This window comes from Streptomyces sp. NPDC002958 (genome assembly GCF_055563255.1).
In genome coordinates, this window is sequence record NZ_JBVHDS010000009.1 from 1 (window position 1) to 115,343 (window position 115,343).

Consider the following 115,343-nt stretch of genomic DNA (forward strand, 5'->3'; position numbering starts at 1 on the left):
CAGGGGGGACCCTGTGGGAGAGTAGGACGCCGCCGAACTCCTTTTACGGGAAAGCCCCGTGCCCTTGTGGCACGGGGCTTTTCTGCGTTCTGAGCTCATCGAGAGGGCCGCCCTTCTCCCAATGAGCTAATTTTTTGACGTGTGAGTGGGTTAGAGACGACCCGCTCCCTTGAGAGCGAGGTAGGCGTCGGCGAGAGCCGGGGCGAGGTTGTCCGGGGTGGCATCGACAACCACCGCGCCGTGGCGCTGGAGCTGCTCTGCCGTGCGGAGTCGCCTTGCCTGGGCCTGCGCGCCGGCTGCGGCCTCGTAGATCGCGTCCACGGTGCCCCTGGCTCCCGCCATCTGCTCGATGTGCGGGTCGGCCACCGAGCCCACCAGCACCGTGTGGCGCTGGGTCAGCTGTCGGAGGACAGGGAGCAGGCCTTCTTCTACGGGGGCCGCGTCCAGGCCGGTGAGAAGCACAATCAGGGAGCGACGAGGAGTACCGGCAAGCACGGCAGCGCCAAGACCTCGGGCGTCCGTTTCCACGAGTGCTGGTTCGATCGGCGCCAGTGCATTGACCATGGCCGACAGGACGTCTCCCGCGGACCTGCCCTGAACCTGGGCACGGATGCGGCGGTCGTAGGCGAGTAGATCCACACGGTCGCCCGCACGCGTGGCAAGCGCGGTGAGGAGCAGGGCCGCGTCCAGGGCAGCATCGAGTCGGGGTACGTCACCGACGCGACCCGCTGATGTACGGCCGGTGTCCAGGACGACGAGGATGTGACGGTCCCGCTCGGGGCGCCACGTCCGCACCGCGACGGCGGACTGGCGCGCTGTCGCCCGCCAGTCGATGGAACGCGTGTCGTCACCGGGTACATAGGCACGCAGACTGTCGAACTCTGTGCCTTCCCCACGGGTGAGGACGCTGGTGCGGCCGTCGAGCTCGCGGAGTCCGGCGAGGCGGGACGGTAGATGCTTGCGGCTGGTGAAGGGCGGAAGGACACGTACCGTCCACGGGACTTGGTGATTCCCTTGGCGGGCCGCAAGCCCCAGAGGTCCGAACGAACGGACGGTGACGCGTTCGGCTCGGCGGTCACCGCGCCGTGTCGGTCGCAGGATGGTGGTCAGCCGGCGACGTTCCCCCGCCGGGATCGTCAGTGTGTGACGGGATGAGGCCTGCTCCATGCCGGTGTGCCAGCTGCTGGGCGGCCAGGCGTCGCGCAGGTGTGCCCGCAGGCGTCGACGGGAAGGATTCGTTACGGTGAGTTGCACTTCAGCGGCTTCGCCGAGTCGAACGGTTGTGTCACCGGATCGGGTGAAACGAAGTGTTCGCACTGGTGCAGCCAGGGCGTAGTCGCACAGAATTGCTAGAGAGAGCGGTGCGTTGACCGCGAGCAGGCCAGTCCAGCTCGGGGCCAGGATGCCTACAGGGAGTGACCCCAGGGCGGCCAGCAGGGCGGTACGTCCGGTGAGGGCCACGGTCACCGCCTCATCGGGGTACGGGGACGTGAGCGAGGACTGCGGTGATGACGGAGTCGGGGGTGACTCCCTCCATCTCCGCTTCGGGCCGCAGTTGGATGCGATGGCGAAGTGTGGGGAGAGCCAGGGCCTTCACGTCATCGGGAATGACGTAGTCACGGCCAGTGAGCCAGGCCCAGGCACGGGCGGTCGACAGCAGAGCGGTAGCGCCTCGGGGAGAGACACCGAGGGAGAGCGAGGGGGATTCACGCGTGGCACGACAAATATCGACGACATAGCCGGTGATCTCGGGGGAGACCTTGGTCCGGGCGACTGAGTCGCGGGCGGCTTCCAGATCGGCTGGGCCGGCGACGGGGCGTATGCCTGCTGACTTGAGGTCGCGCGGATTGAAGCCGTCGGAGTGACGGGTGAGGACATTGATCTCCTCTTCGCGGGACGGCAAGGGCACCGTCAGTTTGAGGAGAAACCGGTCCAGTTGGGCCTCGGGCAGCGGGTAGGTGCCCTCGTATTCGACGGGATTCTGCGTGGCGGCCACGAGGAAGGGGTCGGGCAGCAGCCGAGGGGTTCCGTCGACCGTGACCTGGCGCTCTTCCATTGCCTCCAGGAGGGAGGACTGCGTCTTAGGAGGCGTGCGGTTGATCTCGTCGGCGAGAAGCAGGTTGGTGAAGACCGGGCCGGGCTGGAAGGAGAACTCTGCTGTGCGGGCGTCATAGACCAGTGAGCCGGTGACGTCGCTCGGCATCAGGTCGGGGGTGAACTGGACGCGCTTGGTGTCGAGTGCGAGTGAGGCCGCGAGAGCCCGGACCAGAAGGGTCTTGGCCACGCCGGGGACGCCTTCGAGAAGGACGTGGCCTCGGCAGAGCAGCGCGACGACGAGTCCGGTGACTGCCGGGTCCTGGCCGACCACAGCCTTGGCGATCTCGGAGCGCAGCGCTTCCAGGGACGCGCGGGCTGTGTCACCGTTCCCGGCGGTCTCGGTAGTCCCGGCGGGCACTGGGGGCGGGACGCTCATGACGTGCGTACCTCTCTTTCGAGGGTGTCGAGTTGGTCTGCCAGATGTACAAGAGCGGCATCGTCGGACGGGGCGGGTCCGAAGAACAGGGTTTGGAGGTCGCTGCCGGTGGTGCTGAGACGGGCGGAAACGGCAGGGATGAGTATTGCGGGGGAGTGGGCATCGCGTGGGGAGACGCCGATGAGAGAGGCGATACGGGTGCGGGTGGCGGAACGCAGTGAGTCGGCGGCCCGGTCGCGGGCGTTCGCCCTGCGGTAGAGACGGGCCCGGCCCTCGGTGGCCTCGGAGGCGCGGATGGCCACGGGCAGCCGTTCGGTCACCAGTGGGCCCAGACGACGGGCGCGCCAGATGGCGGCGAGCACAGCGGCGAGTGCGAGTTGCAGGGTGCCCCACAGCCAGCCTTGGGGGATCAGGTCGGCGAAGCTGCGGTCGTCGTGGGCGCTGTCGTCACCACTCCCGCCGTTCTCAGCGGCAGCAGAAGGATCAGTGAGCGAAGGGAGGTACCAGACCAGATGCGGGCGGGAACCGAGAAGTTGCAGGGCCAGGGAAGCATTGCCCTGGTTGCCGAGCCGGTCGTTGTAGAGAAGGTCGGGGAAACCGAGGAGAACGGTGTCGCCCGCGCCCTGTTCGACCAGGAGCAGGGTGGGGAGGCCGTCGCTCGGGAAGCAGGCGATGGTATCGAGGCCGTCCGAGGCGTAGCGGAAGCCTCCCGTTTCGACGGCGCCGGCGTTGCGGGCGGTGGGCAGGGAGCACTGAGGGGCGCGGGTGGCCACCGGTCCGGCGGACTCCGCGCGGACGCCGGGGGCCAGCGTGCCCACGGATGGAGGGCCCGCCGCGAGAAGGACGGTGCGACCGGCCGAGGAGGCGGTCGTGGCACGAAGTTCGCTCTGCTGGTGCGGTGTCAGCAGATTGGGGGAGGCGACGAGCAACGTGGATTCGGGGCCGACCTGGGCCGTGGCCTCATCGAGCGTGGTGACCACATGAATGGAGACGCCATGTTCCTTGAGGAGTGCGGCGACGGCCCGGCTGCCGTAGCGGTCGGCGGAACGGGGATCGAGGCGGCCGTGCTGGTCACCGGAGCGCACGGTTGCCAGAGCGATACCGGCAGCGACGAGTACGAGGAGGGCGAGCAGCAGACCGCGGGCGCGGATCCAGATCTGGTGCGGGGGGAGGGATGCGGAGGTGGTGGGGGCGGCGGTGACCTCGGTCATTCGGGTGCTCCCTGGGCCGGGGCCGTCAGGAGAGGCTTGGCGGATTCGAGATCGAGGTCCAGCGCTTGTAGGCCCAGATACGCCTGCTGGTCCGCGGTGCGGCCGCCGTATGTGACATCGTCGAATTCCCTGGCGGCGGCGTGGAGCCGCGTGGCGTGGGCGGGAAGTGGGCGGCCCGCTTCGGCGGCCGCTTCGTCGGCGGTGCGCCCAGGGCGGGGGGCGAGCAGGGCGCGCTCTTCCATGGATCGGACGATGGCACGCATGCGCTCTTGGACCGCCTCGTTCCAGCGGTGGGCGGCGGCGTGGGTCTCAGCGGCCGTCCGGTGTTCGGCCGCGCTGCGGGGGCTGTCGTCGAAGAGGGCTTCCGCGGAACGCACGGTGCGGTGCGGGGTGCCCAGCCGCCACCAGAGTGCGGCGACCAGGCCGATGACGACCAGCACGAGCACGACAAGACCGAGTGGGCCGCCCGGCGCGGCGCCGGAGGCCGTGTTCAGGAGATCGCCGATCCAGCCCCAGAGCCGGTCGAGACCGCGCTGGAGGAGGTTGGGATCGTTCTCGTGGTACATCGGTTTCGACAGCTCGCGCTTCGCGGCCTCGCGGGCGGGGACACGTGGAGTGTCCACAGGTGTGTCGCCGCTCGCGTGGATCAGTAGCCGTGCTGCTGTTGTGCCCCCCGCCCCCGACACGGCATCAGCTCCTGGTGTCGTATCCGGGCAGGCCCGCTGCCCGGGCGAGATCGAGGTCGAGTGCCTCGCGGCGGATGCGCTGATCGATGTAGAGCAGGGCCATCACACCGGCGGAGAGCGGGTAGGTGATCGTCGCGGTGATCACCTGGCCGATGCCGGAGACGATCAGGAACGGCCAGCCGAAGTCCGTGGCGCCGTCCGTGAGGAAGGAGCCGATACCGCCGCCGTCCACGGCCATCGCGATGACGCTGAACGGGATGGCGATGATCATGCTCACCATGAGGGTCAGCAGCCAGGTGAGCGCCAGGATGCCGAAAGTCCGCCACCATGCGCCCCTGACCAGCTTTGCGGAGCGGCGCATGGAGGTTGTGATCGATTGCCGCTCGAGCATCAGTGCCGGCGAGGCGAGACAGAAGCGGACCATCAGCCAGATGACGACGACGAACGCGGCCAGGAATCCGATGACGGCGAGTCCGGCGCCTGCGGTGGAGCCGATGAGCATGCCCGGCAGCAGGCCCACCGTCACGATGGCGGCGCTGATCAGGGCCAGCAGCAGTGTCAGACCCAGCAGCTGGGCAAGCCGGGGCCGGGCCTCGGCCCATGCGTCGGAGAGCGTCACCGGACGGCCCAGCACAGAGCGGCTGATCACCACGGTCAGTACGGATGTCGTGATCAGCGTAGCGATCATGGTGATGAGGAAGGACGGCACACTGCTGACCAGTGCCGACTGAGCAGAGTCGGCGCTTTGCCGGAGTGCCTCCGATCCGGTGGCGTTCGGGTCGATCGCTGCGGGTTCCGGAAGCACATAGCGTTGCACGAGGATGATCGCGATCTGGGCGACCACGGACACGGTCAACGTGATACCGAGGACCGTGCGCCAGTGGGCGCGCATCGTGGAGACCGCGCCGTCGAGGATTTCACCGACGCCGAGCGGCCGGAGAGGGATGACACCGGGCTTGGCCGCAACGGGCGGCTGCTCCCAGCCGGAGCCCTGAGGTCCGCCGCCCCAGCTGGGGGGTGGCGCGCCGGGACCTGTGCCGGGAGTGCCCGGTGGGGACCACTGCCCTGCGGGCGGCTGCGTGGGAGACCAGTTCCCTGCCGGGCCGCTGCCGTCGACGGGCTCGGAGGGCCGGGGGACGCCCACCCCCTGTCCCTCGGAGGGGGCGGATCCGGGCGAGGCCCAGCCCGGAGTGTCGTTCATTCTCGCTCCTTCACGGTCCTGTCCGCTCATCGGGGCGGCAGGTTGGCAGCCATCGTGCCACGCGTTGCTCCGGTACGGGCCTGGCGCTCTATCTCCTTCGTACCTTCATTTGTGGGCGGCTCACCGGGCAGACTGGGCGGATGGTTGATCAGGACGCGCAATTGCCGGTGGGCATCGAGCCTCCCACGCTTCCCGTGCTTCGCTGGGACGAGCCTCCGGAAGGTCCCGTGCTGGTGCTCCTCGACCAGACGCGGCTGCCTGCAGAGGAGGTCGAGCAGGTGTGTGCCGACGTGCCCGCGCTCGTGCAGGCGATCCGGACTCTGGCGGTGCGCGGGGCGCCGTTGCTGGGCATCGCAGGGGCCTATGGGGTGGCTCTCGCAGCGGTGCGGGGAGATGACGTGGCGGCGGCCGCGGAGGTGCTGGAGCGGGCGCGGCCCACCGCGGTGAATCTCGGGTACGGGGTCCGGCGGGCTGCCGGGGCGTACCGGGCGGCCGTCGGGAAGGGAGCGGATCCGGAGCGAGCTGCGGCGGTGGCGCTGGCCGAGGCCAGGGCGCTGCACCGGGAGGACGCCGAGGCCAGCGGGCGTATGGCGCGGTACGGGCTTGCTTTTCTGGACGAACTGTTGTCCGGTGGCGCGTATCAACTGCTGACCCACTGCAATACGGGGGCGCTCGTCTCGGGTGGTGAGGGCACTGCCTTCGCGGTGGCGCTCGGGGCGCACCGGGAGGGGCGGCTGCGCCGGCTGTGGGTGGACGAGACGCGCCCGCTGCTGCAGGGCGCCCGGCTGACCGGGTATGAGGCGGCACGCAATGGCATGCCGTACAGCTTGCTCACGGACAATGCCGCAGGTTCGCTGTTCGCCGCGGGGGAGGTGGACGCCGTGCTCATCGGGGCGGACCGCATCGCCGCAGACGGTTCGGTGGCGAACAAGGTGGGGAGCTATCCGCTGGCGGTACTCGCGAAGTACCACCACGTACCGTTCATCGTGGTGGCGCCGACCACGACCGTGGATCTGGACACCGCGGACGGGGCATCGATCACCGTGGAGCAGCGGCCGGGGAGTGAAGTGACGGAGCTCACATCCCAGCAGGCCGGGGAGGCAGGCGGGGGTGCCGGCGGATTGCTCGTGGCACCGGTAGGAACCCTGGTGTACAACCCCGCGTTCGACATCACGCCGCCGGAGCTGGTCACGGCGATCGTCACGGAGGAGGGCGCAGTTTCCCCGGTCACGGGGGTCGGACTGGCAGAGCTGTGTGCCAGATCATCGCAGGTAACGATTAGCTAATGGGATGATGTCGATTATGAAGGGACGCGTCCTTGTCGTCGACGACGACACCGCACTGGCCGAGATGCTCGGGATTGTGCTGCGTGGTGAAGGTTTCGAGCCGTCGTTCGTAGCGGACGGCGACAAGGCACTTGCCGCATTTCGTGAGGCCAAGCCGGACCTGGTCCTGCTGGATCTGATGCTGCCCGGAAGGGACGGCATCGAGGTCTGCAGGTTGATCAGGGCCGAGTCGGGTGTGCCGATCGTCATGCTCACTGCCAAGAGCGACACGGTTGACGTAGTGGTGGGCCTGGAGTCCGGGGCTGACGACTACATCGTCAAGCCGTTCAAACCTAAGGAGTTGGTTGCCCGGATCAGGGCGCGTCTGCGGAGGTCCGAGGAGCCGACGCCCGAGCAGTTGGCCATCGGGGATCTGGTCATCGATGTGGCCGGTCACTCGGTGAAGCGGGAGGGACAGTCGATCGCCCTCACCCCGCTGGAGTTCGACCTGCTGGTCGCGCTCGCCCGTAAGCCGTGGCAGGTCTTCACCCGTGAGGTACTTCTGGAGCAGGTGTGGGGGTACCGCCACGCCGCTGACACCCGGCTGGTGAATGTTCATGTCCAGCGACTGCGCTCCAAGGTCGAGAAGGACCCGGAGCGACCGGAGATCGTGGTGACCGTCCGAGGGGTCGGTTACAAGGCCGGACCGAGCTGACATGCCCCTGAGTAGCGCTGCTCCGCAGGCCGGGGGGCCGGGAGTCCGTGCGGAGCGGGCTGCTTCTCCGGGACACAAGGCGTCCCAGGTAGGGCGTCTTCTGCAGGGTGGCCGGTTGTTCCACGACCGGGCGGCCGGCGGCCCTGTGCTGCGACTGCTGATGCGTTGGGTGCGGCGTCCGCTGCTGCCCGCCGTGCGGCTGTGGCGACGCAACCTCCAGCTGAGGGTTGTCGCGGGCACGCTGCTCATGTCGCTCGGAGTGGTGCTGCTCCTCGGGCTGGTAGTGATCGGGCAGGTGCGCAATGGACTGCTCGACGCGAAGGGCAAGGCTGCTCAGACTCAGGCCGCAGGCGGTTTCGCGGCGGCCCAGGAGAAGGCGAACGCCCCGCTCATTCCCGGTGGGCAGGGCAGCGACACGACGGATGGCAGCACGGCCAACAACTCCTGGCGGACCGAGCTCGTCGACCAGCTCGCCAGTGGTGGCAAGAACGCCTTCCACGTGGTGGCGCTCAGCGCCGACGAGGGCACCCGTGCGCCGCGTGGCTCGGGCAGTGTGGAGGCGGCGAGCATTCCGCAGAGCCTGCGTGACTCCGTGAACAAGGGGCCGGGGGCGTTCCAGACGTACTCCCTGATCCAGTACGCGAACGGGCAGGAGCCGCAGCCCGGACTCGTCGTGGGCAAGCGGCTCTACGACATCGACCACAATCCGTACCAGCTCTACTACCTCTTCCCGCTGACGCAGGAGGAGAAGTCATTGACGCTGGTCAAGGGCACGCTGGCGACTGCGGGACTGTTCGTGGTCGTGCTGCTCGGGGCCATTGCCTGGTTCGTGGTGCGGCAGGTGGTCACGCCTGTACGGATGGCGGCCGGCATCGTCGAGCGGCTCTCCGTCGGCAGGCTCCAGGAACGGATGAAGGTCACCGGCGAGGACGACATCGCCCGGCTCGGTGAGGCCTTCAACAAGATGGCGCAGAACCTCCAGCTGAAGATCCAGCAGCTGGAGGAGCTGTCCCGGATGCAGCGGCGCTTCGTCTCCGACGTCTCCCATGAGCTGCGGACACCGCTGACGACCGTACGGATGGCCGCCGATGTCATCCATGAGGCCCGCAGCGACTTCGATCCTGTGACGGCGCGCTCTGCGGAGCTGCTCGGCGACCAGCTCGACCGGTTCGAATCGCTGCTCTCCGATCTGCTGGAGATCAGCCGGTTCGACGCGGGCGCCGCGGCGCTGGAGGCCGAGCCGATAGATCTTCGGCAGGTCGTACGACGGGTGATCGGCGGGGCCGAGCCGCTGGCCGAGCGCAAGGGCACCCGGATCCGGGTGGTCGGCGACGAGCAGCCGGTGATCGCGGAGGTCGACGCGCGGCGGGTCGAGCGCGTCCTGCGCAACCTTGTGGTCAATGCCGTCGAGCACGGCGAGGGCCGGGACGTCGTGGTACGGATGGGGGTGGCCGGAGGTGCGGTCGCCGTGGCCGTACGGGACTACGGCGTGGGGCTCAAGCCCGGCGAGGCGACGCGGGTGTTCAACCGTTTCTGGCGGGCCGACCCGGCCCGCGCGCGGACGACCGGCGGCACCGGACTCGGACTGTCCATTGCCGTGGAGGACGCCAGGCTGCACGGCGGCTGGCTACAGGCATGGGGCGAGCCGGGCGGCGGTTCGCAGTTCCGGCTGACTCTGCCGCGCACGGCGGACGAACCGCTGCGCGGATCGCCGATACCACTGGAACCCGAGGACTCCCGGCGCAACCGGGAGAGCCGGGAGCGAGCCGCGGCCGCTCCCGCGACCGGGAGCGAGCACCGGCTGACGACGGTGCCGACCCAGCCCAGCGGCAGCGACCGGTCCACACTGTCCGTACCCTCGCGTGCCCCTGTGGCTCCCCGGACGGCGCCGGCCTCGGTGCATCCGGCGGCCCTGCCGGGGAGCGGCGCACGGGTGGTCGCGCGCCCCGCCGAGGGCCGACCGGGCGGCGATTTCGACTCTGCAGTGCAGGACCCGGAGCGGGGGGAAGCGAATCGTGGGCACTGACCGTCGCAGGGGCGGCCATGGGCGCGTGCTCGCGCTGCTCGGATGCGGTGTTGTGCTGCTCTCCGCGTGCGGCTCGATGCCTGTCACAGGGGATGTCAAAGCGGTCGATGCCTCGCAGCCAGGTGACTCCCAGGTGCAGGTGTACGCCGTGGCGCCGCGTGACAACGCCACCCCCAACGAGATCGTCGACGGCTTCCTGGAGTCCATGACCAGTGATGACTCGGACTTCAGGACGACCCGTAAGTACCTGACGAGAGAGGCCGCGAGCACCTGGAAGCCGAGCGCGTTCACGACGGTGCTCACCAAGGCGCCGAACCGGAGCGACCGCCCGATGCACGACAGCGACGCCGGCATCACGGAGGTCACCTACACCCTGACCGGTGAGAAGGTGGCTACGGTCGACGCCCAGAGCGCCTATCAGCCGCTCGCGCCCACGGACTACAACCAGACCCTGCGTTTGGTGAAGGAGAACGGTCCGGAGGGCAAGGAGTGGCGCATCGACCTCGTGCCGGATGGCCTTCTGCTCGGGGAGTCGGACTTCAAGCGCCTCTATCGCTCCGTCGACAAGTACTACTACGCCGCGGGGCGGACGTCGGTGCCGTCGACCCTGGTCGCCGACCCTGTCTATCTCCGCAGCCGGACGGACCCCGTCACCGGGATGGACACCGTGACGCAGGCAGTCCGCAGCCTTTTGGCAGGGCCGACCAGTTGGCTGCGGCCGGCGGTCGAATCCAGCTTCCCCCCGGGTACGGCGCTGGCGAAGGGCGTCACCTCGCTCACCCCCGACGACCGCAACGTACTGAAGGTCCCGCTCAACAAGAAGGCGGACGGCGTCGGACAGCACTCCTGTCGCATGATGGCCTCACAGGTCCTCTACACCCTGCGGGATCTGACGTCCGCACGGGTCGAACAGGTCGAACTGCAGCGCTCCGACGGTTCCCCACTGTGTGTCCTCGGGACGGACCAGGCGGAGCAGTTCGCCCTTGACGGTTCGTCGAGCGGGCCGGACAGCCAGTACTTCATCGATGCCAAGGGGCATGTGGAGCGAATTCCCGGCAGCACCAAGGGCAGTGGCACCCCGGAGGCGGTGGCCGGCCCGCTCGGCAACGGCCCGGTGCGGATGGGTGCGGTCGGTGTGGCCAGGGACGAGCAGTCGGCGGCAGCGGTCTCGCGCGACAGGGCGGCCCTCTATGTGTCGTCCATCGTCTCGGACGGAGAGTTTCCCGCGGCCGCGGTGACCAGCAAGGCGCAGAACCCGAACAACCGTCTGTCGGCACCGAGCTGGGACGGCCGGGGCGACCTCTGGGTGGCCGACCGGGATCCGGACAACCCCAGACTGCTGAGGCTGGCCGGTGGTGTCGGCGAGCCGCATGAGGTCACTGTGCCGAGCCTGGACGGCGGGCGCATCGAGGCGCTGCGGATGTCCGCGGACGGAGTGCGGATCGCACTCCTGGTGACCCAGGACGGCCGCAACACGCTGAAGATCGGCCGGATCGAGCGCCGCGGGCCGGAGACGGAGCAGCAGGTCTCGGTGGTGGATCTGCGGCAGGCCGCTCCGCAGCTGACGGACGTGACCGCGATGTCGTGGTCGGGCCGGAGCCGTCTCGTGGTGGTCGGCAAGGAGCAAGGCGGCGTGCAGCAAATGCGCTATGTGCAGGCGGACGGTTCGACGCCCGCATCGGGTGTTCTGCCCGGCGTGAACCAGGTGTCGTCGGTCGCGGCGGCGGACGACGAGCGGTTGCCGCTGATGGCGGCCACGTCGAGCGACGGGATAGTGAAGCTGTCGCCGGGCGACAACTGGCAGACGGTGGTCAAGGAGGGCTCGTCGTTGGTCTTCCCGGGCTGAGACCCCGCAAGACCGCTTCCGCGTTATCCACAGGGGTGGCCCGGTCCCTTCGGGGAGGGCACAGTGGAGTCATGCGGGGGTGGTGGCGGGAGATCTCGGGCCTGGTCCTGCCGGTGTCCTGCGGTGGCTGCGGCAGGCCGCGTATCGAGCTGTGCGAGGAATGCCGGGCGGAGCTGTACGGCGGGGTGCCGCGCAGGGTGAGACCTGTGCCCGAGCCTGCGGGCCTACCGGTGGTGCATGCGGCCGCTGCGTACGAGAACGCCGTACGTGCGGTGCTCCTGGCCCATAAGGAGCGGGGTGCACTGGGGCTGGCCGGGGCACTTGGCAAGGCGCTGGCGGGGGCCGTGCGGGCCGGGGCGGGGCAGGTGGGCGTCGTCGGGCCGCTGCTGCTCGTCCCCGTACCGTCGACGCGGCGGGCCGTGGCGGCGCGGGGGCATGATCCGACGCGCCGGATCGCGCTGGCCGCCGCGGGTGAGCTGCGGCGCGGCGGCAGCCGGGCCGGGGTGGCCGCGGTGCTTCGGCAGCGGCGTCGGGTCGCCGATCAAGCGGGGCTCGGAGCCCGGCAGCGGCAGGCGAATCTCGCGGGGGCACTGGAGGTCGTGGCCGGGGGCGAACGGCTGCTTGCGGCCGGACGGGTGGTGCTGGTGGACGACCTTCTGACGACCGGTGCCTCGTTGGCCGAGGCGGCTCGAGCGATCGGGACGGCGAGCGGGCGCGGAGGCGTCGCCCACGGTAGTGCGCAGGCGGCCGTTGTCGCAGCATCTCCGGCGGCCTTCGAAATGACCCGGAACTGCCAATGAACTTGCATCGTTGCAGGTAGTGAGTGAGTAAAAAGACCTGAACGGAGGTACGTGCGAGTAGCGGGTGCCGACATCCCGCCGGGCAGGCTATGTTCGGTTGTGAGGAATGGTGAATGCCAGACCTCGATGCATGCACCACCAGGTTTCGGGCAGGTAACTCACCAGTAGTCCAGAAGCTGAAAATTCGGCGGGGTGGAGACCTTGCCGATGGGGGAGGAGGAGGTGGACACCGAGTCCGCGGCTCCGGCTACCACCGGAGCCTGGTGCAAAAGGGAGATACTCCGCCGCTGAGCGGAGTGATCCGGGAACGGAGTTCTGCGTGGACATCGTCGTCAAGGGCCGCAAGACCGAGGTGCCCGAGCGGTTCCGCAAGCACGTGGCCGAGAAGCTGAAGCTGGACAAGATCCAGAAGTTCGACGGCAAGGTGATCAGCCTTGACGTCGAGGTGTCCAAGGAGCCGAACCCCCGTCAGGCCGACCGTTCCGACCGGGTGGAGATCACGCTCCGCTCGCGTGGGCCGGTCATCAGGGCGGAAGCGGCCGCAGGCGACCCGTACGCAGCGCTGGACCTGGCCACCGGCAAGCTGGAGGCACGGCTGCGCAAGCAGCACGACAAGCGCTACAGCCGCCGTGGCAACGGCCGGATTCCCGCTGCCGAAGTCGCTGAGACCGTGCCGGGCGCGGCGTCGTTCAACGGTGAGGGCGATCTGGTTGGCAATGAGGCGGCTCAGTCCGTACCCACCACCAGGTTCGGCTCGCTGGAGGTACAGGGCGAGGGCCCGCTGGTGATGCGCGAGAAGACGCACGTCGCCGCACCGATGTCGCTCGATCAGGCGCTCTACGAGATGGAGCTGGTCGGGCACGACTTCTATCTGTTCGTCGACTCCGAGACGAAGGAACCCAGTGTCGTCTACCGACGGCATGCCTATGACTACGGTGTCATCCACCTGAGGACCGACCCGCTGGCCGGCGACGAGGCGGGCGGCGCGGGCGGTGCACTCGGCGGCTGACGCCACCCCTCTGTGGTGCCCCTGGAGCGCCTGTGCGCCCCCAGGGGCACCCGTGTGCGGCCACAGGTTCACCGCTCTGACGTCCAGGCATGAAATCATGTCGTCCCAAGCCAACCGGTGCTCTGTGAACTGCCGTTGGTGGACAGTTTGCGAACTTCAGGCCATGGCCTTCAGGGGGAGGAACGATGGCGGACACCTTCGGGCCCGTGCGTGATGCGAATGATGCCGACCATGCTGCCGACGTCGGCGCGGAGGCGGACAGTGGTTCCCGCAAGGAGCCGATCCGGGTCCTCGTGGTGGACGACCACGCGCTTTTCCGCAGAGGTCTGGAGATCGTCCTCGCCCAGGAGGAGGACATCCAGGTCGTCGGCGAGGCGGGTGACGGGGCGGAGGCGGTCGACAAGGCCGCCGATCTGCTGCCCGACATCGTGCTGATGGATGTACGGATGCCGAAGCGCGGCGGCATCGAGGCCTGCACGTCGATCAAGGAGGTGGCCCCCAGCGCGAAGATCATCATGCTGACGATCAGCGACGAGGAGGCCGACCTCTACGACGCGATCAAGGCGGGCGCCACCGGCTATCTCCTCAAGGAGATCTCCACGGACGAGGTGGCCACGGCGATTCGCGCGGTCGCCGACGGGCAGTCCCAGATCAGCCCCTCCATGGCGTCCAAACTGCTCACCGAGTTCAAATCGATGATCCAGCGGACCGACGAGCGCAGGCTGGTGCCGGCGCCGCGGCTCACCGACCGGGAACTCGAAGTCCTGAAACTCGTTGCAACGGGCATGAACAATCGCGATATCGCGAAGGAGCTGTTCATTTCCGAGAACACCGTGAAGAACCACGTCCGCAACATTCTGGAGAAGTTGCAGCTGCACTCCAGGATGGAAGCTGTGGTCTATGCCATGCGGGAGAAGATCCTGGAGATCAGGTGACCGGTCCGGCGACGGGGCCGAACAGGGCGACGCCGGGTAAAGAGACGGAAAAGCGCACTCACGCCAGAGCGAGGGCGATTTCCTGAGCGAGCGGCCCGCGCAGTTCCGGTGCGTCGACCCGCTCCAGCCGGACATCCGTACAGCCGACCCAGGACGCGGCCTCCGCCAGTGCCTCGGCCATCGGCGCCACGGCCTTCTTGCCCGCCAAGGACACCTGGCGGGCGACCAGCGTGCTGCCCTCGCGCGCCGGGTCGACGCGGCCCTGCAGCTTTCCGCCCGCCAGCAGCGGCATCGCGAAATAGCCGTGTATCCGCTTGGGTTTGGGGACGTAGGCCTCCAGACGGTGGGTGAAACCGAAGATCCGCTCGGTGCGCGCCCGCTCCCAGACCAGCGAGTCGAACGGCGACAACAGCGTCGTACGGTGCCGTCCGCGCGGTTCCGAGGCCAGCGCCGCCGGGTCCGCCCAGGCCGGCTTCGCCCAGCCCTGCACCGTCACCGGCACCAGACCGGAGTCCGCCACCACTGCGTCGAACTGCTCACCCTTGAGCCGGTGGTAGTCCGCGATGTCCGCGCGGGTGCCGACGCCCAGGGACTGCCCGGCGAGCGCGACCAGTCGGCGCAGGCACTCCGCGTCGTCCAGATCGTCGTGCAGCATGGCATCGGGCACGGCCCGCTCAGCGAGGTCGTACACCCGCTTCCAGCTGCGCCGCTCGGTGCACACCACCTCGCCGTACATCAGGGCGCGCTCGACGGCGACCTTCGACCCCGACCAGTCCCACCACTCCCCGCCGTTCTTCGCGCCGCCCAGCTCCGTCGCCGTCAGCGGGCCCTCGGCGCGCAGCCGCTTGATCACCGTCTCGTAGGCGCCGTCCGGCAGGTCGTGGTGCCAGTGGGGACGCGAGCGGTAGGCGCGGCGACGGAACGCGAAGTGCGGCCACTCCTCGACCGGCAGGATGCAGGCCGCGTGCGACCAGTACTCGAAGGTGCGGCCACCCGACCAGTACGCCTCCTCGACCGTGCGCCTACCGACCGCGCCGAGGCGCGCGTACGGAATCAGCTCGTGTGAACGCGCGAGCACCGAGATCGTGTCGAGCTGTACAGCACCGAGATGCCGCAGCACACCCGGAACCCCGGCCCGGCGGTCCGGGGAGCCCAGGAAGCCTTGGGCGCGCAGGGCGATCCTGCGCGCCTGGTCGGCGGAGAGTTCGGCGGCGGGAGGCGGCACAGACGTCATGCCGCGCACCCTAGAGGGAGGCACTGACATCCGGTCGTGGAGTTCACCGGCAGTTGTACATGGAGTCGTCGTGCCGGCCGGCGGGGGACAGCTTCCCCGCGAAGAGCTCCGCGTCGGCGCGGCTGTACGGGGAGGGCACGACCGTCCAGCGCTGGGATGTCCGGGTCCTGACAGGTGGCGTGGATCTCACCCGCGTCGCCGCTCGCGAAAGGGCGCAGCAGCAGAGCGCTGGGTGGTGAGGGTGATCGGCTTCATGTACGGATTCTGGTGAGGCGCCGACTGCGAAGCGAACACTTTACGGACTTCCCGGCACCTTCGGCGCCTCCTGGCCGTTGATTTGGCGGGGATGGCAGGGCCAACGCGGCGGCAGCCCTCCCGGCGCGGCGGGGTCCTCGCTTACGATGGCCGTTGCGGTGGGGCCCACCTGCCGTGCCCGCGCCAGAGTCCATAACACGACCCAGTGCCAGGCCCGACCGGCAAGGAGACCAGCCTCAGTGTCCGTCTTCAACAAGCTCATGCGTGCAGGCGAAGGCAAGATCCTGCGCAAACTGCACCGCATCGCGGACCAGGTCAGCTCCATCGAAGAGGACTTTGTCAACCTCTCCGACGCCGAGCTGCGGGCGCTCACCGACGAGTACAAGGAACGGTACGCGGACGGCGAGAGCCTGGACGACCTGCTCCCCGAGGCATTCGCGACCGTCCGTGAGGCCGCCAAGCGGGTCCTCGGACAGCGCCACTACGACGTCCAGATGATGGGCGGCGCAGCCCTGCACCTCGGCTATGTGGCCGAGATGAAGACCGGCGAGGGCAAGACCCTGGTCGGTACCCTGCCGGCGTATCTCAACGCGCTCTCCGGCAAGGGCGTGCACCTGATCACGGTCAATGACTATCTGGCCGAGCGCGACTCCGAGATGATGGGCCGGGTCCACAAGTTCCTCGGCCTGACCGTCGGCTGCATCATCGCCAACATGACGCCTGCCCAGCGCCGTGAGCAGTACGCCTGCGACATCACGTACGGCACGAACAACGAGTTCGGCTTCGACTACCTCCGCGACAACATGGCGTGGTCCGCGGACGAGCTCGTCCAGCGCGGCCACAACTTCGCCGTGGTCGACGAGGTCGACTCGATCCTCGTCGACGAGGCCCGTACGCCGCTGATCATCTCCGGCCCGGCCGACCAGGCCACCAAGTGGTACGGCGACTTCGCCAAGCTGGTCACACGCCTGTCCAAGGGCGAGGCGGGCAACCCGCTCAAGGGCATCGAGGAGACCGGCGACTACGAGGTCGACGAGAAGAAGCGGACCGTCGCCATCCATGAGGCCGGTGTCTCGAAGGTCGAGGACTGGCTCGGCATCGAGAACCTCTACGAGTCGGTGAACACTCCCCTCGTCGGGTACCTCAACAACGCCATCAAGGCCAAGGAACTCTTCAAGAAGGACAAGGACTACGTCGTCATCGACGGCGAAGTCATGATCGTCGACGAGCACACCGGCCGTATCCTCGCCGGGCGCCGCTACAACGAGGGCATGCACCAGGCGATCGAGGCGAAGGAAGGGGTGGACATCAAGGACGAGAACCAGACGCTCGCCACGATCACCCTGCAGAACTTCTTCCGTCTCTACAGCAAGCTCTCCGGCATGACCGGTACGGCGATGACCGAGGCCGCCGAGTTCCACCAGATCTACAAACTCGGTGTCGTACCGATCCCGACCAACCGGCCCATGGTCCGTGCCGACCAGTCGGACCTGATCTACCGCACCGAGGTCGCGAAGTTCGCCGCAGTCGTCGACGACATCGCCGAGAAGCACGAGAAGGGCCAGCCGATCCTGGTCGGCACCACCTCGGTCGAGAAGTCCGAGTACCTCTCGCAGCAGCTTTCCAAGCGCGGTGTCCACCACGAGGTCCTCAACGCCAAGCAGCACGACCGTGAGGCGACGATCGTCGCCCAGGCCGGCCGCAAGGGCGCGGTCACGGTCGCGACGAACATGGCCGGACGAGGCACCGACATCAAGCTCGGCGGCAACCCCGACGACCTTGCCGAGGCGGAGCTGCGCCAGCGGGGCCTCGACCCCGTCGAGCACGTCGAGGAGTGGGCGGCCGCGTTGCCTGCCGCGCTGGAAAAGGCCGAACTGTCCGTGAAGGCGGAGTTCGAAGAGGTCAAGGAGCTCGGCGGGCTGTACGTCCTGGGCACCGAGCGGCATGAGTCGCGGCGTATCGACAACCAGCTGCGCGGTCGTTCCGGCCGGCAGGGCGACCCGGGTGAGTCCCGCTTCTATCTGTCGCTCGGCGACGACCTGATGCGGCTGTTCAAGGCGCAGATGGTCGAGCGCGTCATGTCGATGGCCAATGTGCCGGACGATGTGCCGATCGAGAACAAGATGGTGACGCGGGCGATCGCGTCGGCCCAGTCGCAGGTCGAGCAGCAGAACTTCGAGACGCGTAAGAACGTCCTGAAGTACGACGAGGTGCTCAACCGGCAGCGCGAGGTCATCTACGGTGAGCGTCGCCGGGTCCTGGAAGGCGAGGATCTGCAGGACCAGATCCGCCACTTCATGGACGACACGATCGACGACTACATCCGCCAGGAGACTGCCGAGGGCTTCGCCGAGGAGTGGGACCTGGACCGGCTGTGGGGTGCGTTCAAGCAGCTCTACCCGGTGAAGGTCACCATTGAGGAGCTGGAGGAGGCGGCCGGCGACCTGGCCGGGATCACTGCCGAGTTCATCGGTGAGTCCATCAAGGACGACATCCACGAGCAGTACGAGGCGCGCGAGAAGCAGCTCGGCTCGGACATCATGCGCGAGCTGGAGCGGCGTGTGGTGCTGTCCGTTCTGGACCGCAAGTGGCGTGAGCACCTCTACGAGATGGACTACCTCCAGGAGGGCATCGGCCTCCGTGCCATGGCGCAGAAGGACCCGCTGGTCGAGTACCAGCGCGAGGGCTTCGACATGTTCAACGCCATGATGGAGGGCATCAAGGAGGAGTCCGTCGGCTACCTGTTCAACCTGGAGGTCCAGGTCGAGCAGAAGGTCGAGGAGGTTCCGGTGCAGGACGAGGCCGAGCGGACCTCGCTCGACAAGGAGGACCTCGTACCGGCGGCGCGTCCGGAGATCCGGGCCAAGGGGCTCGACGCTCCGCAGCGTCCGGACCGGCTGCACTTCTCTGCGCCCACGGTGGACGGGGAGGGCGGGATCGTCGAGGGCGACTTCGCCAACGGAGACGGTGGAGCCGTGTCCGAGTCGGACGGGCTGACTCGGGCGGAGCGGCGCAAGGCGCAGAAGAATGGTGGGGGTGGGCGCCGCCGTAAGAAGTAGCGGGTGGCGCTGACGCTGTTGGTGTTGGTTGGGCTTTAGCCGGGGTCGGGCATCTTTGCGGGTGCTCGGCCCCGGCTTGTTTTGGGCCCGGGTCCGGGCCCAAACCCGGGTCGTGGCGTGTGTGCGGGCTTGAGCGGGTGGGTGGCCTTGGTGTCGGTGGGGTGTGACCGCTGTGCGGGGCCTGTCCCCTCCCCGTCCCTCCCGTCCCTTCCCGGAACCGGGGCTCCGCCCCGGACCCCGCTCCTCAAACGTCCCAGGGGCTGGAAAGGCGGGCCGTGGGTGGGACGGGGCGGGGGGAGGAGGAGCGGAGAGGGGGAGGAGGCGGGTGGGTGGTGTCGTTCCGCCCGGGGGCGCTCCTTGAGCGCCTCAGGGGCTGGAAATGCGGCGTGTGGGTGGGGCAGGGACGGAGCTGAGGTGGGAGGGGGGGGCGGGTGGTTGCCGGGGCTCCGTCCTGGGGTGCGTTTCTTGAGCGTCGGAGGGGTGGAGATTGTGGGTGGGACGGTGGAGGGGGATTCCGGTGGTGGTCGGGGCCCCTCCCGGGGGTGCTCCTCAAGTTTCGGAAGGGCTGGGACTGCGGGGCGAGGGCCCTGGAGGTGCCTGGCGTGGGTCTCTATCGGGCGGGCGTTGACTGCAGGCGTTCGTCGCCCAGTTCCACTGCTGCGCAGCGCCAGCGGAGGTCGGTGCCCTGTTCCAGGCGGAAGGCCATGGCCCTCACCTGTTCGCCCGCTGCGATGCTTGCGCAGGCTTCCACGACACCCGGAGCCGGCTGGGCTCCGTGGCACATGCGGATGACGGGGCGGACGCCGCAGGCCCTGAGAGGGGTGCGGGGGGCCAGTTCGGCCAGCTGGTCGTAGGCCTCGCCAATGGTGTGGCCGAGCATCCAGTGCACCGGGCGCTGGCCGCTGAGGACCGCCAGGAGGCGCTCGGCGAACCAATGGTGGGGGCGGACTCGCCTGGGAGTCCTCGTGCGCTGCGGTGGTACGGCTTCGGGCCTGCGTTGGTCGTGCCGTCCGGTGGGCCGGGTCCTGTTCGTGCTCATCGCTGATCGCCCCCGTGCTTCAGAGGCCCGGTCGAATACCGGGCGGTAACTTCTGCTGTGGATCTTCTACGGCGAGGGCGCAGGCGGTCGCAAGTGACGGTGAGGTGCCGGACCCGATCGGGAGGAATCACCTATCCGGGTGATGCGCCCGGTGTCGCGAGGGGGGCGAGGAAGGCTTGGGGAGGGTGAGAGGCGGTTGCCGGGTGGACGGAGCGGCCGTGGTGCACGTAACCCCAAAGGGGGACGTCGCACGTATCCTGAGGGCGTTTCCGACTACGAAAGCGGCCAGCCATGCGCGTGTACGTCCCCCTGACGCTCCCCGGTCTCGCAGCGGCGCACAAGGCGGGCGAGATCGGTCCCGGTCCGCTGATCGCCTACGCGGTGACCCCCGGACTGCGCGAGTGGTATGTCTCCGACGACATCGAGGAGCTGGAGTACGCGGCGCTCAACCGGGCCGCTTCCGCCTCGCTGCGTCTTATCGCCGGCAACCCCGACGCGGCCCGGCGGCGGGTCGTCGTCGCCGTCGACGTACCGGACGGCGCGGCCGTGGCCGACCCGGACCGCAGCCTCGACTCGTCGTCGCTCGGCGAGGTGCGGATCGCGTCCTCCGTGGCGCTGACCGAGGCCGCCGCCGTGCATGTCGACGCGGACGACGCGGAGAAGGACGTCACGGCCGCCGCAGCCGCGCTGGGCGCGGCGGACCTCGGTGACGACGACGCGCAGTTCACCGTGGACGGCGCCGAGGACCACGAGCTGCTGTGGTTCGGCATTCAGGAGATTCCAAATCTGATCGGATGAGAGGGGTCGGGCGAGCGGGAAGGGGCCGCCCCCCGCTGCCGGAACGGGTGTCGGACCTGGCGGGTACTTTCTTACGCATGGGGACGCACGGGAAGCACCGCACGCATGTGGTCTGGGACTGGAACGGCACACTGCTCGACGACAACGCCGCGGTCGTCGGCGCGACGAACGCGGCGTTCGGCGAGGTCGGCCTGGAGCCGATCACGCTGGAGCAGTACCGCGAGATGTATTGCATCCCGATCCCCCGCTTCTACGAACGGCTGATGGGCCGGTTGCCCACGGAGGCCGAGTGGGAGCGGATGGACGTGATATTTCACCGGCACTACACCGAGCAGCGGGCCGCCTGCGGGCTCACCGAAGGTGCCGAGGAGCTTCTCGTGCAGTGGCGGCTGGCCGGGCGCAGCCAGTCCCTCCTGAGCATGTACGGACACGACCAGCTGGTCCCCGTGGTCCGGGGGTACGGCATCGAGCGGCACTTCGTACGGGTCGACGGGCGCACCGGACCGTCCGGCGGCAGCAAGGCACGGCACATGGAGCGGCACATTGCCGCGCTGGACGGGGTATCCCCGGAGCACACGGTGGTCATCGGCGACGCGGTGGACGACGCCGTGGCCGCCGCCCATGTCGGGGCGAAGGCCGTGCTCTACACCGGCGGATCGCACAGCAGAGTGAGCCTGGAGGCGGCCGGGGTGCCGGTGGTGGACAGCCTGGCCGAGGCCGCGGACCTTGCCGTGCGGATGACTGGATAAGGGCGCTGGGGCGGGCCCTGGAAGCGCCGTCAGGTGGTGACCGGGGCCTTCGTGCGGAGCACCTTCAGGAATTCGCGCATCCATGCCGAGTGGTCCGGCCATGCGCGGGACGAGATCAGTGTGCCGTCGAGCACCACCTCGTGGTCCTCGAAGGTGGCGCCCGCCGCCTGCATGTCGAGCTCCAGCGCGGGGTACGCGGTGACATGTCGGCCGGCCAGTGCGCCGACCGCCGCCGTCATCAGCGGACCGTGGCAGATCTGGGCCACCGGCCGGTCCGAGTCGAAGAACGCCTTGAGGATCTTGCGGAGCTCGGGGTCGTTGCGCAGATACTCGGGTGCCCGGCCGCCCGGGACGACCAGGGCCACGTAATCTCCGGGGGCCACCTCGGAGAAGGCCAGGTCGGCGGGCCAGGTGTAGCCGGGCTTCTCGGTGTACGTGTCGAAGCCGGGCTCGAAGTCGTGGACCACGAAACGGAGCGTCTTGCGGGCGGGGGCCGCGATGTGGACGTCGTACCCCTCCTCGCGCAGCCGCTGATAGGGATAGAGGACTTCCAGGGACTCGGCGGCGTCGCCGGTGACGATCAGAATCTTCGGTGCCATGGCGGGGCTCCCACGGTTCGTCGGCCTGTTCCGTCTACCAGAGTGCGGCAATACGGGCCGGCGCGCTGTCCAGAGTGTCAAACTTCCGGGCCATCTTTTGTACACATACGGCTCGTGACGGTGACGGGGGCGGGCGAGATAGCCTGGACCCCGTGATCAGCGCGATACGCCTCGGGGGCAGCGAAGCCCCCGGCCTGCGCCCGGAGTGCTACAGCACCCGGGCCATCACTGATCCTCACAGCTCGGACCGACTGCCAAAAATGGCCAATACGGTCCCGGGCATCTCTCATAGCGGCATAGCGTCGAGTCAGACCGGAAACCCCGTGTCGTGGCGATACGTCGTCTTTTTCACCTACGTCACGCAACGGCGCGCGACAGGAGCCAGAGGACATGCAGACCAAGCTGGACGAAGCCAAGGCCGAGCTGCTCGCACGGGCCGCCAAGGTAGCTGACAACAGCCCGGGCGGTGGTGTCGGTGGCCCGGGCGGTACCCCCCGGGTACGTGTCGCGGCCACCGGGGCCGGCGCCACCGGGGCCGAGCAGGAGCGTCCCGGGCATGACGTGCTCCTCGCCTACCTCCAGCGCTACTACCTGCACACCGCTCCGGAGGACGTCGCGGGCCGTGACCCCGTCGACGTCTTCGGCGCCGCCTCCTCCCACTACCGGCTCGCGGAGATGCGCCCGCAGGGCACGGCGAACGTCCGGGTGCACACCCCGACGGTCGAGGAGAACGGCTGGACGTGCAGCCACTCCGTCGTCGAGGTCGTCACCGACGACATGCCGTTCCTGGTCGACTCCGTCACCAACGAGCTGTCCCGGCAGGGGCGCGGCATCCATGTCGTGATCCACCCGCAGGTCGTCGTACGCCGAGACGTCACCGGCAAGCTCATCGAGGTCCTCGCCGAGGGCAACGGCATCTCGACGAGCCCCCAGGGCCGAATGGACGCCAAGGACGCCAAGGGCGCCGCGATCGAGCTGCCGCACGATGCGCTCGTCGAGTCCTGGATCCATGTCGAGATCGACCGCGAGACCGACCGCTCCGACCTCCAGCAGATCGCCGTAGATCTGCTGCGGGTGCTGTCCGACGTACGCGAGACCGTCGAGGACTGGGAGAAGATGCGCGACGCCGCGCTGCGCATCGCCGACGACCTGCCCGGCGAGCCGCTCGACGACCTCGCCGACGAAGAGGTGAACGAGGCCAGGGAGCTGCTGCGCTGGCTCGCCGCCGACCACTTCACCTTCCTCGGCTACCGCGAGTACGAGCTGAAGGAGACCGACGCGCTGGCCGCCGTACCCGGCACCGGCCTCGGCATCCTGCGCTCCGACCCGCACCACAGCGTCGACGAGGCGCACCCCGTCAGCCCGTCCTTCGACCGGCTGCCCGCCGATGTCCGGGCCAAGGCCCGCGAACGCAAGCTCCTCATCCTCACCAAGGCCAACAGCCGGTCGACCGTCCACCGCCCCAGCTACCTCGACTACGTCGGAGTGAAGAAGTTCGACGCCGACGGCAATGTCATCGGTGAGCGCCGCTTCCTCGGACTGTTCTCCTCCGCCGCCTACACGGAGTCAGTGCGCCGGGTGCCCGTCATCCGCCGCAAGGTCGCCGAGGTGCTGGAGGGCGCGGGCTTCTCGCCCAACAGCCATGACGGCCGTGACCTGCTGCAGATCCTGGAGACCTACCCGCGCGACGAGCTGTTCCAGACGCCCGTCGACCAGCTGCGCTCCGTCGTCACCTCCGTGCTGTACCTCCAGGAGCGCCGTCGGCTGCGGCTCTACCTGCGCCAGGACGAGTACGGGCGCTACTACTCCGCGATCGTCTACCTGCCGCGCGACCGCTACACCACCGGTGTACGGCTCCGTCTGATCGACATCCTCAAGGAGGAACTGGGCGGCACCAGCGTCGACTTCACCGCCTGGAACACCGAGTCGATCCTCTCCCGGCTGCACTTCGTCGTCCGGGTCGCACCCGGCACCGAGCTGCCCGACCTCACCGACGCCGAGACCGACCGCATCGAGGCCCGGCTCGTCGAGGCCGCCCGGTCCTGGGCCGACGGCTTCCAGGAAGCGCTCAACGCCGAGTGCGGCGAGGAGCGCGCCGCCGAGCTGCTGCGCAACTACGGCCACTCGTTCCCCGAGGGCTACAAGGCCGACCACTCGCCGCGCTCCGCCGTGGCCGACATGGTCCACCTCGAAGCGCTCAAGAAGGACGAGAAGGACTTCGCTCTCAGCCTGTACGAGCCGGTCGGCGCGGGCCTCGGAGAGCGCCGCTTCAAGATCTACCGGACCGGCGAGCAGGTCTCTCTCTCCGCCGTGCTCCCGGCGCTCCAGCGGCTCGGCGTCGAGGTGGTCGACGAGCGTCCGTACGAGCTGCGCTGCGCGGACCGTACACACGCCTGGATCTACGACTTCGGCCTGCGGATGCCGCAGACCGACGGCAACTACCTCGCCGACGACGCCCGCGACCGGTTCCAGGACGCCTTCGCCGCCGTGTGGACCGGTGAGGCCGAGAACGACGGCTTCAACTCGCTCGTGCTGGGCGCCGGACTGAACTGGCGGCAGGCGATGGTGCTGCGCGCCTACGCGAAGTACCTGCGTCAGGCCGGATCGACCTTCAGCCAGGACTACATGGAGAGCACTCTCCGTAACAATGTCCACACCACCCGGCTGCTGGTCTCGCTCTTCGAGGCGCGGATGTCGCCCGAGCGCCAGCGGGCCGGTACGGAACTGACCGACGGGCTCCTCGAGGAGCTGGACGGGGCCCTCGACCAGGTCGCCTCGCTCGACGAGGACCGGATCCTGCGGTCCTTCCTCACCGTCATCAAGGCCACCCTGCGCACCAACTTCTTCCAGATGGAGGACGGCGGCAGGCCGCACGGTTACGTCTCGATGAAGTTCGACCCGCAGTCCATCCCGGATCTGCCGGCTCCCCGTCCCGCGTTCGAGATCTGGGTCTACTCGCCGCGCGTCGAGGGCGTGCACCTGCGCTTCGGCAAGGTTGCCCGAGGCGGTCTGCGCTGGTCGGACCGGCGCGAGGACTTCCGTACGGAGATCCTCGGCCTGGTCAAGGCACAGATGGTGAAGAACACCGTCATCGTCCCGGTCGGCGCCAAGGGCGGCTTCGTCGCCAAGCAGCTCCCGGACCCGGCCGTCGACCGTGACGCCTGGATGGCCGAGGGCATCGCCTCCTACCGCACGTTCATCTCGGCGCTGCTCGACATCACCGACAACATGGTGGCCGGCGAGGTCGTGCCGCCCAGGGACGTCGTCCGTCACGACGAGGACGACACGTACCTGGTCGTCGCCGCCGACAAGGGCACCGCGAAGTTCTCCGACATCGCCAACGAGGTCGCCGTCTCGTACGGCTTCTGGCTCGGCGACGCGTTCGCCTCCGGCGGTTCCGCCGGTTACGACCACAAGGGCATGGGCATCACCGCCCGCGGCGCCTGGGAATCCGTCAAGCGGCACTTCCGCGAGCTCGGCCACGACACCCAGACCGAGGACTTCACCGTCGTCGGCGTCGGCGACATGTCGGGCGACGTGTTCGGCAACGGCATGCTGCTCTCCGAGCACATCCGGCTTGTCGCCGCCTTCGACCACCGGCACATCTTCATCGACCCGAACCCGGACGCCGCCACCTCGTACGCCGAGCGGCGCCGCCTCTTCGACCTGCCGCGCAGCTCCTGGGCCGACTACAACAAGGACCTGATCTCCGCGGGCGGTGGCATCCACCCGCGCAGCGCCAAGTCCATCCCGGTCAACGCGCACATCCGCGAGGCGCTCGGCATCGAGTCGGGTGTCACGAAGATGACGCCCGCCGAGCTGATGCAGACCATCCTCAAGGCCCGTGTCGACCTGCTGTGGAACGGCGGCATCGGTACGTACATCAAGTCGTCCGCCGAGTCGAACGCGGACGTCGGCGACAAGGCCAACGACGCGATCCGCGTCAACGGCCAGGACCTGCGGGCCAAGGTCGTCGGCGAGGGCGGCAACCTCGGTGCCACCCAGCTCGGCCGGATCGAGTTCGCCCGCAACAGCGGCCGGATCAACACCGACGCGATCGACAACAGCGCCGGTGTGGACACCTCCGACCACGAGGTGAACATCAAGATCCTGCTCAACGGTCTGGTCCGGGACGGCGACATGACCGTCAAGCAGCGCAACAAGCTGCTCGCCGAGATGACCGACGAGATCGGCCGTCTGGTGCTGCGCAACAACTACGCGCAGAACGTGGCGCTCGCCAACGCCACGGCCCAGTCGTCCTCCTTGCTCCACGCCCACCAGCGCTTCATGCGCCGGCTGGTCCGTGACGGAGACCTCGACCGCGGGCTGGAGTTCCTGCCCACCGACCGGCAGATCCGCGAACTGCTGAATGCCGGCAAGGGTCTCAGCCAGCCCGAGCTGGCCGTGCTGCTCGCGTACACGAAGATCACGGCGGCCCGGGAGCTGATCAGGACCAGCCTGCCGGACGACCCGCACCTGCAGAAGCTGCTGCACGCCTACTTCCCGGAGCAACTGCGCGAGCAGTTCCCCGAGGCGGTCGACGGGCACGCGCTGCGTCGCGAGATCATCACCACGGTTTTGGTCAACGACACCGTGAACAGCGGTGGTTCGACCTTCCTGCACCGGCTGCGGGAAGAGACCGGCGCCTCGATCGAGGAGATCGTGCGGGCGCAGTTCGCGGCCCGCGAGATCTTCGGCCTCGGCGAGGTGTGGGACGCCGTCGAGGCGCTCGACAACAAGGTCGCCGCCGATGTGCAGACCCGGATCCGGCTGCACTCGCGTCGGCTCGTCGAGCGCGGCTCGCGCTGGCTGCTCGGCAACCGGCCGCAGCCGCTGGAGATCACCGGCACGATCGACTTCTTCAAGGCGGGTGTCGAGCAGGTCTGGGCCGAGCTGCCCAAGATGCTGATGGGTGCCGACCTGGAGTGGTACCAGTCGATCCTGGACGAACTCACCGAGGCGGGCGTCCCGGGCGAGCTGGCCCAGCGGGTCGCCGGGTTCTCCTCCGCCTTCCCGGCGCTGGACATCGTGGCGATCGCGGAGCGCACCGGCAAGGACCCGCTCTCCGTCGCCGAGGTGTACTACGACCTCGCGGACCGGCTGGGCATCACCCAGCTGATGGACCGGATCATCGAGCTGCCGCGGGCCGACCGCTGGCAGTCCATGGCCCGCGCCTCCATCCGCGAGGACCTGTACGCCGCGCACGCCGCGCTCACCGCGGATGTGCTGTCGGTGGGCAATGGGACCTCCACGCCGGAGGAGCGGTTCAAGGCGTGGGAGGAGAAGAACGCGGCGATCCTGACGCGGTCGCGCTCCACGCTTGAGGAGATTCAGGGGTCGGACGCGTTCGATCTGGCGAACCTGTCGGTGGCCATGCGGACGATGCGGACGTTGCTGCGTACGCACGCGTAGGGGTTGGTGGGGTGGGGCGGCTGCCGGGGGTGCCCGGCAGCCGCCCGGTCCTCGCCGGGCGGCCTTGGCCTGGTCGCCGCCTTGGCCGCGGGGCTCGGGGTTCAGTTCCCGATCGCCGGACAGGCTTGATTGTGGGCTCGGGCGTTGGTGTCGGGTGGCGGACGGGCTTGATCGTGGGCTCGGGCACTCGTCAGTACATCCGGGTCTCCACCGCTGCCGTCGGAGGGGGTGGTTGGCGGTGTTGCCATTACGGGGCGCTCTCCCCGGCCGCTCGCCCGCCGCCCGCGCCGCTACTTCTTGCCGGTGAACTTCTCGTACGCGGCCACGACCTCGGCCGCCGGGCCGTCCATTCGCAGCGTCCCCGCCTCCAGCCAGATCGCCCGGTCACAGGTTTCGGTGATCGACTTGTTGCTGTGGCTGACCAGGAAGACCGTGCCGGCCTCCTTGCGCAGCTCCTTGATCCGTTCCTTGCTGCGCCGCTGGAACCTGGCGTCGCCGGTGGACAGCGCCTCGTCGATCAGGAGGACGTCATGGCTCTTGGCGGCTGCGATCGAGAAGCGTAGCCGGGCGCCCATGCCGGAGGAGTACGTCCGCATCGGCAGGGTGATGAAGTCGCCCTTCTCGTTGATGCCGGAGAAATCGACGATCCCCTGGTAGCGCTCGCGGATCTGGGCCCGCGTCATGCCCATCGCGAGGCCGCCGAGTACGACGTTGCGCTCGCCGGTCAGATCGCTCATCAGTGCCGCGTTCACCCCGAGCAGCGAGGGCTGGCCCTGGGTGTGCACCCGGCCCTTCGTCGCGGGCAGCAGACCGGCGATGGCCTTGAGCAGCGTCGACTTCCCCGAGCCGTTGGATCCGATCAGGCCGATCGCCTCGCCCTTGTACGCGGCGAAGCTCACCCCCTTCACGGCGTGCACCTCGCGCATTCCGGGGGTCCGCCGGCGCGAGACGATCCGGCTGAGCGCCGAGGTGGCGCTGCCCTTTCCGGTCCGGGCGCCGTTGACCTTGTACGTGATGTGGACGTCGTCCACGACGACGGTCGGCACTCGCTCGTTGTAGTCAGTCACGTTGTCAGCCACGTCCGTACCGCTCCTCCGCCTGCCAGAAGTACACGAATCCGCCCACGCCGCACACGAGCGCCCAGCCCGCGGCGATCGCCCACACATGCGGCGGCAGATGGGACGCGCCGAAGCTGTCGATGAGCGCGAACCGCATCAGGTTGATGAAGACGGCCGCCGGATTGCACTCCAGCATCACCATCACGAAGTGCGGAACCCGGTCCCCCTTGAGCATCGTGTCCACGCTCCACATGACGCCCGAGGCGTACATCCAGGTGCGCAGGACGAACGGCATCAGCTGGGCGATGTCCGGCGTCCGGGCGGCCAGCCGTGCCACCACCATGGAGACACCGGTGTTGAACACGGCCTGCAGGATCAGCGCCGGAATCGCCAGCAGCCAGGACGGCTGAGGGAACTGCCCGAACCCCACCAGGATCAGCACCAGCGCGCCCAGCGAGAACATCAGCTGCTGGAGCTGCTGCAGGGCCAGCGCGATCGGCAGCGAGGCGCGCGGGAAGTGCAGGGCACGGACGAGGCCGAGGTTGCCGCTGATCGCGCGGGTGCCCGCAGTGATCGAGCTGCTGGTGAAGGTCCATATGAACACGCCGGTGACGAGGAACGGAACGAAGTCCTCGACGTTGTGCTTGGTGTTCAGCAGGACACCGAAGATGAAGTAGTAGACCGTCGCGTTCAGCAGCGGGGTCATGATCTGCCAGATCTGGCCGAGTTTCGCCTGACTGTACTGGGCGGTCAGCTTGGCGGTGGCGAACGCCGTGATGAAGTGCCGCCGCCCCCACAGCTGCCGAATGTACGCGCCCAGCGAGGGCCGGGCCCCGCTCATGGTCAGTCCGTGCCGGGCGGCGAGCGCGGCGAGCTCACCCGGTGCGTACACCGGGAAGGGCGCACCGGCAGGGGTGTCGGCCGGGGCCGGTGGGGTTGTTGTCTGGCTCACCACGATCGCTTTCGACGGGAGGGCAGGAACACGACGGCCGACGGGACGGAACCGTATCGTCGCAACGCTGAGAGTAGGACGCGTAAGCGTCGCAACGCAACCGTTTCGTCGTTACGGACTATGATTCGGCCATGACCACCGACCCGGGAACCCGCCGCCGTGTCCCCGCCGGAGCCGCTGTGCTGCGCGAGGACGTCACCGATGCGATTCGCAGCGCCGTCTTCGAGGAGCTGGCCGCAGTGGGCTTCGCCCGGATGTCGATCGAGGGGATCGCCCGGCGTGCGGGCGTCGGCAAGACCGCCGTGTACCGCCGCTGGAAGTCCAAGCTGGCCCTGGTCCTCGACCTGGTCTCCGCCGTCGCCGTCCAGGGCATGCCGGCTCCGGCCACCGGTTCGCTGGACGGCGACGTCCGCGCCGTACTGGAGCTCGCCGCCTACGCCCTGCGCCACCCCGTCGCCTCGCAGGTCATCCCGGACCTGCTGGTCGAGGCGGCCCGCAGCCCGGAGATCTCCGACACGATCAAGGCCGCCCTGCTCGATCCCCAGCAGGGCATCGCCGCCGTCGTCGTACGGGACGCCGTGGCGCGCGGCGAGCTGCCCGCGGACAGCGACCCGGACCGTGCGCTGGACCTGATCGTCGGCCCGCTCTACTGGAGGCTCGCCGTCGTCCGGACCCCGCTGCCCAAGGGCTACCTCGACGACCTGGCGACATCCGCGGTCGCCGCGCTCAAGGCCTGAGGAATCAAGAGCTGAGGAATCAAGGGCTGACCCTCAGGTCCCGAGCCCTCAGGGCTTGAGGGCCCTCAAGCCCCGGGCCGTCAAGAGCTGACCCGCGCCCTACCTCTCGGCGAGCAGTCGGTCTGCGACCCGCGCCGCCGCCCCGCCGTCATCCAGGTCGCAGAAGTCACGGCGGAATCTCTCGTACGCCTCCGCGTGCCGGGCCGCCGACGCTGTCAGGGCGCCGGAGTCGCGCAGGATCACGGCGATCTCGTCCGTGCCGACGAGCAGCGGCCCCGGCGCCCGGGTTTCGAAGTCGAGACAGAAACCGCGCACCGTGTCGCGGTAGTGCTCCAGGTCGTAGGTGTGGAAGAGCATCGGGCGGCCCGTGTGCGCGTAGTCGAACATCAGCCCCGCGTAGTCCGTGACCAGCACATCGGCGATCAGCAGCAGCTCCGCGGTGTTCGGGTGCGCCGACACATCACGTACGCCGGGACCCTCGGGCACGCTCCCGGTCACCCGTGGATGACGCCGCACCAGCACGGTGTGGCCGTCGCCCAGGGACCGCGCCAGCGCTGCCAGGTCGAGCGCCGGATCCCAGCGGTAGCGGGGCCGTTCGTCCCCGGTGCCGGACGGGTGGGCCAACTGGTCACGGTAGGTCGGCGCGTACAGCACGACCCGGCGGCCGTCCGGGATGCCGAGCCTGTGCCGTACCCGCTGGGCGGTCTTGGCCCGGTCGGCCGAGAAGAGCAGATCGTTGGCCGGGGAACCCGCTTCCAAAACCTCGCCCCCGTAGCCGAGTGCGCGGCGCAGCAGTGGGGTGGAGTGACGGCTGGGGGAAACCAGGACGGACCACTGGGCCGCCCGGCGCGGCAGCGAGGCGAGGTGGTGGTGGTCGGTGTACAGGGTGCCGTCCAGGTCCGTGCCGAAACGGCCGAGCGGGGTGCCGTGCCAGGTCTGCACGACGATCTGGCCGGGACGCCGCTCGAACCACTCGGGCAGCTGGTCGGCGGTGACGATCCGGCGGGACCGCGCCAGCGCCTCGTACCAGGCGACGCTGTGCTCGATGACCGGGACGGCGGCGGACGGGGCGTGCCCGTGCAGCCCGTCGGTGACCCAGAGATGCTCCGACTCCACGCCCCGGCGCAGGAGTTCGGCGTGGACGGCGCGCGGTGAGTCGCCGCCGGTGTAGAGGACGGCGTCCCGCAGCGGCAGCGCGCGCCGGGTCGGGTAGTGCGTGGTGCGCAGCTCGGCCCGGCGGTACGCGCCCCGCTCGGTGGCCGCGAGTACGGGTCCGGCCTGCACGGTCAGCCGGTCGCCGAACCGGCGGTCCAGGGCGAACTCCCGGCCGGGCGCGGGCGCGGGCGCGGGGGCTTTGGTGTCCGCCCCCGTGCGGCGGAGCGGAAGACGGGCGGTGAGCGCGGTCAGCACACGGACCGGCCGGCCGCCCAGATACGCGTCCCAGCGGCCCTCGTGCAGCCCCGCGGCCACCGAGGGCGCGAGGAACGCGGTGAAGCGGCGCCCCTCGTAAGTCCCCTCGTAAGCCCCCTCGTAGGTCCCTTCGGACGCCCTTGCGCGCGCTTCTTCGGACGCCCTTGCGTGCGCCTCCTTGTACGCCCCTGCGCGCGGCTCCTCGTGCGTGACGGGGACGCTCACCGTCTCGCGCAGCGCCTCGTGCCGCAGTACGAGGTGGGCCGGTCCTTCGTCCTGCCGTACGGCCGCCCCGGCGCCGGTCACCCCCTCCATCCGCAGTGCCCCGTCCGACGTCCACGCCGCCCCGTCCACGAACGGTTGCCCGCTCAGGTCCAGCACCAGCTCGCCCGCCGCATCGGCCACGACCGGCGGCGCCGCCTCCGGGGCCGCGGCGAGCGGCACCCGCGACCCGTCCGCCAGCACCAGCCGCGCCCGCCACCGCCCGCCGGGCTCCGGTTCGACCTCGCGCGGCGCCCGGTGGCGTGCCGCTGGTGCGGCAGCCATCCCGGCGAGGTCGGCGAGCGGAATCCGTACAGTGAAACGGTCGCCGGCCCGGCACTCGACCGGGTGGCCGAACTCCTGGTCCGCCACCCCTTCGCAGGTCAGCACCAGGGCCTTCGGCCGGGAGCCCCCGTACAGCCGTCCGGTCAACTCCAGTTCCGCACCGACGCGATGGGCCTCGCACCGGGCAGGCAGCTGGGCCAGGGTCAGCCGGAGCCGCCCGCCCAGATAGTCGAGCACCGCCCGTCGCCCGTCGCCCAGGTCATGGACGAGCGGCTGGACTGCCCCCGACTCCACGGCACGCACGGCCACCCGGCGGACCGTGCCATGCGTGGCCACCATCATGCCCACCAGCCAGCCACCGGGCCGCAGCCGACGCGTGTCGAGGGTCAGTTCGAAGCCGGAGTGATCGTAACTGTGCAACTGCTGACCCGAGTTGATCGTCGCCTCGGGTGCGGGAACGTTTCGTACCGGCACCGTCCGCAGATGCTGGCCGCGGGTCGCGCGCACCATGCCCACCTTCAGCGAGTGGTGCGGCGCCGTGGCCGGCAGATTGCGGATGTACGCGTAACCGCGCAGCCGCAGTTTTCCGTCGTCGCCCCACTGCGCCTCCAACAGCCGTGCCACGGCCGGGAGATCGGTACGGGCGAGTCGGGTGGTGTCCGGAATGCCGGGGAAACCGGCCTGCCGCCGCCCCGGCACACCGCCGACCGTGAACGTTCCGGCGCCGTTGACCCGTTCGAAGGCGAGCACCGTCAGCAGCTCCGGGAGCCTTCGCTCCTTCACCAGCTGCCATTTGATCCGCAGCTCCACCGGCAGCTCGTGGGCCACGGCCCGGCCCGACCTGGCCGCCCCGTCCATCCGCTCCATCCGGTCCAGGAACGCCCCCGCGTCCGTCATGAACGCGTCCCGGTACTCGGGCCCGCCCATCGCGAGCCCCTCCAGGAAGTACACGAAGTCGTCGCGCAGGCACGAGAGGTCGTAGCGGCGCCGCGCACCACCGTTCGCCACCCCGCCCCGGCCCGCCAGGAACGCGCTGACCTGCTCGCATGCCGAGATCCGGTCCCGTACGCCCTGCACATCCGTACGGCGCCGGGTGATCGACCCCTCCCGCACCCGCCAGTAGTAGACGTGCTCATGCAGCACGTCGACCGAGCCCGCGAGGAAGTGCGCCGGGATCATCACCGGGGTGTCCTCGTAGAGCTTCCCTTCCGGGAAGGCGAAGGCGTGCCGGTCCCAGAAGGAGCGCCGGAACACCTTGTTCCAGGCGACCCGGTCGGCGAGCAGCCGAGGATCGCGGCTGATGTGGGTGCGTGCCCGGGTGCCGGTCAGCCAGCGGTACTGCCAGGCCTGCTGCCGCCCCAGCTCGTTCAGCCGCCACACATTGCCGGTCGCGAGGTCGGAGCCGGTCGACTCCAGCGAGGCCAGCATCCGTTCGTAGGCGTTGTGGACGACGATGTCGTCGCTGTCGACGAACGCCAGATACGGCACGTCCGCCGTGGTGTGCCGCACGCCGGTGTTGCGGGCCGCGCTCAGCCCCGCGTTGGGCTGGCGGACGTAGCGGAAGCGGCGGTCGCGGGCGGCGAACGCCTCGGCGACGGCCGTGCTGCCGTCCGTCGAACCGTCGTCGACGAGGACCACCTCGATGTCGGTGACCGACTGTTCGGCCACCGAGCGCAGGCAGTCCTCCAGATAGTCCTCGACGTTGTGGACCGGGACGACGACACTGAGGCGCGGCTTCATGACCGGTCAACCGGGGCGGACGTCCCGGGTCACCGGCACTGCCCCGAACGGGTGAACACGCGATTCGGTGCGCGGTGAGTGCGCGATTACGCTCGGCTGCCATGCTCCTCAGTGTCGTCGTGCCCGTCCACCGCGCTCAGGGATATCTCAGGGCGACCCTGGAGTCCGTGCTCGGCCAGGTCCCCGGTGAACCGGAACTGCTCGTCGTCGACGACGGATCCCGGGACGGCAGCGCCCACATCGCCGCCGAGTTCGCGGCGCGCGACCTGAAAGTCGGAGTGATCACCTTCCCCGAGCACCGCGGCGCGGGTCCGGCCCGCAACGCAGGGGCGGCCGAGGCGCGCGGCCGGTATCTGCTCTTCCTCGACGGCGACGACCTGCTGCGGCCGGGCGCCCTGGAAGCGATCAGCGGCCGGCCGGCCGCGAGCGAACCGGACGTACTCCTCCTCGGACACGACCGCATCGACTGGTGGGGCGACGTCTCGGCCCCGGGGTCCGTGGCTTCGGCTGCGGGGCGCCCCGGCGACACCCCGGGCGCGGTCGCCACCACCGAGGACGAGCTGCTGGAACTGTTCAGGACGGGCGAGTGGCGCTCGGCGCGGACAGCGGAGCTGCGGGCCGCGTTCCGGGAGCGCTTCTGCCCCTACGACGACGGGCACGCGGCCGAGCGCGTGGTAAGGAGGCTGTTCCTGAGCGACGCGGAGTAGCGAAGTAAGCCCGGCGCAGCCGATGTCACCCGTTCGGGAGCGACCGCAACCGGTGACCACCGGCCCTTCACGGGGTTGAGCCATACGGACAGTCAGGCCCCCGATGAACGGACGTGCTCAACATGTCGCCACGGCTCAGTGTCGTCGTCCCCGTCCACAACGTCGAGCTCTATCTGACGGACTGCCTGAAGTCCCTCGCGGAGCAGACCATGACCGACCTGGAGGTGGTCATGGTCGACGACGGGTCGACCGACAACAGTGCGGCGCTGGCTGCCGAATTCGCCGCACAGGACAGCCGGTTCCGGCTGGTGAGCCAGGCGAACGGCGGACTCGGGCACGCCCGCAACACCGGAGTCCGCAACTGCGCCCCGGGCGCCCGCCATCTCGCCTTCGTGGACAGCGACGACGTGCTCCCGCCCCGCGCGTACGAACTCCTCGTCGGCGCCCTGGACGAGACGGGCTCGGACATCGCGTCCGGCAATGTGCTGCGGCTGCGGACCTCCGGCAAGCTCCAGCAGTCGCCCAACTTCCGCAAGCCCATGGCGACGACCCGGCTGCGCACCCACATCTCCCGCGACTGGGACCTCGCCGCCGACCGGATCGCCTGCAACAAGGTCTTCCGCCGGTCGTTCTGGGACGAGCACGCCTTCGCCTTCCCGGTCGGCGCGCTCTACGAGGACATCCCGGTCGTCCTGCCCGCCCATTTTCTGGCCCGCTCCGTCGATGTGCTGAAGGACGTCGTCTACCACTGGCGCGACCGGGCGGGCTCGATCACCACCCGTCGCGCCGTCGTCCGCGGCGTCCAGGACCGGGCCTCGCACGTGCTGGGTGTCTCCACCTTCCTCGACGAGCACCGCGGTTCCGCCGACAAACGGCAGTACGACGCGCACGTCCTCGCCCACGACCTCTGGTATTTCATGGAGGCGCTGCCCGACGGCGACGAGGAGTACCGGCGGGCCTTCCTCACGTACGCCAACGAGTTCACCGACCAGGTCGACCCGGCCGTCCTCGACGCGCTCCCGCTGCGGCTGCGCCTGATGTGGCACCTCGTGCGCGAACGGCGGACCGACGAACTGCTGGCGCTGCTCGCCTTCGACAAGGCCGAACCGGGAGCGTTCGCGGTACGGGGCGTGCGCCGCCGCAGTGCCTCCTTCCCGGCCCTCACCCGGCCTGTGCCGCGCTCGGTGCTGCGGGTCACCGACCGGGACCTGCCGCTCACCGCCCGGCTGCGGGACGCCCACTGGCAGGGCGGCAAGCTGCACCTCAAGGGGTACGCGTACCTCCGGAACCTGCCCGCCATCTCACGCGGCAGCGAGTTCCGGGCCGGCTGGCTGCGGGCGGGGCGCCGGCACGTGGTGCCGCTCCGGCTGCGTACGGTCGTCGAACCGGAGGCCACCGCCCGGTCCCGGCAGAGCCTGCACGACTACGACCGGTCCGGCTTCGAGACCGTCATCGACCCGGCCAGACTTCGCATCGACGCGGGCGGCAGCGTCGAGCGGCTCACCTGGCGCCTGGAGATCGGCATCGCCGGGCACGGCATGCTGCGCCGCTCCGACGTCTCGACGAACGAGGCGGCCGCACCGCCGCCCGTGCACCGGCCCGACGGCGATCACCGGATCGTGCCCGCCTTCGAAAGCGGCAGGCTCGTGCTGCACGCCGAGCGGATCGACGCCCGCTTCGAGACGCACCGCGCGGGCGACACGGGCGACGGTGCCGCCACTGTGGTGATCGACGGCATGATCCGCGACCGCCTCGGCAAGGGCCCGCTGCGCCTCGCGCTCACCCACCGGGCCTCCGGCACCTCCTTCGACTGTCCGGTGAGCGTGCACGAGGGAGCCGTGCCTTCGGCCGCGGGATGGCGGCGCTTCACCGCCGATGTCCCGCTCGGCGCCTTCCTCGACGCCCGGCAGCGTACGGGGGAGGGGGCGGCGCCCGCGCAGGTGTCGTACAGCCTGCATCTCGTCGGTCCGGACGGGCGCAGGACACCGGTCGATGTGCCGGGTCCCGTACTGCCGGGCCGCTACCCGCTGGGCGGAGACGGCGACGAGCGGCGCGAACTCGGTCTCACCGCCAGTTCCCGAGGCAATCTGCTGATCAGCGACCGCACCGTACAGCCCGCCGTCGACCTGGCGACCTGGACGGAGGACGGACAACTCCTCCTGGAGGGCACCTTCCCCGACGACCCGGAACGGCCCGTCGAACTGGTGGCCCGGCACAGTGGACACGGCGAGGAGGCGGTCTTCCCCCTCACCTGCTCCGGGTCCGCCGGGACGCGGCGGTTCAGGGCCGTGCTCCAGCCGGACGCCGTCGAGGGACCCGGCGGGAAACTGCCGCTGGGCGAGGGCCACTGGTATCTCTTCCTCCGCGAGAAGGGCGCGAGCAACGACCCGTACGACGCCCCGCTGCGCATCCCGGCCGCAGCCCACCGCACCCTGCCCGCCGCCCGCACCCTCACGGGCCGGAAGTACCTCATCGAACGGCGCCACCACGACCAGTTGCTGATCAACTGTGCCTCCGTGCTCACCGCCGGGGAACGCGGGGCGCGCGGCCGGCGCCTGCTGCGCGAGGTGTACCGGAGCCGGCGCTCCGTACCCCTGCGCGACACCGTGCTGTACAGCAGCTTCGACGGCCGCCAGTACTCCGACTCGCCGCGCGCGATCCATGAGGAAGTGGCCCGTCGGGAAGCCGAGTTGGAGCATCTGTGGGTGGTGTGCGACCAGCAGGCCCGTATTCCGGCGGGCGCCACATCCGTCGAGCACGGCTCCGCCGCCTGGTACGAGGCGCTGGCCCGCAGCCGTCACATCGTCACCAACACCCAGCTGCCGGAGTGGTTCGAGCGGCGCGAGGGCCAGTGCGTCGTCCAGACCTGGCACGGCACTCCTCTCAAGCGCATCGGCCTCGACCTTGCGGGCACCGACCGGGCCAATGCCGCCTATATCGCCACCATCGAGCGGCGCGCCCGTCAGTGGAGCGTCCTGGTCTCCCCGAACCGCTTCTCCACGCCCGTCCTGCGGCGCTCGTTCGGCTACCGGGGCGAGGTCCTGGAGTGCGGCTATCCCCGCAGCGACCTGTTCCACGCCTTGGACCGGACCAAGGTTGCCGCGGCGGTACGGGAGCGGCTCGCCATCCCCGACGGCAAGCGGGTCGTGCTGTACGCCCCGACCTGGCGCGAGGACCGGCCGCAGGGCGGCGGCCGCTACGCCCTCGACCTCCAGCTCGACCTGGCCGCCGCCGAACGCGAACTCGGCGCGGAAACCGTCCTGTTGGTGCGCCGCCACTATCTGGTTACCGACCGGCTCCCGGACAGCGGCAGCGGCTTCGTCCGTGACGTCTCGCGCTACGGGGACGTCGGCGAGCTGATGCTGATCAGTGACGCGCTGGTCACCGACTACTCCTCGCTGATGTTCGACTTCGCCCAGACCGGCCGCCCGATGCTCTTCCACACCTACGACCTGGCGCACTACCGCGACACTCTGCGCGGCTTCTGCTTCGACTTCGAGGCCCGCGCCCCCGGCCCCCTGATCCCCGGCTCCGCCGGACTCGTCGAGGCGCTGCGCGACCCGGAGCGGGCCACCCGAGGACACGCGCAGGCGTACGAGGCATTTCGGCGGGACTTCTGCGACTTGGACGACGGACACGCGGCGGCGAGGGTGGTCGACCGGATGTTCCAGGACCACCACGCCCCGTCTGAACCATTCGAGTGATTCAGTAATTCGGACGTTTGCGCAGACAAGCAGGGCTTTGAAGTCGCGATCCAGATAAGTATGGTTATCAGTGCGTTGCTCGGAGTCCTCGGGTTGCTACGTTCTGCTTTCATGGGGATCCGAATGCGGTGCGAAACCTGGGACGTACGACGGGCGAGGGCGGTGGTGCTCATTGCTGCAGCCGCCGGTCTCCTGACCCGAATGCTGATCGCGGCAAATATGCCGGGCCCGGCCGACGTGCGAATCTTTCAAGGTTTCGCACAGGCCATCGTGCGTTACGGCCCCATTCGGATTTACGAACAGCCTTTGCCGGGACTTCCCGTCTACAACCACCCGCCACTGGCCGGCTGGATGCTCCTCGGCCTGAACGAACTCTCCGAACTCGGCATTCCGTTCGGGGTGCTGATCAGATCGCCTGCCTCGATCGCCGACTTCTTCTGCGCACTCGTCGTGTTCGAGATCGTTCGCCGACGCAGCTCCGTCGCCATGGCGGTCGCCTGCGGGGTGGGCGTGGCCGTCAGCCCCGTGCTGATCGCCACTTCCGGCTATCACGGAAACACGGACGCGGTCGCCATCACCTTCGCCCTGGCCGCCGCCCATCTGCTCGTGGACCGGAAGTCCCCCCTGGCCGCCGGGGTGAGTGCCGCGCTGTCGATCAGCGTCAAGTTCATCCCGGTGGTGGTGATCCCGGCGCTGTTCCTCGTCGCGCTGCGGGCGGGCCGGCCGGCCCTCATCCGGTTCACCGCCGGGTTCACCGCCCTGGTCGCCCTCGTCTGGGGACCGGTCCTGGTGACCGTGCCGCAGAACCTCAAGGAGAACGTCCTGGAGTACGCGGGCGGCAGCTACCGCCTCTGGGGCCTCGTCCGGTTCGCCGAGGTGCTCGGCCTGCCGGAGTCGTTCATCACCTTCATCCAGGGCGAGGGCCACTTCCTTTTCGTACTGGCCTGTGTGGTGGCCGGGGTCTGGCTCGCCCGGCTGCGGCCCGCGCAACTGCCCGCGGTCGTCGCCGTCACGATGGGCCTCCTGCTGCTGCTCTCCACGGCGTCCGCCCTGCAGTACCTGACCTGGGCGGCTGCCGGCCTGTTCGTCATCGGGTTCTGGGAAGGCGCCGCGTACAACTGTCTGCTCGGCCTGACGGCGGTCCTGGGCTACCAGGGGCGCTCCGCCGTGCGCTGGAGCGAAACGGTGCTGCACTTCGGCGAGGCCGGCTGGTTCGTCCTCGCCGCCGGCCTCGTCAGCGGCATCCGCAAGATCCTCGCCGCGCGGCCGGCCGCACTCCCGCAACCCCCCGATGGGCGGACCTCGGTCACGGCACCTTGCACCTCGCGGCCCACCGGTTCCGCCGTCAACTGACCGCCCCTCCCGAGCACCGAGCACCGAGCACAACTGGAGAACGCCCCGTGAAGGTAAGCCCGAGCCCCAGGATCGGCATCCTGGTGGTCGCGTACAACGCCGAGACGACGCTGGAGAGGACCCTCGACCGCATTCCGGAAGACTTCCGGTCCAAGGTCGCCGAGGTCCTGATTCTCGACGACGCGAGCCATGACGCGACCTTCACCGCGGGCTGCCGCTGGTCGCAGACGGAGGGAATGCCGCGGACCGTGGTGATGCGGCACACCAAGAACCTCGGATACGGCGGAAACCAGAAGGCCGGATACGCGCTGGCCGCCGAACACGGACTCGACATCATCGTGCTGCTGCACGGCGACGGGCAGTACGCCCCCGAATTCCTGCCCGACATGGTCGCACCGATCGAGCGCGGCGAATGCGAGGCCGTGTTCGGGTCACGGATGATGAAATCCGGGTCGGCCCTCAAGGGTGGCATGCCTATGTACAAATGGCTCGGCAACCGTATTCTCACCCGCCTGGAGAACGCCCTCCTCGGCTCGCATCTCACCGAATTCCACTCCGGATACCGGGCCTACAGCGTCGCCGCACTCAAGAAGCTGCCGATCCACCGGAACACCGACGCGTTCGACTTCGACACCCAGATCATCGTCCAGCTGCTCAACGAAGGAATGCGGATCAAGGAGATCCCCGTCCCCACCTACTACGGCGACGAGATCTGCTACGTCAACGGCATGAAATATGCGAAGGACGTCGTCAAGGACGTCCTCGAATACCGGCTCGCCGTCAAGGGATTCGGCACCTGCGCCTGGATCCCCAAGCCGGTCGAGTACGCGTTCAAGGAGGGCGACGGTTCCTCGCACGCCGTCATCCTGGAGAAGATGCGCAGCCTCCCGCCCGGCAAGGTCCTCGACCTCGGCTGCTCCGGCGGCCTGTTCGCACAGCGCCTCGAAGCCCTCGGCCACGAAGTGACGGGCGTGGACTACGTCGAGGTCCCCGGCGTACGCGAGAAATGCACCCGTTTCCACCTCGCCGACCTGGAGGAGGGACTGCCCGAAGAGATCGGCGCCGACTACGACTACGTCGTCGCCGGCGATGTCATCGAGCATCTCTCCCGCCCGGAGCGCGTGCTCGCCGAGGTCGCCACCGTGCTGCGGCCCGGCGGTCATGTGCTGCTCTCCGTACCGAACTTCAGCCACTGGTACTCGCGGCTTCGGGTCGCGCTCGGCGTCTTCGACTACGACCGGCGCGGCATCCTCGACGAAACACATCTGCGCTTCTTCACCCGGGCCAGCCTGCGCCGCACGGTCAGGAACGCGGGCTACGACGTCCTCCACATCACCTCCACCGGGGCCCCGTTCTGGGCGCTGCTCGGTGGCGGACCGCTCCCCGCGGTGCTCGGCGGAGTGTCGAAGCTGCTCACCCGGATCCGGCCGACGCTGTTCGGCTATCAGCACGTCGCACTGCTCACCCCGCATGCGGCCGAGACGATCATCGCTGGAGAGCACGTCGATGTACAGGACATCCTCAACCGACAGTACGCCTCCGCCGACCGGGTCGGCGTCTGAGGCCGCCCTCCCCCGTCCCACCCCCGCCCTGGCGTCCGAAACCCCGTCCGCCGCAGTCAGGAGCAAGGCCTTGACCCTCCCCAGTCTGATGCTGCTGCTGTTCGCCGTGTTCTCGTCGGCGGGCGGCCAGATCATGCTCAAACACGGGATGAAGGGCGCCGCGGCCGCCGCCGCCCAGGGCGGCGGCTCCGTCGCCGTGCGTGCCGCGACCAGCCCCTGGGTCGTCCTCGGCCTGGTGGTCTTCGCGGTGTCCGCCCTCGCCTGGATGACCACCCTGGCCAAGGTGCCGCTGTCCATCGCCTACCCGTTCAACGCCCTCGGCTATCTGCTGATCGTGCTGGCCGGGGCGACCGTGCTGCACGAGCGGACCTCGATGTGGACCTGGGGCGGCTCGCTGCTCGTGATCGTCGGCCTCGCCACGGTGATGGCGGGCCAGCAACGCTGAGGGCGCGTGGTCGGACGGGCCACGTCCTCAGGCCTGTCCGCCGACCGGCGCCGCCTCGCCCAGCAACACCTGCCGCACCACCCGCTCCGCCGCGCGCCCGTCGCCGTACGGGCAGAACCGGGCCCGGAACGCGGCCCGCAGCGCCTCGTTCGCCGGGCTCTTCCAGCGGCCGTCGAGGAAGATCCGGGCCAGCTCGTCCGTATCGGTGGTACGCCAAAGCGGGGCAAACTCGCGAAAAGGCAGGTGGGGCAGTCCTGTTGTGGTGAACAGGACTGCCCCGTATGGACGTGCAACCGTGCGTACTACTTCACCGCGCCCGCCATCACGCCGGAGACGAACTGACGCTGGAAGGCGAAGAAGACCGCCAGCGGAATCACCATCGACACGAAGGCGCCGGGCGCCAGCACATCGATGTTGTTGCCGAACTGCCGTACCTGCTGCTGCAGGGCCACCGTGATCGGCGGGGAGCCGGAGTCCGCGAAGATCAGCGCGACCAGCATGTCGTTCCACACCCAGAGGAACTGGAAGATACCGAGCGAGGCGATCGCCGGACCGCCCAGCGGCATCACGACCCGGGTGAAGAGCCGGATCTCGCCCGCCCCGTCGAGCCGGGCCGCCTCCAGCAGCTCCCTCGGGATCTCCGCGAAGAAGTTCCGCAGCAGGAAGATGGCGAAGGGCAGGCCGAAGGCCGTGTGGAAGATGATCACGCCGAAGGTCGTCTCGAAGATCCCGACCGTGCCGAAGAGCTTGGAGACCGGGACCAGGGCGACCTGCACCGGCACCACCAACAGCCCCACGACCACGAGGAACCACCAGTCGCGGCCGGGGAATTCCATCCACGCGAAGGCGTATCCGGCCAGTGAGCCGATCACGACGACCAGGACGGTCGCCGGGACAGTGATCAGGACCGTGCTGAGGAGGGAGTGGGTGATGGTCGAATTGTCCAGCAGCCGGGAGTAGTTGTCGAAGGTGAGCTGGGACGGGACCGTGAAGACCTTCCACCAGCCGGTCGACGCGATGTCGTCCGCGCCGCGCAGCGAGGACAGCAGCAGCCCGATGGTCGGCATCAGCCAGAACAGGCCCACCAGGATGAGGAAGACCCGCATCGCACCGCCGCCGGTGCGGGCGGCGATGCGTGCGCCGAGGGACTGCTCGGCCTTCACCGGTCCGGTCACGGCCGTCGTGTTCGCGGCCGTGTTCGATGCTGTCGTCATCGGCGCCCCTCCTTCCGGATCCGGCGGATGTTGCTGTGCCGTCCCGGGGGACAACCCCCGGACCCCCGGCAGGGGGTGGCGGTCGTGTTCGACGCTCTCCTCATCGGCGCCCCTCCTTCCGGATCCGGCGGATGTTGAAGAACATCACCGGGAGTACCAGCAGCAGCAGGAGTACGGCGATGGCGCTGCCGATCCCGAGGTCCGCGTCCGTGCCGAACGAGGACCGGTAGAGCTGGAGCGCCAGCACATTCGCGTCGTCCTGCGAGGAGCCCGGCGCGATGATGAAGACCAGGTCGAAAATCTTCAGGACGTTGATCATCAACGTGACCAGCACCACCGCGAGAACGGGCGCGAGCATCGGCACCGTGATCCGGCGGAACACCTGCCACTCGTTCGCGCCGTCCACCCGGGCCGCTTCGAGGAGCTCACGCGGCAGGCCCGCCAGGCCCGCTGCGATCAGCACCATCGCGAACCCGGCCCACATCCAGACGTAGGAGCCGATGATCCCCGGTGTGACGAGGGTCGGGCCGAGCCACTCGACTCCGTTGTACGGCTCCTTGAAGTTGGAGGCGGGAAGCCGGAGTTCGGCGCCGTCGGCCGAAGCAGGCAGGGTGAACGTACCGTCCGCGCCCGCCGTCGCCGAGGCGACCACCTTGCCGTCCCTGACCGCCTCGACCTTGATGCCCTTGAGCCCCAGCTCCTTGGCGTCGATGACGTTGGGCCGGCCGCCGCCGCCCCTGGTGAAGTCCAGCCACGCGGTACCGGTGATCTTCCCGGCCCCCGCCGCGACGGCCTTCGCGGGCTTCGCGTCCGTCGGCATCTTCGCCGGTGCCACACCGACCAGCGGCAGCTGCACCGGCTGTCCGGCCCGCACCGGCGCCTTGGTGACGAACGCGCCGCCGCCGACTGCCTTGAGCGGGTGGACGGGCAGCGGATGCGCCTTCGGGTAGCCGGCCGACTCGGAGAACGTGTCGTGCACACCCACCCATACGGCGTTGGCGACCCCGCGCTCCGGGGCGGCGTCGTACACCAGCCGGAAGATGATGCCGGCGGCGAGCATGGAGATCGCCATCGGCATGAAGACGATCAGCTTGAACGCCGTACCCCAGCTGATCCGCTCGGTCAGCACCGCGAAGATCAGCCCGAGGGCCGTGGAGATCGTCGGCGCGAGCACCACCCAGATCGCGTTGTTCTTCACCGCCGTACGGATGGTGTCGTCCGTGAACAGTGCCTTGTAGTTGTCGAGTCCGGCGAAGCCCGTACCCGACTGGTCGAAGAACGACCGGTAGACGGAGTACACGATCGGATAGACCACGAGCGCACCCAGCAGCACCAGCGCGGGCGCCAGGAAGAGCGCCGCGATGGCCCGGCGGGTGCCGGTCACACTTCTGCGGCTGCGTCCCGGACCACCGGCCGAGACGTCGGACGGCTTCCTGGGCGCGGGCAGCGACGGCGGTCCGGACGGATGATTGTCGGCGGGGGGCACCGCGTCGGCGCCCCCCGCTGCGGCTGTCGTCATCCCGTCAGCTCTTGTACGCCTTGGCCGCGTCGGACTCCAGCTTCGCTTGAGTCCCCGCGATGTCCTTCGGGTTCTTCAGGAAGTCCTGGAGGGTCTTCCACTCGCCCTTCCCGGGTGTCCCGCCGAACGACTGCGGGGCCTGGTCGGACATGTCGAACCGGACGGCGTCCCCCGCCGCGATCAGTGCCTTCGCCATGGTGCGCTGCACCTCGTTCGGGTACGCGGCGGCGTCCAGGGCCTTGTTCGGCGAGATGAACCCGCCCTGCTCGGCCATGATCTTTGCCGCGTCGGTCGAGCCCAGCCAGGTCAGCAGGGCCTGGGCGCCCTTGCCGTCCTTCAGCGCCACCGCGGCGTCGCCGCCTGTCACCACGGGCGACTCGGCGCCGACCGCGGGGAACGGGAACACCTTGGCGTCGGTCCCGATCTTCGCTTTCGTCTGCGCGATGTTGACGCCCACGAAGTCACCCTCGAAGACCATCGCAGCCTTGGGCTGGTCACCACCGGTGAACGTCTGGGTGACCGAGGCCGGGAACTCCGTCTGCAGTGCACCGTCGGCGCCGCCCGCGATCAGTGACGGCTTGCCGAAGAGCTGCGCGAGCGTGGTCAGCGCGTCCTTGACGGACGGGTCCGTCCACTTGATCTCGTGCTGGGCCAACTGGTCGTACTTCTCCGGGCCCGCCTGGGAGAGATAGATGTTCTCGAACCAGTCGGTGAGGGTCCAGCCGTCCGCGCCGCCGACCGAGACCGGGGTGACGCCCGAGGCGGAGACCGTCTCGGCCGTCGCCAGGAAGTCCTTCCAGGTCTTCGGCTCGGCTGCGCCCGCGTTTTCGAACGCCTTGGCGTTGTACCAGATCAGGGACTTGTTGGCGGCTTTGAAGTAGACGCCGTACTGCGTGCCGTCCACCGCACCGAGGTCCTGCCAGACCTTCGAGTAGTTCTTGGCCAGCTGGGCCTTGGCCTCGGCTCCGACCGGCTTGGCCCACTTCTTCGCAGCGGCCTGCTGGATCGCGCCGACCTGCGGGATCATCGCGACGTCCGGCGGCTGGCCGCCCGCGATCTTCGTACCGAGGAAGTTGACGATCGGATCCTGCGCCGGGACGAAGGTGACCGTCGCCCCCGTGCGGTTCTCGAACTCCTTGAGGACCTTGACGAAGTTGGCCTGCTCGACTCCGGTCCAGACCGCCGCGACCGAGAGTTTCTCGCCGTCCAGTTTCGGTAATGCGACGCTCGACGAGCTCTCCTTGCCGCCCCCGGAGCCCTTGTCGGACTTGTCTTTTCCGCCGCCGTCATCTCCGCAACCGGTGAGGGCCAGTGCGCCGATGGCGGTGAACGTCATGGCGGCCCTGCTGATCCGAAGGGTTGTGCGCATCGCTGCCCCGTCTCCTACATCGTTGTGTGCGCACAGTCCTATGCCCGGTGTGGGGCGCCGCAATACCGCTTCTTGTGTCAACTCGGTGATCGTGATGGGCTCGTGACGTGAAGTCAGCTGATGTTCGAGTCCGGCGCCCCTCAGGAGCGGACTGGCCCGAACGGGGGTATCGGCTCGGCGTTCACCGACCGGGCCGCCCGTTCAAGCGCACTGGCCAGCAGCGCCAGGTCCGTCGGGCCGTTGCCCAGCTCGCGGACCGGGCGCCGGGTCGGGGGATCGCCCATCCGCTCCCACTCCAGCGGGACGACAGTGGGGCGCAGAGTCGACGTACGCGGAATGCGCCCCGTCACCCTGCCGCCCTGGAACGGTGTCACCCGCCCGTCCGGGTGCCCCAGCCGGCCCCGTCCGGGCGCCGGCTCCTCAGGCGAAGGCGGGACGGCCGGTGCATCGAGCACGATGCGCAGTCGGGCCCCATGAGCCAGGTCCGTGTCCTCCGTACGGTCCGGGCGGGCGGACGTCGCGACCAGGTGGACGCCGAGCCGGCCGCCCTCCCTGGCCACGGCCTCCAGGGCCCGTACGACCGAACCGGCGGCGGGGCGGCCGGGGCTGCCCAGCGCCGGGGCGACCAGCGCGTCGAAGTCGTCGACCAGGACGACCAGCCGGGGCAGCGGGGAGGGACCGGGGTCCGTCGACCGCGCGGCGGCGGGGCGCAGCCGGAGCGTCCCGCTCATCGGGGATTCCACGTCGCCGCGCTGCTCCGCGGCGGTCGGCGGGCGCTGGCCGACCATCCGCTGGGCCACCTCGTGGCGGTGGTGCCACTCGGTGAAGTCGTACGGGCCGAGCAGCTCGGCGCGCCGCTTCAGTTCGCCGCCCAGCGCCTGCGCGAACTCCCGCATCCGCACCGGATCGGAGGCCACCAGGTGGGTGAACGCGTGCGGGAGTTCGGTACACGGGCTCAGGCTCTCGCCGCGCTCGCCACCGGCGCCGTCGACCAGCAGTATGCCCAGCCGGTCGGGCCGGGCAGCCGCGGCCAGCGAGGCGGCGACGGCCCGCAGCAACTCCGTACGACCGCTGCCGGCCGGCCCCTCGATCAGGAGATGGGGGCCCTCCTCCGTCAGATCCACACTGACCGGGCCCCGGGGACCGGCCCCGAGCACCACGACGGGCCGTCCGGCCACCGCGACAGCGGTGCCTTCGACGGAGGCGGCCGCGGCCGCACCGGCGCCCGCGCCGGTGCCGGTGTTCGTGTCGGTGTGGGCGTCCACGGCGGTTCGGCCGGCCGCCGCGGCGCTCTGTGCGCTTCGCGCCGCGACCTGGGGCGTGTCGTCGCCGCGTGGCCCGCTGACCCGGTTCGAGGTCCGCCCGGACCCTGCGGAACGGAGACTGTCGGCCCCCTGGACATCGCCGCCGCCCCAGGAACCGGACCCGGGAACGGTGCGGGAGCTCGGGGTGTTTCGGGGCGAGCTGCCGTAGCGCCCGCCGCTGACACGGAGGGCGGGGGCGCCGGAGTGCGGCGTGCGTCCGGAGCCATGGGGGTCATGGGCGTCGTCGCGCGCGAGGCCATGGGCCGGGCTGCCGATGTGCGTGGCGGTCTCGCTGCCGGGGTACGGGGTGCGCCCCGGGCCGGGGGCGTATCCGACCGGGCCGTCCGGCACCGGGCCCCCGCCCGTGCGCTGGGCTCCCACGCGGGGGGCCGCACTGCTCGGGTACTCCGCACGGCCCGAACCGCGGGCATGCGCGTCGGCCGCGTCCGTACCGCCGCCCGTCCAGCGGCCCGAACCGCGGACCGTGGCGCCGGGCTGGTCGTCCGCCGTGGAGGCCCAGCGGGCCATCAGGGAGGCCGGGGTGGCGCGCGCCAGGCCCAGCTCGTCCAGCAGGCGGGCGGTCGGCGGGAGCGCGGCCGAAGCGGGCCGGCCGTGGGCCGCCGAACTCTCCGTACGCAGTGGGGCCAGCGCCCGGCCGAACCGCTCGGCCCAGTGCGCCGACACCGCGTCCACCGCGGCGACCGTGCCGCGGCCCGCGGCCCGGCCGTCCGTCGTACGCAGCAGCCGCAGGGCCGTCGCCACATCGCCGCTCAGCATCGCCACCGCCCCGCACTCGCGGAACGCGATCGAGGCACGGCAGGCGGCCTCGTACGTCGCCGCGACCGGTGAGGTGGGCGTGGCGGCCGGGGTCTCGGCCAGACAGATCAGATGGATGCCGGCGGCGGCACCCGCGGCGGCCAGCCGGGCGGTGTTCTCGCGCAGCTCCGCCGAGCCGGGGTCGCCGTCGACGATCACCACGGTGTACGGCCCCGCATACCGTGCGGCGGCCTCGGCGACCGTGCTCCGGTCCAGGCTCTCCCAGCCGGGCCCGAGCGGCCCCTCGTCCAGCCGGCGCACCAGCTCCGCCGTACGCGCGACGGCCTGCTCGCGGTCGTACGCGAGAAGCAGCCGGCAGTCCTGGCCGTGCATCGGGCGCAGATGGGGCAGCCAGCCGAGCCAGGCCCACTCGCGTCTGCGCTCGTCCGCGCTGCGGGCGCGGTCCGTGCTGATCAGCACGATCTCCAGATCGGCGGGGGAGTGCAGCGCGGCGAGCTGCGCGACCGTCGAGCGGGCGAGTCCGGCCAGCCGGGTCCGCGGCCCGGCGAGCCCGAGGGAGCCGGCCTCCCGCAGCCCCACGGTCACCGGCACGGCGGGCAGCTCGGCCCGGTCCGCCGTCCCCAGGCGCACCACGAGCGCCTCCGGGTGTGCGGTGTCGCGCTCCCACAGCCGGGGGCCGGGGCCGAGTGCGGTCAGCAGCACGGCCGCGGGGTCGGGCCAGCTGCCCGCCGCGGCGGACCCCGAGGGCGCCACGGGGGCGGCGGCCGGGAACGGCGGCTCGGCAGCCCCCGTCTCGTCGGGCGTCGCCTCATGGACCGGCTCGCCCTTGTTGCCCGCGAGTCTGCGCGCCCAGGCGCCTATCCCACCCCGCCGGGGCGTCTCGTCGTCCGGGAAGCGGGCGGAGCGCTCGGGGGAGGATTGGCGGCGGGCGTCGGCATGCCTGCCGTCGCCGCTCCCGTACGTATGACGGTCGCCGGGGCCGACCTGCGGGGCGGGACCGGAGCCAGGGGAGACGGCAGGGGCGTAACCGTGACCGGCGCCGTGCTCCTCGGCGAAGCCGCCATCGGCAGCGGCCGTGCCCGCCGTGCCGGACACCCGCAGATGCCCCTCTCCGTCCGGGGCCGTCGCCAGCGTCGGCCTACGCGCGCCGGAGGTCAGCCGGAGCGTCGATTCGCCGAGCCGCAGCAACGCACCGGGCTTCAGGCGGACCGGGCGGTCACGGACCTCCCTGCCGTCGAGCGAGGTGCCGTTGGTGGAGCCCAGATCGGTCACCGAGACCCGGCCGTCCGCGGAGACCGTCACCGTGCAGTGCAGCCGGGACACATCGGGGTCGTCGAGCGGGACGTCCGCGTCGGCGGAGCGGCCGATCCGGATTTGCCCGCCGTGCAGCAGATGGACCCCGCCCGCGTCGGGCCCCGCGACCACGTGCAGCTGCGCCGGAACGCTGTCGTCCGCCGCCTCGCCCTCGCCCGGGACCTGGAGCGAGAGCACCGCTCCGTCGACCAGTGGGGGCTCACCCAGCGCGCACCGTTGCGCATCGAGCCGCTCACGCCCGGCGAACAGCACCACCGCACCGCTGCCGAGCGAGCCGTCGGGCCCGGAGACGGCTGCGGCGAGATTGGACGCCACGGTGGCGAGCGCCGTCCCCGACGGGGCGGTGACCAGCACGTCGCAGGCGCGCGCCGGGGTCTGGCCGCTGCGCGGCGCGAGGACGGTCAGCCGGATCTGCATCGCCGTCAGCGGTCCCTTCTGCGCGGGGCGCCGGGCAGGGGAAACGCCCTGTGATTCCCCCCACCCGACACGGACGCGTCGTCCGGTACAGGTTCGTCACGTGCCGCAGGGCTCCCGACCCCACAGTCCCGTGCTGAAGGCATCCTCGCACCTGCTACTGACAACACGCCCGGGGGCCACCACTAATTGATCTTGAAAGGTCGGCTGTGTGCCCATAAGTGCCTGCTCGGAACGTTCTTCGCAGCGGCGGAACTGCTCCCAGGGAGTGCCCGGAACGGGTTCGTCGCACGTGCGCGCGGCAACCAATCCGTCCGGTGTGAGCGTCTTGTTCCGCAACCGGCCGATACCTCCCTGCGGCGGTGGCCGGACCCCGCAGGTGCGGACGGCGACGACAACAGGGCGGAGCGGCCCAACCCGCCGGTCACCCCACTAGAGTGGGCCGGAACTCCCGGGCGGATCCGGGAGCACCGCAAGCACCACGATCAGCAGGGAGCGCATGACGTGCGGCCGGTAGGCAGCAAGTACCTGCTCGAGGAGCCGCTGGGACGCGGCGCCACGGGCACCGTCTGGCGTGCCCGCCAGCGGGAGACCGCAGGCGCGGAGGCGGCCGTCGCGGGTCAGCCCGGCGAGACCGTGGCGATCAAGGTCCTGAAGGAGGAGCTCGCCAACGACGCGGACGTCGTGATGCGGTTCCTGCGTGAGCGCTCCGTGCTGCTCCGGCTCACCCACGAGAACATCGTGCGCACCCGCGACCTGGTCGTCGAGGGCGACCTCCTCGCCCTCGTCATGGACCTGATCGACGGCCCGGACCTGCACCGCTACCTCCGTGAGAACGGCCCGCTCACCCCGGTCGCCGCCGCACTGCTCACCGCGCAGATCGCGGACGCGCTCGCCGCCAGCCATGCCGACGGCGTCGTCCACCGCGACCTGAAGCCCGCCAACGTCCTGCTCGACGAGCGCGACGGCCAGATGCACCCGATGCTCACCGACTTCGGCATCGCGCGCCTGGCCGACTCCCCGGGGCTCACCCGGACCCATGAGTTCGTCGGCACGCCCGCCTATGTGGCGCCCGAGTCCGCCGAGGGCCGCCCGCAGACCTCCGCCGTCGACATCTACGGCGCGGGCATTCTGCTGTACGAGTTGGTCACCGGCCGCCCGCCGTTCTCCGGCGGCACCGCCCTCGAAGTCCTGCACCGGCACCTCAGCGAGGAGCCACGCCGCCCCAGCACCGTTCCGGCGCCGCTGTGGACGGTGATAGAGCGCTGCCTGAGCAAGGACCCGGACCAGCGGCCCAGCGCCGAGAACCTGGCCCGCGGACTGCGTACCGTCGCGGCCGGTATCGGCGTGCACGCCAGCTCCGCCCAGATCGCGGCAGCCGACGGCGTGGGCGCACTGCTCGCACCCGACCCGGCGCCCGCGGCCGTTCCGCAGACCCCCGACGCTGCCGATCCGACGCAGGTGCTGCCGAGCAACGCGGGCTCGTACGATCCGAGCGCCGCGACCAGCGTCATGCAGCACACCCCCGGCCCGGGCCAGGGCACGGGCGGGCACGCCGACCCGACCTCGGTCATGCCGCCCGTACCACCGCACCCGGACGGCCCTCCGCAGCCCGAGGGACCGCACCCCTGGCAGTCCCAGCTCCAGGCGGCCCGCGACCGCAACGAGCAGACGCAGGTCCAGTACCTCGACCCGAGCCAGGACCCGCTGCGCCGCCGGCCCCAGCGGCCCCAGCCCCAGCAGCAGCCTCAGCGACGGCAGCAGCAACCGCCGCCGCAGCATCAGCAGTACCAGCAGCAGCCGCAGCAGCACCCCCAGCGCCGGCAGCAGTACCAGCCGCAACCCCAACAGCAGCACCAGCGGCAGCAGTACGCGCCCCCGCAGCCGCCGCCGCCCCAGCAGCCGGCCCCGCGTCAGGCCCGCGAGCCGAGGCAGCGCAGCGCCAACCCGATGAGGATCCCCGGCCTCGGCTGCCTCAAGGGCTGTCTGTTCTCCCTGGTCCTGCTGTTCGTCGCGGGCTGGCTGATCTGGGAACTGACGCCGCTCCAGGACTGGATCGGCCAGGGCAAGAGCTACTGGCAGGCGCTCACCGACTCCGTCTCCGGCATCAGCGACTGGTTCTCGAAATTCGGCGGCAGCAGCAGCCTCTGAGCAGCCGACGCATCATCAACTCTGTAGCTATATCGACTTCTGCGGGCCAATTTCCACCGCATTTCGCCCGCAGAAGTGAAGGTTGGCGCCATCTCGGGCACTCAACACCCCGATCGACGCGTAACTTTGTCGACCGGGGGTCATGAGCGACGGTCCATCGCCAGCCGCTGAGGGAGCAGTCTTGGCACGGAATATCGGCAGCCGGTACACCGCCCACCAGATCCTGGGGCGCGGCAGCGCCGGCACGGTGTGGCTCGGCGACGGGCCCGAGGGCCCGGTGGCCATCAAGCTGCTCCGCGAGGACCTCGCGTCCGACCAGGAGCTCGTGGGCCGCTTCGTCCAGGAGCGCACCGCCCTGCTCGGCCTGGACCATCCTCACGTCGTCGCCGTCCGCGACCTCGTGGTGGACGGCAACGACCTGGCACTCGTCATGAACCTGGTACGCGGCACGGACCTGCGCACCCGCCTCGACCGGGAACGCCGTCTCGCGCCCGAGGCCGCCGTCGCCATCATCGCGGACGTCGCCGACGGCCTGGCCGCCGCGCACGCCGCCGGGGTGGTCCACCGCGATGTCAAGCCGGAGAACATCCTGCTCGACATGGAGGGCCCGCTCGGCCCCGGCGGCTCGCACCCGGCGCTGCTCACCGACTTCGGCGTGGCCAAGCTGATCGACACCCCGCGCCGCACCAAGGCCAGCAAGATCATCGGTACGCCGGACTATCTGGCCCCCGAGATAGTCGAGGGTCTTCCGCCCCGCGCCGCCGTCGACATCTACGCCCTCGCAACGGTCCTGTACGAACTCCTCGCCGGCTTCACGCCCTTCGGCGGCGGACACCCCGGCGCGGTCCTGCGCCGCCACGTCACGGAGACGGTCGTCCCGCTCCCGGGCATCCCCGAGGAGCTCTGGCAGCTTCTGGTCCAGTGCCTGGCCAAGGCCCCGGCCTCCCGGCTGCGCGCTTCCGAGCTGGCGGCCCGGCTGCGCGAGCAGCTTCCGCAGCTGGCCGGCATCCCGCCGCTGGACGTGGACGAGCCGGGCACCGAACCGGAACCCCAGACGTACGACGAGCAGCAGTACACCCCCGCGCCCGAGGAACCCCGGCGCCGCGGCGCGGTCCCCCTGGTCCCCGGTTCGTCCGCCGACTCCAACCGGGACACCCACACGAGCATGCGTGTCCCGGCCCCCGACGAACTCTCCGGCGGCCCCAGGGGCACGGCCAGGGCCCCCCGGGCCCCGGGCAGGCCCCGCCCCGGTTCGGCCCGCAACAAGTCCGCTGCCGTCCGCAAGCGCCGCCTGACGCTGGGCGCCGCGGTGCTGGTGCTGGTCGTGGCGCTGGGCGTGGGCGGCGGGCTGGCGCTGGGCGGCGACGACACGGAACCGCCTGCGCAGGACACGAAGAACTCGGCGCCGGGAACACCCTGACCCGCGGGGCTCCGCGAGGCGGTCGTTGACGGCTCCCCCCTGTCGCGGGGCCGCGTGAGACGGTCGTCGACGGCTCCCTCCTGACGGCTTCCGGGGCCCGAGAACACCCTCGGGCACCCCGTCTCCGTACGGCCCGCGGACGCGCCGCGCGCACGGTCACTCAGTCGTGATCATGCGGCCCGAGGAACGCCCGTGCCGACAGCCGTTACGCTGGACCCGTGGCAGTCGTCGATATTTCCGAAGAGCTGAAGTCCCTCTCCTCGACCATGGGGTCGATCGAGGCCGTCCTGGACCTGGATGCGCTGAGGGCGGACATCGCCGCGCTCGAGGAGCAGGCGGCCGCGCCTTCCCTCTGGGACGACCCGGAGGCGGCGCAGAAGATCACCAGCAAGCTTTCGCACCTCCAGGCCGAGGTCCGCAAGACCGAGGCCCTCCGCGGCCGGATCGATGATCTCGAGGTCCTCTTCGAGCTCGCCGAGGACGAGGGCGACGCCGATGCCCTGGCCGAGGCCGGGTCCGAGCTGGAGGCCGTCAAGAAGGCGCTGGACGAGATGGAGGTCCGTACGCTCCTCTCCGGCGAGTACGACTCCCGCGAGGCCCTGGTCAACATCCGGGCTGAGGCCGGTGGTGTGGACGCCGCCGACTTCGCCGAGAAGCTCCAGCGCATGTACATCCGCTGGGCCGAGCGGCACGGCTACAAGACCGAGGTCTACGAGACGTCGTACGCGGAAGAGGCCGGCATCAAGTCGACCACCTTCGCCGTCCAGGTGCCGTACGCCTACGGCACGCTCTCCGTCGAGCAGGGCACCCACCGGCTCGTCCGTATCTCGCCCTTCGACAACCAGGGCCGCCGCCAGACGTCCTTCGCGGGTGTCGAGGTGCTGCCCGTGGTCGAACAGACCGACCACATCGAGATCGACGAGTCCGAACTGCGTGTCGACGTGTACCGCTCGTCGGGCCCCGGCGGTCAGGGCGTCAACACCACGGACTCCGCGGTGCGTCTGACGCACCTCCCGACCGGCATCGTCGTCTCCTGTCAGAACGAGCGCTCGCAGATCCAGAACAAGGCATCCGCGATGAACGTTCTCCAGGCGAAGCTCCTTGAGCGCCGCCGCCAGGAGGAGCAGGCCAAGATGGACGCCCTCAAGGGCGACGGCGGCAACTCCTGGGGCAACCAGATGCGGTCGTACGTCCTGCACCCGTACCAGATGGTCAAGGACCTGCGTACGGAGTTCGAGATGGGCAACCCGGAAGCGGTCTTCAACGGCGAGATCGACGGCTTCCTGGAGGCGGGTATCCGCTGGCGCAAGCAGCGGGAGAAGTAGGCGCGCCTCGGCAGCCTGTTCCTGTTCCTGTTTTTCTACGGCGGTGCCGGAATCCCCGCGGGGTTTCCGGCACCGCCGTTTTCTTCGGGAACGGGTACGGGGCGGCCCGGAAAGGGAGTTGGGGTTCCGAGTTACGCAGGCGGTGTGGTGAGTGCGTCACAGTCGTGATTCTGAATGACGGTCAACTGCGAGCAAAACGGCTTACATTGCACGGAACGGCCTTGACGTAGTCCTTAACTGTGGACAGGGTGCTAACGCAGCATGCGTATGTCTGGGACGGATGCGAACGGGGGCGGGCGGTATGACCACGGCTCTATGTGGCGCCGTTCGGAGCAAACCCCGCAGAGCCGGGGCCCGCATATGGCTGCTCCACTGATGAGAACAGCTACTGGGGGTAGCAGCAGATGACCAAGAAGACGCGAGTACGCGTCGCGCGGATAGCCGCGGGTGCGGTGATCGCCGCGGGCGCCTCGCTCACCGCTGCCGGTGCGGCGTCGGCCGTCGGCATAGATGTCAACGTTGTCGGCCTGTCGACCAAGGCCGATGTCGACAACAGCGGTGTGAATCTCGACGCCGGTCTCGGTGGCCTGAACGACGGCTCCAACGGCCCCTCCGAGGGCGGTGACGCTGCCGGCGGTGCCGATGTTTCCGGTGGTGGCGATGTTTCCGGTGGTGGCGACGCGGCTGCCGGTGGCGGTGACGCGGCTGCGGGTGGTGGTGACGCGGCTGCGGGTGGCGGTGACGCTGCCGCTGGTGGTGGCGACGCGGCTGCCGGTGGTGGCGACGCGGCTGCGGGTGGCGGTGACGCGGCTGCGGGTGGCGGTGACGCGGCTGCGGGTGGCGGTGACGCGGCTGCGGGTGGCGGTGACGCGGCTGCTGGTGGTGGCGACGCGGCTGCGGGTGGCGGTGACGCGGCTGCTGGTGGTGGCGACGCGGCTGCTGGTGGTGGCGACGCGGCTGCTGGTGGTGGCGACTCGACCACGGGCGGTAACGGCTCCGGTGGCCAGCAGTCCGGCGGTACCGGCTCCTCCGGCTCCTCCGGCTCCTCCGGCTCGACCACGGGCGGTAACGGCTCCGGCTCCGGCGGCCAGCAGTCCGGCGGATCCAGCTCCTCCGGCTCGGCCACCGGTGGCGACACCGACACCTGCACCGTCGACCTCGACGGCGCGAAGTGCGCGGACAACACCACCCCCGACTCGGCCGGCAACCAGCCGGTCGAGCAGAGCAAGGGCAAGGACGAGCTCGCCGAGACCGGTGCGGCCGAGACCACGTTCCTGCTGCTCGGCGCCGCGACAATGATTGCCGGAGGCATCGGCTTCCGGATCCTGCCGCGCCTGATGAACAGCCGTACGGTCGCCTAAGGGTCGCCTGCGGTACACGTACGCACAGAGGGGCCCGGGACGCCAGTCGGCATCCCGGGCCCCTCCGCGTACACGTACGCGCTCTCGCGGGCGGACGGACGGCCCCCGCGGCTACACGGTCTGGTGCGCCAGCAGCGCCAGAGCGCCCAGGAGCACCACCAGCAGGGCCGCCAGCGTCACAGGGCTCAGCCCCGCGAACACTCCCTGCGCCTGTTCCTGCTGCAGCCGCGCGCGGCTTGCCCGGCATACGGGGCAACGGCCCTCGTTCACGGGCGCCGCGCAGTTTGCGCACACCAGTCGGTCATAGGTCATGCGCTTTCCTCCTCCCGCGCGGCGGAGCCGCATGCGCTTTCTCTCCGCACAACGCTCATGGAAACGCGACCGTTCCCCCTACCACTGTGCCAGCTCGCGCGGATTTCGGCGCGGCCCGCCGGGCATCACCCGTTCCGTAGCGCTTCGGGCATGCTTCCGGCCAGTACCGTTCCGCCATAAATCGCCCATCGCCGGACGCGCGCCTGCACGTGTCAGTCGGGTTCGCGTATGGTCACGCACACCTACTCCCGGCCGACCGTGGTGCATCCGTGATCCGATTCGACAACGTCTCCAAGACCTACCCGAAGCAGAGCCGTCCCGCTCTACGGGATGTGTCTCTCGATATCGAGAAGGGCGAGTTCGTCTTCCTGGTGGGCTCCTCCGGCTCCGGTAAGTCCACCTTCATGCGACTCATCCTCCGCGAAGAGCGCGCCAGCCAGGGCATGGTTCACGTCCTGGGCAAGGACCTCGCGCGCATGTCCAACTGGAAGGTGCCGCACATGCGCCGCCAGTTGGGCACGGTGTTCCAGGACTTCCGGCTTCTCCCCAACAAGACCGTTGCGCAGAACGTGGCGTTCGCGCAGGAGGTCATCGGCAAGCCGCGCGGTGAGATCCGCAAGGCGGTGCCCCAGGTTCTCGACCTGGTCGGCCTCGGCGGCAAGGAGGACCGGATGCCCGGTGAGCTCTCCGGTGGTGAGCAGCAGCGCGTGGCGATCGCGCGGGCGTTCGTGAACCGTCCCATGCTGCTGATCGCGGACGAGCCGACCGGCAACCTCGACCCGCAGACCTCCGTCGGCATCATGAAGCTGCTGGACCGGATCAACCGGACCGGCACCACAGTGATCATGGCGACCCACGACCAGAACATCGTCGACCAGATGCGCAAGCGCGTCATCGAGCTGGAGAAGGGCCGTCTCGTACGCGACCAGGCCCGCGGCGTCTACGGCTACCAGCACTGAGCATCGAGCACTGAAAGGACGCCATGCGCGCCCAGTTCGTCCTGTCGGAGATCGGCGTCGGCCTCCGTCGCAACCTCACGATGACCTTCGCCGTCGTCGTCTCCGTCGCCCTCTCGCTCGCCCTGTTCGGCGGCGCGCTGCTCATGCGCGAGCAGGTCAGCACGATGAAGGACTACTGGTACGACAAGGTCAACGTCTCGATCTTCCTGTGCAGCAAGAGTGATGTGACCTCGACGCCCAAGTGCGCCAAGGGCGCTGTCACCGCCGAGCAGAAGAAGCTGATCGAGGCCGACCTTCGCGAGATGGAGGTCGTCGACACGGTCACGTACGAGTCGGCCGACGAGGCGTACAAGCACTACCAGGAGCAGTTCGGCGACTCGCCCATGGCGAGCAACATCACGCCGGACCAGATGCAGGAGTCGTTCCGGGTCAAGCTCGACGACCCGACGAAGTACAAGGTCGTCGCCACCGCCTTCGCCGGCCGTGACGGGGTGCAGTCCGTCCAGGACCAAAGAGGCGTGCTGGACAACCTCTTCGGACTGATGAACGGCATGAATGTGGCCGCCCTCTTCGTGATGGCGCTGATGCTGGTCATTGCGCTGATGCTGATCGTGAACACCGTCCGGGTGTCCGCGTTCAGCCGACGGCGCGAAACAGGCATCATGCGGCTCGTCGGCGCCTCCGGCTTCTACATCCAGATGCCGTTCATCATGGAGGCCGCGTTCGCCGGTCTCATCGGCGGTGTGCTCGCCTGTGTGATGCTGCTGGCCGGCCGGTACTTCCTGATCGACGGCGGTCTGGCGCTCCAGAGCAAGCTGAATCTGATCGACTTCATCGGCTGGGACGCGGTCTTCACCAAGCTGCCCCTGGTCCTGGCGATCGGTCTGCTGATGCCCGCCGTTGCCGCTCTCTTCGCGCTCCGTAAGTACCTCAAGGTGTGACAGCGCCCCCTGGGGCGCGCGGCCAACCGGCCGTGCGCCCCAGGGGGTTGTCCTAGACTCGTCGCCATGTCGGGCCCCACGCAATGTTTCGGGCCCTGCGGTGTGCGCCGCGGGGCGGCCCTGACGTTGGTCTTCGTGACTGTGCTGGCCACCGCGGCGGCCACCGGCTCGCTGCCGCGCGGCGGCGCGAAGTCCTCGGACATAGCGACCCGTTCCGTCGCCTCCACCGTCGACGGCGAGGAGGTGGCCGAAGCCGCCGCCCGTGCCGTCGCCGACGGCAAGTCCGGTAAGGAGGCGGCCGAGGAGGTCGTCAGCCGCAGTGGCGACCGCTGGGGCGCGGTGTACGACGAGCGGCAGTACGAGGAGTTCGAGCAGGCCCTCGACGGCTCGTACACCGGTGTCGGGCTCGCCGCCGAGCGCTCCGCGGACGGGCTGGTCGAGGTGGCCCGGGTCCAGCCCGGCGGCCCCGCCGACCGGGCCGGCATCGAGCCGGGTGATCTGCTCCGTACGATCGACGGCCACCGGGTCGACAAGCGCTCCGTCGCCGAGGTCGTCTCCCTGCTGCGCGGAGACCGTACGGAGGCGGCCGCGGGCACCACCGTCGTGCTGGGGGTCCAGCGGGGCGTCGTCCTTCGGACCGAGACGCTGCGCCGGACCAGGCTCACCACCGAGGCCGTTACCGTCCGGCGGATCGGACCGGACCGTTCCGATTCCTCCGCAGCTGTACTGATCGAGGTCGACTCGTTCACCAAGGGTTCCGGTGCCGAGGTCCGCGACGCGGTCCGGGACGCACCGGCGGGCGCCGGGGTGCTCCTCGATCTCCGCGGCAACTCCGGCGGTCTGGTCACCGAGGCCGTCACCGCCGCCTCCGCCTTCCTGGACGGCGGCCTGGTCGCCACGTACGACGTGCACGGCGAGCAGCGCGCCCTCTACGCACAGCCGGACGGCGACACCGTCCGGCCGCTGGTCGTCCTCGTCGACGGCGGCACGATGAGTGCCGCCGAGCTCCTCACCGGCGCGCTCCAGGACCGGGGTCGCGCCGTCACCGTCGGATCGCGCACCTTCGGCAAGGGTTCGGTCCAGATGCCCAGCAAGCTTCCGGGCGGCTCGGTGGCAGAGCTGACCGTCGGCCACTACCGCACCCCGGCGGGTCGCGGTGTCGACGGCCGCGGCATCACCCCGGACCTCGTGGTCAGCTCCGGGGCCGAGCAGCGGGCCGAAACGGTATTGAGTGGCCTCGGGGGTGGGTCGTAGTGCGAAAATGGCCGCACTATGGCTAAGGAAAAGGACACAGGGCGCAAGCTCATCGCGCAGAACAAGAAGGCGCGGCACGACTACCACATCCTCGACACCTACGAGTGCGGTCTCGTGCTCATGGGTACCGAGGTCAAGTCGCTGCGGCTGGGCCGGGCCTCCCTGGTGGACGGCTTCGTCCAGATCGACGGGGGCGAGGCCTGGCTGCACAACATCCACATCCCCGAGTACGTGCAGGGGACCTGGACCAACCACACGGCCAAGCGCAAGCGCAAGCTGCTGCTGCACCGGGCGGAGATCGACAAGCTGGAGTCGAAGGCAGGCGAGACGGGCCACACGATCGTGCCGCTCGCGCTGTACTTCAAGGACAGCCGGGTCAAGGTCGAGATCGCGCTCGCCAAGGGCAAGAAGGAGTACGACAAGCGGCAGACCCTGCGTGAGAAGCAGGACCTGCGGGAGACCAACCGCGCGATCTCGGCGGCGCGCCGTCGCCAGCGCAGCGCGTAGCCGGGAAGGGTACGCGGGTGTGTGGCCGGGCATACGCGGGTGCGCGGCCGGGCAGCGTACGGGCGCGGCCGGGCAGTTCACGGGCGCGGCCGGGAAGCTCACGGGCGGGTCGGCAGGAATAGGCTGGCATCGTCGTGCGTTGGTCACGTACGATGGCACTGCACCTCACAGCGGGTGCACGCATTGAAAACACAACATGGGGATGATCGGTTTCGACAGCGGATGTCGAAGCAGGGGAAGCGAGTCGAGGAAGCGGCAATGATCTCGTAAACCATATGTCGCAACCAATAATCGCCAATTCCAAGCGCGATTCCTCCGCCTTCGCCCTCGCTGCCTAATTAGCAGCTGAGCGAAGACTCTGCGGAGTGTCAGCCCGGGGTTGATCCCGACCCGGATCCTGACATCATCAAGGGATCTAAACTTCTGGACCCGGCCACGGGGCCCAGAAGGAAATCAAACAGTGGCTGGGCCCGTCGGCGGCTTGTCCGCGTGACTGCCGGGGCCGAGAAAAGCGCAGCGGACTGCACTCGGAGAAGCCCTGGTTCTGCACCGTTGGACGCGGGTTCGATTCCCGCCATCTCCACAATTCCCATGTGAACGAGGACCCCGTTGCCCACTGGCAACGGGGTTCTCGTTTTTGCACCGGGCATCAGCTCCGGCGCACCCGGACCCCGGCTGCCGCGACGACCAGTGCCAGCCCTGCCGCGCACACCGGTACGACATAGCCCGTCACCTGCCCCATGTGCTCCACCATCCAGCCGCCGGTCGCCGAACCTGCGGCGATCCCGCCCAGCAGCGCAGTCACGGCGAGAGTCATGCCCTCGTTCAACTGACCCTCGGGGGTGAGGCGTTGCACCAGCGTCATGCCGGTGACCATCGTCGGGGCCGTCGCCGCACCGGCCAGCAGCAGTGCGCCCGCGAGGGCGAGCAGCGATTCGGTCGAGGAGGCGGCGAGCAGCGGCAGGGACATCAGTGCCGTCATTCCCGCCAGGCAGCCCAGTAGTCGGCGCCGGATGTCCGTGGCCGGGCGCAGCGATCCGTACAGCAGCCCCGCCACACACGATCCGGCAGCCTGGAGGGCCAGGATCGCGCCCCCGGCATGGGCGATCGTGACGATCTCCATCGCGCCGAAGACCGCTCCTGTGGCGAGGAAGGCGGCGAGCAGCGCCGGCATGCCCGGGGTGCGGAGGGGGGAGCCCGCGTGGGTGCGGGGTGCCACCGGCGGTTCGGTGGCGCGCTGGGCGGCGAAGAGCAGCACGCCGGTCATCAGCAGGACCGCCCCGACAAGCGTTCCGGCCTCCGGGAAGAGCGCCGCGCACAGCAGGGCGGCGAGGGCCGGGCCGAGCATGAAGCAGAGTTCGTCGGCGGCCTGTTCGAAAGAGTTCGCGGTGTGCAGGGCGGCCGGATCGCCGCGGTGCAGATGGGCCCAGCGGGCCCGGGACATCCCGCCGGTGTTGGGGGTGGTGGCGGTCGCGGCGTAGGAGGCGAAGAGCGTCCAGGCCGGGGCGTCGTAGTGCACGCAGAGCAGCAGGGCGAGCGATCCGAGCGCGGCGATCGCGGTGGCGGGCACGGCGACCCTGGCCTGTCCGTACCGGTCGACAAGCCGGGCCGTCCAGGGCGCGACCACCGCCGTCGCGGCGAGGCCGGTCGCGGTGACGGCGCCGGCCAGGGCGTACGAGCCGCGCGAACCGGCGATCATGATCACCGCGCTGACGCTGAACATGCCCATGGGGAGGCGGGCGAGGAGATTGCCCGCGGTGAAGGCGCGGGTACCCGGGGCGGCGAGCAGCCGACGGTACGGGTTGGTGGGCGCCGGCCTCGCGGCGGCGGAGCGCGGGGCTATGACCAGCAGGTCCCCGGAGACGGCGAGTATGGGGTCGGTGCGCGGGGTTCTCTCGTACGGCATGGATCAACCCTCGGGGCGCACGGCCCACGGGGTCCAACACCTTCTCCGTACCGATTAACGCATCTGTGTTGTAAATTCCTGGGTGTGGCCCCCTCCGCTGCCGATACGGGCAACCAGACGCATACCCATACCGACCCCCGGCTGCTCCGCGCCTTCGTCGCCGTCGCCGAGGAACTGCACTTCACCCGCGCCGCCGCCCGGCTCTACATCGCCCAGCAGGCACTGAGCCGGGACATCCGCCGACTGGAGCGCGAGCTGGGCGCGGAACTGTTCGTACGCACCACCCGGCAAGTCGCCCTCACCGTCGACGGCGAGCGGCTCCTCCCGCACGCCCGGCGGGTGCTGGAGGCGCACGCCGATCTTGAGGCAGCCTTCGCCGATCCCGCGGCCCGGCCGCTCTTCGTCGACCTCAACACCGACGGCATGACGGCCGCCCGCGTACTGGCCCGCGCACGGGAGCTGGCTCCGGCGTGCGAGCTGATGGCGCGCTTCGAGAGCGGACTCACCTGGGCCGCGGGCGAGATCCTCGCAGGGCGGCTCGATGTCTCCTTCGGCCGCGCCGCCGGACTCGACCCCGCGGTGCGAGCACGGCTCGGTGTGCAGCCGGTGCGGTACGAGCCGATGGCCATTCTGTTCCCCGACGATCACCCCCTCGCCGCGCACGAGGCCGTCGCGCTGGACGACCTGGCCGGCGAGACCGTCTACGCGGGTGCCGGGAACCCGCGCACCGAGGAATGGACGGACCTCGCCCGGCTGCTCTTCGCCGAGCGGGGCATCGAGCTGGCGCCACCCGTCCCTCTTGCGATCGGCGTGGCCGAATTTCAGCGGGTCATGGCCAAGTCGCCGCGGTACCCGGTTCTGTGCGTGGTCGACTTCCCTCCGATGCCGGGCACCGTGTTGCGTCCGCTGGTCCGGCCCGTACCGCTCTCCCCGCTCCTGATGGTCTGGCGCAAGGGGCTGCGCCACCCCGGCCTGGACGCATTGCGCAAAGCCGTAGCTCAACTGGGGTCCGTGGAGGGCTGGATGGTGCGGCCCGATGGAAGTTGGCTGCCCGAGGTCGATGCATCCCTCATGCGGAAATCCGCCTGATCGGCGGCAGCTCTCCGAGCTGACCGCGCAGCCGAGCGCACCGGAAGGCTCGGACGATAGCGTGCCGGGATGATCAATGACATCCACCGGCTCGATGCGGAGGTACGACTCCGTCCCGTCACCCCTGCCGACGCCGCTTCCCTCGCCGTGGCGCTGACCCGCAGCCGCGCGTACATGCAGCCCTGGGAGCCGGTGCGGCCCGACACCTTCTACACCGAGCAGGGGCAGCGGGAACGCCTGGCCGGAATGCTCGCGGACCGCGACGCGGGGCGGGTGATGCCGTGGGTGCTCGCCGATGAACAGGGCCGTGTGATGGGCGCGTTCAACCTCAACGGCATTGTGCTCGGGCCGTTCCGCAGCGGAATTCTCGGTTACTGGGTCGGTGTCGAGTACGCGGGCCGCGGCCTGGCCACGGCTGCCGCGGAACGGGTCTGCGAGATAGCCAGGGACGAGCTGCGCCTGCACCGGGTCGAGGCGGGAACGGTGGTGGACAACGTGGCGTCGCAGCGGGTGCTCGCCAAGTGCGGCTTCGAGCAGTACGGCATGGCCCCGAACTACCTTCACATCAACGGCGAGTGGCGTGACGCCCGGCTGTTCCAGCGGATCCTGCACGACGGGCCGTTGACGGGGTGAGGGACGTCTCCGGGGGTGCTTTCCATCGCCGAACGGGCGTGATTTCACCGGGCGGGTGTCAAAAAATGAGACCGCCCGGTGATTGAGGACAGAGGCGGTTACTGGACGCCCCCGGCACGCACCCGCACATGCCGGTGCCCGTCCAGCGGCCACGGCGGTCGCGCCGGAAGAATCTCCGCGAAGCCGTAACCGCTCTTCTCCGCGACTCGGCAGGACGCGTCGTTGTTCACCTGATGCAACAGGTCCAGCTGCATGAGCCCGTCCCCGGCGAACGCCTCGAACGCCCAGTCGGTGAGCGCCCCGAGCGCCTGCGGTGCGATTCCGCGGCCGCGCGCTCGCGCCGCCGTCCAGTAGCCGACCTCCGCGCTGCCGGAGCCCGGTGCGGGGTACTTCAGCACCACATTGCCGACCGGCTCGCCACCGAGATCGCGATCGACCACCGCGAAGCTGAAGCGGCTGCCGGATTCCCGGCCCTCCTCCTGCACCCGCAGCCAGTGCTGTGCCTCCGCCTCGTCCGTAACCAGCATGAGCAGCATGGCGAGCATCGCAGGATCGCGGTACGCCTCGATCAGGGCCGGTATGTCGTCGGGCAGCCACGGCCGGAGCAGCAGCGGACCGGCCGTCAGGGTGGCGGTGCGGAGATCGTTGTCCATCAGGACACCGTACGGGCCCCGCGTTCACCGGCCCGCATGGCAGTGGGGGTTCCGGGGTGGCCCCCCGAGGGGCACTCTGGGGGAGACCTCCACCGGAGACCCGAGGCGGTGACATGCGCATGGCGGCGAGCAAGAGCTCGTACGACTGGCGGTTCGACTCAGGGCGCCCCTGCCTGGACCTGGTGGCCACAGGCATCGGCACCTTCGGCGCATGCGAACTGCTCGGCGGCGCCGAGCGGCTCGCCGACTGGCTGGTGGCCGCCGGACTCGTACCGAGCGGCACCCGCCTCGACGCCGTGGACGACACCTGGGTGGTGCGCTTCCGGCAGTTGAGGGCCGGGGTCGACCGCCTGCTGACCGCCGAACTCTGCGGCCGCAGAGCCGAGAGCGCCCTGGAACGGATCAACGCGCTCGCCGCAGCCGCACCACCGGGCCTGCGGGCCGTACGCGGCAGGAGCGGCACGCTGGTACGGGCCCTGAGCGCCGATCCCGAATGCGGGGCGCTGCTGGCCGCCGTCGCCCGCGACGCCGTGGAGCTCTTGACCGACCCGGTGGCGCGGGCCGGCCTGCGTCGCTGCGAGGCCGACAACTGCCGCCGGATCTACCTGGACACCTCGCGCGGACGCCGACGCCGCTGGTGCTCCAGCGAGGTGTGCGGGAACCGGGAGCGGGTGGCCCGGCACCGGCGCAGGGCGGCAGCCGTGGCGGTCACGGACGCGGGCGCGCCGCGGGGAACGCCGTAAAAAATCTTGAAAACGGTTTGAATGGTTCGCGGTCCTCCCCCGTATTCAATGGCTTAGGAGCTCTACAGGGTCTCGACCGGGAGGTTCGGGTGCGCAAGGATGCGCCGGTGGCCGATGACCGTCCGCGCAGGGCTCGACATCGCAGTGAGCCGCCCCCGTCCGCCTCCGCCGTCCCCGACGAGGAGCTGATGCGGGCGCTCTACCGCGAACACGCCGGACCTCTGCTCGCGTACGTGCTCCGCCTCGTCGCCGGCGATCGACAGCGCGCCGAGGACGTGGTGCAGGAAACGCTCATCCGTGCCTGGAAGAACGCCGGCCGGCTCAACCGGGCGACCGGCTCCGTCCGCCCCTGGTTGGTGACGGTCGCCCGGCGCATCGTCATCGACGGCCACCGCAGCCGGCAGGCCCGGCCGCACGAGGTCGATCCGTCGCCGCTGGAGGTCATTCCCGCGGAGGACGAGATGGACAAGGCGCTGTGGCTGATGACGCTCTCGGACGCGCTCGACGATTTGACCCCTGCCCACCGGGAAGCGTTGGTCGAGACCTACTTCAAGGGCCGTACGGTCAATGAGGCCGCCGAAGCCCTGGGCATACCCAGCGGGACGGTACGGTCCCGGGTCTTTTACGCACTGCGTTCGATGAAGCTCGCACTCGAAGAGAGGGGGATCACGGCATGAGCGACCACGAGTGGGAGCCTTTCGGGCTGCGGCCGACCCGCCCCTCCGGCCCCCGAAACCCCGGCGGCCCCTCTGCCCCCCGAGACCCCGGCAACCCCAGCGGCCCCCGCAGCCCAGGCGGACTCGGTGGCCTCGGTGGACCCGGCAGCCCCGGCGGCACCGCCCCGGACGGAGCCGTCGCGGGCCCCGGACACGACGCCGTCGGAGCGTATCTCCTCGGTGCTCTGGACGACACGGAGGCGTCCGCCTTCGAAGCGCATCTGGCCGACTGCGACCTGTGCGCCGCCCATCTCGACGAGTTCGCCGGCCTGGAACCCATGCTCGCGATGCTTTCCGAGGCCCCGGCCGCCGTACCGGGCGCCCGCCCCGTCCCGCACGTCCCGCAGCCACCCGAGCCCCGCATGCTCGACCGGCTGATCGACGAGGTGGCGGCCAAGCGGGCCCGGCGCAGGCGCCGCTCCTTGTATCTGGTGGCGGCGGCAGCGGCGCTGATCATCGGCGGTCCGGCGGTCGCGGTCCTGGCGACCGGCAACGACGGCACCTCGGCGCAGGCGGCCGACCCGCACCCCACCAGCCCCGCCGACGAGGGTGCCTTCTTCCGCCGCATGACGGAGAAGGTAGGGGCCACCGACCCCACCACCGATGTCGACGCCACCATCGGCATGGAGAAGAAGGCCTGGGGCACCCACACCGTGCTGGAGCTCAAGAACGTCACGGGCCCCGAGAAATGCAGCCTGATCGCCGTGTCGAAGACCGGTGAGGAGGAGGTCGTCACCTCCTGGTCCGTACCGAAGTGGGGATACGGCATCGAGGGCTCCCCGTACCCGAGCGGGAAGTACCCGCTCTACGTCCACGGCGGCACGGCCATGGCCCGCGGCGACATCGACCATTTCGAGGTACGTACGTTCGACGGCAAGCGTCTGGTGGAGGTCGATGCCTGATCGAGACCCCGCCGCGCCGTTTCGATACGCGCGGCAGGTGCGCGGCGGGCCCCCCTTCGCATAGGGTTGACGGCTGCCCAATGCACGTCAGAAGGGGGCCTCGGTGGCCGCGCAGGATTCCGCTGTCGATTCGATGCGGGACCGGGAAATCGGTGTCGAGCAGAAACATCTCGACCGTGTTTATCACCGCCTCGAAGAGAAGATCCACGAGGCGGAATTTCTCATGAGTGACGCCGTCAAGCGCGGCCAGGTCGGCACCCCGGGAGCGCTTGCCGAGCGCGACGCCCAGGTGTTCCGGGCCGGAATCCACCTCAACCGGCTGAACAGCGAGTTCGAGGACTTCCTCTTCGGAAGGATCGATCTGCTGCTCGGCAAGGACGGCGAACGCGGCCCGGACGGCGCGTACACCTCCGTCGAACCGGCCGACGACGCCGTACGCGACGACGATTCGGCCGATATCGCGGAGACGCTGCACATCGGCCGGATCGGGGTCCTCGACGCCGACTACGCGCCGCTGGTCATCGACTGGCGCGCACCGGCCGCCGCACCGTTCTACCGGTCGACGCCGAAGGAACCGGGCAGGGTGGTACGTCGCCGGGTCATCCGTTCCAAGGGCCGCAAGGTCCTCGGGGTCGAGGACGACCTGATGCGCCCCGAGCTGACCGCGTACCTGGGCGGCGACAAGCTTCCCGTCATCGGCGACGGTGCCCTGATGGCGGCGCTCGGCCAGGCCCGCAGCCACACCATGCGGGACATCGTCTCCTCCATCCAGGCCGAACAGGACCTGGTGATCCGGGCCCCCGCCGCCTCCGTCACGGAGGTCTCCGGCGGCCCCGGCACCGGCAAGACCGCCGTGGCCCTGCACCGCGCCGCGTACCTGCTCTACCAGGACCGGCGGCGTTACGCGGGCGGCATCCTCGTCGTCTCGCCGACCCCACTCCTGGTCGCGTACACCGAAGGCGTGCTGCCCTCGCTGGGCGAGGAGGGGCAGGTCGCGATCCGCGCGGTCGGCTCGCTCTCCGACGAGGCGGCCGGCGTCGAGGGCGCCACCACGTACGACGAACCCGCCGTCGCCCGGATCAAGGGCTCCTCCCGGATGCTCCAGGTGCTGCGCAAGGCGGCCCGCGGCGCGCTGGAGCAGCCCGGCACCCCCCGCAGGGGGCAGGACCGGCACGGCCAGCTGTCCTTCGGCGAAGCAGCCGACGAGGCCGACGGGGCCGACGAGGCCCCGGCCACCCCGACCCGGCTGCGGGTCGTCGCCTTCGGCGCCCGTGTCGAGCTGAACGCCGACGAGCTGCACCGCATCCGGCAGTCCGTCCTCGGCGGCACCGCCCCGGTCAACCTGCTCCGCCCGCGCGCCCGCAGACTGCTCCTGGACGCCCTGTGGAACAAGTCCTCCGGCCGGGGCCGCTACACCGACCCCGAGCTGGCCGCCGAACTGCGTTCCTCCTTCGACGAGGACGTCTCCACCGAGACGCCCTTCCTCGACTTCCTGAACGCCTGGTGGCCCGAGCTCACCCCCCGCGGTGTGCTTGCCGCGATGGCCGACGAGAAGCGGCTCGGCCGCTGGGCGCGCCGGGTCCTCAACCAGGGCGAGGTGCGCCGCTTCGCCCGTTCGCTGAAGCGGCTCGACAGCGAGGGGAACGGGCCGCTCTCCGTGCACGACGTGGCGATCCTCGACGAGCTGCAGACGCTGCTCGGCACGCCGTACCGGCCGAAGAAGAAGCGCGAGCTCGACCCGCTGGACCAGCTCTCCGGTCTGGAGGAGCTGATGCCGCAGCGCGAGGAGACCCAGCGCGAGCGGGCCGAGCGGCTGGCCGCGGAGCGTACGGAGTACGCGCATGTCATCGTCGACGAGGCGCAGGACCTCACACCCATGCAGTGGCGCATGGTCGGCCGCCGCGGCCGGCACGCCACCTGGACGATCGTCGGAGACCCGGCGCAGTCCTCCTGGTCCGATCCGGACGAGGCGGCCCGGGCGCGCGACGAGGCGCTCGGCAACCGGCCGCGCCGCCGCTTCACCCTCACGGTCAACTACCGCAACCCGGCGGAGATCGCCGAGCTGGCCTCGAAGGTCCTGGCGCTCGCGATGCCCGGAATGGAGTCACCGGCCGCGGTCCGCTCCACGGGTGTGAAGCCGCGCTTCGAGACCGTACGGGACGGCGATCTGGCTGCTTCGGTGCGTGAGGAGGCGCGGCGGCTGCTGGCCGAGGTGGACGGCACGGTGGGTGTGGTCGTCGCGATGAACCGCCGGGCGCAGGCCCGCAACTGGCTCGCCGAGCTCGGCGAGCGGGTGGTGGCGCTGGGCAGCCTGGAGGCGAAGGGCCTGGAGTACGACGCCACGGTGGTCGTCTCGCCCGCGGAGATCGCGGACGAGTCCCCGGCCGGTCTGCGGGTGCTCTACGTGGCGCTGACGCGTGCGACGCAGCAGCTCACGGTGGTCTCGGGGGAGCGTGACCTGCCCGACGAGGACGGCGTCCCGGACCTGCTGAGGGACTGAGGCAAGGAGCAGAGCCCCGCCGGGCGGACGGATTTCTGAACCGGCCTGCGCTGGGGGAATCACTTCTCCGGGGTCTTTGTTAGCCTGGTGTCGGCACCGGCTCGATCCAAGCCCCCGGGCCCAACCTTCGTCGCTTCGAGCGACCACTTGCCGCGAGGCGAGCATGGCGGGTCGGTGCTGCTTGAGCAAAGAAGACAGACCTGCGTCACCTTCCGGCGGCGCAGGTCTGTTCTTGTTTACGCCCCGGGCTGCTTTACGCACCTGGCCGCTCTACGCATCCGCGGCTGCTTCATGCACCTGGTTGTATCCGGCCCGGTCCGGAGCAGTTGGGGCTCCACTGAAGCGGTCATCTCTCTTATGGTGGAAAGCGCGTTCCGAAATGTGGCAGTCATTACCGGCTACCAGTCAGTAGGTGCGACGATCGGGAAGCGTGTCCGAGGTGAGCGCCCCGGTCGCGCAGCAATGAAGCTAAGGAAAGCGAAGGACTCGGCCATGGCAACGGCGCCCAGCGTCTCGTACTCGATGACGGTCAGGCTGGAGGTGCCCGCGAGCGGCACATCGGTCTCCCAGCTCACCACGGCCGTGGAGTCCTCCGGCGGTTCGGTCACCGGCCTCGATGTGACCGCCTCCGGCCACGAGAAGCTGCGGATCGACGTCACCATCGCAGCCAGCTCCACCTCGCACGCGGACGAGATCGTCGAGAACCTGCGCGGCATCGAGGGCGTCGTGCTGGGCAAGGTCTCCGACCGTACGTTCCTGATGCACCTCGGCGGCAAGATCGAGATGGCGTCCAAGCACCCCATCCGCAACCGTGACGACCTCTCGATGATCTACACCCCGGGTGTGGCCCGGGTCTGCATGGCGATCGCCGAGAACCCCGAGGACGCCCGCCGCCTCACTATCAAGCGCAACTCCGTCGCAGTTGTGACGGACGGCTCCGCCGTACTCGGCCTCGGCAACATCGGCCCGATGGCCGCCCTGCCGGTGATGGAGGGCAAGGCGGCCCTCTTCAAGCGGTTCGCCGGCATCGACGCCTGGCCGATCTGCCTGGACACCCAGGACACCGAGGCCATCGTCGAGATCGTCAAGGCGATCGCCCCCGGCTTCGCGGGCATCAACCTGGAGGACATTTCCGCACCCCGCTGCTTCGAGATCGAGGCGCGGCTGCGCGAGGCCCTGGACATCCCCGTCTTCCACGACGACCAGCACGGCACCGCGATCGTGGTTCTGGCCGCACTGACCAACGCACTGCGCGTGGTGGGCAAGGGAATCGGGGATGTACGGGTCGTCATGTCCGGCGCCGGAGCGGCTGGTACGGCCATCCTCAAGCTCCTCATTGCCGCGGGCGTCAAGCACGCCGTCGTCGCCGACATCCACGGCGTGGTGCACGCGGGCCGCGAGGATCTGGTCTCCGCCGACGCCGACTCGCCGCTCCGCTGGATCGCCGACAACACCAACCCCGAGTCCATCACCGGCACCCTCAAGCAGGCCGTCGTGGGCGCCGATGTCTTCATCGGCGTCTCCGCCCCGAACGTGCTGGACGGCGACGACGTCGCCGCCATGGCCGACGGCGCGATCGTGTTCGCGCTCGCGAACCCGGACCCCGAGGTGGACCCGGCAATCGCTCGCCAGACGGCGGCAGTTGTCGCCACCGGCCGCTCCGACTTCCCGAACCAGATCAACAACGTGCTGGTGTTCCCGGGTGTCTTCCGCGGTCTGCTGGACGCCCAGTCCCGCACTGTCAACACGGAGATGATGCTGGCCGCGGCGCGCGCCCTCGCCGATGTCGTCGCCGAGGACGAGGTGAACGCGAACTACATCATCCCGTCGGTCTTCAACGACAAGGTCGCGGGGGCCGTCGCCGGTGCCGTACGGGATGCCGCGAGGGCGGTCGGCGGTGCTGTGACGGGCGCGGGCGACCTCGACTGAACCCCACCCGCTGACAGCGACCCGCCACGGCCCCTGCCGGCGTCGCCCACGGCCGTGGTGCCCCCACGTCGGCCCGAGCTACGGCGCGTCGCGGGTCGCGGCGCCCCAAACGCCCCTTTAGGGTGGGCGGGCGGCGCGTCCCGCAGAGCCCCGCATCCGCTGCGGACCGCTTTCGGGGAGTCGACGGAATGTCACCACGACGAGGCAGTGGTGCTTTCCGTGTGACTCCGGAGGGTGCCGGATTGGCTTTCCCGCCGCAGGTGGGGGCAGGATGCGTAATCGGGCGCGAGGGTCTGACGACAGACCCGGGTCCGGGGACTGTCCGAGGGCCCTGGCAGCATCGGCTTCGATCTCACGCCTCACAGGCAAGAAGAACACGGGAGTAACAACATGAACCGCAGTGAGCTGGTGGCCGCCCTGGCCGACCGCGCCGAGGTGACTCGCAAGGACGCCGACGCCGTGCTGGCCGCGCTCGCCGAGACCGTCGGTGAGATCGTCGCCAAGGGCGACGAGAAGGTCACCATCCCCGGCTTCCTGACCTTCGAGCGCACCCACCGTGCCGCTCGCACCGCTCGTAACCCGCAGACCGGCGACCCGATCAACATCCCGGCCGGCTACAGCGTGAAGGTCTCCGCGGGCTCCAAGCTCAAGGAAGCCGCCAAGGGCAAGTAAGCCCCATAGGCGCGACGAAGGGCGGTCACCCGACCAGGGTGACCGCCCTTCCGTGTACCGGCCCGAGAGGGCCCATTCTGTGCCTCTGCCGCCATCGTGGACCAGGGGGCACAAACCCGGCTCCTCCCGCGAACGCGGAACGGGGGCCCGGGGCAGCGCCCCGAACCCCCGTCAGCAACCGTCCGGCGCAGTGCTTCGGACGGGCGCCGTGCCCCGGACCGGCGCCCCGCCTCGGACCGGCGCCCCGCCTCAGACCAGCGCGCCGCCCGGCAGCTCCACCTTCGCGCCCAGCTTCTCCAGCTTCTCCATGAAGTTCTCGTAGCCGCGGTTGATCAGGTCGATGCCGTGCACCCGCGACGTGCCCTGCGCCGCCAGTGCGGCGATGAGGTACGAGAAACCGCCGCGCAGGTCCGGGATGACCAGATCCGCGCCCTGCAGTTTCGTCGGCCCGGACACGACCGCCGAGTGCAGGAAGTTGCGCTGGCCGAAGCGGCAGTCGGAGCCGCCCAGGCACTCGCGGTAGAGCTGGATGTGCGCACCCATCTGGTTGAGCGCGGAGGTGAAGCCGAGCCGGGACTCGTACACCGTCTCATGGACAATGGACAGGCCCGAGGCCTGCGTCAGGGCCACGACCAGCGGCTGCTGCCAGTCGGTCTGGAAACCGGGGTGCACGTCCGTCTCCAGGGCGATGGCGTTCAGCGCGCCGCCCGGGTGCCAGAAGCGGATGCCCTCGTCGTCGATCTCGAACGCGCCGCCGACCCGCCGGAACGTGTTCAGGAACGTCATCATCGAGCGCTGCTGCGCGCCCCGTACGTAGATGTTGCCCTCGGTGGCCAGCGCCGCGGACGCCCAGGAGGCCGCCTCCAGGCGGTCCGGGAGCGCCCGGTGCGTATAACCGTCCAGCCGGTCGACACCCGTGATCCGGATCGTCCGGTCGGTGTCCATCGAGATGATCGCGCCCATCTTCTGCAGTACGCAGATGAGGTCCTCGATCTCCGGTTCCACGGCCGCGTTGGACAGCTCGGTGACACCTTCGGCGAGCACGGCCGTCAGCAGCACCTGCTCGGTGGAGCCCACCGACGGGTAGGGCAGCCGGATCTTCGTGCCGCGCAGCCGCTGAGGGGCCTCCAGATACTGGCCGTCCGCCCGCTTCTCGATGGTCGCGCCGAACTGCCGCAGCACGTCGAAGTGGAAGTCGATCGGCCGACCGCCGATGTCACAGCCGCCGAGCCCCGGAATGAACGCGTGGCCCAGCCGGTGCAGCAGCGGGCCGCAGAAGAGGATCGGGATGCGCGACGAGCCCGCGTGGGCATCGATGTCGGCGACGTTGGCGCTCTCGACATGGGTCGGGTCCAGGATCAGCTCGCCCGGTTCGTCGCCGGGCCGGACCGTCACACCGTGCAGTTGCAGCAGCCCCCGCACCACCCGCACATCGCGGATGTCGGGCACATTGCGCAGTCGGCTGGGCCCGCTGCCGAGCAGCGCGGCGACCATCGCCTTCGGTACCAGGTTCTTGGCGCCTCTGACGCGGATCTCGCCCTCCAGCGGGGTTCCGCCGTGGACAAGCAGGACATCGTCTGTGCCGGTCATGAATCTCGCGTTCCGGAGTGGTCGGTCAAGGGGCCAAACGAAAGGGTAATGGCCCGCTACCCCCCTTCCGTAAGGCAGCAGGGGGTGTACGAACGTCATGAATCCGCCACAACACGCTCTGCGCCCCGACACTTGCGGAGGGTTACCGTCCGCAATGCCTTCCGGGCCATGCGCTCCCCGTGCGTCCGTGCGCCCTGAGCTGCGCTCGGGCCTCCTCGGCGACCGGGCGGCACGCTTGGACCCCGCGGAGAGCGAAGATGCGGGATCATTTCTGCCATGACCGAGGTGTCCTCGCTCACAGGGCGACTGCTCGTGGCCACACCTGCGCTCGCGGACCCGAATTTCGACCGCGCGGTGGTGCTGCTCCTCGACCACGACGAGGAGGGCTCACTCGGCGTGGTCCTGAACCGCCCGACCCCGGTCGGCGTCGGCGACATCCTCATGTCCTGGGCCGGTCTGACCGGCGAACCCGACGTCGTCTTCCAGGGTGGCCCGGTCTCGCTCGACTCGGCGCTCGGTGTGGCCGTCATCCCCGGCGACGAGGGCCCGCTCGGCTGGCGCCGGGTGTACGGGGCGATCGGCCTGGTGGACCTGGAAGCCCCGCCGGAGCTACTGGCCGCGGCGCTCGGATCGCTGCGGATCTTCGCCGGGTACGCCGGCTGGGGCCCCGGACAGCTGGAGACGGAACTGAACGAGGGTGCCTGGTACGTCGTCGAGTCCGAGCCCGGAGACCTCTCGTCCCCCCGCCCGGAACACCTCTGGCGGGCGGTCCTGCGTCGCCAGCGCAGCGAACTGGCGATGGTCGCCACCTATCCGGACGACCCTTCGCTGAACTGATGCTCCGGACTTTCAGTACCCTTGGCGGTTATGAGCACTCTTGAGCCCGAGCGCGGGGCAGGTACGGGCACCCTCGTAGAGCCGACGCCACAGGTGTCGAACGGCGACGGCGACCACGAGCGCTACGCCCATTACGTCCAGAAGGACAAGATCATGGCCAGTGCCCTGGAGGGCACCCCCGTGGTCGCACTGTGCGGGAAGGTCTGGGTACCGGGTCGCGACCCGAAGAAGTACCCGGTCTGCCCCATGTGCAAGGAGATCTACGAGTCCATGGGCGCCGGTGGCGACAAGGACAAGGGCAAGGGCGGCAAGGATAAGAAGTAGTCCGGAGCCGTTCGGGTACCACAGCTTCGGGGCCCCGGGGCGCGCGTCGAATGCGCTCCCCGGGGGCCTTTTGCGTTGCAAGGGCTGCACCGCCGGGTCACAGAGTGGTTGAGACCACTTGTCGGCGTCTGTGTGCGCACCTGTGCGTAGGACGACATCCGCGAGATCGTCGCTCACGCCGCCGAGCGATTCGGCTTGGCCGACGAGGACGAGCTGCAGTCCTGGGTCATCCGGCACTTCGGTACCTGGCTCACCGCACGCGGGCGCCGGCTCATCGGCTGGGACGAGATCCTCGAAGGCGGCCTCCCGGAGGGCGCAGCCGTGACGTCCTGGCGGGGTTACGGGGTAGGCATCGCGGCCGCCGAAGCCGGCCACGACGCCGCGATGTGCCCGGAGCAGCACGTGTACCTGGACCATCGTCAGGACGGCGGCGCCGACGCACCGATGTCCATCGGATGATCCGCACCCTGGAGGACGTCTACCGCTTCGAACCCGTACCGGTGGGCCTTTCCGAGGAGGCGGCCCGTCACATCCTCAGCGCCCGGGCCAATGTCTGGACCGAGGTCATGCGGAACCAAGTCCGCGTCGACTACCAGATCTTCCCGCGCCTCGCGGCGGTCGCGGCGGTCGCGTGGTCGCCTCTGCCCTCCTCCGTCGACCGGGACTTGGCCGACTTCGAGCGCCGAATGACCGCGTACTACGCCCGGCTTGACGCCCTCGGCGTCGATTACCGGCCGCCGAGTGGGCCGTTGCCCCGGCAGCAGCACCCCGGCGTCCTCGGACGCCTTGTTGAGGGAACGCCCCCGAACGTGTGATCCCGGCTGCACTCCGGGTCCGGCCGTCACACTCCCGGGGAGCGTGACGGTCGGCAACCGTTCTCCGGAGAGGCGCCCGCCGGACCGGAACAACCGGAACTCGCCCCGCCTTTGGGCCGGAACAACCAGAACATCACCCCGCCTTTGGATCGGAACAACCGGAACGGAGCAAGCGGCACAGGGCTCGCCGAAGAGTGGCAATTCGCGCTCTGCGTCGAAGCGGGGCGAATCGGGATCATCCCCCTGGTCAAGGACGGATACACCCTTCGCGGACCCTCGCGTCGGTCCGGTCGGAAGATGTGCCAGAGTTGCCACGTCCGGGCTTTGAGCACGTACCGTACGGCGAAACAAGCCGGACAGCCGGGACACCGGGAAGGGGCAGCTGGGTTGACCACGCACGCACCGCAGGCGACGCAGTCCGTGACGCTGCCGGCCTCGCTCGACGAGGCTGTGGCGGCACTCGGCGCCATGCCTGCCGCCGTTCCTGTGGCAGGCGGTACAGACCTGATGTCGGCCGTCAACAAGGGGCTGCTGCGCCCCTCGGGGCTGGTCGGACTCGGCCGGATCAGCGAGCTCCGAGGCTGGCACTACCAGGACGGCCACGCCCTGCTCGGCGCCGGACTCACCCACGCACGCATGGGGCGGCCCGACTTCGCCGCCCTCATCCCCGCCCTGGCCGCGTCCGCGCGCGCCGCGGGCCCGCCCCAGATCCGTAACGCCGGAACGCTCGGCGGCAACATCGCCACCGCCGCCCCGACCGGTGACGCCCTGCCGGTGCTCGCCGCTCTGGAGGCCGAGCTCGTCATCGCGGGCCCGGACGGCGCCCGCCGCGAGATCCCGGTCTCGCACCTGCTGGCCGGCCGCGACATGCTCGAACCCGCCGAACTGATCGGCTTCGTCCGGGTACCGCTGCTGCACGCCCCCCAGGTCTTCCTGAAGGCCACCGGCCGCACCGGACCCGGCCGCGCCACCGCATCCGTCGCGATCGTCCTCGACCCGGCCCGGCGCGGGGTGCGCTGCGCGGTCGGCGCCATCGCGCCGATGCCGCTTCGGCCGCTGGAGGCCGAACGCTGGATCGCCTCACTGATCGACTGGGACGGCGAACGGGGCTTGGCGCCCGACGCGCTGGCCGCCTTCGGCGAGTACGTGGCCGCGGCCTGCATCCCGGACCAGGCACCGCCCGCCGACGGGGGAGAGGCGCCACCGCTGCCCCCCGCCGTACTGCATCTGCGGCGGACCGTCGCCGCACTGGCCCGACGCGCGCTGGGGAGGGCACTGTCGTGAGCAACGAGGACCACAACGATCAGTACGGGCAGCGGGAGCAGCCGCAGCACGGGGGCTGGCAGCCGACGCCGCAGGGCGGCGAGTTCGACGCCGAGGCGACCGCCTTCGTCCACCTGCCGCCGGAGGACCTGGCGAACATCCCGCTGGCCGCGCCCGGTCAGGGCTATGTACCGCCGATGATCCTGCCGCTGACACCCGCGGCCGGGCTCGATCCGGCGACCATGGGCGGCTGGATCGAGCAGACGCAGAGCCAGGACCGGAGTCGACAGGAGCGGGGTACGGAGGCTGAGCAGCCGACCCCCGGCGCGGTGCACTGGCCGAACCCGAACCCGAACCCGAACCCGAACCAGCAGCCGCAGTACGAGTACGAGTACCCGCAGCAGGAGCAGTACCGGGAGACCTCGGCCGCGACGGGCCAGTGGAACTTCACGGAGTCGACCGAGTTCGGCAGTCCCGCCGACCATGCCGACCCTGCCGACTTTGCCGACCACGGCAGTCCGGCTGGGCACACCGATCACAGCGTTCAGTCCGGCCCCGCGGGCTCCGTCGGCCACACCGGCCAGTGGACGATCCCGGTCGCCGACGGTGACCTCCCGGAGGAGTCCGGCGAGTTCGCGGCCTCGGCTCTGGCCGCCCAGTGGTACGCGGACCGGACCCCGCCGGCCACGCTGCCGGGCGGTGCGCCCGCACCGTGGGCGACGCAGCCGGTCCCGGGCCCCGACCCCGAGCTCGTGGTGGAGCCGGCACTCGGCGCGGACATCGAGCCGGAGCGCGCGCCGGAAGCCGATTTCGCGCCAGTGGCGGAGCCCGTGACGCCCTTCGCGGCGCCCTCCGTGACGTCCTCTGCGACGCCCTCCGTGACGTACGAAGACACCCTCCAGGCCCCGGAGGCAGTGCCGGACACGGTGACTGCCGAGGACAGGCTCGTACCTGCTGTCGCAGACACCCCCGCTCTCGGAGTGGACCTCACACAGGTTCCGGCCTCCGACACCTCCGCCCCCTCCGATTTGGCCGACACCCCGGCCGGGCACCCGGTGGAGGCCACGCCCGAGCACCACCCGGCGGAGCCGTCGGCCGACACGGCGGCACCCGCCCCCGAGCCGGACACGACACCGGACACGACGCCGGACACGCCCCCCGATGCACTTCCCCTGAATGCCCCGCTCGAAGGCCCACCGCTCGCAGCCCAGCCCCAGGACGCCCAACTTCACGACGCCCAACCCCAGGACGCCCAACTTCACGACGCCCAGCCCGAGGACGCCCAACCTCTCGATCTCCCCAGCGAGCACCCCGCCGCCTCCTACGTCCTGCATGTGAACGGCGCCGACCGCCCCGTCACCGACGCCTGGATCGGCGAGTCGCTCCTCTACGTGCTCCGCGAGCGCCTCGGCCTCGCCGGTGCTAAGGACGGCTGCTCGCAGGGCGAGTGCGGTGCCTGCAACGTCCAGGTGGACGGCCGTCTGGTCGCCTCCTGCCTGGTCCCCGCGGCAACCGCGGCCGGCAGCGAGGTCCGTACGGTCGAGGGCCTGGCCGTGGACGGCGAGCCGTCCGACGTCCAGCGCGCCCTCGCCAAGTGCGGCGCCGTCCAGTGCGGCTTCTGCATCCCCGGCATGGCCATGACCGTCCACGACCTCCTGGAGGGCAACCACGCCCCCAGCGAACTGGAGACGCGCCAGGCGCTCTGCGGCAACCTCTGCCGCTGCTCCGGCTACCGAGGCGTCCTCGATGCCGTGAACGAGGTCATCGCAGGCCGCGAGGCGATCACCGCCCCCGCCGCCTCGTCGGACTCCTCGTCCCCGGAGCCCGACGAGGCCCGCATCCCGCACCAGGCGGCCCCCGGTGCAGGTGCGGTGTGGAAGCCCCACGCCGACAGCAACCCCCCACGCCCCCGGCCCACGCCAGACACGTCTCCGGGGGCCACCGGTAGTGTTCAGCCGCACCCGCAGGACGGAGGCATGGCGTGAGCAACGACGCAGCCACCGCTGCCAACGCGACCAGCACACGGATCACCACCCCGTCGGCCGAGGGGCCCGACACCGAGCCGCCCGCGCTGGGCCTCGGCGTCTCCCTCCCGCCCGCCGACGCGCGGGCCAAGACCGAGGGCACCTTCCCGTACGCCGCCGACCTCTGGGCCGAGGGCCTGCTGTGGGCGGCCGTACTCCGCTCCCCGCACCCGCACGCCCGCATCCTGTCCATCGACACCTCGGCCGCCGTCGAGATGCCGGGGGTACGGGCCGTCGTCACGCACGAGGACGTTCCCGGGGAGGGCGCGTACGGGCGCAGGATCGTGGACCGCCCGGTCTTCGCCTCCGACCTGGTCCGCCACCACGGCGAGCCGATCGCCGCAGTCGCGGCCGACCACCCCGACACGGCCCGTCTGGCCGCCGCGGCCATCGCCGTCGAGTACGAGGTCCTCGAACCGGTCACCGACCCGGAGAAGGCCTTCGCCGCCGAACCGCTGCACCCCGACGGCAATCTGATCCGTCACATCCCGCTGCGCTACGGAGACCCGGAGGTCTCCGGCGAGGTCATCGTCGAGGGCCTGTACCGCATCGGCCGTCAGGACCCGGCCCCGATCGGCGCCGAGGCCGGACTCGCCGTACCCCGCCCCGACGGCGGCGTGGAGATCTACACCGCCTCCACGGACCCGCACACCGACCGCGATCTCGCCGCCGCCTGCTTCGGCCTCGAACCGGACCGGGTGAAGGTCGTCGTCACCGGCGTACCCGGCGCGACCGGCGACCGCGAGGACCCCGGCTTCCAGCTCCCGCTCGGGCTGCTCGCGCTGCGCACCGGCTGCCCGGTCAAACTGGCCGCCACCCGCGAGGAGTCCTTCCTCGGCCACGCCCACCGCCACCCGACGCTGCTGCGCTACCGCCACCACGCGGACGCCGAGGGCCGGCTCGTGAAGGTCGAGGCGCAGATCCTGCTCGACGCGGGCGCGTACGCCGACGCCTCGTCCGAGTCGCTGGCCGCGGCGGTCGCGTTCGCCTGCGGCCCGTACGTCATCCCGCACGCCTTCATCGAGGGCTGGGCTGTCCGTACGAACAACCCGCCGTCCGGCCACGTGCGCGGCGAGGGCGCGATGCAGGTCTGCGCGGCATACGAGGGCCAGATGGACAAGCTGGCCGCCAAGCTCGGCATCGACCCGGCCGAACTGCGCCTGCGCAACGCCCTTGCCACCGGCGACATCCTCCCCACCGGCCAGACGGTGACCTGCCCGGCACCGGTGGCCGAACTCCTGCAATCCGTACGTGACTTCCCTCTCCCCGCCCTCCCCAAGGACGCCCCGGAGGACGACTGGCTGCTCCCCGGCGGCCCGGAGGGCGCGGGCGAGCCCGGTGCGGTGCGCCGAGGGGTCGGCTATGCGCTCGGCATGGTTCACATGCTCGGGGCGGAGGGCGCCGACGAGGTCTCCACGGCCACGGTCAGGGTCCACGACGGCATCGCGACGGTCATCTGCGCCGCGGTCGAAACGGGTCAGGGCTTCTCCACCCTCGCCCGCCAGGTGGTCCAGGAGACCCTGGGCATCGAAGAGGTCCACGTAGCGTCCATCGACACCGACCAGCCCCCGGCCGGCCCGGCGACGCACGGCCGGCACACCTGGGTCTCGGCGGGAGCGGTGGAACGCGCCGCCAAGATGGTCCGCACCCAGCTTCTCCAGCCCCTGGCCCACAAGTTCGGCATGTCCACGGAGCTGCTGCAGATCGCCGGCGGCAAGATCACCTCGTACGACGGGGTGCTGTCCACGACGGTCACGGAAGCGATGGACGGCAACGAACTCTGGGCCACCGCCCAGTGCCGTCCCCACCCGACCGAACCCCTGGACGAGTCGGGCCAGGGCGACGCCTTCGTCGGTCTCGCCTTCTGCGCGATCCGCGCGGTGGTGGACGTCGACATCGAACTCGGCTCCGTACGGGTCGTGGAGATGGCGGTCGCCCAGGACGTCGGCCGGGTCCTCAACCCGTCCCAGCTGGCGACCCGTATCGAGGCGGGCATCACCCAGGGCATCGGCGCCGCCCTCACCGAGAACCTCCGCAGCGCCCACGGCCTGATCCGCCACCCCGACCTCACCGGCTACGCACTGCCGACGGCCCTGGACGCACCGGACATTCGCATCGTCAAACTCATCGAGGAACGCGACGTGGTGGCCCCCTTCGGCGCCAAGGCCGCGTCAGCAGTGCCCGTGGTGACGTCCCCGGCAGCGGTGGCCGCAGCCGTGCGAGCGGCCACCGGCCGCCCGATCAACCGTCTCCCCATAAGGCCCCAGGCGGCGGTGGCGGCCCCCAACTCCTGAACCGTGCACGGATGGTGTGATCCGGGTTGCACCTGCAACCCGGAGATGCACACTGTCACCGCTGCTGGCTAAGGTGAAACCCGAGGCTGAAGCCGAAGCGTCAATCGGCTGTTGCTGAACGGGGGGAGATGGCTGTGGGACAGAGCGATCCGGGGGCCAAGTCTTCGGCGTATTCATTGGGTGTCCTGGGCGGCATGGGCGCGATTGGCGCGGTGGCCCAGAACGCGGTGGGCGATCTGGTCACCGAACTGTCGTCGTTCACGAAGTTCCGTGAACGCGTCGACGAACTCCTCCGGGATCTCAAAGCATCCCCGGCAGACTCGAAGAAAATGGGCGAAGTCGCCATCGGTGCGACCCAGTTCGGCGACCCCGCGTGGGCAGAGGCATCCGGCCTGCACACCGCGTACCAGAAAATCGTCACGGAGCTGGAAACCCTCTCGACGTTGCTGTCGGATTCCATAGAAGGTTTGGGCATCGCGGTCCTGGCAGCGCACAAGGGCTACGAGAACCTTGACGACGACATCCGCGACCGCATGCTCGCCATCAAGTCGGGCGCGGAGAAGCACTATGAGGGTGAGTACAACCCGATTCCGAACGAGGGCAAGCAGGACGGTGGGCAGCCGGCGACGACTCCCCAGCCTTCGCCGACGGAGGAGACCGGAGCCGCGTGATGGCGATGAAGATTGCCTGGCGATCGCTGGTATGAACGCTGGTATGAACGGGGGAGCGGGATGAGCACGACATCGTTCGAGGGCATGTCCCACGTGCAGTTGGTTGCGTGGCTGGACCAAGCCAACAGCGAGGCCGTCAAAGCTGTGGCCGACCGCTTGGCGAGCGCGGCGACGGAGATCGACAAGATCGGTGAGGAACTGAAGATCCGTCCGCAGATCGTGGAATGGAAGGGGCAGGGTGCGGAGTCGTTCCGTACCTGGAGCGCGGACCTGGCCAACGCGACGCTGCGTCTCGGTCTCTACAGCAACGGGGCATCGACGCAGCTGAGCCACGCGGCTGACGCGATCGCCCTGGCCAAGGCGGCGACACCGCGTCCCCAGGGGGATCCGGAGGCGACGATGAAGGCTGCTCTCCAGAACCACAACGATCCGGATGCCACGGCTCTGGTGCGGAAGCTGACCGAGGAGCGGGAGGCGGCGGCTGCGGAGATGAGGAAGCTTTCCCAGGCGTACTCCCAGTCGGTCGAGGGCTTCGGCAAGCTGGAGAAGCCCGAGTTTCCGCCGCCGCCGCAGGTGATCGCGCCGGAGGACACACAGGCCAAGCGGAGCGACACCAACGAACGCATCTCGGGCGGGGGGTCGGCGGGGGGAGTCGCCGGTGCCCATGCTGGAAGCTCCTCGACGTCTGTAGGCGGTCACGGAGCGGTGGGCGGCGTGACAACGCCGTCGTCCACGTACGCGAGCGTGACGGCACCGGTCGCCAGCGTGGTGCGGCCGCCGGTGGACATGGAGATCGACAGTGTTAAGACGCTGCCGACGACGGCTCCGTCAAATCCTGTGCTGGGTCCGTCCGTAACTCCCGGGCCGAGCAAGCCCGATGCATTCCTCGCTACGCCTGCTGTTCTGCCGCCCGTCATTGGTGGAAGGCCTCAGCCGACGAACGTCGGCGGGAGGACGACTGGGATCCCCCGTCCACCGATGCCTCCGGCTAACGGGAATACGGGCGTGAGCCCGGTCGGTCGCCCGTCCCGAGACGCCGGGATCGTCGGTGGCCGTCCGGCCGCGCAGACGTCCGGGCGGCCTGGGGGAGGTCTTCCTCGTGGCACCGTGATCGGTGGCGAGGGCACACACGCCGACCGTGGAGCGATGGGGCGCGGCGCGGGAATGAGCGGATTCGGGAGCGGTGGCCAGAGCGGAATCGTGGGTGGCCGCCGACTTGCCGGGGAGACCGGGGGCATGGTGGGAGGCCGTCCACAGCAGCCAGGGCGGACATCTGCACGCCCGTTCACTCCTGGAGGCACCGGTCTGGTGCGGGGCGCGGGTGGTCAGATGGGGCGCGGCGGAGCGTCAACCCCTCAGCGTGCCGGGGAGCCGCGCCGTGACGAACGTGAGCGGCTGGACTATCTCGTCGAGGACGAAGAGACGTGGCAGCAGGGCAGCCGACGGGTTGTCCCACCAGTGATCGACTGAGCAGCAAGAAAACAGACAGAGGGAATTGGATGCGTACCAGCAGTGCAGCGGTCATCCGTCGTGGAACCGTCGTATCCGCGGTAGCGGCGTCGCTACTGGTGGGCGCTAGCCCTGTGTCCGCGGATTCTGTTCGTGCGAGGCAGTGGCATCTGGACGTGATGCAGGCCGACCGGATGTGGGCGTCGAGTACGGGAGAAAACGTTACCGTCGCCGTTATTGATTCAGGTGTCGATGCGTCAACCCCTGATCTCCGAGGGCGTGTACTCAAAGGGAAAGACCTGGCGGCGGACTCTCCGGGCGATGAGCACACCGATTACGACAATCACGGGACCGGGATGGCTGGCCTCATCGCCGGGACGGGCGATTCCGGCGGCGGGGACGGTGCCTTTGGGCTAGCGCCTTCGAGCAAAATTCTCCCCATTCGCGTGAGGGATAACTTCGGAAAAGTCAATGGTGCGACAGGGGATGAAAATTTCAACGACGACGTGTCTGCAGGGATTCGTTTTGCGGCTGACAACGGCGCCAAAGTAATTAATATCTCTCTCGGTAACAATGTGGGATCGCAGCGTCTCACGGATGCCGTGAAGTACGCCCTGGGCAAGGGATCGCTCGTTTTCGCAGCCGCAGGGAACAGCGCTGACGAGGGAAACGCGATCGAGTACCCGGCCGGAACTCCTGGCGTCGTCGGCGTGGGGGCGGTCGGGAAGGACCTTAAGAGGTCCAAGTCCTCTCAGTATGGTCCACAGGTCGATCTGTCCGCCCCGGGCGTGGACATGGTCCACACCTGCAGTGGGGGTACTCAGCTGTGCAAGAGCAGCGGTACCAGCGATGCCACCGCCATCGCCTCCGCATCCGCCGCCTTGATCTGGTCCAAGCACCCCGACTGGACGAACAACCAAGTCCTGCGCGTCATGCTCAACACGGCCGGCGGCCCGATCAGTGGCGACGAGCGTACGGACTACATCGGCTACGGGATCGTTCGCCCCCGCATCGCCCTGAAGACCCCGGGAGACCCCGGCCCCGCCGACGAGTACCCCCTCCCCGACCTCGCGGCGGCCGAGAGCCCCAGCCCCTCCGCCAAGCCTTCTAAGGCGACCGGAAGTTCAGAGAACACTGACAAGCCCGCTGCTGCGCGTCCGGCGGCCGACGACCAGAGCACCAACACCGCACTTTGGATCGCCCTGGGCATCCTCGTGGCCGCTCTTGCCGGTGCCGTGGTGACCTTCGTCGTCATCCGCTCCCGCCGACGGCAGGCTGCGGACCCGGCCACGCCGCCGCATCAGCCGCCGTACGCCTATCAGCAGCCGCCGTACGCGCCCTACGTTCCGCCGCCGGGCGGCCCAGGAGCCGACTCGCCGTATGGTGGCGCTCCGAACCAGGGCGGCCCCACCAGGTGAACCCGTTCCGCCACGCCCGTGAGAGAGGCATGCCCTTCAGTATCGGGCGAAGGAAGTGGCACCAGGTGGTCCTTCCGGCCGCGATGGCACTGCTGCTGGTCGGCGCCTCGGCCACGACGGGATGGGGCAGACCGGGCTAAGGAGCCGGTCCGCCCCACGTTGTCCATGCGTCAGCGGTTGATCTCGACGAACCGGATGCCGTCGTTGTTGAGAGGATCGGCATCTGTCGAGCCGTCTGGCTGGATGCTGTACCGCACGGCCTCCGGGATGCCGGTGGCTCCCTTGGGGACCTTGACCTTGAAAGTGAAGGTGGCCTGCGCCGGGATGTCCCCGAGATCGCAGGTGACGGTTCCGTCCTTGGCGGGCGTGGCGCACTCCTTGGGCTGCCAGTGCACCGCGTATCCCGGGAATGGCTCCAGCCGGATCGTCCCCTTGGCGGGCTGCGAGCCTTGGTTGCCGTAGTCGAAGTCGTACGTGACCACTCCATCGGCGTCCGGCTTCGAGGCGTGGGGCGGCGGGAACATGAACAGGTCCACGTCGGCCTCCTTTTCCACGGCCTTGGTCGCGCTGACGCTGTCGCCCGAGGCGGCACCGTCGGCCGCGCCCTTCTCGACCAGTTCGACGCTCAGCGCGGGCTTCGAGGCGTCCCATGCGCCGTCGGGGGCTTGCAAACGAGCCTTGGTCTTACCGGACTTGGGCAGGTCGTCGTAGGTGATGCTCACCGTCGACGCGTTCACGCGCGTGCCCTTGCTGGCGACGGCCGCCCAGGTGAATCCGTTCTTCGCGGTCATTCTGAGCTCGGCCCCCGCCGCTGGGCGCTCTCCCTTCCACCCGAAGGTCACGGGGACGGCCAGTCGGCCCCCGCGCGGTACGTTCAACGAGTCCGGGGTCTGCGCGAGGAGGGTCGTGTGGGCGGCACCGGGGGAGGCGGAGGCAGCGCTCGGCGTGGCCTCCGCGGATGAGCCGTCGGTCGACGAGCTCGACGAGCACGCGCTCAGCAGCAGGGTGGCAGAGGCCAGTGCGGCGGCGCAGGCACAGCGGGCGGCGCGTGTGCGGGACGGACGTACGTGCTGGGAAGTCATGTGGTTCGGGTCAATTCCGCGTAGACGATGATGTTGTCGGGCCTGTGGCCGTCGGTGAGGGAGCCGCCGCAGGTGACGACGCGCAGAGCGGCCGTGCTGGTGTCGCCGTAGACCCGCTCGGTGGGAAAGTGGTCCTTGGGGACCTGTTGCAGCTCCCGGACGGTGAACTCGGCTTGCGTGCCGTCCGCCCGGTCGACCAGGATTTTGTCCCCGGGGCGTGTGTGGGAAATGTCGCGCAGCACGGCGGGGCCCTCGACGGTGTCGAAGTGGCCGATGAGCACGGCCGGCCCACGCTCCCCCGGAGTGACTGCTCCGGTGTACCAGCCCATGCGGTCCGCCTGGGCGACAGAGGGCACCTGCACGCTTCCGTCGCTGCGCAGGCCGAGTGGCAGCAGCGGCCCCGTGTCCACGCCCGCGGACGGTATGCGGACCCGGACCGGCTCGGACCGGGTAAGCGGGGGTACGGCAGCGAGCGTGGACGCCGAGGGGGAGGTGTCCTGCCGGGAGGCTGCCACCGGGATATGCGTGCCCGTGTCGTCGGCCGGGGCGCCCAGGCCGCCGTACACAGCGATGCCGATCCCGAGGGCAAGCGAGCTCGCGCCCGCCACGGCGCCGGCGGGGCGCCGCGGACGCGAGCCCGCGACGCCCCGCCGGCATGCGTGCCTCCCGGTCATCAGGCGGCGGAGCCGCGGCGACGCCTGATGACGGAGTAGCCGAGGGCCGCGGCACCGAGGGCGGCGACACCGCCGCCTACGGCGATGAGGGAGGTGTTGTTGTCCGAGACACCCTCGGCGCCGGCGTCAACGCCACCCTTGGGCTTGTCGGCGGTCTGTCCGGCACCGTTGTCCTTGCCGGAGTCGGAGCCCGCACCGCCCGTGGAAGCCTTGGTGGGCAGACGCTCGCCGTCGGTGCCGACGAGGTACCAGGTGGTCCCGGCACCGCCCGGGGCGAGGCCGTGCCCCTTGGCATCGCCGGCCGCGGCGTCCTTGGAGAAGTAGTACAGCGGCTGGTCGTTGATGGTGAGCTGCTGCTTGCCCTTGGTCGGGGCCTGCGCGGAGTCGATGTGTCCGAGCTCACCGGTCACAGCGCTGTCCGCCTCCTGCTTGTCGTCCGCGAGTGCGGCCGGCCAGGTGGTCACGCACTTCTCGTCCTTGCAGGCGGAGGTGCCCGCGGAGTCCTTCTCCCAGACGTAGAGCGCGTTGCCGTCCGAGTCGGCGAGCGCCTCGCCGTACGGGGTGTCGATCAGTTTGACTTCGCCGGTCTCGGTGGACTCGGTGAGCGCGAACGCGCTGGGCGCGCCGAGGCCGACGAGAAGGAAGGCGGCCGCCGTCGTGGTCGCGAGGCGCTTGCTGATCATGCTGTCACTCCTGTTGGTGTTGTTCTGCTGTGCGAGGGTCGGCAGGTCTGGACCGAACCGCCGTACCGGAGGGGAGAAGTAAAGGAGCCGCGGCAGCTAGACGTGATGCTGTGTCAGGTCTTGCTGCTCGTCGTCGAGAATGCTGATGCGGGCGATGTCCTGGGCCTTGATGCCCGTCGCGCCGGTGATGTCGACCTTGCCGTTCTCGGGGCTGACCCAGGCCGCTGCCACTTCCTTGTGGCCGTCACGGTTCTCGGTCACGAGCGTCACGCGCTCGTGCGGCGGAAGATCGTGCAGAGAGAGGCGCACCTCGGTGCCCCAGGGCCGGGAAGCCAGCTCGGCGCTGCCGGTGACCTGGCCGGGGGCTCCGCCGAGAGATATGTCGCGTACGGCGGCGGCCTGCGGCGGCGCGCTGTCTCCGTACGTGACGGCACCGAAGGTGAAGCCGACACCTGCGGCGCAGGCGGCCAGGGCGACCCCGGCCATGGCCAGCCGCCACCTCCTCGGCCGTGCCGCAGGCGACACGGGCTCGACTCGGTCCGGAAGTACCTGCGGGCCGCCCGCGGCCAGGGCCTCGGGGACGTCGAACAGTGCGTCGCAGGCACGGCTGCACTCGTCGCAGGCCAGCAGGTGGGCGTCGGTACGGGCCTGGTCACGGGCGCTGAGCCCGCCGAGTACGTACGCCCCGAGCAAGCCGCTGACCTGGGAGTGTTCGGACGACGGACGCAGTCGCGGGTCATCCGGGTCGGATGCTCTCACGGTACGAGCCCCTGGTCCTGCAGGGCGGCACGCAGGGCACGGGCGCCGTAGTAGGCACGGGACTTGACGGTCCCCTCAGGGATACCGATGCGTTCAGCGGTCTCCGCCACGGTGCGTCCGTGGTAGTAAAGATCCACAACTACCTCTCGATGGGATGGGGTGAGCTGGTCGAGTGCCGCGCGCACGGACCAGACGTCCGCGAGCCGGTCGGTCTCCGCTACCGGCAGCCTCGTCGCGTCGCTGAGGGCGACCAGCTCCTCGTGACCCCGGGGCACTGCGGGTCGCCGGCTCTCGGCCCGGTGGTGGTCGACGAGCACGCTGCGCGCGATGGTGAACAGCCAGGACCGGATCTGGGCAGGCGTGTACGGACCGCCGGGTTCGGGAGCGCCCGAGCGCCAAGCCCGCAGGAAGGTCTCCTGGAACATGTCCTCGGCCTGGTGCCTGTCCCGCCAACGGGAATTGAGGTACGCGCGCACCACAGGGCCGAACTCCTGCTGGAGCGCGTCGACGCTGCGGGTCGCCTCGGTCAACGGGTTGCCACAGTGGCCGCTGTCTGCTGGCGGGGTGGGTTCCTGTGCATGTCGACTCCCGGGTCGCGGCATTTACCTTGCTCAGCACCTGGAACGATGTGCCCGGACGCATGGTTCAACCGGAAACGGATTTCTTTTGACCCTACTTCTGACACCGCTGTTGCCCTTCGCTGTCTCGCCGAGCCGGGGGCGCGCAAGCACTGACGCCAGGCGAGAGGGGGTCGGTCCTCGCCGCTGAGGCATCTACAGGACGCGCTGGCGAGATTCATGCACAGGGTGGGGAAGTGGTGACGGAGAGTGGTGTTATCTCCACCCCGGTCCACCACGTCACGGCTCCGGCCCGTAAGCCCTTGCGCACGTTGCCGCCCGAGCGCGATCCGCGCCCGCCGGCCCGGTCGGCCTCGGCGGCAGGTGCTCGTCCGTCTCGGCCTCCGCCTCGGTCGCCATCCCGGCCTCCAGGGCGGCCTGCGTCAGGTGCTGGGTCAGCTCGGGCAGCAGTCCGTCGCCCATCAGTCGCAGGCGAACCCGTTGGGGGCGGTGCTGATCAAACCGCACTCGGTCTGGACGCGCCGCCATCCCCGCCCGCCTCACCCTTCCCCCGGCACCAACTGTGCCATCACCAGCCCGTACAGCAGCTCCACGTCCACGAACTCCCCTTCCTTCGGCGCCCCGCACCGCCAGCTCAGCGGGTACGTGTTGCCGTCGGGGGCGGGGATGCCCACGTACTGGTCGCGGGCGGCCGGCCCGAAGCACCGGGCGCCCGGTGGCCAGTCGTACTCCTTGCTCGACCCGGGCGGGATCAGGAAGTACATCCACCGGCCACCCGCGATCTCCCGTACGACCGGGCCCGGTTCGCCCTCGGTGAGGGTGCCGAGGTGGTGCAGTACTGCCTCGCCCCGTACGCCCCGCAGCCGGATGGCGTCGAAGTAAATGCCGGTCAGGTGGAGTTGGAGCCCGGCGGTGGGAACCCATTCGGGGTGCTTCTTGCTCGTCATGACCCCAAGCATCCCGACGGCTGCGTAGCGTGACCAGGAGGACGCGGTCCACATCGACGGGATGTGGAGAGGGTGGTGGTGGCTGTGGGGACGAGTAGTGGTGAGCCGTCGCAGGTGCGGAGGCTTGTGGGGGACCTGATCCGTATCCATCGGGTGCGGGCCGGGCTCACGCAGAAGGACGCGGCGGACAAGCTGTTGATCTCGGAGTCGCTGATGGGCGCGGTCGAGCGGGCGGAGCGCATTCCGTCGCTGGAACTGCTGGCCGACGCGGACCGGGTCTTTGACGCGGGCGGTGCGCTGAAGGCGTGCATCGAGCTGGTCGACGAGGAGAAGTACCCGGCGAAGTTCCTGGACTGGGCGCGGCTGGAGCGGCAGGCGCGGGTCATCAGCGCGTACGAGACGATGCTGATCCCGGGGCTGCTCCAGACGGAGGCGTACGCGTACGCCCTGTACCGGGCACGCAAACCCGCGTACACCGAGGACGAGATCGTCCGGCACGTCGAGGCGCGACTGGAACGGCAGGCGGTGCTGACGCGCACACCGCCGCCGTACGTCGGGTTCGTCATCGAGGAGTCGATCCTGGACCGGACGCTCGGCGGCGCGGAAGTGCTTAAGGAGCAGCTGCTGCATCTGCTGGAGTGCATGCGGCGGATGAACCACCTCACGGTGCAGGTGATGCCCTCGGATCAGCACACCCACGCGGGATTGAACGGGCCGATGCAGTTGATGTGCACAGCGGAAGGCCGCAATCTGGTGTTCGCGGAGAGCCAGGGCGGCGGTAGGTTGATCGCCAGGCCGGAGCAGGTGGGGGACACGTTCGACCTCTTCGGCATCCTGCGCGCTCAGGCGCTCAATCCCTGGAAGTCGGCGGAGATCATCGAAACGAAGGCGAGGCAACTGTGACCACCGGGCCCGAGCTCTCCTGGTTCAAGTCCAGCTATAGCAACAACGAGGGTGGTGCCTGCGTCGAAGTCGCCTACGACTGGCGCAAGTCCAGCTACAGCAACAATGAGGGCGAGGCGTGCGTGGAGGTGGCGGCCTGCCCCCACACCGTCCATGTCCGCGACTCGAAGGTCACCGACGGTCCCACCTTCGCCGTCGCCCCGGCCGCCTGGACCGCCTTTCTGGCGGCTGCCGTCGCGGGCTGACGTGCACGTGTCGCGAGCCGTTGACCCCGGCCCCGCCGTCGTCCTCCTCACCGGCGTGATGGCCTCCGGGAAGTCCACCGTCGCCCAGGCTCTTGCCGAGCGGTTGCCGCGGTCGGTGCATGTGCGCGGGGACGTCTTCCGGCGGATGGTGGTGTCCGGGCGGGCCGAGATGGTGCCGGGGGCGTACGAGGAGGCGGTCGCCCAACTCCGGCTCCGGTACCGGTTGTCGGCGATGACGGCCGATGCGTACGCGGGTGAGGGCTGGACCGCCGTGGTGCAGGACGTGGTGCTCGGGGAGGAACTGGCCGCGTATGTCGGCCTCGTACGGACCCGGCCGCTGTACGTCGTCGTGCTCGCCCCCGAGCCGCAAGCCGTTGCCGAGCGGGAGGCCGGGCGGAGCAAGAGCGGTTACGGGGCCGGGTGGACGGTCGAGTCGTTGGACCGGGTGCTGCGGGGTGAGACGCCGCGCATCGGGCTCTGGCTGGACACGACCGGGCAGAGCGTGGAGCAGACGGTCGACACGGTGCTCGCGGGGCTGGGGCGGGCACGGGTGGACGGTGCCGTCGCATCGGGCTGAGGCGGGGCGGGGGCAGCTTGCGGGCGTATAGCGAGGCAGGCGGGCCATACGAGTCACTCGCGGGCTGCGTCCATACGTGCGAGGCCGCGATGCGAGCGGACCAGGTCCCGGGGACGGCCGGACAGCTCCGGCCGCGCCCCAGGACCTGGTCTAACTGCGCGTCATGCGCGTGCTGGTTAGCGCACGCCCACCGCGCGGATGAGTTCCTGCTTCACCGAGCCGCCCCGGTCGTCGCTCGCGCCCGCCCGCAGCGAGACGAACTTCGCGCCGCTCGGGACGCGCAGCTCACCGTTCCAGGAGGCGCCGCTTGACGAGCTCAGCGCGACGTTCGTCCAGGTTGCCCCCTCGTCGTAGGAGACCTCCAGGGAGCCGCCGCCGAGGACACCGGTGTCCGGCGCACCCTTCACGTACTCGGCGTAGATCCGTACGGGCACCCGGCTGCCGCCGCGGACGTCGCCGACGAGGTCGGTGTCGAGGTCGAAGCCGAGGTTGATCAGCGGCAGGAAGGTCCACCGGTCGGCTGGGGTCTCCTTGGAGCGGAAGGTCCACTCCGAGTGGCCCTTGGTGCCGAGCCGCCAGCGCGCCGGGTCGAGCGCGGTGTCGGTGACGACCTTGTAGGTGGCCTCCTCTGCGGGGGCGTCCCAGACGTAGCCGCCGGAACTTACCCTGCGGGAGACCTGCTCGCCGTTGACGTACACCTCGGTGTACTGGCTCATCGTCCGGTCGTTGTACACGTCGCCCCAGCCGGAGTGGTCCGGTCCGGAGTCGCCCCAGCCGAACATGTTGAACTCCAGTTGTTTGCCGGAGCGCCGCTGACCCCAGCCGATGCCGGTGCCGAGCCACGGGTGCCAGACCGGCTTGAACCAATCCAGCTCGACCTCGCTGCCGCCCCGGTAGGACGAGATGCCGCCGCGCTGCTCCATCGAGAGCCGCTGCTCCCCCAGGTTGATGGCCTCGTGCCAGCGCTGGCCGGTGCCGGTGGAGACGTACTCGGTGCGCTCGGTCGGGTAGACGATCCACTCCTTGTAGCCGAAGCCGTACGGGAAGGTGTCGGTGAGCGAGTAGCGGAACTCGCCGCCGAGCTCCTTCTTGGCCGTCGGCATGTGGAACTTCGAGTGGATCGTGGCGAGTTCGTCCCCGTCGGGCCGGAAGACGAGGTCCGTGCCGATGGCGCCGGGGTGCCCCTCGGAGAGGTCGTAGGTGTACGGGGTGAAGGGGGTGCCCGTCAGGTCGAGTGTCCTCCCGCGGGCCGCGGCGGACGCGATCGTGGCGGCGTCGGCCGCGTTCACGGTGGCGACGGCGAGCGGCCGGTCCTCGCGGTCGGCGGTGCCGAACCACGCCATGAGCCGGCCGGGCTTGTCGTCGGTGACGAACAGGGCCTTGGCGCCCGCGTCCTGGGCGGTCTGGGCGAGCTGCGTGGGGTCGGCGCCCTCGGTGCGGCGGACCAGGACCGCCTTGCCGGTGACGTCCTTGTCGGCGTACTCCGCGGCGGTGCCGGTGCCCGCGTCGACGACGCCGAGACGGTGACGGCCGTCGAGGACGGTGGCGCCGCGCTGCGGGGTGGCGTTGGAGAGCCGGACGCCGCCCGCGGCGGCCTCGAGTATCGGCTTGCCGAGCCGCCAGACCGTTCGGTACTCGAAGGTGCCGGTGGCGGGCTTGGTGGTGGGCGCGGCGAAGATCGAGTCGTACTTCGCGGGGACCATTTCGACGTCGCCGAAGGAGGCCCCGTTGGCCTTGCGGTCATACTCCATCAGGAGCTGCCGGGTCTCGGTGCGCTTGCTGACCTCGGCGCGTATCTCACGCAGTTGGCGCCCGTCGAGGGTGATCTCGCGGTCGCGGTCGAGGACGATCTCCGGATCGGCGAGGAAGCCGAGGCCGAGGGAGTCCTTGCCGTGCGAGCCGCGGACGTCGAGGAGGGTGTGGACGGTGTACGTGCCGGGCTTCAGGCGCAGTTCGACGGTGCCGGACTCGCCTACGGCCGCCCCGAACGCTTCTTGCTTCGCGGCCAGCTGCTTCGCCCAGAGCCAGGCGGGGGTGGGGGCGCCGTCGCGGTCCTTGACGTGGACGGTGAGGGTGTAGCGCTCCTCCTCCTTGACCAGGCCGAGCGCGGTGTGCGTGACGGGCGTGCCGCCGGAGGTGGCGGTGATGCGGCCGGAGCTGGTGCCTACGGGGGCCTTGGTGCCGTCGCCGGTGACGGTGGTCTGCGCGGTGCCGTGGGCCGGGACGGTGAGGGTGCTGTCGGCGAGGGCGGTGGTGCCCTGCGGCATGCCCTCGACGGCCAGGTTCAGCTCGACGGGCGCGTCGGAGGAGTTGGTGTACGTGACGGTCTTCGTGACGGGCTTGTTCGACTCGTACGGCCAGGAGTAGAAGCCCAGGTCGGCGGAGCCGGTGGCAGTGACGTTCGCGGAGATCGCGGCAGCCACGTCGACCCGGCCCGCGCCGAGGGCGTACGAGGACGCGTTGAGCGTCTTGGAGCTGGACATGAGGGCGTTCTTGAGCTGGGCGCCGGTCCAGTCGGGGTGCTGTTCGGCGAGGAGCGCGGCGACGCCCGCGACATGCGGGGTCGCCATCGACGTACCGCTCTTGGAGGTGTAGAGGCCGCTGCCGCTGACGAGCTGGGAGCGGGCGGCGAGAATGTCGACACCGGGGGCGGAGATGTCGGGCTTGAGGGCCTGGTCGCCGTAGCGGGGGCCCTGGCTGGAGAAGGCGGCGGCACGGTCGGCGGAGTCGACGGCGCCGACGGTGAGCGCGGCGTCGGCGGCGCCGGGTGAGCCGATGGAGCCCGGGGCGCCGTAGTTGCCGGCGGCGATGACGAAGAGGGCGCCGGTCTCGGCGGAGAGGGTGTTCACCGCCTGGGCCAAGGGGTCGGTGCCGTCGCTGGCCTCGCTGGAGCCGAGGCTCATCGAGACGATCTTCGCGTCGATGTCCTTCGCGGCCCACTCCATGCCGGCGATGACCTGCGACTCGGTGCCGGTGCCCTGGTCGCTGAGGACCTTGCCGACGGCGAGGGTCGCGCCGGGGGCGACGCCCTTCTCCTTGCCCTCGGAGCCCGCGCCGCTGCCGCCGACGGTGGAGACGACATGGGTGCCGTGACCGTCGCGGTCGGCGACCTCCTGACCCTCGATGAAGGACCGGCTCTCGGCGACCCGTCCGTCGAGGTCGGGGTGGGAGAGGTCGGCGCCGGAGTCGAGCACGGCGACCTTGACACCCTTGCCGGTCAGGCCGGCCTCCCAGGCCTTGGGGGTGCCGATCTGAGCGTTGGAGTCGGCCATATCGGCCTTGACCCGGGCGTCGAGCCAGACCTTCATGGCACCGGCCGAGCGGGCGCCGGGGCGGGCGGAGGCGGTGAACTCGCGCCAGAAGGCGGCTGGTTCGGTGGCTCGTACGGCCGCGCCACTGATGCTGGGCAGGGCCCGGACGGTTTTGGTGCCGCGCGGGGCGGCGGTGGCGGTGCGGGCGCCCTTGCCGTGCGTCACGATGAGCGGCAGGTCGCCGGTGATGCCCTGCTCGACGAGGCCGGTGACGTCGAAGAGCCGCCGGTCGAGGACACCGGACTGCAGGTAGGGGCGGGCCTCGTCGGGTATGACGGTGATCCTGCCGTCCACGGTCTGGTTGTGGACGGCCCCGGTGGCGCCCTCGGCCCGGTCGACGGTGACGGTCTTCTGGCCGCCGCCGAGGTCGGTGAGGGTGACGCGGTCACCGGTGATGAGGGTGACGGTGGTGCTCGCGCCCTGCGCCCCGGTGAAGGTGGCCGGTGCGGATGCGGTGTCCGGGGTGGTGTCGGGCGCGGCGGCGGTCTGCCCTGCTGAGAGCAGCACCAGGGAGAGCCCTGCGGCGAGCAGGGCGGCCCTTCCTCCTGCGGAAGGTCTTATCACGACGCACTCCTCAAACGCCCGGGGAAAGGGTGGTTCCGGGCGCCGCAATAAGTCTGGTCCGTGGTCCGGGAGTTGAAGCCTGTCGCGCGTGGCGACTATATGACCTGGCGGTCAACCGCCATTCTGTGAAGCCATGTTGGCAGCGATGTGCCGGTCAGGCGTCGTAACGAGTCGGGCGGCGCGCGGATCGGGGCCGGGAGCGGTTACGGGACGGTCGAGGCGTTGGACCGGGTGCTGCGGGGTGACACGCCGCGGATCGGGCTCTGGCCGGTCACGACCGGGCAGAGCGTGGAGCAGACGGTCGACATGGTACTCGCGGGGCTGGGGCGGGCTCGCGTGGACGGTGCCGTCGCATCGGGCTGAGGCGGGGCGGGGGCAGCTTACGGGCTGTGCGGCTCGGACGCCGTGCCGTGTGTGAGGAACAGCGAGGGGGCGGTTCGAAGCGTTGCGCTCCATGTGCGAAGAAGTTGTGGGGAGAAGCCCTCACTCCGGCTCCCGCAGGGAAGTCGAGCGGGTAGCGTGGGCGATCACTGAATGCCGAACTGACCTTTCGGCGGTACTTGGATGTGAATGCGGGCGGAATTCGTGACGTTTGACGCAGAGTGGGCGGCGCTACGTGCGGAATCGATTCAACGAGTCGGTATGCGACTCAACGGTGTCAATGGCAGCGCCAGCGGTCAAGACGGTTCCAGTAAACCCGATCTGGTGGTCAATCAGGACGATCTGGGTGCTATTGGAAACGATGCGTACAATCTGCTCACCCGGCTTTCCAAGGAGGGAAACCGCGCCCGACCCGCGACCTTCGACGCGGCGATCGCGCTCACCAATGGCAACTTCTCCAGCGGTTCCGCGCTGTTGAAGGTGCACGACCGGTGGAACACGCACATGAAGACCCTTCTTGATGCCTGCGCGCAGATTTCAAACCATCTCGACTACACCAAGTCCGTCCATGCGAAGGACGATGTAAAGATCGGTGGCGATCTTACTTCTGTTTCCAAGCTCAGCGAATACATGTAGTACGTGGGGGGGGGGGAACAGGGACATGCTGAAGTTCGAGGACATAGTCGACGCGCCCGTGGTCAAGCTGAAGATGGCAGCCGACGACTGGGCGGATATGGTCACCCAGCTAAGCCGACTGGCCGAGGATGCCCAGGACGGCATGAAGGCTAAGGCGGACAAGGCCGAGTGGGAGGGCGCCAACGCGGGTGTCACCAAGGGGTTTATCGGCAAGACGGCGAATGAGTTCAAGGACGCCGCAGCCGAGGCCAGGGGCGTCAAGCAGATCCTTGAAGACGCCCACACGGCCATCAAGAAGGCCAAGGACGACCTGATCAGCATCCGCGACGACGAGGGGCCCGCGGCCGGCATCCATGTCGACGCCAAGGGAAAGGTTACAGCTCGGCACCCGATGGAAAAATCCGGCATCTCGCCAAACCGAGATCCCGACTACTTCGAAATGCTGGACCAGCAGAAGAAGGCGATCGAGGCATGGCAGAAGAAGATCGACCTCATCGTCGACAACTGCAACGACACCGATGTCGCCTTCAAGAACGCCCTTGAGGCCAACGTCACCGAGGGCCACGACTTCAAGGCTCCGAAGTACAAGAACCTGGATCAGGAGGAGGCGGCCCGCGCCGCCGCACTTGCTGCCAAGGGCCGCGACATCACGCACACCGAGCTCCAGACGCTCAACGAACTGCTCCACGACAACGGCAAGTCGCAGGAGTTCGCGAAGAACTTCTACGAGAAGCTGGGCCCGGAGAAGTCGCTCGTGCTCTTTGGACAGCTCTCGACGGATACGTACGAGTACAGAAAGGTCGACAAGGAGCGGCTCAAGGACGTCCAGGCCCTCCAGAAGAACCTGGGTCTCAACCTGGCCACCGCGTCCCACGACAAGAACTTCACCGCCGAGTGGGGACCCGAACTGCGCAAGCTCGGCACGGAGCGCATCCCGCTGGCCAAGAACGACTACAACGGACCGTTCGGCTACCAGCTGCTCGGTGGGATCATGCGGTACGGGAACTACGACGCGAAGTTCCTCAACCCGATAGCCGAGCATGTGGCGCAGCTGCACCAGAAGAACCCGGACATGTTCCGGGGAAACAGTATAACGACCATCCCTGGCAAGAACCCCTTCAATCCGTCCGGGGTGAACGGTTCCGGTTTCGACCCGACCGTCTCCATGCTGGAGGCGCTGGGGCACAGCCCGGAGGCGTCGAAGCGCTTCTTTTCCGACCCGCCGACCGCGTACAACGAGGACGGCACGGTCAACAAGGGGGCGACGGCGGACCTGGGCAAGGGCAAGGACGGCCAGGAGATCGACAACTATCTCGACTTCTTTGGCAACGAGAAGTGGCAGAACTTCGGGGATGTCGACGAACACACACCGAAGGAGATGGAGAGGTCGCGCGGCTACATGCCGGACGCGCTCGGGCATGCACTGGAGTCAGCGACCCTCGGGTATCCGTACGACAGTCCGAATGCCAGCGCCGTGCGGGACGCGGACAACGCCCAGGTCATGCGGGACGTCATGGAGAAGTACGGCGCGGATGCAGGCCTGCTCAAAAAGCAGGAGGCGATGGCCGACAGCCTTGGGGTCATGGGTGCCGGGTATATCGATGACATCAACTGGTTGCTTGACAAGGGCGAAGGGGACAGCATTTTCGCTCCGAGCAAGAACCCGGAGGGGCAGCTCAACTTTTCCAATATCAGTGGTGAAGAGAGTAGATCCATCGCCCGTCAATTTCTCAGCACTCTGGGTCAGCACCCGGACGCATACGCGACCGTCTCTATTGCCGAGCAGATCTACAGCTCCAACATGCTGGAGCACCAAGTGGGTCCCGACGGCAAGATCCACGAGGGGGACGCACGGGCAGTGGTGCGCACGGGCGCGGAAGTGCAGGGCATGCTCGACCAGTCCCGTGCCGATCAGGTCGCGGCAACGAACGTGAAGATGCACGAGGATTACGAGAAGGCCGTGAATAAACGGTCCGGCTGGATCCAGTTCGGAGCCGGCGTGGGCGTTGCCGCAGGGGTCGCTTTTCTGCCGCAGGTCGCAGCCGCGGGGGTGGCGGCGACACTCATCGGGTTGGGTACTGATGCGGGCAGCGGACTCATGGAAAAAGTCGTCGGCCAGTTCATCGGGGATCTGTCCGACAATTCTGTGGATGAGCACAAGGAAAAGATGGAGCAACTCAGCCGGGACGAGAAGACCAAGGTGTACAAGGGTGGCGAGTCCATGGCTGAGTCGCCCATGGAGAACTTCTTGGATCGGCATATGACTGATTCTGATGCCGACAAAAAATTCCGTGAGGATCTGAGGGAGTCGATGCTGGTCGGATACGGGGTCGGGAACGCCCGTGCGCAGCAGCAGGGCAGTGATCCCGAGACCGGGGACTGACGCCGGGCATGGTGCAGGACGGAGTGCGAAGGTGAGGCGTATGGGAGCGGGACAGTTGAGGCGGGCATGGTGCATCATCGGCTTGGTGATGGCTGTCGGTGCCAGTGCGACTGGGTGCGGTGAGGAGAAGGAGCCTCCGCGGTACGTCAGTGCAGTCGAGGTGTGTGACGGCCTGTTCAAAGGCTCTCTTGCGAAGACGATCGAGTCCGTCACGGGGGCGACTTCGTTCACCTGGACCAGTCCGAAGAATATGGACCGGGTCGTTGAGGGGCTCAAGGCCGGTTACGAATCGGGGCACCGCTGGGCTGTGGGGGGCGAGCTGTGCGTGCTGTATCCGAAGAGAGGCGCGCCGGCGGACAGATCGAGGATCAACTTCGACATGTACGCGCCGGAGGACCTGGAGGTCAGCGGCGATTCGCCCAGTGGGCGGTATTACACGATGGGAAAGCTGTCTCAGGCGGCTCCCCGGGGTGCCTCCCTCGATTTCGAGTGTGTGAGCCCCCAAATTGAGGGGTCGAAGGAACGCCCGCTGCGTGTCAACGGCCGCTTCTACCACCCGGAGGCCACCGCGCAGAACACGCCTGAGCACCTGGCGGCCAATCTCACGATTATGCATGCCGCGTCCCTTGCTGTGGCAAAGAAGCTGCAGTGCGAGAACAACGGCGGGCTGCCCGAGAAGCCCGTGCTGAAGCCCCGGACCTGATACGGGCTGGACCGCCGGCCGAGCGTGCAGCGCAAGGCAGGGTTCACGGTGTAGGACGCTGTCGGGGACACTGCGGCCCGCGCCCCGGACCGGAGCAAGCCCGCCCCGGAAACCCCCGGGGCGGGTGGGCTTCGGCTGGAGGTCGTGACCGGATTCGAGCCGGTGTAACTCGGTTTGCAGTCGGGCCCCTTAGACGTCGTTTCTAATGGCGTGATCGCTCGTTGAGTAGTGCATGACGGATCTGGTTGAGCGGTTGGTGCCGGGTGAGTTGTGGGTGCTGTTCCGGCGGGTGGTGCCGCTCACGGAGGTGAAGCGTCCTCAGGGCGGCGGTCGACGACGGGCCGGTGACCGCGAGACTCTGGCCGCGATCATCTTCGTGGCCACCTCGGGTTGTACATGGCGGCAACTGCCGCCGGTTTTCGGCCCGGCCTGGCAGACCGTCTACCGGAGGTTCGCCCAGTGGAGCCAGGACCGGGTCTGGGCCCGGCTCCACCGCGTAGTCCTGGACGAACTCGGTGCCCGGGGCGAGCTGGACTGGTCGCGGTGCGCAATCGACTCCGTCAGCGTCCGGGCGGCAAAAGGGGGCTGCTGACAGGACCGAATCCGACCGACCGTGGCAAGTTGGGATCGAAGATTCACCTGATCACTGACCGGAACGGGCTGCCGCTGTCGCTGGGCATCTCCGGCGCGAACATGCACGACAGTCAGGGACTGGAACCGCTCGTCCGCGGCATCCCTCCCATCCGGTCCCGCCGCGGACCCCGCCGCAGGCGACCGGCCAAGCTGCGCGCGGACAAGGGCTACGACTACGACCACCTGCGTCGATGGCTCCGCAAACGCGGCATCCGCCACCGGATCGCCCGCAAGGGCATCGAGTCCTCCACCCGGCTCGGCCGCCACCGCTGGGTCGTCGAGCGAACGGTGTCCTGGCTCGCCGGCTGTCGACGCCTGCACCGTCGATATGAACGCAAGCCCGAGCCCTTCCTCGCCTTCGTCGGCATAGCCGCAACCCTCATCTGCCACCGCCGACTCACCAAGTGAAACGACGTCTAAAGCCACCGGGGAGTCGGCGGACCGTACGGAGACGTGAACCAGTGCGACGGAGGCGGGTATCACCAGTCCTGGGCGAGCTTGTAAAGCTCGGCGGCCGACGGAAAGGTGCCTTCCAACAGCACGCACGCCCGGGCTCGGCAAAGACAACAGGTGCCCCAGGGCCCAGGCGGCGGCCCGCGTGGGTCAGGTCAGTGCTGCTGCCAGCAGTGTGGCGGTTTTGGCGATCAGGGGGTTGTCGGGCGAGGCGTCGGGCTCGCGCTTGGTTGTCAGGACGGCCGTGACGATGGGCGAGCGGTCCGGGGGCCAGGTGATGCCCACGTCATGGTTGGTCCCGTACTTGCCGCCCCCGGTCTTGTCCGCGACGGTCCAGTCGGAGGGCAGGCCGGCGCGCAGCTTCTCGCCGCCCGTGGTGTTGGCCAGCAGCCAGTCGGTGAGCCGCTTGCGGTCCTCAGCCCCGAGTGCGGTGCCAAGGGTAAGGCGTGCATAGGTCTGCCCGATGGCCTTCGGGCTGGTGGTGTCCGTCTTGCGCCACGGTTCGGCGGAGTTCAGATCGGGCTCCCACCGGTCGAGCCGTGTCGTTTTGTCCCCGATCGATCGGCAGAACCGTGTAATCGCTGTCGGCCCTCCCAACTCGCGGAGAAGGAGATTGCCAGCGGCATTGTCGCTGTAGCAGATCGCGGCGGCGCACAGTTGAGCAACCGTCATTCCGCGGGCGAGGTTCTCGGGCTTGCCGGTGATCGGTGCGTAACCCGAGTCCGTGACGTCCTTCTCGGTGTACCGGATCCGCCTGGCCAGGAACTCGCCGTCGTGATCGAGGTCGCGCAGCACAGCCGCGACGGCCAGCGTCTTGAAGACCGAGCACATGGGGAAGCTCTCGTTAGCGCGGTACTGCACAATCCGGCCTGTGGCAGTGTTGCGGGCGTAGACGCCCAGGCGGGCGGAATGCCGCTGTTCCAGATCCTTCAGCTGGCGCGAGATCGCGCTGCTGCCGTCGAAGGTTGCAGCGTATGCGCTCTCGCTCCCAGACAGGGTAGCGGCGAGCGCCGCCCCAGCTCCCAGCGTAAGCACCGTGCGCCGGGACGTGGGCCTTCCTGCGGTGTCCATGGCCGTCCTCTCCTCCAGGTCAGGTCTTCACTGTTAGAACGCACACCCGGACTTCCTGGTTCCGGTTGAGGGGATAGGTGGCGCCTCGTTGGCAGGCACATCGGTAGCAATGCGAGATGGATCGGCGGGCAGGGTGGACAGCCAGTAGTCGGTGGGCTCGGCGGCGCCGGGCGGCCACTGGGCCAGCAGCCAGCACTCGGGCAGGGAGCCGTTCATGGCGCGTTGGATCGTGCGGTTGGCCGGGCGGACGCGCAGTGCGAGGAATCGTGAGCGCATCTCTGCGTGGGGATTGTTCCTGGTGGCCTTGCTGCCCTGGCGTCAGGGCACCGTCCGTAGCGTGGATCGTCCTTCGTCCAGGGCCAGTTGGCGAAGGCGGTGTGGGGGCGGCCGCTCTCTTTCGGGTTCTCCCACTGGAGGCCGTGGCCGGATTCGAACCGGTGTAACTCGAGTTGCGGTCAAGCCCCTGAACCACTCGGGCACACGGCGTGTGTCCCGCGTTGTGGTTCGACCGCAGCGGTGGGGCAAGTCGTACAGCAGTTCCACGTCCACGAACTTTTCTTCCCGCAGTGCCCCACGCCGCCAGCTGAGCGGGTACGTGTTGCCATCCGGTGCGGGGATTCCCACGTACTGCTCGCGGCGGTCGGGGAAGCACCGGGCGCCCGGTGGCCAGTCGCACTCCTTGTTTGACCTGGGCGGGTCGAGATGGCGCCAAGGGGGATTACGAGGAGGCGGTTGCCCACTCCGGCTCCGGGACCGGTCGTCGGTGATGACGGCCCATGCGTACGCGGGTGAGGGCTGGACCGCCGTGGTGCAGGACGTGGTGCTCGGGGAAGAATGGGCCGCGTATGTCGGCCTCGTGCGGACGCGGCCGCTGTACGTCGTCGTGCTCGCACCCGAGCCGCAAGCCGTTGCCGAGCGGGAGGCCGGGCGGAGCAAGAGTGGTTACGGGGCCGGCTGGACGGTCGAGTCGTTGGATTGGGTGTTGCGGGAGGAGACGCCGCGGATCGGGCTCTGGCTGGACACGACCGGGCAGAGCGTGGAGCAGACGGTCGACACCGTCCTCGCGGGGCTGGGGCGGGTGCAGGTGGAAGGTGCCGTCGCATTGGGCTGAGGCGGGTCGGATGGCAGATTGCGGGCCGTGAGACTCTGACGCCGTGCCATGTGGGAAGAACGGCGAGGGGTTCGCATCGAAGCGGTCGCTCCATGTGCGATGAGTTGGGCGAGAAGCCCTCGTCCCGATCCCGCGGAGGAAGTCGAGTGGGTAACGTGGGCGATCGCGGAATGCCGAGCTGGGGCTTCGGCGGTAACTCGGATGTGAATGCAAGGAATTCGTGACGTTTGACGCAGAGTGGGCGGCGCTTCGTGCGGAATCGATACAACGAGTTGATATGCGAATCAACGGTGTCAATGGCAGCGCCAGCGGTGAAGTCCGGTCTAATGAACCCGACTTGGTGGTCAATTAGGGCAATCTGTGTGTTATTGGGTGCGATGCGTACGATCTGCTCGGCCGGCGTTCCAAGGAGGGGAATCGCGCCCGGCTCACAAAAAGCGCGGCCGGCGAGCAGGGGAGGGTCAAGTCATGACGTTGCGCAAATCACGTCGGCTATGGGCCTTCGCGGTTCCAGTTGTCGTCGGCATTCTCCTGTCGGGATGCTCCCAGGGTGAGGACCGGGCGGAATCCCCGGAGCTCGACCGGTGCAAGTCGTTGCTCGGCGCCGAGAACGTGGAGGCGGCCGTGAAGGCGACGGGCGGAAACGATGTCGAGGTGAGCGGGACACCGCAGGCGGATGTACTGGCGGCTGCTCTCGTGAAGGAGGCCAAGAAGTGGCAGGAGTCGGACCTGTTGCATACCTCCTACACCGGCTGCCGCCTGGACGCGTTCAAGGGGGATCAGCTCAGCGGAACCGTGGACGTGTCGGTGAAGTGGTCTGTTTTGTCACTTGAGTTGATGGACGATCCGAAGGTCAGCCGGACGTGGCGTCAGGTGAATGGGCTGGTGTACGTGGCACCGGAACCCGGTCCGGCTCGGATGCAGTTGGTCGCGGCATGTGCGGTGCCCGGAGCAGTTGCGTCGCAGGCGACCGGTCTGCCGCTCCAGTTCGAGGTGGCGGGTGCGGATCTGGCGGCCGAGCTCCGGTGGGAGTTGCTGAGGACGTTCGCCCAGTCGGTGACGGAGGAGATGGGGTGCACGACATCTCCCGTCATCCCCTCCGAACTGCCTGCCGCCACGTGAGGGCTGTGACGTAAGGCCGGGCCGCTTCCCGGCTCCGGCCGCCCGCGGCCGGCATCCATGTCGACGCCAAGGGAAAGGTTCTCGACGCCTGCGCGCAGATTTCGAACCACCGGAACTACACCAAGTCCGCCCATGCGAAGGACGACGTGCAGATCGGTGGCGATCTGATTTCTGTTTCCAAGCTCAACGACTATCTGAAGTAGCACGTGGGAACAGGGGCAGGCTGAAGTTCGAGGACATAGTCGAAGCGCCCGTAACCAAGTTGAAGACGGCGGTCGACGACTGGGCGGACATGGCGACCAACCTGAACCGGCTGGCAATGACGCCGAGGAGGCCCATCAGCCGGCACGGGGAGACTGGTAGGCCAGTTGGACTTGCCGCGGCATGGTGCGCCGGCCGGTGAGCGTGGCGCGGCCGGGTGGCTGGTGGTGTGGGGTCACCTTGCCGATGAGCTGGCCCTCGGACTTGTCACCCGACAGCGTGAGCCCGTGCGCGCCCTGTTCCCGCAGGTACTGCATGATCGGTTCGAACATCGATCGCCCTGCCCCCGCCGAACTGCGGGACAGCACGATGCGCAGGCCGATATCTCGCGCGAACGGCATGTAGTGCAGGAGAGGGTGAAGGGGGTTGCCCGAGGCGGTCGCGACGAGTTCGTAGTCGTCCACGAGCAGGAAAATGTCGGGCGCCGTGTACCAGCTCCGGTTCCGCAGCTCTTCCGGGGTGACGTCCGAGGGTGGCATCCGCTTTGCTGCGATGTCGACCAGGGCCTGGACATGAGGCTGTAGTTCCAGGCCGTGCGGGACGTACTCCGTCACATACTCCGAGGGCAGATCTCCCATCAGCGAGCGCCGGTAGTCGACCACGACCAGCTGCGCTTCCTGAGGCGTGTACCGCTCGCTGATCCGCTGGGCAAGCAGTCGCAGCAGGGATGTCTTCCCGGAACCGCTCTCCCCGATGACCACCAGATACGGATCGGTTTCGAAGTCGATACCGAAAGGCAGCAGGGTCGTTTCGTCGAGGCCCAGGGCGATGTCGGCCTTGGAGCGGCTGAAATCCGGGGGCAGTGCGTCCACGGGCAGCAGCGTGGGCAGGACGCGTACGGGCGGGGCGGTTGGCCCGGTCCACTGTGACCGGATGGCATCGACGAAGTCCGCTGTGGCATCTGCCAGTCCTGTGGCAGCGCTTGGCCCGTTGCCGAGCCGCGGCACGGCCGCCAAGAAGTGGAACTGGTCGGGGGTCAGACCGCGGCCCGGCACACCGACCGGAACATCCTCCGCTGCCCTTCGTGCGATCTCCGAATCCGACGGGTCGCCGAGACGCAGCTCGACTCGCGTGCCGAAGGAATCGCGCAGCGCTGGGCGGACATCGGCGTAGCGGGTGGCCGCGAGCAGCAGATGGACGCCGTAGCCGAGGCCTCGCGCCCCGAGGTCGAGAACGCTCTCTTCCAGTTGCTCGTACTCCTGCTTGAAGCGAGACCAGCCGTCAATGACCAGGAAGACATCGCCTCGCTGCTGGTCCGGCCACTTTCCTGCCGCGCGTCCCTTGCGGTAGGCGGCCATGGAGTCGATGCCGTGGGTCCGGAAGAACTCCTCGCGCGTGGCGAGCAGGCCGACGACCTCGGCGACCGTACGTCGTACATGCTCCGTGTCGAGCCGCGAGGTCACCCCTCCCACGTGTGGCAGATCCTGCAGCTGCTGCATGCCGCCGCCTCCGAAGTCCAGGCAGTAGAACTGTGCTTCGGACGGCGTGTGGGTCAGGGCGAGCGCGCAGACGACCGTACGCAGCAGCGTCGACTTGCCCGTCTGGGCTGCGCCGACGATCAGGCCGTGCCCAGCCGCGGCCGAGAAGTCGAGGTACATCGGATCGCGGCGCTGCTGGTCGGGCCGGTCGACGAGGCCGGCCGGGACCCGGAGTGCGCCGAGCCCCTCGTATGCCGGTGGGTGCAGCCCGCGCTCCGGCGAGGCCGCCAGTTCTGGCAGCAGCTGGTCGAGGGTGGCCGGGGTGTCCAGCGGAGGCAACCAGACCTGGTGCGCGTACGGTCCCTGGCCCGCGATTCGCTGGACCAGCACGTCCAGCACGCTGTCCGCGAAGATGCCTTCATGGATGGCGTCGTCCGCGGCGGACGGAGTTCCCTGCGTCGCGTAGGGGGCCGAGACGTAAGAGGCTCGGAAGCGGGTCATCTGGTCGGTGTCGTGCTTGAGATAGCCGGAACCCGGCACGGGGGGCAGGTGGTAGGCGTCCGGGAGTCCGATCGCCGCGCGGGATTCGGCGGCCGAGAAGGTCCGCAGACCGATCCGGTAGGAGAGGTATGTATCAAGGCCGCGTAGTTTGCCCTCTTCCAGGCGCTGTGAGGACAGCAGCAGGTGCACCCCGAGCGAGCGGCCGATGCGGCCGATCTGGACGAAGAGATCGATGAAATCGGGGCGGGCGGCGAGGAGTTCGGAAAACTCGTCGATCACGATGAGCAGCGAGGCAAGGGGCTCCAGCGGGGCGCCCGCCGCGCGCGCCTTCTCGTACTGTGAGACGTTGGGGTAGTTACCCGCGGCACGCAGCAGTTCCTGGCGGCGCAGGAGCTCGCCGCTGAGGGCGTCGCTCATGCGGTCCACGAGGGTCAGTTCGTCGGCGAGGTTGGTGATGATCGCCGACACGTGCGGCAGTTCCGACATGCCGGCGAAGGTGGCACCGCCCTTGAAGTCGGCCAGGACGAAGTTCAGGGTCTCCGACGAGTGCGTGACGGCGAGGCCGAGGATCAGTGTGCGCAGCAGTTCCGACTTGCCGGAGCCGGTGGCGCCGACGCACAGGCCGTGTGGCCCCATCCCGCCGTGCGCGGCCTCCTTGAGGTCGAGCAGGACGGGGCGGCCGTCCTCGCCGGCCCCGATCGGCACCCGCAGCCGCTCCTGCGGTGAGCGCTGCGACCAGGTGCGGGTCACGTCGAACTGCTCGGCATCGCCGATGCTGAAGAGTTCCGTGAACGGGATGTCGGTGCGGGGACGGGGCGCCGTGTCCGGTTGCACGCCGAACCAGCGTTCCCGCATCCGCTGTGTTGTCTCGGACAGAGCCTGCCTGGCCTCCGCGGAGCTGGTGACCTGCTCCAGATGGGGCACAGCCACACGGAAGCGCCGTCGGAGCGACAGGGCCCAGCCGATTCCGAGGCCTGCTGAGAGAGTCGCATCGATCTGCGACTCCGAGGGGTCGTCCAGGGGCAGTTCGACACGGGTTCCGAGCAGACCCTGCAGACTCGCACCGAAGTCGCTCCAACGCCGGGCGGAGACGAGGAGGTGGAGCCCGTAGTTCAGGCCGGTGTTGGCAAGCCGGTGGACCTCGTGAGCGAACTCGGGTATCTCCCAGTCGAAATCGAGCCAGCCGTCGATCACAAGGAAGACATCGCTGCCGCTGTCGTGCGGTAGTCGTCCGGCTGCGCGCAGCTCGCGGAACTCCTCGATGGAGTCGATGCCCAGGTCCCGGAACAGAGCCCGTCGGGCGGCGATGGCGTCCTTCAACGCCGTGAGGACCTCCGCGACGGTCTCGTGCTCGTGTGCGGCGGCGACCTTCTTCACGTGCGGCATCGACCGCAGCACGCCCAGCCGGTTGACGGCTCCTTCCAGGAGATACAACTCCGCCTCGCGCGGCGTATGGGTCAGGGCCAGCGACATGGCGAGGACACGCAGCAGCGTCGTCTTGCCGCTGCCCAGCCTGCCGACGACCGCCGCGTTCCCGCTCCGGTTGGAGAGGTCCAGGCACATGAGCTCGCCGCCGGAGGCCGCGGCCGTACGGCCGATCGGCACGATGAGCCGGGACGCACCCTCCCAGGAGTCGCAGATGAACCCTCGGTCCGGGGTGTCGACCGGCGGAGGCAGCAGCGTCCCCAGCACCAGTTCGTCCGTCCGTGCCCCGTTCGGGGCAAAGCCGGCAGAGGGGTCGATGCGCGCCGCGTACGCGAGGGGGACATGTCCCTCGCACTGGCCGGACTTGGTGGGCGTCTGTTCCGGGCCGCTCTGGTTGACGACGACGTCGTGCACATACGTGTACAGCTCGTCGGGTGTGATGACACCGTCACGGTCGAGATCGGCCAGTCCGGTGCTGAGCCCCTCGTTGACCGCGGCGGTGAAGCGTGCCATGGGCCGGGCGTTGTCCAGCGTGAGCTGGTCTCCCTCGTAGGCGTACTCGAGCGCGGTGGACGCGGTGATCACGAACGTGCCGCGGCCGACCAGTGCCGCCTCCACGTCGACCGGCGCGGGAGACATGGGGGTGGCCCGGTGGAAGAGGCCGCTGTAGCAGCAATCGAGGAGCACGATCTTGGTGCGGGCCTCGCACTCGTCCAGGAGCTGATGGATGAGGTCTGCACGGACGGCGGTGGTGTGTGGGCGGCTCAGGTCCGTTCCGACAGTCGCGAAGAACAGCCGGTCGGTGTCGTTCCTGATGCCGTGACAGGCGAGGTAGAGCAGGATGAGATCGTCGGGCGCGCGATTGCTGAGCAGCGCCTCGATCTCCCGCTCGATCTCCTCTTTGGGCCGGTTGGTGAGCGTACGGACGAAGTCGAAGCGGCCCACCGCCTCGTCCTTCAACAGGGCTTCCAGCTCGCCGGCGCCGCGCGCGGGTGACCGGAGCTGGTTGAGGCCGGGGTCGACGTATCCGTCAGTCGCGACCAGCAGTGCGATCCGGCGTCCCGCCATCGCTGCCTCCCGGCTCCCCGCTGCCGCCGTCCGCGCTGCCCCCTGCGGCGATCCGCGAGGCCACGACGTCGACCAGCTTGTTCTGGTCCTTCGCGGAGAGCGCCTGGAACGTGCCCTTGTTGCCGTCGAACTCCCATTCCACGGAACGGGCCTTGGAGCGCTGCAGGTACGCCACCAGGACGTTGCTCATGGACTTCAGTGCCGCAGCCGAGAAGGCGCCGCTGACCACGAGAGCGCCGATTTCATACCCGGCGGAGGCCATCGAGCCGGCCGGTGCGGGAGCCTGCCTGCGCTCCACATGGAACAGGCCGAGCGTTCGCAAGTCCCGGTAAAGGCTGCGGACTTGGCGTTCCACCTGCTCATCGGACGCCGTGGATCCGGCATCCACTCGGAGCACCAGCTCGTACACCATGCCTCCCCGGCATCGGAGTTCACCGTCGACGGCTGATCGTATAGCGAGGCAGGCGGGCCATACGAGTCACTCTTCGGCTACGTCCCTGCGTGCGAGGCCGCGATGCGAGCGGACCAGGTCCCGGGGACGGCCGGACAGTTCCGGCCGCGCCCCAGGACCTGGTCGAACTCTGCGCCATACGCGGGGTGGTTAGCGCACGCCCACCGCGCGGATGATCTCCTGCTTCACCGAGCCGCCGCGGTCGTCGCTCGCGCCCGCCCGCAGCGAGACGGACTTCGCGCCGTCCGGGACGCGCAGCTCGCCGTTCCAGGAGGCGCCGCTTGACGAGCTCAGCGCGACGTTCGTCCAGGTTGCCCCCTCGTCGTAGGAGACCTCCAGGGAGCCGCCGCCGAGGACACCGGTGTCCGGCGCGCCCTTCACGTACTCGGCGTAGATCCGTACGGGCACCCGGCTGCCGCCCCGGACGTCGCCGACGAGGTCGGTGTCGAGGTCGAAGCCGAGGTTGATCAGCGGCAGGTAGGTCCACCGGTCGGCCGGGGTCTCCTTGGAGCGGATGGTCCACTCCGAGTGGCCCTTGGTGGCGAGCCGCCAGCGGGCCGGGTCGAGCGTGGTGTCGGTGACGACCTTGTAGGTGGCCTCCTCTGCGGGGGCCGGCCGGGCGTAGGCGCCGGAACTCTTCCTGCGGTCGACCCGCTCACCGTTGACGTACACCTCGGTGTACTGGCTCATCGTCGGGTCGTCGTACACCCTGCCGAAGCCGGTGTGGTCCGGTCCGGAGTCGCCCCAGCCGGGCGTGTTGAAGCGCAGCTCGCTGCCGGAGCGCTCCTGACCCCAGCCGAGGCCGGTGCCGAGCCACGGGTGCCAGACCGGCTTGAACCACTCCAGCTCGACCTTGCTGCCGCCCCGGTAGGACGGGGTGCCGCCGCGCTCCTCGAGTGAGTTCTCCAGGTCGACGGACTCGTGCCAGCGCTGGCCGGCGGCGGTGGAGACGTACTCGGTGCGCTCGGTCGGGAAGGCGATCAACTCCTTGAAGCCAATGCCGTACCGGAAGGTGTCGGTGAGCGAGTAGCGGAACTCGCCGCCGAGCTCCTTCTTGGCCGTCGGCATGTAGTACTTCGAGTGGATCGTGGCGAGTTCGTCCTCGTCGGGCTGGAAGACGAGGCCCGTGCCGATGGCGCCGGGGTGCTCCTCGGAGAGGTCGTAGGTGTACGGGGTGAAGCGGGTGCCCGTCAGGTCGAGTGTCTTCCCGCGGGCCGCGGCGGACGCGATCGTGGCGGCGTCGGCCGCGTTCACGGTGGCGACGGCGAGCGGCCGGTCCTCGCGGTCGGCGGTGCCGAACCACGCCATCAGCCGGCCGGGCTTGTCGTCGGTGACGAACAGGGCCTTGGCGCCCGCGTCCTGGGCGGTCTGGGCGAGCTGCGTGGGGTCGGCGCCCTCGGTGCGGCGGACCAGGACCGCCTTGCCGGTGACGTCCTTGCCGGCGTACTCCGCGGCGGTGCCGGTGCCCGCGTCGACGACGCCGAGACGGTGACGGCCGTCGAGGACGGTGGCGCCGACCTGCGGGGTGGCGTCGGAGAGCCGGACGCCGCCCGCGGCGACCTCGAGCAACGGCTTGCCGAGCCGCCAGACCGTCCGGTACTCGAAGGTGCCGGTGGCGGGCTTGGTGGTGGGCGCGGCGAAGACCGAGTCGTACTTCGGCGGGACCTGGACGCCGCCGCCGTAGTCGGCCCCATTGGCCTTGCGGTCGAACTCCATCAGAAGCTGCCGGGTCTCGGTGCGCTTGTCGACCTCGGCGCGTATCTCACGCAGTTGGCGCCCGTCGAGGGTGATCTCGCGGTCGCGGTCGAGGACGATCTCCGGGTCGGTGAGGAAGCCGAGGCCGAGGGAGTCCTTGCCGTGCGAGCCGCGGACGTCGAGGAAGGTGCTGACGGTGTACGTGCCCCGCTTCAGGCGCAGTTGGACGGTGCCGGACTCGCCGACGGCCGCCGGGAACGGGTCTTCGTTCGCTACCAGGTGCTGCACCCCGAGCCAGGCGGGGGTGGGGGCGCCGTCGCGGTCCTTGACGTGGACGGTGAGGGTGTAGCGCTCCTCCTCCTTGACCAGGCCGAGCGCGGTGTGCGTGACGGGCGTGCCGCCGGAGGTGGCGGTGATGCGGCCGGAGCTGTTGCCGACGGGGGCCTTGGCGCCGTCGCCGGTAACGGTGGTCTGCGCGGTGCCGTGGGCCGGGACGGTGAGGGTGGTGTCGGCGAGGGTGGTGGTGCCTTCTGGCATGCCCTCGACGGCCAGGTTCAGCTCGACGGGCGCGTCGGAGGAGTTGGTGTACGTGACGGTCTTCGTCACGGGCTTGTTCGACTCGTACGGCCAGGAGTAGAAGCCCAGGTCGGCGGAGCCGGTGGCGGTGACGTTCGCGGAGATCGCGGCGGCTACGTCGACCCGGCCCGCGCCGAGGGCGTACGCGGACGCGGTGAGCGTCTTGGAGCTGGACATGAGGGCGTTCTTGAGCTGGGCGCCGGTCCAGTCGGGGTGCTGTTCGGCGAGGAGCGCGGCGACGCCCGCGACATGCGGGGTCGCCATCGACGTACCGCTCTTGGAGGTGTAGAGGCCGCTGCCGCTGACGAGCTGGGAGCGGGCGGCGAGAATGTTGACACCGGGGGCGGAGATGTCGGGCTTGAGGGCCTGGTCGCCGTAGCGGGGGCCTTGACTGGAGAAGGCGGCGGCGCGGTCGGCGGAGTCGACGGCGCCGACGGTGAGCGCGGCGTCGGCGGCGCCGGGTGAGCCGATGGAGCCCGGGGCGCCGTAGTTGCCGGCGGCGATGACGAAGAGGGCGCCGGTCTCGGCGGAGAGGGTGTTGACCGCCTGGGCCATGGGGTCGGTGCCGTCGCTGGCCTCGCTGGAGCCGAGGCTCATCGAGACGATCTTCGCGTCGATGTCCTTCGCGGCCCACTCCATGCCGGCGATGATCTGCGACTCGGTGCCGGTGCCCTGGTCGTTGAGGACCTTGCCGACGGCGAGGGTGGCGCCGGGGGCGACGCCCTTCTCCTTGCCTTCGGAGCCCGCGCCGCTGCCGCCGACGGTGGAGGCGACATGGGTGCCGTGGCCCTGGCGGTCGGCGACCTCTTGGCCCTCGATGAAGGACTGGCTCTCGGTGACCCGTCCGTCGAGGTCGGGGTGGGTGAGGTCGGCGCCGGTGTCGAGTACGGCGACCTTGACGCCCTTGCCGGTGAGGCCGGCCTCCCAGGCCTTGGGGGTGCCGATCTGGGCGTTGGAGTCGGCCATGTCGGCCTTGACCCGGGCGTCGAGCCAGACCTTCATGGCACCGGCCGAGCGGGCGCCGGGGCGGGCGGAGTTGGTGAACTCGCCCCAGAAGGCGGCTGGTTCGGTGGCCTTTACGGCCGCGCCGCCGATGCTGGGCAGGGCCCGGACGGTCTTGGTGCCGCGCGGGGCGACGGCGGTGCGGGTGCTCTTGCCGTGCGTCACGATGAGCGGCAGGTCGCCGGTGATGCCCTGCTCGACGAGGCCGGTGACGTCGAAAAGCCGCCGGTCGAGGACACCGGACTGCAGGTAGGGGCGGGCCTCGTCGGGTATGACGGTGATCCTGCCGTCCACGGTCTGGTTGTGGACGGCCCCGGTGGCGCCCTTGGCCCGGTCGACGGTGACGGTCTTCTGGCCGCCGCCGAGGTCGGTGAGGGTGACGCGGTCACCGGTGATGAGGGTGACGGTGGTGCTTGTGCCCTGTGCCCCGGTGAAGGTGGCCGGTACGGACGCGGCGTCCGGGGCGGTATCGGGCGCGGCGGCGGTCTGCCCTGCTGAGAGCAGCACCAGGGAGAGCCCTGCGGCGAGCAGGGCGGCCCTTCCTCCTGCGGAAGGTCTGATCACGACGCACTCCTCAAACGCCCGGGGAAAGGGTGGTTCCGGGCGCCGAAATAAGTCTGGTCCGTGGGGCTGGAGTTGAAGCCTGGCGCGCGTGGCGGCTATGCGCATGGCGAGCAACCGCCAATTGGTGCAGCCCTGTTGACAGTTGTATGTCGGTCAGGCGTCGTAACGAGTCGGGCGGCGCGCGGATCGACTCCTGCCGCTTCCCGAAAGGGGACGACATCCGCAAGCAGTGGGCCAGGCAGGTCGGCCGGGACGGCTTCGCCCTCCTGGACGCCGTCGAGGCGCCCGGGGCTCCCGCCTGGCTGCGGGAAATCCCGGGCGCCGCATGGACGGCGCGGCCGGTGGGCGGCGACACCGGCCCCGTCGGGCCGATGCGTACGCGGGTGAGGCTGGACCGCCGTGGTGCAGGACGTGGTGCTCGGGGAGGAGCTGGCCGCGTGCGTCGAACTCGTACGGACCCGGCCGCTGTACGTCGTCGTCCTCGCGCCCGAGCCGCGGGCTGCTGCCGCGCGGGAGGCCGCGCAAGCAAGAGCGGTTACGGGGCCGGGTGGACGGTCGAGGCGTCGGACCGGGTGCCGCGGGAGGAGATGCCGCGGATCGGGCTCTGGCCGGACACGACCGGGCAGAGCGTGGAGCAGACGGTCGACGCGGTCCTCGCGGGGCTGGGCGGGTGTGGGTGGCAGGCGCGGCGGAGGCTGGTTGACGGGCCTGGAGGGGCTACACGGGGGGTCGGAATGCCCCGTTTGGAATCGCTTCTTATAGTTGGTGCTGTAACGCACCACGAGGAGGAGTCAGCCGCATGAGCAATCTGTTCGTCATCGCCTACGACGATCTCGCTACCGCCGACCGGGTCCGGGACAAGCTGCTGTCCATGAACCGCGAGCACCTCGTCGAGCTGGAGGACGTCGTCGTCGTTGAACGGCGTGAGAAGGACGGCAAGATCAAGCTGCATCAGGCCGTCAGCCACGTGGGTACTGGTGCCGCGGGCGGCGCGCTGTGGGGGAGCGTCATCGGGCTGCTCTTCCTCGTGCCGTTCCTCGGTGCCGCGGTGGGCGCCGCGGCCGGCGCCGCCGGAGGGTCCGCCATCGACACCGGTGTCAACGACAACTTCATGAAGGAACTCAGCACCAATCTCCGGCCCGGCGCCGCCGCCGTCTTCGTGCTCGTCAAGAAGTCCGTCCGCGACAAGGTCGTCCCCGAGATCGTCAAGTTCGGCGGTCAGCTCGTGCAGACCTCGCTCAGCAACGAGGACGAGGCACGCCTGCGGGAAATGATGAAGGAAGGGTTCAAGGAAGAGCCGACGACCGCCTCCTGATCTCCGGACCGTACGAGAGAAGGCGACCACCCTGCGCGCGGCGCAGGGTGGTCGCCTTCTCTCGTATGTGGGGACCTGGCTCAGATTCGAGTCGGTAGAAATCGCCGTGAGTGATCCCGGGTTCGACCCGGCTCTGCGCGGCAAGCTGCGCAATGCGACTGCCGTGCCGCGTTCAAGATCGGCGCTGCGGTCCTACGACCAACGGACCAGCGGCGGACCGCCTCGCGACAGGGGTCACATGAAATCTTGCCCCTTACTCTGGGGCTCATGAGTGCCCTGGAACCACGAGACGCCGGTACCGACAGCGGCACCGCCGTCGATGCGGCGATACCGGTGCCGCCCGCCGAAACCGGAGGGGTGCTCGGGCGGACCTACCGGGCGCTGAGCATCGGCATCGTCTCCGTCGTGTTCCTGATCGCCTTCGAGGCGACGGCTGTGGGGACCGCGATGCCGGTCGCCGCCCGGGAGCTGCACGGCATCCCGCTCTACGCGTTCGCGTTCTCCGCGTACTTCACCACCAGCCTCTTCGCCATGGTGCTCTCCGGGCAGTGGGCGGACCGGCGCGGGCCGCTGGCGCCGCTGGCCACCGGGATCAGCGCGTTCGGGGCGGGGCTGCTGCTGTCGGGTACGGCGGGCAGCATGTGGATGTTCATCGCCGGGCGGGCCGTCCAGGGACTCGGCGGCGGGCTGGTGATCGTGGCGTTGTACGTGGTGATCAGCCGGGCCTATCCGGAGCATCTGCGGCCGTCGATCATGGCCGCGTTCGCCGCGAGCTGGGTGATCCCGTCCGTCGTCGGGCCGCTCGTCGCCGGGAGCGTGACCGAGCACCTGGGGTGGCGGTGGGTCTTCATCGGCATCCCCGTCCTGGTGGTGTTCCCGCTGGCGCTCGCGCTGCCCGCGATCCGGCGCAGGGCGTCGGGGCCGGCCGATCCGGCGGCACCCGTCGAGCCGTACGACCGGCGCCGCATCATGCTCGCGCTCGGGATCTCGGTGGGGGCGGGGCTGCTCCAGTACGCGGGGCAGGAGCGGAACTGGTTCGCACTGCTTGTGGCCGTCGCGGGCGTCGCCCTGCTCGTTCCCGCCGTGCGCGGACTGCTGCCCCCTGGGACCGGCCGGGCGGCGCGCGGGCTGCCCTCGGTGGTGCTGCTGCGTGGGGTGGCGGCCGGGTCGTTCATCGCCGCCGAGTCGTTCGTACCGCTGATGCTGGTGACCGAGCGCGGGCTGAGCCCGACGATGGCCGGGCTCTCGCTCGCGGCCGGGGGCGGGACCTGGGCGCTCGGTTCGTACGTACAGTCCCGGCCGCGGCTCGAACCGTACCGGGAGCGCCTGATGGTGGGCGGCATGGTGCTGGTCGCCGCGGCGATAGCGGCCGCGCCGTCCGTGCTGATCGACGCGGTGCCGGTCTGGACCGTGGCCGTGGCCTGGGCCTTTGGATGCTTCGGCATGGGCATGGTGATCGCATCGACGAGCGTGCTGCTGCTGAAGCTGTCGGCGCCCCAGGAGGCGGGGGCGAATTCGGCCGCTCTGCAGATCTCCGACGGGCTGTCGAACGTGCTGCTGCTGGCCGCGGGCGGGGCGGCCTTCGCGGCGCTCGGCGGCGGGACGGTGGGGGCCGTGCACGGGGCGGCCGAGGCGGGGGGCTCGGGTTCTCATCCGGGGGCGTTCGCGGCGGTCTTCCTGCCGATGGCGGGGGTGGCGCTGGTGGGGGCGTGGGTGGCGACGCGGGTGCGGACAAAGCCTTAGACCGACTGGCAAATGGGGGGCGGCGTCGCGGGACCGGGCACGCGCATCTGCGGCGTTGTCGTCAGTCGACAACGCTCCGCGTTGCCTCCCTCCTCCGCCTTGCAGCTGCACGCACCCGGTCCCGCTCCTTCTCCCACCCCCCCATTTGCCGGTCGGTCTTAGTGCCGTGTGGTACCACGCGGTACCATCCGTTTATGGCTGGTCTGAATCTGCGGTTCACCGAGGAAGAGCTGGACGCACTGCGCGCGCGTGCCGAGTCGGAGGGGCGCAGCATGCAGTCCTTTGCGCACGACGCGGTGATCACCGCCATAAACGAACACTCGCGCCTCTTCAACGAGGCGGCGGACCACGTACTGAAGGTGAGTGAGGAGCTCAATCGGAGGCTCGCCTGATGAAATACCTGACCCTGCCCG

At 69.6% G+C, this 115,343-nt stretch carries 87 protein-coding genes, 1 other RNA gene and 4 pseudogenes (1 of these 92 running past the window's edge); 58 read left to right on the forward strand and 34 right to left on the reverse strand.

Translation table 11 applies throughout. The annotated features are described in order from the left end of the window. Positions 1-150: 150 nt before the first annotated feature. From ACZ3IC_RS17685 to ACZ3IC_RS17705, 5 genes are read right to left on the reverse strand one after another with little or no spacing between them, the layout of a single operon-like run. A complete protein-coding gene (locus tag ACZ3IC_RS17685; protein WP_467417567.1) occupies positions 151-1,461 on the reverse strand; it encodes a DUF58 domain-containing protein in 1,311 nt (436 codons plus the stop codon). Between the two features lie 10 nt (positions 1,462-1,471). Beyond that, positions 1,472-2,473 carry an AAA family ATPase gene (locus ACZ3IC_RS17690; protein ID WP_467417218.1) on the reverse strand — a complete coding sequence of 334 codons (1,002 nt, stop codon included), beginning with the start codon at positions 2,471-2,473 and terminating at the stop codon, positions 1,472-1,474. Beyond that, the gene (locus tag ACZ3IC_RS17695; protein WP_467417219.1) at positions 2,470-3,684 is read right to left on the reverse strand and encodes a DUF4350 domain-containing protein; all 1,215 of its coding nucleotides are present in this window, start codon (positions 3,682-3,684) and stop codon (positions 2,470-2,472) included. The genes ACZ3IC_RS17690 and ACZ3IC_RS17695 overlap by 4 nt, the downstream gene beginning before the upstream one ends. Continuing rightward, positions 3,681-4,370 carry a DUF4129 domain-containing protein gene (locus ACZ3IC_RS17700; RefSeq protein ID WP_467417221.1) on the reverse strand — a complete coding sequence of 230 codons (690 nt, stop codon included), beginning with the start codon at positions 4,368-4,370 and terminating at the stop codon, positions 3,681-3,683. Before ACZ3IC_RS17700 ends, ACZ3IC_RS17695 begins: the two co-directional genes overlap by 4 nt. 4 nt (positions 4,371-4,374) lie before the next feature. Next, positions 4,375-5,571: a DUF7847 domain-containing protein gene (locus ACZ3IC_RS17705; RefSeq protein WP_467417223.1), complete on the reverse strand. Its 1,197-nt coding sequence runs from the start codon at positions 5,569-5,571 to the stop codon at positions 4,375-4,377. 140 nt (positions 5,572-5,711) lie between these two features. On the opposite strand from ACZ3IC_RS17705, the gene mtnA reads away from it, so the two are divergent. The 7 genes from mtnA to ACZ3IC_RS17740 all read left to right on the forward strand — a co-directional run bounded on the left by mtnA (position 5,712) and on the right by ACZ3IC_RS17740 (position 14,167). Next, entirely contained in the window at positions 5,712-6,857 is a 1,146-nt protein-coding gene (gene mtnA, locus ACZ3IC_RS17710) for an S-methyl-5-thioribose-1-phosphate isomerase (protein WP_467417225.1), read from the forward strand. Positions 6,858-6,861: 4 nt separating this feature from the next. After that, positions 6,862-7,551: a two-component system response regulator MtrA gene (gene mtrA / locus ACZ3IC_RS17715; protein WP_467417227.1), complete on the forward strand. Its 690-nt coding sequence runs from the start codon at positions 6,862-6,864 to the stop codon at positions 7,549-7,551. A gap of 1 nt (position 7,552) precedes the next feature. Next, entirely contained in the window at positions 7,553-9,577 is a 2,025-nt protein-coding gene (gene mtrB / locus ACZ3IC_RS17720; RefSeq protein ID WP_467417229.1) for an MtrAB system histidine kinase MtrB, read from the forward strand. Positions 9,578-9,653: 76 nt separating this feature from the next. Further along, on the forward strand, positions 9,654-11,423 hold the full coding sequence (locus ACZ3IC_RS17725; protein ID WP_467417569.1) for an LpqB family beta-propeller domain-containing protein: 1,770 nt from the start codon (positions 9,654-9,656) through the stop codon (positions 11,421-11,423). A 71-nt stretch (positions 11,424-11,494) separates the two neighbouring features. Then, positions 11,495-12,223, forward strand: a complete 729-nt coding sequence (locus tag ACZ3IC_RS17730) for a ComF family protein (RefSeq protein WP_467417230.1) — start codon at positions 11,495-11,497, stop codon at positions 12,221-12,223. 319 nt (positions 12,224-12,542) lie between these two features. Next, positions 12,543-13,232 carry a ribosome hibernation-promoting factor, HPF/YfiA family gene (gene hpf / locus ACZ3IC_RS17735; protein WP_467417232.1) on the forward strand — a complete coding sequence of 230 codons (690 nt, stop codon included), beginning with the start codon at positions 12,543-12,545 and terminating at the stop codon, positions 13,230-13,232. Between the two features lie 185 nt (positions 13,233-13,417). Further along, on the forward strand, positions 13,418-14,167 hold the full coding sequence (locus ACZ3IC_RS17740) for a response regulator (RefSeq protein WP_467417234.1): 750 nt from the start codon (positions 13,418-13,420) through the stop codon (positions 14,165-14,167). A gap of 58 nt (positions 14,168-14,225) precedes the next feature. Here the strand turns inward: ACZ3IC_RS17740 and ACZ3IC_RS17745 are convergent, their stop codons facing one another. Continuing rightward, on the reverse strand, positions 14,226-15,401 hold the full coding sequence (locus tag ACZ3IC_RS17745; RefSeq protein ID WP_467417236.1) for a winged helix-turn-helix domain-containing protein: 1,176 nt from the start codon (positions 15,399-15,401) through the stop codon (positions 14,226-14,228). 52 nt (positions 15,402-15,453) lie between these two features. Beyond that, positions 15,454-15,656, reverse strand: a pseudogene (locus ACZ3IC_RS17750) (GNAT family N-acetyltransferase); the annotation flags it as partial. A gap of 239 nt (positions 15,657-15,895) precedes the next feature. On the opposite strand from ACZ3IC_RS17750, the gene secA reads away from it, so the two are divergent. Then, positions 15,896-18,715, forward strand: coding sequence for a preprotein translocase subunit SecA (gene secA, locus ACZ3IC_RS17755; protein ID WP_467417237.1), 2,820 nt, complete (start codon positions 15,896-15,898; stop codon positions 18,713-18,715). A 610-nt stretch (positions 18,716-19,325) separates the two neighbouring features. Here secA and ACZ3IC_RS17760 read toward each other — a convergent pair. Continuing rightward, on the reverse strand, positions 19,326-19,754 hold the full coding sequence (locus ACZ3IC_RS17760; protein ID WP_467417238.1) for an Rv3235 family protein: 429 nt from the start codon (positions 19,752-19,754) through the stop codon (positions 19,326-19,328). A 291-nt stretch (positions 19,755-20,045) separates the two neighbouring features. Here ACZ3IC_RS17760 and ACZ3IC_RS17765 point away from each other — a divergent pair, with 291 nt between their 5' ends. Then, on the forward strand, positions 20,046-20,552 hold the full coding sequence (locus ACZ3IC_RS17765) for a DUF6912 family protein (RefSeq protein WP_467417239.1): 507 nt from the start codon (positions 20,046-20,048) through the stop codon (positions 20,550-20,552). 77 nt (positions 20,553-20,629) lie between these two features. After that, positions 20,630-21,301 carry an HAD family hydrolase gene (locus ACZ3IC_RS17770; protein ID WP_467417241.1) on the forward strand — a complete coding sequence of 224 codons (672 nt, stop codon included), beginning with the start codon at positions 20,630-20,632 and terminating at the stop codon, positions 21,299-21,301. 29 nt (positions 21,302-21,330) lie between these two features. Here ACZ3IC_RS17770 and ACZ3IC_RS17775 read toward each other — a convergent pair whose 3' ends face one another. Beyond that, the gene (locus ACZ3IC_RS17775) at positions 21,331-21,900 is read right to left on the reverse strand and encodes a DJ-1/PfpI family protein (RefSeq protein WP_467417243.1); all 570 of its coding nucleotides are present in this window, start codon (positions 21,898-21,900) and stop codon (positions 21,331-21,333) included. A gap of 390 nt (positions 21,901-22,290) precedes the next feature. On the opposite strand from ACZ3IC_RS17775, the gene ACZ3IC_RS17780 reads away from it, so the two are divergent. Next, positions 22,291-27,312 carry an NAD-glutamate dehydrogenase gene (locus tag ACZ3IC_RS17780; protein ID WP_467417245.1) on the forward strand — a complete coding sequence of 1,674 codons (5,022 nt, stop codon included), beginning with the start codon at positions 22,291-22,293 and terminating at the stop codon, positions 27,310-27,312. A gap of 290 nt (positions 27,313-27,602) precedes the next feature. Here the strand turns inward: ACZ3IC_RS17780 and ACZ3IC_RS17785 are convergent, their stop codons facing one another. After that, the gene (locus ACZ3IC_RS17785) at positions 27,603-28,391 is read right to left on the reverse strand and encodes an ABC transporter ATP-binding protein (protein ID WP_467417246.1); all 789 of its coding nucleotides are present in this window, start codon (positions 28,389-28,391) and stop codon (positions 27,603-27,605) included. After that, positions 28,384-29,325, reverse strand: a complete 942-nt coding sequence (locus ACZ3IC_RS17790) for an ABC transporter permease (RefSeq protein WP_467417247.1) — start codon at positions 29,323-29,325, stop codon at positions 28,384-28,386. Before ACZ3IC_RS17790 ends, ACZ3IC_RS17785 begins: the two co-directional genes overlap by 8 nt. 128 nt (positions 29,326-29,453) lie before the next feature. Here ACZ3IC_RS17790 and ACZ3IC_RS17795 point away from each other — a divergent pair, with 128 nt between their 5' ends. Continuing rightward, complete coding sequence (locus ACZ3IC_RS17795; RefSeq protein WP_467417249.1) at positions 29,454-30,059, forward strand: TetR/AcrR family transcriptional regulator; 606 nt, start codon at positions 29,454-29,456, stop codon at positions 30,057-30,059. A gap of 99 nt (positions 30,060-30,158) precedes the next feature. Here the strand turns inward: ACZ3IC_RS17795 and ACZ3IC_RS17800 are convergent, their stop codons facing one another. Beyond that, positions 30,159-33,755, reverse strand: a complete 3,597-nt coding sequence (locus tag ACZ3IC_RS17800; protein ID WP_467417251.1) for a bifunctional glycosyltransferase/CDP-glycerol:glycerophosphate glycerophosphotransferase — start codon at positions 33,753-33,755, stop codon at positions 30,159-30,161. A 101-nt stretch (positions 33,756-33,856) separates the two neighbouring features. Between ACZ3IC_RS17800 and ACZ3IC_RS17805 the strand changes: the two genes are divergently transcribed. The 5 genes from ACZ3IC_RS17805 (at position 33,857) to ACZ3IC_RS17825 (ending at position 41,526) form a co-directional block, all read left to right on the forward strand. After that, entirely contained in the window at positions 33,857-34,462 is a 606-nt protein-coding gene (locus ACZ3IC_RS17805; RefSeq protein WP_467417252.1) for a glycosyltransferase family 2 protein, read from the forward strand. 122 nt (positions 34,463-34,584) lie between these two features. Next, a complete protein-coding gene (locus tag ACZ3IC_RS17810) occupies positions 34,585-38,166 on the forward strand; it encodes a bifunctional glycosyltransferase/CDP-glycerol:glycerophosphate glycerophosphotransferase (RefSeq protein WP_467417254.1) in 3,582 nt (1,193 codons plus the stop codon). A 306-nt stretch (positions 38,167-38,472) separates the two neighbouring features. Then, on the forward strand, positions 38,473-39,519 hold the full coding sequence (locus tag ACZ3IC_RS17815) for a glycosyltransferase family 39 protein (protein ID WP_467417255.1): 1,047 nt from the start codon (positions 38,473-38,475) through the stop codon (positions 39,517-39,519). Positions 39,520-39,566: 47 nt separating this feature from the next. Beyond that, positions 39,567-41,081, forward strand: coding sequence for a methyltransferase domain-containing protein (locus tag ACZ3IC_RS17820; protein WP_467417256.1), 1,515 nt, complete (start codon positions 39,567-39,569; stop codon positions 41,079-41,081). Between the two features lie 70 nt (positions 41,082-41,151). After that, positions 41,152-41,526: a DMT family transporter gene (locus ACZ3IC_RS17825; RefSeq protein WP_467417258.1), complete on the forward strand. Its 375-nt coding sequence runs from the start codon at positions 41,152-41,154 to the stop codon at positions 41,524-41,526. Between the two features lie 27 nt (positions 41,527-41,553). On the opposite strand, the gene ACZ3IC_RS17830 is transcribed toward ACZ3IC_RS17825, so the two are convergent. The 5 genes from ACZ3IC_RS17830 to ACZ3IC_RS17850 form a co-directional block, all read right to left on the reverse strand. After that, positions 41,554-41,796 (reverse strand): CDP-glycerol glycerophosphotransferase family protein, encoded by a 243-nt coding sequence (locus ACZ3IC_RS17830; protein WP_467417571.1) that lies wholly within the window; start codon positions 41,794-41,796, stop codon positions 41,554-41,556. Positions 41,797-41,828: 32 nt separating this feature from the next. Beyond that, the gene (locus ACZ3IC_RS17835) at positions 41,829-42,740 is read right to left on the reverse strand and encodes a carbohydrate ABC transporter permease (protein WP_467417260.1); all 912 of its coding nucleotides are present in this window, start codon (positions 42,738-42,740) and stop codon (positions 41,829-41,831) included. A 100-nt stretch (positions 42,741-42,840) separates the two neighbouring features. Further along, positions 42,841-44,259: a carbohydrate ABC transporter permease gene (locus tag ACZ3IC_RS17840; protein WP_467417261.1), complete on the reverse strand. Its 1,419-nt coding sequence runs from the start codon at positions 44,257-44,259 to the stop codon at positions 42,841-42,843. A 4-nt stretch (positions 44,260-44,263) separates the two neighbouring features. Next, positions 44,264-45,628: an ABC transporter substrate-binding protein gene (locus ACZ3IC_RS17845; RefSeq protein ID WP_467417263.1), complete on the reverse strand. Its 1,365-nt coding sequence runs from the start codon at positions 45,626-45,628 to the stop codon at positions 44,264-44,266. Positions 45,629-45,768: 140 nt separating this feature from the next. Beyond that, positions 45,769-49,440 carry an FHA domain-containing protein gene (locus ACZ3IC_RS17850; protein WP_467417265.1) on the reverse strand — a complete coding sequence of 1,224 codons (3,672 nt, stop codon included), beginning with the start codon at positions 49,438-49,440 and terminating at the stop codon, positions 45,769-45,771. Positions 49,441-49,941: 501 nt separating this feature from the next. Between ACZ3IC_RS17850 and ACZ3IC_RS17855 the strand changes: the two genes are divergently transcribed. The 4 genes from ACZ3IC_RS17855 (at position 49,942) to ACZ3IC_RS17870 (ending at position 55,694) form a co-directional block, all read left to right on the forward strand. Continuing rightward, positions 49,942-51,588 (forward strand): serine/threonine-protein kinase, encoded by a 1,647-nt coding sequence (locus ACZ3IC_RS17855; RefSeq protein ID WP_467417266.1) that lies wholly within the window; start codon positions 49,942-49,944, stop codon positions 51,586-51,588. A 181-nt stretch (positions 51,589-51,769) separates the two neighbouring features. Continuing rightward, positions 51,770-53,008, forward strand: coding sequence for a serine/threonine-protein kinase (locus ACZ3IC_RS17860; protein WP_467417268.1), 1,239 nt, complete (start codon positions 51,770-51,772; stop codon positions 53,006-53,008). Positions 53,009-53,226: 218 nt separating this feature from the next. After that, positions 53,227-54,333, forward strand: coding sequence for a peptide chain release factor 2 (gene prfB / locus ACZ3IC_RS17865; protein ID WP_467417270.1), 1,107 nt, complete (start codon positions 53,227-53,229; stop codon positions 54,331-54,333). A 404-nt stretch (positions 54,334-54,737) separates the two neighbouring features. Next, positions 54,738-55,694, forward strand: coding sequence for an LPXTG cell wall anchor domain-containing protein (locus ACZ3IC_RS17870; RefSeq protein WP_467417271.1), 957 nt, complete (start codon positions 54,738-54,740; stop codon positions 55,692-55,694). Positions 55,695-55,805: 111 nt separating this feature from the next. On the opposite strand, the gene ACZ3IC_RS17875 is transcribed toward ACZ3IC_RS17870, so the two are convergent. Further along, positions 55,806-56,006: a hypothetical protein gene (locus tag ACZ3IC_RS17875; RefSeq protein WP_467417272.1), complete on the reverse strand. Its 201-nt coding sequence runs from the start codon at positions 56,004-56,006 to the stop codon at positions 55,806-55,808. A 269-nt stretch (positions 56,007-56,275) separates the two neighbouring features. Between ACZ3IC_RS17875 and ftsE the strand changes: the two genes are divergently transcribed. From ftsE to ssrA, 5 genes are all read left to right on the forward strand, one after another. After that, on the forward strand, positions 56,276-56,965 hold the full coding sequence (gene ftsE / locus ACZ3IC_RS17880) for a cell division ATP-binding protein FtsE (protein WP_376223124.1): 690 nt from the start codon (positions 56,276-56,278) through the stop codon (positions 56,963-56,965). 23 nt (positions 56,966-56,988) lie between these two features. Further along, a complete protein-coding gene (gene ftsX, locus ACZ3IC_RS17885; RefSeq protein WP_467417275.1) occupies positions 56,989-57,906 on the forward strand; it encodes a permease-like cell division protein FtsX in 918 nt (305 codons plus the stop codon). Between the two features lie 66 nt (positions 57,907-57,972). Then, complete coding sequence (locus ACZ3IC_RS17890) at positions 57,973-59,160, forward strand: S41 family peptidase (protein WP_467417277.1); 1,188 nt, start codon at positions 57,973-57,975, stop codon at positions 59,158-59,160. Between the two features lie 18 nt (positions 59,161-59,178). Then, positions 59,179-59,667, forward strand: a complete 489-nt coding sequence (gene smpB, locus ACZ3IC_RS17895; protein ID WP_467417279.1) for an SsrA-binding protein SmpB — start codon at positions 59,179-59,181, stop codon at positions 59,665-59,667. Between the two features lie 198 nt (positions 59,668-59,865). Next, positions 59,866-60,253, forward strand: a transfer-messenger RNA (tmRNA) gene (gene ssrA, locus ACZ3IC_RS17900). 63 nt (positions 60,254-60,316) lie between these two features. On the opposite strand, the gene ACZ3IC_RS17905 is transcribed toward ssrA, so the two are convergent. Continuing rightward, positions 60,317-61,573: an MFS transporter gene (locus ACZ3IC_RS17905; RefSeq protein ID WP_467417280.1), complete on the reverse strand. Its 1,257-nt coding sequence runs from the start codon at positions 61,571-61,573 to the stop codon at positions 60,317-60,319. A gap of 84 nt (positions 61,574-61,657) precedes the next feature. On the opposite strand from ACZ3IC_RS17905, the gene ACZ3IC_RS17910 reads away from it, so the two are divergent. Together ACZ3IC_RS17910 and ACZ3IC_RS17915 are read left to right on the forward strand one after the other, a co-directional pair. Then, on the forward strand, positions 61,658-62,662 hold the full coding sequence (locus ACZ3IC_RS17910) for a LysR family transcriptional regulator (RefSeq protein ID WP_467417282.1): 1,005 nt from the start codon (positions 61,658-61,660) through the stop codon (positions 62,660-62,662). Positions 62,663-62,731: 69 nt separating this feature from the next. Then, a complete protein-coding gene (locus ACZ3IC_RS17915) occupies positions 62,732-63,295 on the forward strand; it encodes a GNAT family N-acetyltransferase (RefSeq protein WP_467417283.1) in 564 nt (187 codons plus the stop codon). Between the two features lie 98 nt (positions 63,296-63,393). Here ACZ3IC_RS17915 and ACZ3IC_RS17920 read toward each other — a convergent pair whose 3' ends face one another. Next, the gene (locus ACZ3IC_RS17920; protein ID WP_467417285.1) at positions 63,394-63,948 is read right to left on the reverse strand and encodes a GNAT family N-acetyltransferase; all 555 of its coding nucleotides are present in this window, start codon (positions 63,946-63,948) and stop codon (positions 63,394-63,396) included. A gap of 119 nt (positions 63,949-64,067) precedes the next feature. Between ACZ3IC_RS17920 and ACZ3IC_RS17925 the strand changes: the two genes are divergently transcribed. From ACZ3IC_RS17925 to ACZ3IC_RS17950, 6 genes are all read left to right on the forward strand, one after another. Continuing rightward, a complete protein-coding gene (locus ACZ3IC_RS17925) occupies positions 64,068-64,691 on the forward strand; it encodes a CGNR zinc finger domain-containing protein (RefSeq protein WP_467417287.1) in 624 nt (207 codons plus the stop codon). Positions 64,692-64,780: 89 nt separating this feature from the next. After that, positions 64,781-65,368 (forward strand): sigma-70 family RNA polymerase sigma factor, encoded by a 588-nt coding sequence (locus ACZ3IC_RS17930; protein WP_467417289.1) that lies wholly within the window; start codon positions 64,781-64,783, stop codon positions 65,366-65,368. Beyond that, the gene (locus ACZ3IC_RS17935; protein WP_467417291.1) at positions 65,365-66,309 is read left to right on the forward strand and encodes an anti-sigma factor family protein; all 945 of its coding nucleotides are present in this window, start codon (positions 65,365-65,367) and stop codon (positions 66,307-66,309) included. The genes ACZ3IC_RS17930 and ACZ3IC_RS17935 overlap by 4 nt, the downstream gene beginning before the upstream one ends. A 103-nt stretch (positions 66,310-66,412) precedes the next feature. Continuing rightward, on the forward strand, positions 66,413-68,809 hold the full coding sequence (locus ACZ3IC_RS17940; protein WP_467417293.1) for a HelD family protein: 2,397 nt from the start codon (positions 66,413-66,415) through the stop codon (positions 68,807-68,809). A gap of 492 nt (positions 68,810-69,301) precedes the next feature. Beyond that, the gene (locus ACZ3IC_RS17945) at positions 69,302-70,738 is read left to right on the forward strand and encodes an NAD-dependent malic enzyme (RefSeq protein ID WP_467417294.1); all 1,437 of its coding nucleotides are present in this window, start codon (positions 69,302-69,304) and stop codon (positions 70,736-70,738) included. Positions 70,739-71,128: 390 nt separating this feature from the next. Next, positions 71,129-71,410, forward strand: coding sequence for an HU family DNA-binding protein (locus ACZ3IC_RS17950; RefSeq protein WP_003968811.1), 282 nt, complete (start codon positions 71,129-71,131; stop codon positions 71,408-71,410). 249 nt (positions 71,411-71,659) lie between these two features. Here the strand turns inward: ACZ3IC_RS17950 and murA are convergent, their stop codons facing one another. Further along, positions 71,660-73,000 carry a UDP-N-acetylglucosamine 1-carboxyvinyltransferase gene (gene murA / locus ACZ3IC_RS17955; protein WP_467417296.1) on the reverse strand — a complete coding sequence of 447 codons (1,341 nt, stop codon included), beginning with the start codon at positions 72,998-73,000 and terminating at the stop codon, positions 71,660-71,662. A 276-nt stretch (positions 73,001-73,276) separates the two neighbouring features. Between murA and ACZ3IC_RS17960 the strand changes: the two genes are divergently transcribed. The 9 genes and pseudogenes from ACZ3IC_RS17960 (at position 73,277) to mycP (ending at position 84,095) form a co-directional block, all read left to right on the forward strand. Beyond that, entirely contained in the window at positions 73,277-73,837 is a 561-nt protein-coding gene (locus tag ACZ3IC_RS17960; protein WP_467417297.1) for a YqgE/AlgH family protein, read from the forward strand. 30 nt (positions 73,838-73,867) lie between these two features. Beyond that, a complete protein-coding gene (locus ACZ3IC_RS17965; RefSeq protein ID WP_072484142.1) occupies positions 73,868-74,161 on the forward strand; it encodes a DUF3039 domain-containing protein in 294 nt (97 codons plus the stop codon). Positions 74,162-74,353: 192 nt separating this feature from the next. Further along, positions 74,354-74,976, forward strand: a pseudogene (locus ACZ3IC_RS17970) (family 20 glycosylhydrolase); the annotation flags it as partial. A 387-nt stretch (positions 74,977-75,363) separates the two neighbouring features. Then, positions 75,364-76,260, forward strand: a complete 897-nt coding sequence (locus ACZ3IC_RS17975; protein ID WP_451263906.1) for an FAD binding domain-containing protein — start codon at positions 75,364-75,366, stop codon at positions 76,258-76,260. Beyond that, positions 76,257-78,224, forward strand: a complete 1,968-nt coding sequence (locus ACZ3IC_RS17980) for a (2Fe-2S)-binding protein (protein ID WP_467417300.1) — start codon at positions 76,257-76,259, stop codon at positions 78,222-78,224. The genes ACZ3IC_RS17975 and ACZ3IC_RS17980 overlap by 4 nt, the downstream gene beginning before the upstream one ends. Continuing rightward, on the forward strand, positions 78,221-80,557 hold the full coding sequence (locus tag ACZ3IC_RS17985) for a xanthine dehydrogenase family protein molybdopterin-binding subunit (RefSeq protein WP_467417301.1): 2,337 nt from the start codon (positions 78,221-78,223) through the stop codon (positions 80,555-80,557). Before ACZ3IC_RS17980 ends, ACZ3IC_RS17985 begins: the two co-directional genes overlap by 4 nt. A 134-nt stretch (positions 80,558-80,691) precedes the next feature. After that, positions 80,692-81,228 (forward strand): hypothetical protein, encoded by a 537-nt coding sequence (locus tag ACZ3IC_RS17990; RefSeq protein ID WP_467417303.1) that lies wholly within the window; start codon positions 80,692-80,694, stop codon positions 81,226-81,228. Between the two features lie 60 nt (positions 81,229-81,288). Continuing rightward, positions 81,289-82,698, forward strand: a complete 1,410-nt coding sequence (locus tag ACZ3IC_RS17995; protein WP_467417305.1) for a WXG100 family type VII secretion target — start codon at positions 81,289-81,291, stop codon at positions 82,696-82,698. A gap of 29 nt (positions 82,699-82,727) precedes the next feature. After that, the gene (mycP, locus tag ACZ3IC_RS18000) at positions 82,728-84,095 is read left to right on the forward strand and encodes a type VII secretion-associated serine protease mycosin (RefSeq protein WP_467417306.1); all 1,368 of its coding nucleotides are present in this window, start codon (positions 82,728-82,730) and stop codon (positions 84,093-84,095) included. A gap of 170 nt (positions 84,096-84,265) precedes the next feature. Here the strand turns inward: mycP and ACZ3IC_RS18005 are convergent, their stop codons facing one another. The 7 genes from ACZ3IC_RS18005 to ACZ3IC_RS18035 form a co-directional block, all read right to left on the reverse strand. Then, the gene (locus ACZ3IC_RS18005) at positions 84,266-85,177 is read right to left on the reverse strand and encodes a hypothetical protein (RefSeq protein WP_467417307.1); all 912 of its coding nucleotides are present in this window, start codon (positions 85,175-85,177) and stop codon (positions 84,266-84,268) included. Continuing rightward, entirely contained in the window at positions 85,174-85,785 is a 612-nt protein-coding gene (locus ACZ3IC_RS18010; protein ID WP_467417309.1) for a class F sortase, read from the reverse strand. Before ACZ3IC_RS18010 ends, ACZ3IC_RS18005 begins: the two co-directional genes overlap by 4 nt. A gap of 65 nt (positions 85,786-85,850) precedes the next feature. Further along, positions 85,851-86,534, reverse strand: coding sequence for a COG4315 family predicted lipoprotein (locus ACZ3IC_RS18015; RefSeq protein WP_467417310.1), 684 nt, complete (start codon positions 86,532-86,534; stop codon positions 85,851-85,853). A gap of 96 nt (positions 86,535-86,630) precedes the next feature. Next, positions 86,631-87,293: an anti-sigma factor family protein gene (locus ACZ3IC_RS18020; RefSeq protein WP_467417312.1), complete on the reverse strand. Its 663-nt coding sequence runs from the start codon at positions 87,291-87,293 to the stop codon at positions 86,631-86,633. Continuing rightward, the gene (locus tag ACZ3IC_RS18025; protein ID WP_467417313.1) at positions 87,290-87,823 is read right to left on the reverse strand and encodes a sigma-70 family RNA polymerase sigma factor; all 534 of its coding nucleotides are present in this window, start codon (positions 87,821-87,823) and stop codon (positions 87,290-87,292) included. The genes ACZ3IC_RS18020 and ACZ3IC_RS18025 overlap by 4 nt, the downstream gene beginning before the upstream one ends. A 327-nt stretch (positions 87,824-88,150) precedes the next feature. Then, positions 88,151-88,333 carry a hypothetical protein gene (locus ACZ3IC_RS18030; RefSeq protein WP_467417315.1) on the reverse strand — a complete coding sequence of 61 codons (183 nt, stop codon included), beginning with the start codon at positions 88,331-88,333 and terminating at the stop codon, positions 88,151-88,153. A gap of 77 nt (positions 88,334-88,410) precedes the next feature. Next, the gene (locus ACZ3IC_RS18035; RefSeq protein ID WP_467417316.1) at positions 88,411-88,818 is read right to left on the reverse strand and encodes a hypothetical protein; all 408 of its coding nucleotides are present in this window, start codon (positions 88,816-88,818) and stop codon (positions 88,411-88,413) included. A gap of 126 nt (positions 88,819-88,944) precedes the next feature. Here ACZ3IC_RS18035 and ACZ3IC_RS18040 point away from each other — a divergent pair, with 126 nt between their 5' ends. Genes ACZ3IC_RS18040 through ACZ3IC_RS18050 form a run of 3 tightly spaced genes read left to right on the forward strand, consistent with a single transcriptional unit; the run spans position 88,945 to position 90,543 of the window. Continuing rightward, positions 88,945-89,721: a helix-turn-helix domain-containing protein gene (locus tag ACZ3IC_RS18040; protein ID WP_467417318.1), complete on the forward strand. Its 777-nt coding sequence runs from the start codon at positions 88,945-88,947 to the stop codon at positions 89,719-89,721. Next, entirely contained in the window at positions 89,718-89,966 is a 249-nt protein-coding gene (locus ACZ3IC_RS18045) for a DUF397 domain-containing protein (RefSeq protein WP_467417319.1), read from the forward strand. Before ACZ3IC_RS18040 ends, ACZ3IC_RS18045 begins: the two co-directional genes overlap by 4 nt. A gap of 7 nt (positions 89,967-89,973) precedes the next feature. After that, the gene (locus tag ACZ3IC_RS18050; RefSeq protein ID WP_467417321.1) at positions 89,974-90,543 is read left to right on the forward strand and encodes an AAA family ATPase; all 570 of its coding nucleotides are present in this window, start codon (positions 89,974-89,976) and stop codon (positions 90,541-90,543) included. 176 nt (positions 90,544-90,719) lie between these two features. Here the strand turns inward: ACZ3IC_RS18050 and ACZ3IC_RS18055 are convergent, their stop codons facing one another. Continuing rightward, on the reverse strand, positions 90,720-94,418 hold the full coding sequence (locus tag ACZ3IC_RS18055; protein WP_467417322.1) for a S8 family serine peptidase: 3,699 nt from the start codon (positions 94,416-94,418) through the stop codon (positions 90,720-90,722). Positions 94,419-94,565: 147 nt separating this feature from the next. Between ACZ3IC_RS18055 and ACZ3IC_RS18060 the strand changes: the two genes are divergently transcribed. The 5 genes from ACZ3IC_RS18060 (at position 94,566) to ACZ3IC_RS18080 (ending at position 99,562) form a co-directional block, all read left to right on the forward strand. Continuing rightward, the gene (locus ACZ3IC_RS18060) at positions 94,566-94,781 is read left to right on the forward strand and encodes a hypothetical protein (protein WP_467417323.1); all 216 of its coding nucleotides are present in this window, start codon (positions 94,566-94,568) and stop codon (positions 94,779-94,781) included. A 222-nt stretch (positions 94,782-95,003) separates the two neighbouring features. Next, positions 95,004-95,435 (forward strand): hypothetical protein, encoded by a 432-nt coding sequence (locus ACZ3IC_RS18065; RefSeq protein ID WP_467417573.1) that lies wholly within the window; start codon positions 95,004-95,006, stop codon positions 95,433-95,435. A 25-nt stretch (positions 95,436-95,460) separates the two neighbouring features. Then, positions 95,461-97,818, forward strand: a complete 2,358-nt coding sequence (locus ACZ3IC_RS18070) for a hypothetical protein (RefSeq protein ID WP_467417325.1) — start codon at positions 95,461-95,463, stop codon at positions 97,816-97,818. A gap of 40 nt (positions 97,819-97,858) precedes the next feature. Continuing rightward, positions 97,859-98,521 carry a hypothetical protein gene (locus tag ACZ3IC_RS18075; RefSeq protein WP_467417326.1) on the forward strand — a complete coding sequence of 221 codons (663 nt, stop codon included), beginning with the start codon at positions 97,859-97,861 and terminating at the stop codon, positions 98,519-98,521. A gap of 232 nt (positions 98,522-98,753) precedes the next feature. Next, a protein-coding gene (locus ACZ3IC_RS18080) for an IS5 family transposase (RefSeq protein ID WP_467417328.1) occupies positions 98,754-99,562 on the forward strand; the annotation gives its coding sequence in 2 pieces (ribosomal slippage) (positions 98,754-99,101 and positions 99,104-99,562; 807 coding nt in all). Between the two features lie 195 nt (positions 99,563-99,757). Here ACZ3IC_RS18080 and bla read toward each other — a convergent pair. Beyond that, complete coding sequence (gene bla, locus ACZ3IC_RS18085; RefSeq protein ID WP_467417330.1) at positions 99,758-100,678, reverse strand: class A beta-lactamase; 921 nt, start codon at positions 100,676-100,678, stop codon at positions 99,758-99,760. Positions 100,679-100,798: 120 nt separating this feature from the next. After that, a pseudogene (locus ACZ3IC_RS18090) lies at positions 100,799-101,116 on the reverse strand (IS701 family transposase); the annotation flags it as partial. A 325-nt stretch (positions 101,117-101,441) separates the two neighbouring features. On the opposite strand from ACZ3IC_RS18090, the gene ACZ3IC_RS18095 reads away from it, so the two are divergent. Further along, positions 101,442-101,789, forward strand: a complete 348-nt coding sequence (locus ACZ3IC_RS18095; protein WP_467417332.1) for a hypothetical protein — start codon at positions 101,442-101,444, stop codon at positions 101,787-101,789. A 468-nt stretch (positions 101,790-102,257) separates the two neighbouring features. After that, positions 102,258-102,911, forward strand: coding sequence for a hypothetical protein (locus ACZ3IC_RS18100; protein WP_467417333.1), 654 nt, complete (start codon positions 102,258-102,260; stop codon positions 102,909-102,911). Between the two features lie 338 nt (positions 102,912-103,249). Here the strand turns inward: ACZ3IC_RS18100 and eccCb are convergent, their stop codons facing one another. The 3 genes from eccCb to ACZ3IC_RS18115 all read right to left on the reverse strand — a co-directional run bounded on the left by eccCb (position 103,250) and on the right by ACZ3IC_RS18115 (position 111,872). Next, on the reverse strand, positions 103,250-107,584 hold the full coding sequence (gene eccCb, locus ACZ3IC_RS18105) for a type VII secretion protein EccCb (protein WP_467417334.1): 4,335 nt from the start codon (positions 107,582-107,584) through the stop codon (positions 103,250-103,252). Further along, entirely contained in the window at positions 107,547-107,996 is a 450-nt protein-coding gene (locus tag ACZ3IC_RS18110; protein WP_467417336.1) for a hypothetical protein, read from the reverse strand. Before ACZ3IC_RS18110 ends, eccCb begins: the two co-directional genes overlap by 38 nt. Positions 107,997-108,185: 189 nt before the next feature. Continuing rightward, positions 108,186-111,872, reverse strand: a complete 3,687-nt coding sequence (locus ACZ3IC_RS18115; RefSeq protein ID WP_467417337.1) for a S8 family serine peptidase — start codon at positions 111,870-111,872, stop codon at positions 108,186-108,188. Between the two features lie 367 nt (positions 111,873-112,239). On the opposite strand from ACZ3IC_RS18115, the pseudogene ACZ3IC_RS18120 reads away from it, so the two are divergent. The 5 genes and pseudogenes from ACZ3IC_RS18120 to ACZ3IC_RS18140 form a co-directional block, all read left to right on the forward strand. Then, a pseudogene (locus ACZ3IC_RS18120) lies at positions 112,240-112,537 on the forward strand (phosphotransferase); the annotation flags it as partial. Positions 112,538-112,671: 134 nt separating this feature from the next. Next, a complete protein-coding gene (locus ACZ3IC_RS18125) occupies positions 112,672-113,187 on the forward strand; it encodes a DUF1269 domain-containing protein (RefSeq protein ID WP_467417339.1) in 516 nt (171 codons plus the stop codon). A gap of 267 nt (positions 113,188-113,454) precedes the next feature. Next, the gene (locus tag ACZ3IC_RS18130) at positions 113,455-114,930 is read left to right on the forward strand and encodes an MFS transporter (RefSeq protein WP_467417340.1); all 1,476 of its coding nucleotides are present in this window, start codon (positions 113,455-113,457) and stop codon (positions 114,928-114,930) included. 194 nt (positions 114,931-115,124) lie between these two features. Beyond that, the gene (locus ACZ3IC_RS18135) at positions 115,125-115,322 is read left to right on the forward strand and encodes an Arc family DNA-binding protein (protein ID WP_114249050.1); all 198 of its coding nucleotides are present in this window, start codon (positions 115,125-115,127) and stop codon (positions 115,320-115,322) included. Continuing rightward, on the forward strand, positions 115,322-115,343 hold the start of the coding sequence (locus ACZ3IC_RS18140) for a type II toxin-antitoxin system death-on-curing family toxin (protein ID WP_467417341.1). Its footprint extends 347 nt past the window's final position; the window shows 22 of its 369 coding nt (coding positions 1-22); it begins with the start codon at positions 115,322-115,324; its stop codon lies beyond the right edge, outside the window. Before ACZ3IC_RS18135 ends, ACZ3IC_RS18140 begins: the two co-directional genes overlap by 1 nt.

What these genes read in the sequence shown, in the direction of transcription:
- ACZ3IC_RS17690 (WP_467417218.1), bottom strand. Translation starts at nt 2,473, where the DNA reads ATGAGCGTCCCGCCCCCAGTGCCCGCCGGGACTACCGAGACCGCCGGG.
- ACZ3IC_RS17695 (WP_467417219.1), bottom strand. Translation starts at nt 3,684, where the DNA reads ATGACCGAGGTCACCGCCGCCCCCACCACCTCCGCATCCCTCCCCCCG.
- ACZ3IC_RS17705 (WP_467417223.1), bottom strand. Translation starts at nt 5,571, where the DNA reads ATGAACGACACTCCGGGCTGGGCCTCGCCCGGATCCGCCCCCTCCGAG.
- mtnA (WP_467417225.1), top strand. Translation starts at nt 5,712, where the DNA reads ATGGTTGATCAGGACGCGCAATTGCCGGTGGGCATCGAGCCTCCCACG.
- mtrA (WP_467417227.1), top strand. Translation starts at nt 6,862, where the DNA reads ATGATGTCGATTATGAAGGGACGCGTCCTTGTCGTCGACGACGACACC.
- mtrB (WP_467417229.1), top strand. Translation starts at nt 7,553, where the DNA reads ATGCCCCTGAGTAGCGCTGCTCCGCAGGCCGGGGGGCCGGGAGTCCGT.
- ACZ3IC_RS17725 (WP_467417569.1), top strand. Translation starts at nt 9,654, where the DNA reads ATGCCTGTCACAGGGGATGTCAAAGCGGTCGATGCCTCGCAGCCAGGT.
- ACZ3IC_RS17730 (WP_467417230.1), top strand. Translation starts at nt 11,495, where the DNA reads ATGCGGGGGTGGTGGCGGGAGATCTCGGGCCTGGTCCTGCCGGTGTCC.
- ACZ3IC_RS17740 (WP_467417234.1), top strand. Translation starts at nt 13,418, where the DNA reads ATGGCGGACACCTTCGGGCCCGTGCGTGATGCGAATGATGCCGACCAT.
- ACZ3IC_RS17745 (WP_467417236.1), bottom strand. Translation starts at nt 15,401, where the DNA reads ATGACGTCTGTGCCGCCTCCCGCCGCCGAACTCTCCGCCGACCAGGCG.
- ACZ3IC_RS17760 (WP_467417238.1), bottom strand. Translation starts at nt 19,754, where the DNA reads ATGAGCACGAACAGGACCCGGCCCACCGGACGGCACGACCAACGCAGG.
- ACZ3IC_RS17765 (WP_467417239.1), top strand. Translation starts at nt 20,046, where the DNA reads ATGCGCGTGTACGTCCCCCTGACGCTCCCCGGTCTCGCAGCGGCGCAC.
- ACZ3IC_RS17770 (WP_467417241.1), top strand. Translation starts at nt 20,630, where the DNA reads ATGGGGACGCACGGGAAGCACCGCACGCATGTGGTCTGGGACTGGAAC.
- ACZ3IC_RS17775 (WP_467417243.1), bottom strand. Translation starts at nt 21,900, where the DNA reads ATGGCACCGAAGATTCTGATCGTCACCGGCGACGCCGCCGAGTCCCTG.
- ACZ3IC_RS17780 (WP_467417245.1), top strand. Translation starts at nt 22,291, where the DNA reads ATGCAGACCAAGCTGGACGAAGCCAAGGCCGAGCTGCTCGCACGGGCC.
- ACZ3IC_RS17795 (WP_467417249.1), top strand. Translation starts at nt 29,454, where the DNA reads ATGACCACCGACCCGGGAACCCGCCGCCGTGTCCCCGCCGGAGCCGCT.
- ACZ3IC_RS17800 (WP_467417251.1), bottom strand. Translation starts at nt 33,755, where the DNA reads ATGAAGCCGCGCCTCAGTGTCGTCGTCCCGGTCCACAACGTCGAGGAC.
- ACZ3IC_RS17805 (WP_467417252.1), top strand. Translation starts at nt 33,857, where the DNA reads ATGCTCCTCAGTGTCGTCGTGCCCGTCCACCGCGCTCAGGGATATCTC.
- ACZ3IC_RS17810 (WP_467417254.1), top strand. Translation starts at nt 34,585, where the DNA reads ATGTCGCCACGGCTCAGTGTCGTCGTCCCCGTCCACAACGTCGAGCTC.
- ACZ3IC_RS17835 (WP_467417260.1), bottom strand. Translation starts at nt 42,740, where the DNA reads ATGACGACAGCATCGAACACGGCCGCGAACACGACGGCCGTGACCGGA.
- ACZ3IC_RS17840 (WP_467417261.1), bottom strand. Translation starts at nt 44,259, where the DNA reads ATGACGACAGCCGCAGCGGGGGGCGCCGACGCGGTGCCCCCCGCCGAC.
- ACZ3IC_RS17845 (WP_467417263.1), bottom strand. Translation starts at nt 45,628, where the DNA reads ATGCGCACAACCCTTCGGATCAGCAGGGCCGCCATGACGTTCACCGCC.
- ACZ3IC_RS17850 (WP_467417265.1), bottom strand. Translation starts at nt 49,440, where the DNA reads ATGCAGATCCGGCTGACCGTCCTCGCGCCGCGCAGCGGCCAGACCCCG.
- ACZ3IC_RS17870 (WP_467417271.1), top strand. Translation starts at nt 54,738, where the DNA reads ATGACCAAGAAGACGCGAGTACGCGTCGCGCGGATAGCCGCGGGTGCG.
- ACZ3IC_RS17875 (WP_467417272.1), bottom strand. Translation starts at nt 56,006, where the DNA reads ATGACCTATGACCGACTGGTGTGCGCAAACTGCGCGGCGCCCGTGAAC.
- ftsX (WP_467417275.1), top strand. Translation starts at nt 56,989, where the DNA reads ATGCGCGCCCAGTTCGTCCTGTCGGAGATCGGCGTCGGCCTCCGTCGC.
- ACZ3IC_RS17890 (WP_467417277.1), top strand. Translation starts at nt 57,973, where the DNA reads ATGTCGGGCCCCACGCAATGTTTCGGGCCCTGCGGTGTGCGCCGCGGG.
- smpB (WP_467417279.1), top strand. Translation starts at nt 59,179, where the DNA reads ATGGCTAAGGAAAAGGACACAGGGCGCAAGCTCATCGCGCAGAACAAG.
- ACZ3IC_RS17905 (WP_467417280.1), bottom strand. Translation starts at nt 61,573, where the DNA reads ATGCCGTACGAGAGAACCCCGCGCACCGACCCCATACTCGCCGTCTCC.
- ACZ3IC_RS17915 (WP_467417283.1), top strand. Translation starts at nt 62,732, where the DNA reads ATGATCAATGACATCCACCGGCTCGATGCGGAGGTACGACTCCGTCCC.
- ACZ3IC_RS17920 (WP_467417285.1), bottom strand. Translation starts at nt 63,948, where the DNA reads ATGGACAACGATCTCCGCACCGCCACCCTGACGGCCGGTCCGCTGCTG.
- ACZ3IC_RS17925 (WP_467417287.1), top strand. Translation starts at nt 64,068, where the DNA reads ATGGCGGCGAGCAAGAGCTCGTACGACTGGCGGTTCGACTCAGGGCGC.
- ACZ3IC_RS17935 (WP_467417291.1), top strand. Translation starts at nt 65,365, where the DNA reads ATGAGCGACCACGAGTGGGAGCCTTTCGGGCTGCGGCCGACCCGCCCC.
- ACZ3IC_RS17945 (WP_467417294.1), top strand. Translation starts at nt 69,302, where the DNA reads ATGGCAACGGCGCCCAGCGTCTCGTACTCGATGACGGTCAGGCTGGAG.
- ACZ3IC_RS17950 (WP_003968811.1), top strand. Translation starts at nt 71,129, where the DNA reads ATGAACCGCAGTGAGCTGGTGGCCGCCCTGGCCGACCGCGCCGAGGTG.
- murA (WP_467417296.1), bottom strand. Translation starts at nt 73,000, where the DNA reads ATGACCGGCACAGACGATGTCCTGCTTGTCCACGGCGGAACCCCGCTG.
- ACZ3IC_RS17960 (WP_467417297.1), top strand. Translation starts at nt 73,277, where the DNA reads ATGACCGAGGTGTCCTCGCTCACAGGGCGACTGCTCGTGGCCACACCT.
- ACZ3IC_RS17965 (WP_072484142.1), top strand. Translation starts at nt 73,868, where the DNA reads ATGAGCACTCTTGAGCCCGAGCGCGGGGCAGGTACGGGCACCCTCGTA.
- ACZ3IC_RS17995 (WP_467417305.1), top strand. Translation starts at nt 81,289, where the DNA reads ATGAGCACGACATCGTTCGAGGGCATGTCCCACGTGCAGTTGGTTGCG.
- mycP (WP_467417306.1), top strand. Translation starts at nt 82,728, where the DNA reads ATGCGTACCAGCAGTGCAGCGGTCATCCGTCGTGGAACCGTCGTATCC.
- ACZ3IC_RS18005 (WP_467417307.1), bottom strand. Translation starts at nt 85,177, where the DNA reads ATGACTTCCCAGCACGTACGTCCGTCCCGCACACGCGCCGCCCGCTGT.
- ACZ3IC_RS18015 (WP_467417310.1), bottom strand. Translation starts at nt 86,534, where the DNA reads ATGATCAGCAAGCGCCTCGCGACCACGACGGCGGCCGCCTTCCTTCTC.
- ACZ3IC_RS18030 (WP_467417315.1), bottom strand. Translation starts at nt 88,333, where the DNA reads ATGGGCGACGGACTGCTGCCCGAGCTGACCCAGCACCTGACGCAGGCC.
- ACZ3IC_RS18035 (WP_467417316.1), bottom strand. Translation starts at nt 88,818, where the DNA reads ATGACGAGCAAGAAGCACCCCGAATGGGTTCCCACCGCCGGGCTCCAA.
- ACZ3IC_RS18070 (WP_467417325.1), top strand. Translation starts at nt 95,461, where the DNA reads ATGCTGAAGTTCGAGGACATAGTCGACGCGCCCGTGGTCAAGCTGAAG.
- ACZ3IC_RS18075 (WP_467417326.1), top strand. Translation starts at nt 97,859, where the DNA reads ATGGGAGCGGGACAGTTGAGGCGGGCATGGTGCATCATCGGCTTGGTG.
- bla (WP_467417330.1), bottom strand. Translation starts at nt 100,678, where the DNA reads ATGGACACCGCAGGAAGGCCCACGTCCCGGCGCACGGTGCTTACGCTG.
- ACZ3IC_RS18100 (WP_467417333.1), top strand. Translation starts at nt 102,258, where the DNA reads ATGACGTTGCGCAAATCACGTCGGCTATGGGCCTTCGCGGTTCCAGTT.
- eccCb (WP_467417334.1), bottom strand. Translation starts at nt 107,584, where the DNA reads ATGGCGGGACGCCGGATCGCACTGCTGGTCGCGACTGACGGATACGTC.
- ACZ3IC_RS18110 (WP_467417336.1), bottom strand. Translation starts at nt 107,996, where the DNA reads ATGGTGTACGAGCTGGTGCTCCGAGTGGATGCCGGATCCACGGCGTCC.
- ACZ3IC_RS18125 (WP_467417339.1), top strand. Translation starts at nt 112,672, where the DNA reads ATGAGCAATCTGTTCGTCATCGCCTACGACGATCTCGCTACCGCCGAC.
- ACZ3IC_RS18130 (WP_467417340.1), top strand. Translation starts at nt 113,455, where the DNA reads ATGAGTGCCCTGGAACCACGAGACGCCGGTACCGACAGCGGCACCGCC.
- ACZ3IC_RS18135 (WP_114249050.1), top strand. Translation starts at nt 115,125, where the DNA reads ATGGCTGGTCTGAATCTGCGGTTCACCGAGGAAGAGCTGGACGCACTG.